Origin of the sequence: Parasphingorhabdus sp., assembly GCF_041748495.1 — a bacterium.
In the GTDB taxonomy this organism is placed as follows: domain Bacteria; phylum Pseudomonadota; class Alphaproteobacteria; order Sphingomonadales; family Sphingomonadaceae; genus Parasphingorhabdus.
Genome location: NZ_JBGTDD010000146.1, coordinates 1 through 107639, shown reverse-complemented (window position 1 = coordinate 107639; position 107639 = coordinate 1). Strand labels below are relative to the sequence as shown.

105 protein-coding genes, 1 tRNA gene, 1 other RNA gene, 1 pseudogene and 1 riboswitch are annotated in these 107639 nt (G+C 56.9%); of the genes and pseudogenes, 41 read left to right on the top strand and 67 right to left on the bottom strand.

From position 1 onward, the window contains the following. Positions 1-114: 114 nt before the first annotated feature. From ACEW8J_RS13265 to ACEW8J_RS13255, 3 genes are all read right to left on the bottom strand, one after another. Positions 115-651 (bottom strand): hypothetical protein, encoded by a 537-nt coding sequence (locus ACEW8J_RS13265; RefSeq protein WP_373492121.1) that lies wholly within the window; start codon positions 649-651, stop codon positions 115-117. A gap of 317 nt (positions 652-968) precedes the next feature. After that, complete coding sequence (locus ACEW8J_RS13260) at positions 969-2342, bottom strand: primase-helicase family protein (protein ID WP_373492120.1); 1374 nt, start codon at positions 2340-2342, stop codon at positions 969-971. A 334-nt stretch (positions 2343-2676) separates the two neighbouring features. Continuing rightward, the gene (locus ACEW8J_RS13255) at positions 2677-3855 is read right to left on the bottom strand and encodes a tyrosine-type recombinase/integrase (RefSeq protein WP_373492119.1); all 1179 of its coding nucleotides are present in this window, start codon (positions 3853-3855) and stop codon (positions 2677-2679) included. A gap of 338 nt (positions 3856-4193) precedes the next feature. Here ACEW8J_RS13255 and ACEW8J_RS13250 point away from each other — a divergent pair, with 338 nt between their 5' ends. Beyond that, positions 4194-5033, top strand: coding sequence for an HAD-IIB family hydrolase (locus ACEW8J_RS13250; RefSeq protein WP_373492118.1), 840 nt, complete (start codon positions 4194-4196; stop codon positions 5031-5033). A gap of 34 nt (positions 5034-5067) precedes the next feature. Further along, positions 5068-6282 carry a glucosyl-3-phosphoglycerate synthase gene (locus ACEW8J_RS13245; RefSeq protein ID WP_373492117.1) on the top strand — a complete coding sequence of 405 codons (1215 nt, stop codon included), beginning with the start codon at positions 5068-5070 and terminating at the stop codon, positions 6280-6282. Here the strand turns inward: ACEW8J_RS13245 and ACEW8J_RS13240 are convergent. Further along, positions 6279-8042, bottom strand: a complete 1764-nt coding sequence (locus tag ACEW8J_RS13240; RefSeq protein ID WP_373492116.1) for a sugar phosphorylase — start codon at positions 8040-8042, stop codon at positions 6279-6281. The two genes, ACEW8J_RS13245 and ACEW8J_RS13240, sit on opposite strands and share 4 nt — an antisense overlap. Positions 8043-8105: 63 nt before the next feature. Between ACEW8J_RS13240 and ACEW8J_RS13235 the strand changes: the two genes are divergently transcribed. Continuing rightward, complete coding sequence (locus ACEW8J_RS13235; RefSeq protein ID WP_373492115.1) at positions 8106-9380, top strand: glycerate kinase; 1275 nt, start codon at positions 8106-8108, stop codon at positions 9378-9380. Between the two features lie 101 nt (positions 9381-9481). On the opposite strand, the gene ACEW8J_RS13230 is transcribed toward ACEW8J_RS13235, so the two are convergent. Continuing rightward, positions 9482-9829, bottom strand: coding sequence for a hypothetical protein (locus tag ACEW8J_RS13230; RefSeq protein WP_373492114.1), 348 nt, complete (start codon positions 9827-9829; stop codon positions 9482-9484). A gap of 218 nt (positions 9830-10047) precedes the next feature. After that, a riboswitch (cobalamin riboswitch) is annotated at positions 10048-10259 on the top strand. Positions 10260-10337: 78 nt separating this feature from the next. On the opposite strand from ACEW8J_RS13230, the gene ACEW8J_RS13225 reads away from it, so the two are divergent. Then, a complete protein-coding gene (locus ACEW8J_RS13225) occupies positions 10338-12230 on the top strand; it encodes a TonB-dependent receptor plug domain-containing protein (RefSeq protein WP_373492113.1) in 1893 nt (630 codons plus the stop codon). A gap of 29 nt (positions 12231-12259) precedes the next feature. Continuing rightward, entirely contained in the window at positions 12260-12805 is a 546-nt protein-coding gene (locus ACEW8J_RS13220; RefSeq protein ID WP_373492112.1) for a hypothetical protein, read from the top strand. On the opposite strand, the gene ACEW8J_RS13215 is transcribed toward ACEW8J_RS13220, so the two are convergent. From ACEW8J_RS13215 to ACEW8J_RS13195, 5 genes are all read right to left on the bottom strand, one after another. After that, entirely contained in the window at positions 12784-13548 is a 765-nt protein-coding gene (locus tag ACEW8J_RS13215; protein ID WP_373492111.1) for a sulfotransferase, read from the bottom strand. The genes ACEW8J_RS13220 and ACEW8J_RS13215 overlap by 22 nt on opposite strands. A gap of 86 nt (positions 13549-13634) precedes the next feature. Continuing rightward, complete coding sequence (locus tag ACEW8J_RS13210) at positions 13635-14549, bottom strand: aminotransferase class IV (protein WP_373492110.1); 915 nt, start codon at positions 14547-14549, stop codon at positions 13635-13637. A 473-nt stretch (positions 14550-15022) separates the two neighbouring features. Then, the gene (gene lpdA, locus ACEW8J_RS13205; RefSeq protein ID WP_373492109.1) at positions 15023-16435 is read right to left on the bottom strand and encodes a dihydrolipoyl dehydrogenase; all 1413 of its coding nucleotides are present in this window, start codon (positions 16433-16435) and stop codon (positions 15023-15025) included. 19 nt (positions 16436-16454) lie between these two features. Then, positions 16455-16838 carry an acyl-CoA thioesterase gene (locus ACEW8J_RS13200; protein ID WP_373492108.1) on the bottom strand — a complete coding sequence of 128 codons (384 nt, stop codon included), beginning with the start codon at positions 16836-16838 and terminating at the stop codon, positions 16455-16457. Continuing rightward, positions 16835-18217 carry a pyruvate dehydrogenase complex dihydrolipoamide acetyltransferase gene (locus tag ACEW8J_RS13195; RefSeq protein ID WP_373492107.1) on the bottom strand — a complete coding sequence of 461 codons (1383 nt, stop codon included), beginning with the start codon at positions 18215-18217 and terminating at the stop codon, positions 16835-16837. Before ACEW8J_RS13195 ends, ACEW8J_RS13200 begins: the two co-directional genes overlap by 4 nt. A gap of 137 nt (positions 18218-18354) precedes the next feature. Here ACEW8J_RS13195 and ACEW8J_RS13190 point away from each other — a divergent pair, with 137 nt between their 5' ends. Next, positions 18355-18810 (top strand): universal stress protein, encoded by a 456-nt coding sequence (locus tag ACEW8J_RS13190; RefSeq protein WP_373492106.1) that lies wholly within the window; start codon positions 18355-18357, stop codon positions 18808-18810. Here ACEW8J_RS13190 and ACEW8J_RS13185 read toward each other — a convergent pair. The 16 genes from ACEW8J_RS13185 to pgi form a co-directional block, all read right to left on the bottom strand. Further along, the gene (locus ACEW8J_RS13185) at positions 18807-19337 is read right to left on the bottom strand and encodes a peroxiredoxin-like family protein (protein WP_373492105.1); all 531 of its coding nucleotides are present in this window, start codon (positions 19335-19337) and stop codon (positions 18807-18809) included. The two genes, ACEW8J_RS13190 and ACEW8J_RS13185, sit on opposite strands and share 4 nt — an antisense overlap. A 69-nt stretch (positions 19338-19406) precedes the next feature. After that, positions 19407-21701 carry a ribonuclease R gene (gene rnr / locus ACEW8J_RS13180; RefSeq protein WP_373492104.1) on the bottom strand — a complete coding sequence of 765 codons (2295 nt, stop codon included), beginning with the start codon at positions 21699-21701 and terminating at the stop codon, positions 19407-19409. Next, on the bottom strand, positions 21701-23236 hold the full coding sequence (gene proS / locus ACEW8J_RS13175; protein ID WP_373492103.1) for a proline--tRNA ligase: 1536 nt from the start codon (positions 23234-23236) through the stop codon (positions 21701-21703). The genes rnr and proS overlap by 1 nt, the downstream gene beginning before the upstream one ends. Before the next feature lie 33 nt (positions 23237-23269). Beyond that, positions 23270-23887 carry a polyhydroxyalkanoate synthesis repressor PhaR gene (phaR, locus tag ACEW8J_RS13170; RefSeq protein WP_373492102.1) on the bottom strand — a complete coding sequence of 206 codons (618 nt, stop codon included), beginning with the start codon at positions 23885-23887 and terminating at the stop codon, positions 23270-23272. Positions 23888-24066: 179 nt separating this feature from the next. Continuing rightward, positions 24067-25122 carry an alanine racemase gene (alr, locus tag ACEW8J_RS13165; RefSeq protein ID WP_373492101.1) on the bottom strand — a complete coding sequence of 352 codons (1056 nt, stop codon included), beginning with the start codon at positions 25120-25122 and terminating at the stop codon, positions 24067-24069. 19 nt (positions 25123-25141) lie between these two features. After that, the gene (locus ACEW8J_RS13160) at positions 25142-26779 is read right to left on the bottom strand and encodes an MFS transporter (RefSeq protein WP_373492100.1); all 1638 of its coding nucleotides are present in this window, start codon (positions 26777-26779) and stop codon (positions 25142-25144) included. 26 nt (positions 26780-26805) lie between these two features. Next, positions 26806-28776, bottom strand: a complete 1971-nt coding sequence (locus tag ACEW8J_RS13155; protein WP_373492099.1) for an acetyl-CoA carboxylase biotin carboxylase subunit — start codon at positions 28774-28776, stop codon at positions 26806-26808. Between the two features lie 122 nt (positions 28777-28898). Then, the gene (gene bioB, locus ACEW8J_RS13150; RefSeq protein ID WP_373492098.1) at positions 28899-29969 is read right to left on the bottom strand and encodes a biotin synthase BioB; all 1071 of its coding nucleotides are present in this window, start codon (positions 29967-29969) and stop codon (positions 28899-28901) included. Further along, the gene (scpA, locus tag ACEW8J_RS13145; RefSeq protein ID WP_373492097.1) at positions 29966-32113 is read right to left on the bottom strand and encodes a methylmalonyl-CoA mutase; all 2148 of its coding nucleotides are present in this window, start codon (positions 32111-32113) and stop codon (positions 29966-29968) included. Before scpA ends, bioB begins: the two co-directional genes overlap by 4 nt. A 103-nt stretch (positions 32114-32216) precedes the next feature. Next, positions 32217-32999, bottom strand: a complete 783-nt coding sequence (locus ACEW8J_RS13140) for an enoyl-CoA hydratase-related protein (RefSeq protein ID WP_373492096.1) — start codon at positions 32997-32999, stop codon at positions 32217-32219. Between the two features lie 89 nt (positions 33000-33088). After that, the gene (gene mce, locus ACEW8J_RS13135; protein ID WP_373492095.1) at positions 33089-33523 is read right to left on the bottom strand and encodes a methylmalonyl-CoA epimerase; all 435 of its coding nucleotides are present in this window, start codon (positions 33521-33523) and stop codon (positions 33089-33091) included. Then, entirely contained in the window at positions 33524-34468 is a 945-nt protein-coding gene (locus ACEW8J_RS13130; RefSeq protein WP_373492094.1) for a DUF808 domain-containing protein, read from the bottom strand. Positions 34469-34487: 19 nt separating this feature from the next. Then, positions 34488-34883 (bottom strand): Rap1a/Tai family immunity protein, encoded by a 396-nt coding sequence (locus ACEW8J_RS13125; protein ID WP_373492093.1) that lies wholly within the window; start codon positions 34881-34883, stop codon positions 34488-34490. Next, on the bottom strand, positions 34864-36390 hold the full coding sequence (locus ACEW8J_RS13120) for an acyl-CoA carboxylase subunit beta (protein ID WP_373492092.1): 1527 nt from the start codon (positions 36388-36390) through the stop codon (positions 34864-34866). Before ACEW8J_RS13120 ends, ACEW8J_RS13125 begins: the two co-directional genes overlap by 20 nt. Positions 36391-36513: 123 nt before the next feature. Then, positions 36514-37863 (bottom strand): glutathione-disulfide reductase, encoded by a 1350-nt coding sequence (gene gor / locus ACEW8J_RS13115; protein ID WP_373492091.1) that lies wholly within the window; start codon positions 37861-37863, stop codon positions 36514-36516. Positions 37864-37879: 16 nt separating this feature from the next. Next, the gene (pgi, locus tag ACEW8J_RS13110) at positions 37880-39379 is read right to left on the bottom strand and encodes a glucose-6-phosphate isomerase (RefSeq protein WP_373492090.1); all 1500 of its coding nucleotides are present in this window, start codon (positions 39377-39379) and stop codon (positions 37880-37882) included. A gap of 152 nt (positions 39380-39531) precedes the next feature. Here pgi and lepB point away from each other — a divergent pair, with 152 nt between their 5' ends. The 3 genes from lepB to era are packed head-to-tail and all read left to right on the top strand — an operon-like array spanning position 39532 to position 41890. After that, a complete protein-coding gene (gene lepB, locus ACEW8J_RS13105; RefSeq protein WP_373492089.1) occupies positions 39532-40335 on the top strand; it encodes a signal peptidase I in 804 nt (267 codons plus the stop codon). After that, positions 40332-41000, top strand: a complete 669-nt coding sequence (gene rnc / locus ACEW8J_RS13100; protein WP_373492088.1) for a ribonuclease III — start codon at positions 40332-40334, stop codon at positions 40998-41000. The genes lepB and rnc overlap by 4 nt, the downstream gene beginning before the upstream one ends. Next, on the top strand, positions 40997-41890 hold the full coding sequence (gene era / locus ACEW8J_RS13095; protein WP_373492087.1) for a GTPase Era: 894 nt from the start codon (positions 40997-40999) through the stop codon (positions 41888-41890). The genes rnc and era overlap by 4 nt, the downstream gene beginning before the upstream one ends. A gap of 400 nt (positions 41891-42290) precedes the next feature. Here era and ACEW8J_RS13090 read toward each other — a convergent pair whose 3' ends face one another. After that, on the bottom strand, positions 42291-43289 hold the full coding sequence (locus ACEW8J_RS13090; protein ID WP_373492086.1) for an IS110 family transposase: 999 nt from the start codon (positions 43287-43289) through the stop codon (positions 42291-42293). 76 nt (positions 43290-43365) lie between these two features. On the opposite strand from ACEW8J_RS13090, the gene ACEW8J_RS13085 reads away from it, so the two are divergent. Next, entirely contained in the window at positions 43366-43614 is a 249-nt protein-coding gene (locus ACEW8J_RS13085) for a YdcH family protein (RefSeq protein WP_373492085.1), read from the top strand. A gap of 225 nt (positions 43615-43839) precedes the next feature. Here ACEW8J_RS13085 and topA read toward each other — a convergent pair whose 3' ends face one another. The 3 genes from topA to plsY all read right to left on the bottom strand — a co-directional run bounded on the left by topA (position 43840) and on the right by plsY (position 48269). After that, positions 43840-46416 carry a type I DNA topoisomerase gene (gene topA / locus ACEW8J_RS13080; protein ID WP_373492084.1) on the bottom strand — a complete coding sequence of 859 codons (2577 nt, stop codon included), beginning with the start codon at positions 46414-46416 and terminating at the stop codon, positions 43840-43842. A 123-nt stretch (positions 46417-46539) separates the two neighbouring features. After that, positions 46540-47655 carry a DNA-processing protein DprA gene (gene dprA / locus ACEW8J_RS13075; protein ID WP_373492083.1) on the bottom strand — a complete coding sequence of 372 codons (1116 nt, stop codon included), beginning with the start codon at positions 47653-47655 and terminating at the stop codon, positions 46540-46542. 5 nt (positions 47656-47660) lie between these two features. Next, positions 47661-48269, bottom strand: a complete 609-nt coding sequence (gene plsY / locus ACEW8J_RS13070) for a glycerol-3-phosphate 1-O-acyltransferase PlsY (protein ID WP_373492082.1) — start codon at positions 48267-48269, stop codon at positions 47661-47663. Between the two features lie 138 nt (positions 48270-48407). Between plsY and murI the strand changes: the two genes are divergently transcribed. Next, entirely contained in the window at positions 48408-49220 is an 813-nt protein-coding gene (murI, locus tag ACEW8J_RS13065; RefSeq protein WP_373492081.1) for a glutamate racemase, read from the top strand. A gap of 119 nt (positions 49221-49339) precedes the next feature. Further along, positions 49340-50560 (top strand): 5-aminolevulinate synthase, encoded by a 1221-nt coding sequence (gene hemA / locus ACEW8J_RS13060; protein WP_373492080.1) that lies wholly within the window; start codon positions 49340-49342, stop codon positions 50558-50560. A gap of 376 nt (positions 50561-50936) precedes the next feature. Here the strand turns inward: hemA and ACEW8J_RS13055 are convergent, their stop codons facing one another. Continuing rightward, positions 50937-51920: a threonine/serine dehydratase gene (locus ACEW8J_RS13055; RefSeq protein WP_373492079.1), complete on the bottom strand. Its 984-nt coding sequence runs from the start codon at positions 51918-51920 to the stop codon at positions 50937-50939. A gap of 53 nt (positions 51921-51973) precedes the next feature. Here ACEW8J_RS13055 and ACEW8J_RS13050 point away from each other — a divergent pair, with 53 nt between their 5' ends. The 5 genes from ACEW8J_RS13050 (at position 51974) to ACEW8J_RS13030 (ending at position 56667) form a co-directional block, all read left to right on the top strand. Then, a complete protein-coding gene (locus tag ACEW8J_RS13050) occupies positions 51974-53191 on the top strand; it encodes a saccharopine dehydrogenase C-terminal domain-containing protein (protein ID WP_373492124.1) in 1218 nt (405 codons plus the stop codon). 1 nt (position 53192) lies between these two features. Next, positions 53193-54362: a carboxynorspermidine decarboxylase gene (locus ACEW8J_RS13045; protein WP_373492078.1), complete on the top strand. Its 1170-nt coding sequence runs from the start codon at positions 53193-53195 to the stop codon at positions 54360-54362. 146 nt (positions 54363-54508) lie between these two features. Beyond that, entirely contained in the window at positions 54509-55708 is a 1200-nt protein-coding gene (locus ACEW8J_RS13040; RefSeq protein WP_373492077.1) for a type III PLP-dependent enzyme, read from the top strand. A 74-nt stretch (positions 55709-55782) separates the two neighbouring features. Further along, complete coding sequence (locus ACEW8J_RS13035) at positions 55783-56211, top strand: MAPEG family protein (protein WP_373492076.1); 429 nt, start codon at positions 55783-55785, stop codon at positions 56209-56211. 27 nt (positions 56212-56238) lie between these two features. Next, positions 56239-56667 (top strand): MAPEG family protein, encoded by a 429-nt coding sequence (locus ACEW8J_RS13030; protein ID WP_373492075.1) that lies wholly within the window; start codon positions 56239-56241, stop codon positions 56665-56667. A 29-nt stretch (positions 56668-56696) separates the two neighbouring features. Here ACEW8J_RS13030 and ACEW8J_RS13025 read toward each other — a convergent pair whose 3' ends face one another. The 8 genes from ACEW8J_RS13025 to ACEW8J_RS12990 are packed head-to-tail and all read right to left on the bottom strand — an operon-like array spanning position 56697 to position 66405. Continuing rightward, the gene (locus tag ACEW8J_RS13025) at positions 56697-57914 is read right to left on the bottom strand and encodes a class I SAM-dependent RNA methyltransferase (protein ID WP_373492074.1); all 1218 of its coding nucleotides are present in this window, start codon (positions 57912-57914) and stop codon (positions 56697-56699) included. Continuing rightward, entirely contained in the window at positions 57905-59287 is a 1383-nt protein-coding gene (locus ACEW8J_RS13020) for an NAD(P)H-hydrate dehydratase (protein WP_373492073.1), read from the bottom strand. Before ACEW8J_RS13020 ends, ACEW8J_RS13025 begins: the two co-directional genes overlap by 10 nt. Positions 59288-59316: 29 nt before the next feature. Next, entirely contained in the window at positions 59317-59754 is a 438-nt protein-coding gene (locus ACEW8J_RS13015) for a hypothetical protein (protein WP_373492072.1), read from the bottom strand. After that, positions 59741-61462, bottom strand: a complete 1722-nt coding sequence (ilvD, locus tag ACEW8J_RS13010) for a dihydroxy-acid dehydratase (protein WP_373492071.1) — start codon at positions 61460-61462, stop codon at positions 59741-59743. The genes ACEW8J_RS13015 and ilvD overlap by 14 nt, the downstream gene beginning before the upstream one ends. 51 nt (positions 61463-61513) lie before the next feature. Next, complete coding sequence (locus tag ACEW8J_RS13005) at positions 61514-62242, bottom strand: N-formylglutamate amidohydrolase (RefSeq protein WP_373492070.1); 729 nt, start codon at positions 62240-62242, stop codon at positions 61514-61516. Then, positions 62239-63093 (bottom strand): 4-(cytidine 5'-diphospho)-2-C-methyl-D-erythritol kinase, encoded by an 855-nt coding sequence (locus tag ACEW8J_RS13000; RefSeq protein WP_373492069.1) that lies wholly within the window; start codon positions 63091-63093, stop codon positions 62239-62241. Before ACEW8J_RS13000 ends, ACEW8J_RS13005 begins: the two co-directional genes overlap by 4 nt. Continuing rightward, on the bottom strand, positions 63093-64712 hold the full coding sequence (locus ACEW8J_RS12995) for a tetratricopeptide repeat protein (protein ID WP_373492068.1): 1620 nt from the start codon (positions 64710-64712) through the stop codon (positions 63093-63095). Before ACEW8J_RS12995 ends, ACEW8J_RS13000 begins: the two co-directional genes overlap by 1 nt. 37 nt (positions 64713-64749) lie before the next feature. Beyond that, positions 64750-66405, bottom strand: coding sequence for an electron transfer flavoprotein-ubiquinone oxidoreductase (locus tag ACEW8J_RS12990; RefSeq protein WP_373492067.1), 1656 nt, complete (start codon positions 66403-66405; stop codon positions 64750-64752). A 173-nt stretch (positions 66406-66578) separates the two neighbouring features. Between ACEW8J_RS12990 and ACEW8J_RS12985 the strand changes: the two genes are divergently transcribed. Together ACEW8J_RS12985 and ACEW8J_RS12980 are read left to right on the top strand one after the other, a co-directional pair. After that, positions 66579-67310, top strand: coding sequence for a uracil-DNA glycosylase family protein (locus ACEW8J_RS12985; protein ID WP_373492066.1), 732 nt, complete (start codon positions 66579-66581; stop codon positions 67308-67310). Then, positions 67307-69049 carry a transglycosylase SLT domain-containing protein gene (locus tag ACEW8J_RS12980; RefSeq protein ID WP_373492065.1) on the top strand — a complete coding sequence of 581 codons (1743 nt, stop codon included), beginning with the start codon at positions 67307-67309 and terminating at the stop codon, positions 69047-69049. The genes ACEW8J_RS12985 and ACEW8J_RS12980 overlap by 4 nt, the downstream gene beginning before the upstream one ends. 63 nt (positions 69050-69112) lie before the next feature. Here the strand turns inward: ACEW8J_RS12980 and ahcY are convergent, their stop codons facing one another. After that, positions 69113-70525, bottom strand: coding sequence for an adenosylhomocysteinase (gene ahcY, locus ACEW8J_RS12975; RefSeq protein ID WP_373492064.1), 1413 nt, complete (start codon positions 70523-70525; stop codon positions 69113-69115). A 158-nt stretch (positions 70526-70683) separates the two neighbouring features. Beyond that, complete coding sequence (locus ACEW8J_RS12970) at positions 70684-71244, bottom strand: YqgE/AlgH family protein (protein WP_373492063.1); 561 nt, start codon at positions 71242-71244, stop codon at positions 70684-70686. A 154-nt stretch (positions 71245-71398) separates the two neighbouring features. Between ACEW8J_RS12970 and ACEW8J_RS12965 the strand changes: the two genes are divergently transcribed. Beyond that, a complete protein-coding gene (locus ACEW8J_RS12965) occupies positions 71399-71875 on the top strand; it encodes a peroxiredoxin (RefSeq protein ID WP_373492062.1) in 477 nt (158 codons plus the stop codon). 5 nt (positions 71876-71880) lie between these two features. On the opposite strand, the gene ACEW8J_RS12960 is transcribed toward ACEW8J_RS12965, so the two are convergent. The 13 genes from ACEW8J_RS12960 to ffh form a co-directional block, all read right to left on the bottom strand. Continuing rightward, the gene (locus ACEW8J_RS12960) at positions 71881-72501 is read right to left on the bottom strand and encodes an energy transducer TonB (protein WP_373492061.1); all 621 of its coding nucleotides are present in this window, start codon (positions 72499-72501) and stop codon (positions 71881-71883) included. 7 nt (positions 72502-72508) lie between these two features. Beyond that, positions 72509-74347: a M2 family metallopeptidase gene (locus ACEW8J_RS12955; RefSeq protein WP_373492060.1), complete on the bottom strand. Its 1839-nt coding sequence runs from the start codon at positions 74345-74347 to the stop codon at positions 72509-72511. 56 nt (positions 74348-74403) lie between these two features. Continuing rightward, positions 74404-74934 carry a hypothetical protein gene (locus ACEW8J_RS12950; RefSeq protein ID WP_373492059.1) on the bottom strand — a complete coding sequence of 177 codons (531 nt, stop codon included), beginning with the start codon at positions 74932-74934 and terminating at the stop codon, positions 74404-74406. Further along, positions 74931-75692 carry an alpha/beta fold hydrolase gene (locus ACEW8J_RS12945; protein WP_373492058.1) on the bottom strand — a complete coding sequence of 254 codons (762 nt, stop codon included), beginning with the start codon at positions 75690-75692 and terminating at the stop codon, positions 74931-74933. The genes ACEW8J_RS12950 and ACEW8J_RS12945 overlap by 4 nt, the downstream gene beginning before the upstream one ends. A gap of 399 nt (positions 75693-76091) precedes the next feature. Further along, positions 76092-76739, bottom strand: a complete 648-nt coding sequence (locus tag ACEW8J_RS12940) for a 2-hydroxychromene-2-carboxylate isomerase (protein WP_373492057.1) — start codon at positions 76737-76739, stop codon at positions 76092-76094. A 1-nt stretch (position 76740) separates the two neighbouring features. After that, positions 76741-77502, bottom strand: a complete 762-nt coding sequence (locus ACEW8J_RS12935; RefSeq protein WP_373492056.1) for a hypothetical protein — start codon at positions 77500-77502, stop codon at positions 76741-76743. A gap of 42 nt (positions 77503-77544) precedes the next feature. Beyond that, positions 77545-78570, bottom strand: coding sequence for an aspartate-semialdehyde dehydrogenase (locus ACEW8J_RS12930; RefSeq protein ID WP_373492055.1), 1026 nt, complete (start codon positions 78568-78570; stop codon positions 77545-77547). An 84-nt stretch (positions 78571-78654) separates the two neighbouring features. After that, positions 78655-79044, bottom strand: a complete 390-nt coding sequence (rplS, locus tag ACEW8J_RS12925) for a 50S ribosomal protein L19 (RefSeq protein ID WP_373492054.1) — start codon at positions 79042-79044, stop codon at positions 78655-78657. 3 nt (positions 79045-79047) lie between these two features. Continuing rightward, complete coding sequence (locus ACEW8J_RS12920) at positions 79048-79995, bottom strand: tRNA (guanine(37)-N(1))-methyltransferase (protein WP_373492053.1); 948 nt, start codon at positions 79993-79995, stop codon at positions 79048-79050. Continuing rightward, complete coding sequence (locus ACEW8J_RS12915) at positions 79992-80282, bottom strand: hypothetical protein (protein WP_373492052.1); 291 nt, start codon at positions 80280-80282, stop codon at positions 79992-79994. Before ACEW8J_RS12915 ends, ACEW8J_RS12920 begins: the two co-directional genes overlap by 4 nt. Next, complete coding sequence (rimM, locus tag ACEW8J_RS12910; protein ID WP_373492051.1) at positions 80279-80764, bottom strand: ribosome maturation factor RimM; 486 nt, start codon at positions 80762-80764, stop codon at positions 80279-80281. The genes ACEW8J_RS12915 and rimM overlap by 4 nt, the downstream gene beginning before the upstream one ends. 124 nt (positions 80765-80888) lie before the next feature. Further along, positions 80889-81473, bottom strand: coding sequence for a 30S ribosomal protein S16 (rpsP, locus tag ACEW8J_RS12905; protein ID WP_373492050.1), 585 nt, complete (start codon positions 81471-81473; stop codon positions 80889-80891). Between the two features lie 43 nt (positions 81474-81516). Beyond that, positions 81517-82971: a signal recognition particle protein gene (gene ffh, locus ACEW8J_RS12900; protein ID WP_373492049.1), complete on the bottom strand. Its 1455-nt coding sequence runs from the start codon at positions 82969-82971 to the stop codon at positions 81517-81519. Between the two features lie 259 nt (positions 82972-83230). On the opposite strand from ffh, the gene ACEW8J_RS12895 reads away from it, so the two are divergent. The 5 genes from ACEW8J_RS12895 to ispZ all read left to right on the top strand — a co-directional run bounded on the left by ACEW8J_RS12895 (position 83231) and on the right by ispZ (position 88598). Continuing rightward, positions 83231-84898, top strand: coding sequence for a putative bifunctional diguanylate cyclase/phosphodiesterase (locus ACEW8J_RS12895; protein ID WP_373492048.1), 1668 nt, complete (start codon positions 83231-83233; stop codon positions 84896-84898). A gap of 70 nt (positions 84899-84968) precedes the next feature. Then, on the top strand, positions 84969-85775 hold the full coding sequence (gene dapF / locus ACEW8J_RS12890; RefSeq protein WP_373492047.1) for a diaminopimelate epimerase: 807 nt from the start codon (positions 84969-84971) through the stop codon (positions 85773-85775). Then, positions 85772-87037, top strand: a complete 1266-nt coding sequence (mtaB, locus tag ACEW8J_RS12885) for a tRNA (N(6)-L-threonylcarbamoyladenosine(37)-C(2))-methylthiotransferase MtaB (protein ID WP_373492046.1) — start codon at positions 85772-85774, stop codon at positions 87035-87037. The genes dapF and mtaB overlap by 4 nt, the downstream gene beginning before the upstream one ends. Next, positions 87034-87963: a signal recognition particle-docking protein FtsY gene (ftsY, locus tag ACEW8J_RS12880; RefSeq protein WP_373492045.1), complete on the top strand. Its 930-nt coding sequence runs from the start codon at positions 87034-87036 to the stop codon at positions 87961-87963. The genes mtaB and ftsY overlap by 4 nt, the downstream gene beginning before the upstream one ends. Beyond that, positions 87960-88598, top strand: a complete 639-nt coding sequence (ispZ, locus tag ACEW8J_RS12875; RefSeq protein ID WP_373492044.1) for a septation protein IspZ — start codon at positions 87960-87962, stop codon at positions 88596-88598. The genes ftsY and ispZ overlap by 4 nt, the downstream gene beginning before the upstream one ends. 21 nt (positions 88599-88619) lie before the next feature. Here ispZ and ACEW8J_RS12870 read toward each other — a convergent pair whose 3' ends face one another. Next, positions 88620-89225, bottom strand: a complete 606-nt coding sequence (locus tag ACEW8J_RS12870) for a superoxide dismutase (protein ID WP_373492043.1) — start codon at positions 89223-89225, stop codon at positions 88620-88622. Between the two features lie 174 nt (positions 89226-89399). Here ACEW8J_RS12870 and ACEW8J_RS12865 point away from each other — a divergent pair, with 174 nt between their 5' ends. Then, complete coding sequence (locus tag ACEW8J_RS12865) at positions 89400-89963, top strand: urate hydroxylase PuuD (protein WP_373492042.1); 564 nt, start codon at positions 89400-89402, stop codon at positions 89961-89963. 52 nt (positions 89964-90015) lie between these two features. On the opposite strand, the gene pspF is transcribed toward ACEW8J_RS12865, so the two are convergent. Further along, positions 90016-91062 carry a phage shock protein operon transcriptional activator gene (pspF, locus tag ACEW8J_RS12860; RefSeq protein ID WP_373492041.1) on the bottom strand — a complete coding sequence of 349 codons (1047 nt, stop codon included), beginning with the start codon at positions 91060-91062 and terminating at the stop codon, positions 90016-90018. A 161-nt stretch (positions 91063-91223) separates the two neighbouring features. Between pspF and ACEW8J_RS12855 the strand changes: the two genes are divergently transcribed. The 11 genes from ACEW8J_RS12855 (at position 91224) to ACEW8J_RS12805 (ending at position 95202) form a co-directional block, all read left to right on the top strand. Continuing rightward, positions 91224-91400: a hypothetical protein gene (locus ACEW8J_RS12855; RefSeq protein WP_373492040.1), complete on the top strand. Its 177-nt coding sequence runs from the start codon at positions 91224-91226 to the stop codon at positions 91398-91400. Between the two features lie 149 nt (positions 91401-91549). Then, positions 91550-92224 (top strand): phage shock protein PspA, encoded by a 675-nt coding sequence (gene pspA / locus ACEW8J_RS12850; protein WP_373492039.1) that lies wholly within the window; start codon positions 91550-91552, stop codon positions 92222-92224. Then, positions 92224-92532 carry an envelope stress response membrane protein PspB gene (pspB, locus tag ACEW8J_RS12845; RefSeq protein WP_373492038.1) on the top strand — a complete coding sequence of 103 codons (309 nt, stop codon included), beginning with the start codon at positions 92224-92226 and terminating at the stop codon, positions 92530-92532. Before pspA ends, pspB begins: the two co-directional genes overlap by 1 nt. Further along, positions 92529-92912 (top strand): envelope stress response membrane protein PspC, encoded by a 384-nt coding sequence (gene pspC, locus ACEW8J_RS12840; RefSeq protein WP_373492037.1) that lies wholly within the window; start codon positions 92529-92531, stop codon positions 92910-92912. The genes pspB and pspC overlap by 4 nt, the downstream gene beginning before the upstream one ends. Positions 92913-92935: 23 nt before the next feature. Further along, complete coding sequence (locus ACEW8J_RS12835; RefSeq protein WP_373492036.1) at positions 92936-93244, top strand: hypothetical protein; 309 nt, start codon at positions 92936-92938, stop codon at positions 93242-93244. After that, positions 93244-93567 (top strand): hypothetical protein, encoded by a 324-nt coding sequence (locus tag ACEW8J_RS12830; protein WP_373492035.1) that lies wholly within the window; start codon positions 93244-93246, stop codon positions 93565-93567. The genes ACEW8J_RS12835 and ACEW8J_RS12830 overlap by 1 nt, the downstream gene beginning before the upstream one ends. Positions 93568-93577: 10 nt before the next feature. Then, positions 93578-93841 carry a hypothetical protein gene (locus ACEW8J_RS12825; RefSeq protein ID WP_373492034.1) on the top strand — a complete coding sequence of 88 codons (264 nt, stop codon included), beginning with the start codon at positions 93578-93580 and terminating at the stop codon, positions 93839-93841. Continuing rightward, entirely contained in the window at positions 93841-94113 is a 273-nt protein-coding gene (locus tag ACEW8J_RS12820) for a hypothetical protein (protein ID WP_373492033.1), read from the top strand. Before ACEW8J_RS12825 ends, ACEW8J_RS12820 begins: the two co-directional genes overlap by 1 nt. Positions 94114-94146: 33 nt before the next feature. Continuing rightward, a complete protein-coding gene (locus ACEW8J_RS12815) occupies positions 94147-94407 on the top strand; it encodes a hypothetical protein (protein WP_373492032.1) in 261 nt (86 codons plus the stop codon). A 30-nt stretch (positions 94408-94437) separates the two neighbouring features. Continuing rightward, complete coding sequence (locus ACEW8J_RS12810) at positions 94438-94668, top strand: hypothetical protein (RefSeq protein WP_373492123.1); 231 nt, start codon at positions 94438-94440, stop codon at positions 94666-94668. A gap of 123 nt (positions 94669-94791) precedes the next feature. Continuing rightward, positions 94792-95202 (top strand): SufE family protein, encoded by a 411-nt coding sequence (locus ACEW8J_RS12805; protein WP_373492031.1) that lies wholly within the window; start codon positions 94792-94794, stop codon positions 95200-95202. Between the two features lie 151 nt (positions 95203-95353). Here ACEW8J_RS12805 and ACEW8J_RS12800 read toward each other — a convergent pair whose 3' ends face one another. The 6 genes from ACEW8J_RS12800 to ACEW8J_RS12775 all read right to left on the bottom strand — a co-directional run bounded on the left by ACEW8J_RS12800 (position 95354) and on the right by ACEW8J_RS12775 (position 99840). Further along, positions 95354-95890: a J domain-containing protein gene (locus ACEW8J_RS12800; protein WP_373492030.1), complete on the bottom strand. Its 537-nt coding sequence runs from the start codon at positions 95888-95890 to the stop codon at positions 95354-95356. 50 nt (positions 95891-95940) lie between these two features. Next, entirely contained in the window at positions 95941-97593 is a 1653-nt protein-coding gene (locus ACEW8J_RS12795; RefSeq protein ID WP_373492029.1) for a caspase family protein, read from the bottom strand. Positions 97594-97639: 46 nt separating this feature from the next. Then, an RNA gene (gene rnpB, locus ACEW8J_RS12790) (RNase P RNA component class A) lies at positions 97640-98022 on the bottom strand. A gap of 6 nt (positions 98023-98028) precedes the next feature. Next, positions 98029-98721 carry an N-acetylmuramoyl-L-alanine amidase gene (locus ACEW8J_RS12785; RefSeq protein ID WP_373492028.1) on the bottom strand — a complete coding sequence of 231 codons (693 nt, stop codon included), beginning with the start codon at positions 98719-98721 and terminating at the stop codon, positions 98029-98031. A gap of 20 nt (positions 98722-98741) precedes the next feature. Continuing rightward, entirely contained in the window at positions 98742-99383 is a 642-nt protein-coding gene (locus ACEW8J_RS12780; protein ID WP_373492027.1) for a histidine phosphotransferase family protein, read from the bottom strand. 25 nt (positions 99384-99408) lie between these two features. After that, positions 99409-99840 (bottom strand): M67 family metallopeptidase, encoded by a 432-nt coding sequence (locus tag ACEW8J_RS12775; protein ID WP_373492026.1) that lies wholly within the window; start codon positions 99838-99840, stop codon positions 99409-99411. A gap of 16 nt (positions 99841-99856) precedes the next feature. Between ACEW8J_RS12775 and ACEW8J_RS12770 the strand changes: the two genes are divergently transcribed. From ACEW8J_RS12770 to mtgA, 3 genes are all read left to right on the top strand, one after another. Next, positions 99857-100810, top strand: a complete 954-nt coding sequence (locus tag ACEW8J_RS12770) for an RluA family pseudouridine synthase (protein ID WP_373492122.1) — start codon at positions 99857-99859, stop codon at positions 100808-100810. A 76-nt stretch (positions 100811-100886) separates the two neighbouring features. Further along, positions 100887-101798, top strand: coding sequence for an RNA polymerase sigma factor RpoH (gene rpoH, locus ACEW8J_RS12765; RefSeq protein WP_373492025.1), 912 nt, complete (start codon positions 100887-100889; stop codon positions 101796-101798). Between the two features lie 84 nt (positions 101799-101882). Beyond that, positions 101883-102548 (top strand): monofunctional biosynthetic peptidoglycan transglycosylase, encoded by a 666-nt coding sequence (gene mtgA, locus ACEW8J_RS12760; protein WP_373492024.1) that lies wholly within the window; start codon positions 101883-101885, stop codon positions 102546-102548. Positions 102549-102692: 144 nt separating this feature from the next. Here the strand turns inward: mtgA and clpX are convergent, their stop codons facing one another. Then, the gene (gene clpX / locus ACEW8J_RS12755) at positions 102693-103961 is read right to left on the bottom strand and encodes an ATP-dependent Clp protease ATP-binding subunit ClpX (protein ID WP_373492023.1); all 1269 of its coding nucleotides are present in this window, start codon (positions 103959-103961) and stop codon (positions 102693-102695) included. A gap of 138 nt (positions 103962-104099) precedes the next feature. Then, on the bottom strand, positions 104100-104723 hold the full coding sequence (locus ACEW8J_RS12750; protein WP_373492022.1) for an ATP-dependent Clp protease proteolytic subunit: 624 nt from the start codon (positions 104721-104723) through the stop codon (positions 104100-104102). A 72-nt stretch (positions 104724-104795) separates the two neighbouring features. Between ACEW8J_RS12750 and ACEW8J_RS12745 the strand changes: the two genes are divergently transcribed. Beyond that, entirely contained in the window at positions 104796-105569 is a 774-nt protein-coding gene (locus ACEW8J_RS12745; protein ID WP_373492021.1) for an ATP-dependent Clp protease proteolytic subunit, read from the top strand. A gap of 64 nt (positions 105570-105633) precedes the next feature. Here ACEW8J_RS12745 and tig read toward each other — a convergent pair whose 3' ends face one another. From tig to gatB, 3 genes and pseudogenes are all read right to left on the bottom strand, one after another. Further along, the gene (gene tig, locus ACEW8J_RS12740) at positions 105634-107241 is read right to left on the bottom strand and encodes a trigger factor (RefSeq protein ID WP_373492020.1); all 1608 of its coding nucleotides are present in this window, start codon (positions 107239-107241) and stop codon (positions 105634-105636) included. Positions 107242-107297: 56 nt separating this feature from the next. Then, a tRNA-Leu gene (locus ACEW8J_RS12735) sits at positions 107298-107382 on the bottom strand. A 91-nt stretch (positions 107383-107473) separates the two neighbouring features. Further along, positions 107474-107639 (bottom strand): annotated as a pseudogene (gene gatB / locus ACEW8J_RS12730) (Asp-tRNA(Asn)/Glu-tRNA(Gln) amidotransferase GatCAB subunit B); the annotation flags it as partial.

Below are 107639 nucleotides of genomic sequence, written 5' to 3'. Positions count from 1 at the left end.
TCGCGCATGATGCACGCGGGTGGTATCAGTCCACATCGTTGATCTCCTGAAGCTTTTCACAAAACTCCAGAATCAGCGATCAGGCAAAGCGTCAAGCTAAACCTCTGATATCACCTAACTTAGTTTTCGGTCAGACACTGAATTTTTCAAATTATCTTTGCGCTGTTCATGGGCGGCAAGCATCTCGCGAACGGCCTTTTCTGCTGCGGAAAAATCCGGACCTGTTGCAAGTAGATTGTCCACCGTAGGTATCTGTTGATAATTTGCTAACAGCCCAAGGCGCTCGACGGTTGCGAGCACTAGGTATCGATTCTGCACAATTTCCCAAGCTGGATCACTCAGGCCGGTCAACAACTGACCGGCATCGATCAATGCAGATAATGTTTCTAAATCAGCTTTGCTCGCCAATTTAGCGGCATCTGCGGTGTCGAGACCTTTGAAGCTTGCGCGGATTTCCGGAAAATGATCATGCCGGACGCTTGCCGGTATTTCAGCCATCCGCACTTCAGCCGCAGCAATGGCGCGCTTCTCGGTCAATACATCATCATATTGAACCTTCCATGCTTGCCGTAACGGTTTGGCTTTTTCGATTATCTCAGCTGCGAAGGCGGACGGCTGCAACCGCGAGAGGTCACGCGTGGCGATGTCCACCCATGCAATTGCTGCGCTAGATATCGCGACGTCTATTTACGGCATATTCGCGGGCTTTTGGTCTTAGGACGTCGCGATGGACGCCGTTTTTCTATCTCTGTCAGTACACCATTTGAATTATAAACTATGATGAATATTGGAATACTACTTTCAACAATTCATCATTTATCGCGTCCACTAAGACGGATGTCTCTATAAGCCCTGCAAAACTAGGAAAAACAGACGTCGCGATAGATAGCATTATCGCGACGGACTGCGGCGTCTCAGGTCCAGAAGCCTGTTAATCTGCAAAATCCTAATATATTGGACGCGACGTCCTATTCATACCCCTGTGATCTGCTGTAATTTTCAATCATAGCATTTGGATCAATGTGCCAAAGTGTTGACCGTATGTCTTTATCATCTTGAAAATACGGTCGAGTGGCGCGTCCGATTTTATGATATCCGAGTTCTGATAGAGCAACGGACATGGTTTTGTTCTCGACTGGTTTTCGACCTGCTTTGACCAATAACCGTTTAACAGCAACTGTGGCAATCCAGCCGCCACAAAAACCGGGCAAGCTATCGTCCACAGCTTCTGCAATCAATTGGGCAAGCCAACCCCTGCTTTGAATCATCGCTTCGGCCATGCTTGACGTCTCCGGTGCGCGCATCGGGATCGCACCTCGTTCTATTGGATATGTAAGCAGAAAATTGGCGATTATCTTTAAGCCAAATTTATGACTGCGCGGACCTAACCATTGATCGTATAGATCATTGAAATAAGCATCGTTCATACCAGCCTTTTGCAAATCCTCTTTGGATTGGATTGCGCTGTAAAAAATTGCGAACCTACGCCCATTTTTATCGACTGGAATTGCATCTTTATGATTACTGAAAAATAGCCAGTTGGCCGGATTATCGTCTTTTCGCTGATCAATACCTTTCGATTGGACTTCCATCTTTTCTTCAGAAATCATCGGCTTTAAGACTTCGACCAAATCGCGTTTTTCATCGGTCTTTATTTCATCACATATGAAAAACAGTCTTCCGCGTATCCAAGCATTGAATTTACTGCCACCTGACGCAAGTTCTTTGGCATTGGGCGGATAGGTATAGTGATCGCCCATCACATGGGTCATGGCATATTTGATTACGTTTTTGCCGACGCCTTCGGTCGATTGTATCAATGGTGCCCAAGGTATTTTATCCCCAGGATATTTCGCATTGTGCGCAAGATAGGCGTAAAAGATTTCCCGATCACTGGCGTCCGGTATGATCATTTCCATATGTCTTAAAAATGGTGACGGATCGCCCACGATGCTCTCAATTTTTGCAGGTATGTAGGTGTTTACATAGTTACGTCCGAGTTCATCGGTAGTGACCTGTCCAGTTGGCAAAGAGGGAAGGAATGTAGTGCCGTCCACCTTAGGCACTGTCCAAAGTGTTGATCTGGTTGCCGCTTTCCAAGCATCATCGGTCAGTCTGCCGTTTGCATCAATCATAAATTTTTTGCCGCCGTACGTGCTATTAAATGCACCCGGATCATATTTCAGTCCCTTGCTATCAAATATTCGGTTCTCTGGACCTATCAAAACACATCCTTTGAACCACTGCTTTTGTTCAATGTGAGTCAAGTACTCACCGCTACAATCGAGCGGTGGCGGGTCATTGACCGGCATGGCCGGTTTGGGTATATCGTAATCATTCATTATTTGATTTCCTAATGGACCGGCTGCGTTCCAGCGCTTGCCGGTCTTTTATTTAGTCAGGCAGCCGATTTTTGCTGAGCTTCCCATGCCTCTAAATCTGCCACTGCCCAGCGCGGCGAACCGGCTGGTAATCGGATAGGTGACGGGAAATTGCGGTCGTCCCTGATCCAGCGATAAACGGAATGCTTGGACGTTTCGTAGCGTTCAGCGACGCTCTGAATTGTAAGAAATTGTGCCATTTTCGGTACTTTCGGATAAAATTGCAGAAAGCAGTCATCCGACCGCGTGCGCCGCGATTTCCTCGCGGCCTTCGGGCATCCGCCCGCTTGCTATCTTATGCAGCTTCTGCTTTATCTTTCAATTGATGCGAAAGGGCGTTTTCGATCACATCGCGGGGGTGCGCCGTTGTCTCCCCTGCCCAATCGCGAAATGTGGACCTAAAACCGTGAACTGTGACACCGGTCTGGTTCATTCTTTTTAGCACCGCTGCCAACGTCATATCGGACATTGGCTTTCCAGCCTTAGCACCGACAAAAATCAATCCCTTGCGTTCGCTTTTCGGCGTTTGCTTGAGGATCGCCAGCGCGGAATCGGACAAGGGCACCGTATGTTCTTTACCGGCTTTCATTCGACTATCCGGTAAAGTCCAGATTGCGTTCTCGAAATCGATTTCATCCCATGTCGCCAATCGGACTTCACCGCTACGTGCTGCCGTAAAAATAGTAAACTGTAAGGCTTTCGCAGCAATACCATCGCGTTTGTGCAAGTCGGACATGAATGCAGGTGCATCGCTGTATGGCAATGCAGCGTGATGTTTAACGCGTTTAGTCGCTTTAGATACTGCTGGCATCAAGGGCTTTAAGTTACCACGCCATTTTGCAGGATTATCACCGACGAAAAAGTCATTTGCTTTTGCGTGATCGAATATGTTTTCAATTCGCTGTCGCAAGCGGTTTGCTGTTTCATGCCGAGCCGCCCACAATGATTTGCCACCTGCTGCTGCAACCGGTTGTTTCAAGACGTCCGCAACCATAACCTTGTCGATAGATTGGACTGCTTCATTGCCAATTTTTGGGTATGCCCATTTTTGTAAAGTGCTTGCCCATTGTGCGGCATGTTTTTCGCTTTTCCAGCCATCCTTATTGTCGCGAATATAGGATTCTGCACATTCTTGGAAAGTCTGTGACCGTGATTGACCTTTTCGCCGATCCGCAACAGGATCACCGCCGCTTAGGACGATCATGGCAATATTTAGGGCTTGTTCCCTCGCTTTTGATAACGACAATGTTGGAAAGCTGCCCAGCCCGATCTCTCGCCGCCGTCCGTTCGTTGTCGTTCGCATGATCCAGCTTGTCGATCCGGCTGGCGTTATCTGAATCATCAATCCTGGTGGATGACCGCCAACGGCTTTTCGGACATTGTGCTTGATCTGGCTCGATTGTATGTCGGACATTGTGCTTTTGATAAGACTAACCAATTGTTTCGCGTTAAGCGCCGTTGCTACTATTGGCATATCCTACCCACCTTCTACCCACCTAAAATGATGCAATTTCCTACATCATGTTGCAACAGTCTGCAAATTGGTTTTGACAGATTATACGCAAATCCGGTCTTTTTGGGGGTCACTCGTGTCGGAACAGGGGGTGTGGGGGGTCATTATGGCGGACACCCTGTCCGCCATTTTTCAGGTCCCGATGATCTTTAATGGTTTCCACGTCGGTCAAAAGCATCCCATTCGCCAGATCCGGATTGGTACCAATATTCGCATTGATAGGGTCGACTTATCGAGACATCAAGCAGCAGCGACATTAACATGTTCGCTAGCAGAACGTTCTGCTAACTCTCCCTCACATGGCCACCAACCGCCCTCTATTTCCCGTGATATTCACCGATCTCGACGGAACCCTGCTCGATCACGACAGCTATTCAGCGAAACCAGCCGATCGATTAATCCGCCAGATATCTGAACAATCGATTGGTGCTGTCGTTCCGGTTACCAGCAAGACACGCGCGGAATTGCGAGCTTTGCAACGATCGATTCCGCTGCCTCTTTCTATTGGCGTATCGGAAAATGGTTCGGTCATTTATGCGCCAGATGGCTATCCATTCATCAATACCAATGAGCCGCAGATCATCCTTTTGGGGATTGAATATTCTGGGATACTTGACCGCATTGACAATTTACCCAAAAACCTGCGTCAGCATATTATAGGCTTCTCGGACATGTCGGGAACCGAGCTGTCAAAAGTCACAGGCCTCGAATTGAACGACGCACTGCTTGCCAAGCGACGGGAGGCCTCGGAGCCATTTCTCTGGTCGGGGTCTGATGCGGAATTGGAAGAACTCAACCTGATCATGGCCGATTTCAATATCCGCATTCAGCGAGGCGGGCGTTTTTATCATTTTACCGGCCAAGCGACCAAGGATCTGGCGATGGCGCGAATAATGGGCGCCTTTACCGAACGAACGCCGCGTGCAGATATCATCTCAATTGCGCTCGGTGATGGTCCCAATGATCTGGGGATGATCGAGGCCGCCGATATCGGAGTGATAATGCCCAATCCCGAAGGGGTGACCATTCAGTCGTGCAAATCACATGTTCGCACCGCTTCGATGCCCGGGCCGCGAGGTTGGGCCATGGCGGTGGCGGAAATTATTGTGGAATTGGGTGTTATACTGCCGGAAAGATGATTAGGCACGTAGATCAGAAATTGCAGGGAAACCCATGGCCGATTTTCACCAGAATGGTATTATATCAACACTGCACAACTTGACCGACCGGAGCACGGAATCGCTGGAAGCGGACTTGATGCACTATCGGTCCACCAGTCCGATGGCCTTGATCCTGCCCAGTCTGTTTTCGGAACTGGAGGGACCGGCGCTTGAACATATTGTCGACGAACTTTCAAATGTGCCGTATTTGGATGACATCATCATCGGCCTGGACCGCGCAGACAAGGACCAGTTCAAATTCGCCAAGCAATATTTTTCCCGCCTGCCCCAGCGCCATCATATCTTGTGGAACAGCGGTCCACGGCTATCGGCTCTCGATCAGGAACTGAAAGGACATGGCCTATCGCCGGCGCAGCCGGGAAAGGGCCGTAACGTCTGGTTCTGTTTCGGCTATTTCCTGTCGGCAACCGACGCCGAGGTCGTAGGCCTGCACGACTGTGATATTTTGACTTATGACAGAGCGCTACTGGCTCGATTGATGTATCCGGTGGCCAATCCCACCTTTCCCTATGTTTTTTCAAAAGGCTATTACGCCCGGACGACCGAAGAGAAATTCAATGGACGTGTAGTCCGCTTGCTTATCGGACCATTGCTTGCTGCGCTCAAGAAAGTTTGCGAGCCGAATGACTATATCATATATTTGAACAGCTTTCGCTACGCACTGGCTGGAGAGTTTGCGATGGCGCGACCAGTCGTCAAGAATATCCGGATTCCATCCGACTGGGGTCTGGAAGTTGGCGTACTGTCGGAAGTGTGGCGCAGCCAATCCGCCCGAGCAATATGCCAGGTGGAAATAGCTGATAATTATGATCACAAACATCAATCGGTGTCGCATGACAATCCGGAAGCCGGTCTGTCCAAGATGAGCATCGACATCACCAAGTCGATTTTCCGCAAGCTCGCGACCGATGGCCAGGTTTTCTCGCAAGGAACATTCAGAACGCTGAAAGCGACCTATTTTCGTATTGCGCTGGATCGGATCGAGACTTTCTACAATGACGCAGTGATGAACGGTCTGACGCTGGACCGCCACGAGGAAGAAACCACCGTCGAGCTATTTGCACAGAATATCATGAAAGCCGGAGAGGTGTTTCTTGAATCGCCAAACGAAACCCCATTCATGGCCAACTGGAACCGCATCAACAGCGCTATTCCGGATTTTACGGACCGCTTCAAGGAAGCTGTGCGGTTAGACAACGAGGACTAAACGGGCAATTCTAACCCGTTGCAGATCCATGCCGTCTGATATGCGGACATGGAAAAATCGCTTTCTATATCGGTAATGGTCTGACCGGAAATCAGATCCCGCCAAGTGTCACCAGCGATTAGGTTTATGTCCGCCAGCGAGAGTGTCTTTTCGACTTTAGTCACGTTGGTGATGGCGAAGATACTCTGTTTGCGATCCTGGCTCTGACGCCAAATGCCGAACAGCCCCTCGGGCAAAGCAAGTGTGAATTGCACGGCATTGGGATGGAACGCTTGCTGCTTTTTACGCATCTCGACAAGCGACAGCAATCGCGTGAAGACTTGGGCTTCCACGGTTGCCGGATCCGTCAATTTCGCGCTAATCTCATCATAGTTCAGTTCACGCCGGTTTATCGCCCGGTTGTGGCCGGTGACATTGACTTCCTCGTAGCCATTTGGCGTAGCCAGCAGGCTGTGAATGTAGATCGCAGGAATACCTTCCAGGGCCAACATGATCGTCATCGCCGCCATGAATCGATTGATCTGGTGCTCGTCCGGGCCATCGCATGTTCCCTGCATCGCCTCGAAAAATGAAATATTCATTTCATAGGGCTTTTCCGTGCCATCTGGGCCACGTCGCATTGACAGTCGTCCCCCAAAACCCTGTATGACCGCAAGCATCTGATCGACTTCGCCTTGCGGCAATACGCCTTCTGTAGGACGCAAGCCGATCCCATCATGGCTGGCGGTGAAATTCAGATAGGTGCATCCGGTGAGCGCGGGAGGATTGCTTCGTGTCAATCGTTTCAGATACAGCGCATTCCCAGTGAGCAGTGCGTGGGTCAGCAGCGGAGGCAATGAAAAATTATAGATGACATGCGCTTCATTCTGGTTGCCAAAATAGGTCAGATTCTCGTGGTTCGGGATATTGGTTTCAGTGATGATGAGCAGCGTTTCGGCATGATGGTCCATCAATGTGCGTAACAGCCTTATGATCTCGTGCGTTTCATCCAGATTTATTGAAGGTGTTCCGATTTTTTTCCAGAGAAAAGCAACCGCATCGAGCCGGAAGATACGCACGCCGTGATCGATATAGGCACGAATAATCTCTATAAATTCCAGCAAAACCGCTGGATTGCGAAAGTCGAAATCAAGTTGATCTGTACTGAAGGTGCTCCACACATGGCGGTCACCTCGCACGGTACGAAAGGGAGTAAGCAGCGGATGCGATCTGGGGCGGACGACTTGTCCGAGATCGGCTGCCGCGTCGGCGGTAAAATAATAATCCTTGCCAGGTGCTTCATCGGACAGAAATTGCTGAAACCACGCTGATTTGCTCGATCCGTGATTGATAACGAGATCGGCCATCAATCGATAGTCGGCGGCGATGCCTTGGATATCGGACCAGTCGCCCAGGTTTTCATCGACCTGAAGATAGTCGATGACCCCGAAGCCGTCATCTGAACTGAAGGGAAAGAAAGGCAGGATGTGCACAGCGCCCATCGTCTGACCGATAAAAGTTTTCAGAAAGCGGTGCAGAGTCCGCAGAGGTCTTTCGCCATCCGCGCGAAACGTTCCGCCATAGGTGATGATCGCAACATCGCTTTCGTTCCATAAATGCTTGTCGGCAATTTTTCGTCGCTTGATCATCCTGCCGGTGTTAGGCCAGAACCGATGAACTATGTTATCCGCCAGCATATCACAGTCATGGCCGGGATAGATCATCCGCAAATGGGCGGAAATCCGTTTCGTCAAATGGTCGATTGTAGCACGATCGCTCATGGTTGGTCTGTCACTCCGAAATGATGCTTGACCTCAATCGGACAATCGGGCCTCTATTGTGCAGTGCATAAAACAACGAATCCCGAATCAACAAAGGCTTTTTTGAAGGTTCTTTATGAGCATGCCCTAGCACCGGCCCTCCCGAAATATGCTATGCGAGCCATGACATGGCCAAAAGTTGCAGGGCAGACCTATATTTTATCGGTTGGGAAAGCGGCAACAAATATGTTCGCAGCCATCCAAGAGCGGCTTCCCCAAGATTCGGAAGGGATGATCGTAACGCGGCAGGGCTATATTCAACCTGGATTCAGCCCCAATCATATAAGAGTCATCGAAGCTTCGCATCCGGTACCTGATTCCGCTGGTGCGGAGGCAGCACAAATGGCTTTGACGGCAGCCGCCAGACTTGGCGCAAATGATCTGCTGCTGGTCCTGATGTCGGGCGGTGCCAGCGCTATGCTTCCGGCACCGGTCGAAGGTCTGGCCCTATCCGAGAAACAGCAAATCACTCGAGATTTGCTTCATTGCGGCGCTCCGATCAGTGAAATGAATATTGTCCGCAAACATCTTTCGGCCATCAAGGGCGGGCGCCTAGCGGCTGCAGCCTGGCCAGCCTCCACCCATATGATCGCAATCTCGGATATTCCCGGTGATGATATCGGAATGATTGGCTCTGGGCCGACGGTTGCCGACGAGTCGACATGTGCCGACGCTCTGGCCATCGTGGAGAGATATCGCCTCACCGTCCCCCCTTCCATCAAGGAAAAGCTGGCGAGCGGGTTGCTTGAAACCCCCAAACCCGACGATGTGAAAATGCAGCGTGCAACGGCGGCTATTTGCGCCAGACCTGCTGCTATGTGCGCAGCTGCCGGGGCAGCCGCTCAAGCAATGGGTTTTGAAGTGATCATGCTCGGCGATGCGTTGGAAGGAGACGCCCTGCAGCTCGGCCGAGAACATGCGATGAAGGCGCTCGCCCTGAAGGCTGAAGGTCGGAAGGTGGCTCTGATTTCAGGCGGTGAAGCAACGGTTGCTGTGCGCAATCCCGCGGGTCGCGGTGGCCGTTGCACAGCCTATTTGCTCTCTTGCGCGCTAACATTGGCTGGAACTTCCGACATTTGCGGCATTGCAGCCGATAGCGATGGCATAGACGGATCTGAAGACAATGCGGGCGCTTTTCTCTGGCCGGGAGTTTTGGAAGCGATGGGCGGCGGCCCGCAGGCCCGGCGATTGCTTGACGATGACAATAGCTATCTGGCCTTTCAAAAGGCCGATGCCCTGTTGATGACTGGCCCATCCGGTACCAATGTCAATGATCTGAGAATATTGCTGGTCGGATAAGACCGGCGATGCGTGGCAATCGCCTGTTTCGCAACAGACACTGCTTCGAATTCAATCAGCGATTACCCGCATCACCATCAATGAAGCAGCAGCTAGACCAACTAGTCCTCTTTGACGGGTCGGGAATTGGAACTCACGAAACCCGCATAGCTGTCGGTGAAGGAAAACAGCACACTGTCAGCTTCTTCCGTGGCAAAGCTTGTCGCTTCACTTTCCGAACTGCCGAATTCCTTTTCATCCTTTTTCATTGCTGCAATCATGGCAGCGCGTTCGTCAGTGCAGGCTGAGGTAGCGGCCGCTCGGAATGCGCTTGTACCAACTTTCGCGTCAAGCTTGGTCGTTGTAAACTCGACCAGACAATTGGAATATGCAACGCGAGCTGTTCCGGCATCGGCTATCGTGGCGGCTGAAACAGTGCTGATCAAAGCCATACTCAAAAATGTAATCATCTCAATCATTCCTCAAATAAGAACAACATATAGCATGTTTATATTTCAGGTGGGAGCTAGATTCAGCATGTAGCGCCAAGATAATATACCGAGAATTCATAGGCATGGTGGGAATGAGCCACGAAATGCTTACACCATCGCGGATACGGGAAACGCAGCTTCGTTCGACTCGTCAACAATATCACAATGGGGGTTGCATACTGATCTGTTTTCGGTGAAGGGGACGACAGATATCGGGTTTCTCTTAATTGAGAATTCAAAGGGAAATCGGTGAGAATAGGGTTAGCGCCCGATTCAAATCCGGTACTGCCCCCGCAACTGTAAGCGGCTAGCCGATATGCCACATGCCACTGGATCTCCGGATCTGGGAAGGCGGCATATCAGCTGCGATCCGCAAGTCAGGAGACCTGCCCTATATCGTCGTTCTTCAGCCGGACGGGGTGTGTCGGGTGAACGGGGTTTTCCCCTGCGTAACGGCAATTTAAGTCGTTAACACAAGGGAATCCTAATGAACAAATTTCAATCTATCGGCGTCGCCATGGCGTCTTCGTCGATCCTGTATACCATGCCTGCAATGGCAAATGAAGACCCTCTGATCATTGTCACGGCAACCGGTATCGAACAGGATATCGAAGACACGGGAGCAGCGATCTCGGTGCTCACCGAAGCAGATATCCGGGAGCAGCAATCCATCTCGCTTGCCGCGATCCTTCAGGAACTACCCGGCGTCAACATTACCAACAGTGGCGGACTGGGTTCGCAAACCTCGATCCGGATCCGCGGCGCGGAAAATGATCATACGCTGGTGCTGATCAACGGGATAAGGGTCAACGATCCGTCGACGCCTGATGGATCGTTTGATTTCGGCAACTTGCTGGCCGGTAATATCGAGCGCGTCGAAGTATTGCGCGGCGCAAGCGGCGTAACCTGGGGTAGCCAAGCGGTCGGCGGCGTGGTCAATGTCACCACGAAAAGTCCGACCGAAGATCTTACCCTCTATGCCCAGGGCGAATATGGCGCGAACGATACTGTCCGACTGGTAAGCAATGCCTCGGGCAAACTGGGTCCCGTGGGACTGACTATCGGGGGAGGCTATGTTCGAACCGACGGTATCAGTGCCTTTTCCGGTGGCGTGGAACCAGACGGCTATCGGCAATATTCGGCTTCCGGGCGGTTGGTGTTAGACGTTACCGATGCGGTTCGATTTGAAGCCAGCGGCTATTATGCGGACAGCAGAGTGGAGAATGACAGTGTCTTCCCGCCATTCAGTTCGGATAATAGCCAGTTTTCGCTGGCCCAGGAAATTTATGGCAATGCCAGTATTCACGCAACAGCATTTGATGGGCGATTCCAGAACCGCTTTGCTTTCAGCATTGCGGATATCAATCGCGATATCATCAACCCCAGTTTCGTTTCGCTTCCGCGAGGGCGAACCGAACGACTTGAGTATCGCGGCGATTTTGCCGTGATCGAGCAAATGCGATTGGTCTTCGGTGCCGAAAAGGAAGACAGCCGCTATGAAAATAGTGGTGTAAGCGACTCGACCGGTATCAATTCCGTCTTCTTCCAGGCCGTTTTCCAGCCGGTTGAGCGGTTCACCGTGACAGGCGGAATTCGGCATGACGATCATGAGGATTTTGGTGGCAATACCAGCCTGGCGGCTAACATGGTTTATCGGATGAGCGGCAGTGGGCCAGTTATCCGTGCGAGCTATGCCGAGGGCTTCCGGGCTCCTTCGCTGATCGACCTCGATGATCGCCCCAATGGCTTTGGCACACCCGATTTGTTGCCGGAAACGGCAAAATCCTATGAAATTGGTGTCGACCAATCGCTGAGTGACGACGCGGTCCGAATATCAGCGACTTTATTCCAACGCGACACCCGCAACCAGATCGCCTTTGCCGCTTGTCCTGTGGCACCAGATCCGGCACCAGCGGTGTGCGCCAATGGCAATCGCCCCTTCGGTACGACGCTGAATATCGAACGAAACCGCACCCGCGGTGTTGAGGCCGTATTGTCAATCAGTCCTACCGAACGGCTTCGGATCAACGCGAATTACACCTGGCTTGACACCGAGAACCGCTCTTCCGGTGCCAATTTTGGCAATGAACTGGCCCGGCGACCGGCGAGCAGCCTGTATCTCAATACCACCTATCAAACCAGTTTCGGATTGAGCCTCGGCGCCGACTTGCAAATCGTGGGCGACAGCTTTGATGATCTGGCCAACTCTCGTCGCATCGACGGCTATGCGCTTGCCGGGGTCCGCGCGAGCATGCCGGTGACCGGCGGTATCGAAATTTTCGGACGTATCGACAATCTATTCGATGTAAACTATGAAACAGCCACTGATTTTGGCACTCCGGGGCGTGCTGCGTATATTGGTGCGCGTGCGCGTTTCTGACAAGCAACAGCAAAAGGGAATATGATCACATGCAAATCGTTCAATCTTCATCACCTGTCCAGAATATCTGGGCCGGTGTGCTGGTGACTTCATCGGTTCTGGGCAGCCTTGCACTGGCTTGCATGTTCCCTTTTGCGGCCATCGCAACCTTGCTGGCAGCAACCCTGCCGTTCCGCAAGGCAATGGTCTGGATGGCGGCCGCCTGGTTCACCAACCAACTGGTCGGCTATCTGCTTCTCGGCTATCCACAGACCGTTTACAGTTTCAGCCACGGACTCGCGATCGGCCTCACCGCGCTTGCTACGCTCTGGGTAGCGAAGAAAGTCTTCACGTTGCGCGGCGACCAGTCGATGGTTTCGGCGGTCCTTGCCTTTGGCGCAGCGTTTGTTGCCTACCAAGCTTTGCTGCTGGTCGCAGCTCTGTTCCTGGGCGGTGTGCAGAATTTCGTGCCCGCCATTGTCTGGATGGTCGCACAGAATGACATTTTGTGGTTTGCTGGTCTGGGTCTCCTTTATGTGGTGCTCGACGGCAGCCTGTTTGACCGGATCGGAAATCAGGCCAGCCCGCAAGGCTGATCGCCCTCTATTTTGATCCGCAAAGCAGACAGGCGGGCATAGGCATCGCCGCACTGGTCCGCGATCGCCTGCTCGCTGTCATCGAGACTGGGCATTATACTTTCGGCCTTGCCAAAACCGCTCGTCTCGACAACCCGGCCATACCAATGTGATGCCCATATACCGTCAGTAGTTCGGGCCCCGGCTGTCCACGCGAGCATGCCCGCATCCCACGATAGTTCCAGAGCAGAACAGAGCGCACGCAAATGCGTTTCGGGATCGCGCAATATATCGCTGCTGTCCAAAATTACTGGCCTTTTCCCGGACATCTGCGCCGCTTGGTCGACATATTCCAGTAACCGCGCATAGCCAAGATCATCGGCGGTTACCTCGACCCGCTTGGCGGCATAGCTGGCGACGACGCGAACCGGATCGCGAATCAGAAAGGCGTGGCGATGATCCGGAAAATCGGCAATCGAGATATCGGCGACCATATGGTGGGGCATATGTTTCTGGTACCAGAGCGGCTTGCCGTCCGGTACCGGACCGCGCATGTTGTCCGCCACCGATTGCCAGTCGCAATCCATCGACGCGATGACTTGATCGGCCATCGGCTGACGCTGGCCGGTGGTTTTCAGAAAGGCTCCGTAAAAGGGTTCGTCGCTGACGGCACAATCGCTGCGCCCGCCAAAGCTACGCATCATCGCGGTCGAGATATTGCGCGGGCCGGACCACATGGCGATACGGATCCTATTCGATGTCATGGCGTCACTCCGGATCGTTCACATCGGAGGGATTCGGGGTGCGTGCGCAATAAGGGCGTGTCTCGACTTCGCTCGACACGATCGGGCTAGACAACGTCATGCTCGATCAGCTCCTTGTAGAGCCCCTGCAGGCGTTCCACCATCAGCCCGCTGCCCTCGGTCAATATTCGGCCGTCCACTTCCCTAACCGGAACCACGCCAGCAAAGGTTCCGGTCACAAAGGCCTCGTCCGCGCCATAGACATCGGTCAGCGAGAAATTCTTCTCGAACACCGGAATATCATTCTCCCGGCAAGTCCGGATGACATTGGCCCGGGTGATCCCGCCAAGGCAATAGTCGCCGCTCGAGGTCCAGACCTCGCCCTTGCGGACAATGAAGAAATGGGTGCTGTTGCAGGTCGCAACAAAGCCGTGCGGATCGAGCATCAGCGCCTCGTCCGCTCCGGCCTGGGTCGCCTGGATGCAGGCGGTGATGCAATTGAGCTTGCTGTGCGAATTCAGTTTCTGGTCCTGCACCGCCGGATCGCCGCGCCGGACATGGACGGTGAACAGCCGGATGCCGTTTTCGACCGTGCTGGGCAGCGCTTCCTTATATTCGGGAATGATGACGATGGTCGCCGGCGAGATCACCACGCGCGGATCCTGATAGGGAGTCGACCGGATGCCGCGCGTGACCATCAGGCGGATATGGACGCCTTCCTGTTCCGTCATGCCGTTACCGCTGATTGTCGCGTACAGCCGTTCCACCAGCGCTTCGCGCGAGATCCCGATATCCATGGCGATCGCCTTTGATCCTTCAAACAGCCGGTCGAGATGAGCGTCGAGAAAGGCAATCTTTCCCTTGTGCACCCTAAGGCCTTCCCAGACGCCGTCGCCGAGCATGAATCCGCTGTCAAAAACAGACACCACCGCCTCGGCGCGTGGCGTCATGACGCCATTGACGTTGATCAGAATATTTTTGTTGCGCGGATCGGGGGTAAAATCATGCGTACCCTTAGCCATGGATTCTAACCTTCTGATTTATTGGAATAATGGGAGATGATCTTTACAATCTTTACAGTGTAAAAGGAAAGAAAACCCGGGCGGCTGGCAGGGTCTGTTTTTGGGGGTTTGGGGAAGCGAAACAGATCATGAGCCATGCAGAACAGGCTAGCCCAATTGGACCAGTGTAGGAAAGCTTTTGTTCTGCTGGGGAATGTGCTGCCGTGGGGCAGACGTGTATCTGCCGACCTGTGTTCAGAGAAGCGTGTGCAGGAGATGGGCCCCTGCCTGCGCAGGGGCACGGTTGTGGCTGATATCCTATCTGACATGGAAACCTATATCTCGGCGTTCTGTTCCCCGCCGCAGGGCGGGGTCCCGAACTGTCCAGAAGGAACGTCTGGGCCGCGCCCTGCGGCGGGTAACACCCTTTGAACAAATTCATGTCCAATGCACGCTCTGCTTCCCTCTCCCTCAAAGGAGAAGGTTTAGAGGTTCTAAATGTGCAGAACGCGTCCATAAGCATCCAGCACACTCTCATGCATCATTTCGCTGAGCGTAGGATGGGGGAAGACGGTGTTCATCAATTCCGCTTCGGTCGTTTCCAGCGTCTTGCCGATGGTATAGCCCTGGATCAGTTCGGTGACTTCCGCCCCGATCATGTGGGCACCGAGCAATTCGCCCGTCTTGGCGTCAAACACGGTCTTGATAAAGCCTTCGGTCTCGCCCAGTGCAATCGCCTTGCCATTGCCGATGAAGGGGAATTTCCCGACCTTGACGTCATGACCGGCTTCCTTCGCCTTGGCTTCGGTGAGGCCGACGCTGGCAATTTGCGGATGGCAATAGGTACAGCCAGGGATATTGTTGACGTCCATCACATGCGGATGGCCGTCTTTGTCCATCGATTGGGCGATGGTTTCAGCCGCTATCACGCCCTCATGGCTGGCCTTGTGCGCCAGCCATGGACCCGCAGTGCAATCGCCGATCGCATAGATGCCGTCGATATTGGTCCGGCAATGGTCATCGGTCTTGATGTGAAAGCGATCGTCGGGCTTTACGCCCAGTTCGTCGAGGCCGATGGTTTCGATATTGGGCATGATGCCGACGGCGACGATGACATGGCTGAAGTCATGACTTTCCTTCTTGCCCTTGCTGTCCTCGATCTCCGCCTTGACGCCCTTGTCGCCGACATCGATGCTCTTTACCCCGGCACCGGTCATGATGGTCATGCCCTGTTTTTTCAGAGACTTCTGAAGGAAAGCCGAGATTTCTTCATCTTCCACCGGGACGATCCGGTCGAGCATTTCGACGACCGTCACATCGGCGCCGATATCATTATAGAAGCTGGCAAATTCGATGCCAATCGCGCCGGACCCGATGACCAGCAATTTGGTCGGCATTTCGGGTGGTGTCATCGCGGTGCGGTAGGTCCAGATGCGCTTGCCATCAGCCTTGGCAAAAGGCAAATCGCGGGCCCGGGCGCCGGTGGCAATGATGATATTCTTGGCGGCAAGCTCTTCCTCGCCTTTCTCAGTCTTGACGGTCATCTTGCCGGGCGCGGTTATTTTACCATCACCCATTACGACATCGATCTTGTTCTTTTTCATCAGGCCGGTGACGCCCTGATTGAGCTGCTTGGCCACGCCGCGCGAGCGCTTGACGATGGCATCGAGGTCGGCGCTGATCTTCTCGGCGACCAGACCGTAATCGCTGGCATGTTTCATATTGTGGAACACTTCCGCCGAGCGCAGCATTGCCTTGGTCGGAATGCAGCCCCAGTTGAGACAAATGCCGCCGAGATTTTCGCGTTCGACAATCGCGGTCTTGAGACCCAGCTGCGAGGCGCGAATGGCGGCAACATAGCCGCCGGGGCCGCTGCCGAGAACGATGAGGTCGTAAGTGTCTGCCATGATATTCCTTTTGGTAATCTTATTCGAGCGTAGGAACCTGCACCGGCTGGCCATCGCCGTCTACCGCCACAAATATGTAGATACCCGATGCCGCCTTCATCATTTCATCTTCATGCCGGTCGCGGCGATAGGCGTCGACCTGAACGGTCATCGAACTGCGGCCGATTTGGATAAACTCTGCATAGACCGACAGTTCGTCGCCAATTCCCACCGGATGTTCGAACCGTAGATCATTGGCGCCTACCACGACCGACTGGTGCTTGCTGTGCTGCGCCGCCAGCGCCCCGCCCGCCTGCGCCATCTGGCCCATCAGCCAGCCACCAAAGGCGACTCCGTAGGGATTACCTTCGGTTGGCATGACGATCGTGCGGATGGCAGGGACTTTTTCGGCAAGGTCGCTCAAGCCAGCATTCCCAGCGGATTTTCGACGGTTTCCTTGAATGCCTTCATGAAGGCCGCGCCGGTGGCTCCGTCGATCGCGCGGTGGTCGAAGCTGCCGGTGGCGGTCATGATCGTGGCGATCTGGACGCTGTCATCGATGACGACGGGCTTCTTGATGCCGGCGCTGATCGCCAGGATCATGCCCTGCGGGGGATTTATGACCGCATCGAATGTGGTGACACCGAACATGCCCATGTTGGACAGGCTGGCGGTGCCGCCCTGATATTCGTGCATCTTCAGCTTGCCGGCCTTGGCACGCTCGGCGAGATCCTTCATCTCCGTGGCAATCGCGCTGAGCGACTTGCTATCGGCGCTGGTGATGATCGGAGTGATCAGACCGCCAGGGATACTGACCGCCACCGAAATGTCGGCACGCTGGTAGCGGATCAGATTGTCGTCGGTATAGCTGACATTGCTGTCCGGTGCCTGCATCAGCGCTACGGCCTGCGCCTTGATCAGCAGATCATTGACCGACAGTTTGACGCCGCGCGATTCCAGCGATGCGTTGAGTTCGCCGCGTAGCTTGAGCAGCTTGTCGATATTGACATCGATGCTGACCCGGTAATGCGGGATCGTCTGCTTGGCCTCGGTCAGACGGCGAGCGATGGTCTTGCGCATACCGGAGAGCTTTTCCGCTGTGTGCGGGATATCGAAATCGCCGGATTTGGGCGACGGTGCCGGGCTTGGTACCGGAGCAGCGTCTGGCGCAGGCGAAGCTGTTTCGCTCTTGGCCGGGGCGGTGCCCCCTTCGGCAGCGTCGATATCCACCTTGATAATCCGTCCGCCTGGACCGGAACCCGACAAGGCCGCCAGATCGACGCCTTTCTCTTCCGCCAGACGGCGAGCGAGCGGACTGACCTTCAGCCGCTCATCGCTGGATCCTGATGCGGCCTGAGGTGCCGGTGTAGGGGCAGCCTTTGATTCAGGCTCTGGCGCCGGGTTTTCTGCCTTAGCGTCGGCTTCCTCTGACTTGGCTTCCTCTGCCTTGGCGTCGCCTGACTCGGATCCCTCTGCGTCGGCTTCCTCTGATTTGGCATCAGATTCCTCTGTCTTTTTCTCTTTCGGCGCAGCAGGCGCTTCAATATCGTCGGTATTTTCGCCTTCCTCGGCGATAATCGCGATAACGGCACCGACTTTCACATTTTCAGTGCCTTCGGCGATCACGATCTTGGCAATCACGCCTTCGTCAATCGCCTCGAATTCCATTGTTGCCTTGTCGGTCTCGATCTCGGCCAGCAAATCGCCGGAAGCTACGCTATCGCCCTCTTTCACCAGCCATTTGGCCAGCGTGCCTTCTTCCATCGTCGGGGACAGTGCAGGCATTTGGAGATTGATGGGCATGGCCGGATATCTTTCCTGAATTAACTCGCTTTTTCGCTTCAAACTGTCGAACATTGCGCCAATGGCGTCAAGGGCGCTCGCTTGCCTTGCGGGCATTTTTATCGCAACAGGTATTTCTGACAGGAGGAGGAGGGTTCATGCGTACATATCTGGTGGTGATCGACGAGACCGATGAGGCCAGCCTGGCGCTGCGTTTTGCTTCCCGCCGGGCGATGAAAACCAATAGCGCGCTGCACATATTGGCGCTGGTCGAAAGAGAGGATTTTGTCGCCTGGGGTGGTGTACAGGCGACGCTTGAAGAAGAGGCCAAGAACCGGGCCGAGGCCCTGGTATCGGGTGCTGCCGGCAGCCTGTTCGAGGAAACCGGAATCCGTCCCTCGATCACGGTAAAACAGGGCAAGGGGCCCCAAGTCGTGCGAGAGATGATGGACGAGGTGGACGGTCTGGCGGCGTTGGTGCTGGGGGCTGCCGCCAGCGGCGCACCTGGTCCACTGGTCAGCCATTTTGCCGCCGCTGAGGCGGGCTCCCTGCCCTGCCCGGTGATGGTCGTGCCGGGATCGCTGAGCAAGGAAGAAATCGACCGGCTGAGCTAAGAGCGAGCCGCCAGCGCACCGCGAGCGGGATAGCCCGACTCGATCGCATAGTCGATACCCTTCAGCAGCTGGTCGAGCGGAGGTCGGGTGAACGGCATGTTCTGGATGCTGGCGAAATAGAGCGTCTGGTCCGGCTTGACGAGCATGAGCGCCGGTTCGGAGAATATCGACGGCTCGGCGCTGCCGGGCCGGCCTGTCGAAATATAAAGGCCAAGGTCGCGCGCAAGATTTTCACCCAGTCCATAGCCGATCATCAGTTCATCAATGCCCCAATCATCAGCCGATTTCTGGGCCCGTTCCTGGTCATCCATACTGATGGCAACGACAGTGATCGCCCGCCTGGCAAAATCACCGAGATGGCGCTGCAGGTCGCGCAACTGCATCTTGCAAATCGGGCAATGCAAGCCCCGATAGAATAGCAGAAGGGTAAAGCCGTCGCCGAGACGCTGGCTCAGCTGAAACTTTCCGCCGTCTGTCATCGGGACGGTAAAATCGGGAACGGCGCGGCCGGGAATCAGCGTGGGCATGGGGAGCAATCCTTCGTTGGATGAGCCCCCCTTATTCAAGCCCAGCGGCGCTCATGTTACAATCAAATATTATTTTCGCCGCGCCTTGCCCATGTTGCCGCGGACATTGGCGGGTCGTCCCGGCTTGCCCTTGCGATGGGGCTTGCCCTTGCCGCTCCGGTGGGGAGCCGCGCGAGAGGGCATATGGTTGGCGCCTTCGGCCAATTCGAACAGCAGGCTGCCGGTTGCGGCATTGGCCTCGACCAGCCGCAGTTCGATTTTCTGGCCGATATTGTAGGTTGTGCCGCTGTCCATGCCGGTCAGCTGCTGTTTCGCCTCATCATAATCAAACCGTTCGGACCCCAGCGTGCGGACCGGTACCAGGCCGTCGCCGCCCAGTTCCTCGACGGTTGCGAAAAAGCCGAAATTCTGGACACCGGTGATGCGGCATTTGACGACTTCGCCAACCCGGTCGGCGAGATGGGCCGAAATATAGCGGTCAATGGTTTCCCATTCCGCTTTCATTGCCCGGCGCTCAAGCTTGGAGATTTTTTCCGAGATGATTTCTAGACGGGCCGCCTCTTCCTTGCCCAGCCCGGAATATTCCGGGATGTCATCATTCTTAGGGGCCGGCTGCTCGAGCTTGCAGGCACTGACCAGGGCGCGGTGCACGACCAGATCGGCATAGCGGCGGATCGGGCTGGTAAAATGGGCGTAGCTGCCCAGCGAGAGGCCAAAATGACCCATGTTGGTGTGGCCATAATAAGCCTGGGTCTGGCTGCGCAAGATCTGTTCCATGACCAGCGGCAGCAGCAATTCGTCATCAACATGCTCGATGAGACGGTTGAATACCGAGGGTTTGATCACCTGGCCCATCGCAAAGCTGATCTCGAAGCTCTTGAGATAGTCTTTCAGCGCAATGAGTTTTTCCCGCGAGGGCACTTCATGGACGCGGTAGATCACCGGAGATTTTTTCGACTCCAGCATCCGGGCGGCTGCGACATTGGCGACGATCATATAATCCTCGACCACCCGGTGCGCGTCGAGACGTTCGCGGATCGCGATCTCGACAATCTTGCCCTGATCGTCCAGCACCACCCGCTTTTCAGGCAGATCGAGATTGAGCGGCTCGCGTTCGTCCCGCGCCTTGGCCAGCAACTTCCAGCAGGCCCATAAAGGCTCAAGCGCGCTGCGCTTCAGCGGATGGTCGAGCTTCCCGTCCATCGCCGCCTGCGCGTCTTCATAGGCGATATTGCCAGCCAGCTTGACGATTGCCCGGGTAAAGCGCGAGGCAATCACCTGCCCTTTTGCATTGATTGTCACGTGACAGACCAGCGACGCGCGGTCGACACCCTGTTTCAGGGAACAGACATCGGTCGACAGCGCTTCCGGCAGCATCGGTACAACGCGGTCGGGGAAATAGACGCTATTCCCCCGCTTATAGGCTTCGCGGTCAAGCTTGCTTCCCGAACGGACATAATAGGAAACATCGGCGATCGCGATCAGCGCCTTGAAGCCGCCCTTGTTGTCGGGGCTGTCATCGGGCGCGGCCCAGATCGCATCATCATGGTCACGGGCATCGGCCGGATCGATGGCAACGATCGGAAGGTGGCGCAGGTCTTCGCGCTTCTCCTTCGAAATTTCCAGCCGGGTTGCGTGCTCGGCTTCCTCGACTACTGGGTCGGGGAAATGCAGCGGAATTTCGAATTTGTGGATCGCGATCAGACTGAACGATTTCGGCGCGAACGGATCGCCCAGGATTTCCTTGACCCGCGCCTTGATCTCGGAGCCGCGCTTGAGCGGTTCGGCCAGCACCAGATTGCCCGGCTCGGCGTCGCCCAGTTCCAGGATCGCGGTGCTGCGGCGGATCTTGCGATCCACCGGTTTCAGCCAGTAGCGGTCGCGCTCGTCCTTTTCGACGATTCCGAGAAGCATCTCGCTGCTCTGGGCCAGCTTCTTCATCAAAAAGGCGATATGGCCCTGCCCGCGCTCTTCGGTGCGGGCGAGGATGCGATCGCCAACTGCCAGCGCAGCGCGACGACCTTTTTCCTTGATTCTGAGCTTGGGCGCCGACGCGCTTTCCGCTTCCCATTTTTCCGGAACGCCGATCGCTTCATTGCCATCGATTTCGACGATTTTCAGCACCGTGACTTTCGGAATTCCGCCCATTTTATGAAAAGCCCTTCCCGGTGTGCTGTCGATCAGGCCTTCGTCCGCCATATCTTTCAGCAAGGCCTTGAGGGCTATTTTGTCCGATCCGCGCAAACCGAATGCCTTGGCGATTTCGCGCTTGCCGACCGGTTGATCCGAGCGCTCGATCAGATCAAGAATCTGCTTGCGCGTGGGAACCTGTTTCGGTTTGTGAGGCTTTTTTGGTCCGGCCATCAATAGGCTTTGCCGATAATGATCCGCTCGTCTGCCGGCTTGCCCGTGAAGATACAATTGCCGTCCACGGCGGCGGCATCCACCGGTATGTTGCGAAAAGTCAGCTTCAGCTTCTTGAGACGTTCTTCAATGGCTTCCAGTTCATCCCCGGTTGCCCGGGACCATTGCACTTCCAGCCATCCCGGATATTTCTTATTCTCTTTGTAGAAGCGCTCGACGTCCGGCCAATGTTCGATACCGCGCGTGATATTGCTATCCAGACGGGCCTTGGCTTCGCCGTGCAATGCCGTCTGAATTTCAGCCAGCAAGGCCGGGATGTCCGCAATGAATTCCGCCTTCGCCAGAAATTTCGTGTCGAGTCTTCCGCTGTCCTGATAAAGCCGGTCCCGGCGGATCATCGCCACCTTGCCTTCTGCCATGTCGCGCGGGCCTATTTCGAGAATGATCGGCGCGCCTTTTTTTACCCAAGACCAGCGCTTGGTCTGGGTTTTGGCCCCACTGACATCGAGTTTTACCCGCACCGGTTCGTCAAAGGCTCTCTGTCCGGCGATTTCCTTCATCAGGGCCTTGCAATAGTCCAGCACATCTTCGTCTTCCGGTTTGTCCCGCAGCATTGGCACGATCACCACCTGATAGGGCGCAATCAGCGGCGGCACGCGCATGCCGTCATCGTCGCCGTGGGTCATGATGACGCCGCCGATCAGCCGCGTCGACGTGCCCCAGCTGGTTGTATAGGCGAACTGGAATTCGCCATCCTTGTCCTGGAAACGGATATTTTGCGCCTTGCTGAAGGTCTGGCCGAGGAAGTGGCTGGTGCCCGCCTGCAGCGCCTTGCCATCCTGCATCATCGCTTCGATCGAGTAAGTCGCATCCGCACCCGGGAAACGTTCATTCTCCGGCTTTTCTCCGGCGATAACGGGCATCGCCAGCACCGTTTCGGAAAATTCCCGGTACATTTCCAGGATGTTCAGCGTTTCCTCCATCGCCTCCGCTTTCGACGCATGAGCGGTATGACCTTCCTGCCAGAGAAATTCGCTGGTCCGGAGGAACATCCTGGTCCGCATTTCCCAGCGCACGACATTGGCCCACTGGTTGATCATCACCGGCAGATCGCGCCAGCTTTGCACCCAGCGGGCGAATGCGGTGCCGATCACGGTTTCGGAGGTTGGCCGAACGACAAGCGGTTCTTCCAGTTTGGCGTCCGGATCAACAACCAGACCGCCATCTTCGCTCTTCATCAGTCGATGATGGGTGACAACCGCCATTTCCTTGGCAAAGCCCTCGACATGCTCGGCTTCCTTGGCAAAATAGCTGAGCGGAATGAACAGCGGAAAATAGCAATTTTCATGCCCCGTAGCCTTGATCCGCTGATCCATCAGATATTGCACCCGTTCCCAGATACCATAGCCCCAGGGCCGCATGATCATGCAGCCGCGCACACCGGATTCTTCGGCGAGATCCGCTTCGGCAACTACTTGTTGGTACCAAGCCGCAAAATCTTGATCGCGGCTGATGGACAGAGCATTTTTATTCACTTGGTTTTCCTGCGGATTATGATGTTCCGAAAATCAGCTATCTAGCTTGTCGATTTTCGACTGGATATCAGCCAGCTGCTTTTTCAATGCCTTGATTTCGGCGTCTTTATCTGACAATTCTTCAGACGAGTCATTCTCCGCCTCCGCGCTGCCATTCTGGCCCCGGCTCAGCGCCTTTTCGAACACGCCAGCCAGCGGGCTTGCCTTCAGGGCATTTTCGACGGCTTCCTGAAACTGCTTCTGGTTCTTGACCGCCATCTGGCCCAGCGGATTCTTATTGAGCGCACCTTCGACGGCTTCCTGAAACTGTTTCTGGTTCTTGCGGAAATTATCCATGGAAGCTTCGAGATAGGAAGGCATCAGCGACTGCATGCTGTTCCCGTACATGGAGATCAGCTGGCGAAGGAATTTGACCGGCAGCATCTGCTTGCCACTACTCTCCTCGTCGACAATGATCTGTGTCAGAACATTGTGGGTTATATCTTCTCCGGTCTTGGCGTCGACGACGACAAAATCCTGATCATTGCGAGTCATCTCGGCAAGGAAATCAAGCGTGATATAACTGGACGTCTGGGTATTGTAGAGGCGGCGATTGGCATATTTTTTTATGATGATCGGATCGCCTGGATTAATGTTCTTGGACTTGGCCATATCAGCTCCCGAAAGGTTAGAAAACTCGGATCGAGCCCGTGTCTCTAACCGTCAAATATTTACATGTTGCAGGAGCACTAAACCTATTTGTGCATTGCCGCAACTTCTGTTGTTATGCAGCATTTTTGCGCAGCAATTTTCAATTGTGCAAGCGCGTTGCAATGGTCGTCATCGCTTCCCTATGCCCAGTTCCGAAACAAGCGCTGACCGAGGCCGGTGATCAGTTCATATTGCGACAATCCGGACTGGGCTGATGCAGCGCGAAGATCGAAGTCGCAATCGACCCAGTCGCCTTCCCTCCGGTCGGCGGCCTGGCTCAGGTCGATCGCGATCAGGTCCATCGAGACCCGGCCAAGCACTGGCAGCTTCATGCCTTTGTACAGGAAGATTCCGCGATTGGAAAAACCGCGCAAATAGCCGTCGGCATAGCCCATTCCCAATATGCCGACCGGATGAGAACGCTGCGCAATATATTGCGCGTTATAGCCCAATCTGTCGCCGCTTTCGAGCATGCGGATCTGCAGAATTTCCGCTTGCAGCATCGCCACCGGCTGGATCCGCTCTGCCAGTTCCTGGCGCTGGATGCCGCCATATAGCGACAGGCCGGGGCGCGTGAGATCGAAATGATAGTCGCTGCCCAAAGCGATGCCGGCGCTGTTGGCGAGACTTGTCCTGCTGCACGGCACATTCGCCAATGCAGCCTTGTAGCGGGCCAGCTGATCGCTGTTCTGCGGTCCATCCTCATCCGCTGAGGCGAGATGGCTCATCGCGATATCGATTTTCAACCCGGCAAGGAGATCGCTGCCAAGATCACCCACATTTATCCCGAGCCGGTTCATGCCGCTGTTGATCATGAGATCGCACTTCCGCCCTGAATTTCGCCAGCGCGCCACCTGTTCGATAGTGTTGAGCACCGGTTTGGCTGGTGACTGCACGGCGAAGCGCATGTCCGCTTCGCGCACGCCATTCAGCACCGAAACCGAAGCCTTGCCGACGGTCAGGCCTTCAATCTCTCGCGCTTCCTGCCAGTTGGCGACGAAAAAATCTTCACAGCCCGCGGCGAGCAGATGGCCAACGACTTCGCGTGCGCCAAGGCCATAGCCATTGGCCTTTACCGCTGCGCCAGCTTTGGCTGTTCCGGACATCCGGTCGAGCGCGTGCCAGTTTGCCACCAGTGCGGCGCCATCAAGCTTTATTTGCGCGGTTGCCGGAATCGGAATCGTCTGGTCACTCATGAGTCGAGCGATAGGGGCTTTATCGATGTTCGTCGAGCGCCGCTTCGGGGTCGTCGGGGATACCCCACCACCCCACGACCAATGCGATGAAGACGAATATCCAAGTATACCAGAGGCCGGCGTAGACATCGCCGGAGCGGGCGACGATATAGCCCGCAATCAGCGGGAGAAAGCCGCCGAAATAGCCAGCTCCGATATGATAGGGTATCGACATCGAACTGTAGCGGATCTTGGCCGGAAACATTTCGGAAAGAAGCGCTGCGACGGAGCCGTAATTCATGGCGCTCAATGCACCGAGAAGGAGCAATATGCCGACTATCCCGGCCAAGGCAGCGGTTGAAGGCTGGCGATCGGTGAAATCATAGCCATGGTCAGCGAGACTGGCCTCGATTGCCAATTTGCGCTCAGCCGTACTGGCCGCCAATATTTCGGTCAGCAGGATGTCTGCGCCACCGACGGTCAAGCGGAGCTGGTCCGCATCGACCACATCATAAGGAACGCCGCTGGCGGTCAGCGCCTCGAGAATCTTGCCGCAATCGCTCGGCTTGCTTCCGACCAGATCGCTGAACGGATCGGTGGTGCATTGCTGGCCTGCGACCTGCACCGGTGACGATCTCGCGCTTTCCCAAAGACCAGGATTGGCCAGATTGCCCATCGCCCAGAAGCTCGGGAACAGCAGCAATAAAATCAGTATATTGCCCACGATGATCGGCTTTTTCCGCCCGACGCGATCCGACCATTTCCCGACAAAAAGATAGAAGGACATGGCGATGAACCCGGCGACGAAAACCATGATCTCGACAGTGAGATCATCGACCCGCATCGGTCCGCGCAAAAAGGACATGCCGGAGAAAAAGGCGGTATACCAGATGGTGGTGAGACCGGCGGTGATGCCGAAAAGCGCAACAAATATCCGTTTCTTGTTGCCGGGATAGGTGAAGCTTTCCGTGAACGGATTGGCAGACATTTCGCCAGCTTCCTTCATCGCCTGAAAGACTGGGCTTTCGGAGAGCTTCAGGCGCATCCACAGCGAAATGCCGAGCAGGATGATCGACAACAGGAACGGTATGCGCCAGCCCCAGGTGACAAAATCTTCCGGAGGAATCAGGAAGCGGCAGGCAAGCACTACGGCGATGCTCAGCACGAAGCCGCCAGCGACGCTGGCCTGAATGAAGCTGGTGTAGAAACCCCGCTTTTCTTTCGGCGCATGTTCGGCAACATAGATGGCCGCGCCACCATATTCCCCGCCCAGAGCAAGTCCCTGAAGTATCCTGAGCAGGATCACGATGATCGGCGCGGCGATTCCGATGCTCGCGGCGCTCGGGATCAGGCCTACGCCAGCGGTGGCGATACCCATCAGGGTCACTGTCACCAGAAATGTATATTTGCGGCCGAGCTTGTCTCCCAAATAGCCAAACAGGATAGCGCCGAGCGGTCGAAAACCGAAGCCGATGGCAAATCCGGCCCAGACCAGCAGCAATTGCAGGGTTTCATTATCCGAAGGGAAAAAGGCCGCGCCGATCAGCGTTGCCAGCGTGCCGTAGATGAAAAAATCATACCATTCGAAAACAGTGCCAGCGGACGAAGCCGCTATGACCAGGCGAATTTCCTTCTGCGTCGGTTCGCGCTGCCCCGCCATTGCTGCTTCACTGGCCATCCATTGCCCTCCCCAAGGCGATTAGCTTATTCCAGTTCGAGTATCACGGCATCAACGGCAAGGCTATCGCCTTGTGCTGCGGAGACCGACTTGACCACGCCGTTCTTCTCCGCTCGCAGGATATTTTCCATCTTCATCGCTTCGACAACGGCGAGAGGCTGACCTTCAACCACGGCCTCCCCTTCCCCGACGTGTAGCGCGACCAGCAGACCGGGCATCGGACAGAGCAGATATTTGGACAGATCGGGCGGAATCTTTTCGATCATGTGCACCGCGTGCTGCGCGACATGGGCGGGCAGGATCCGGGCCTTGTGGGTTGCCCCGTGGCTGTTCAGCGCGAAACCATTGGCGGTCTTCACGATCTTGACGGAAAGCGGCTTGCCGCCGACTTCCGCGAGAATCAGGCTGTCGCCTGGCGTATATTCCGTCGACAGGTCAACTTCCTGACCATCGACGGTGATTTCTTCCTCGGAGATTGACACGTCCATGATCGTATCGCCGATCTTGACCTGCCAATCGGAAGGCGGATCGAGGCGCTTGCCGAGCTGATTGTCGACGCGGCGGGCACGGTCGGCATGGGCGGTTGCCGCAAAGGCACCGATCGCTGCAAGATTACGGAGCAGTTCATCCGACGCCGGAGCACCCTGGAAACCGTCCGGATATTCTTCGGCGATGAAATTGGTGGTAATATTGCCTTCCCGGAACCGCTCATGCTGCATTAGCGCCGAGAGGAAATCGATATTATGGCCCGGCCCGACCAGTTCAAAACGGTTGAGCGCGTCGATCTGGCGGTCGATGGCCTCGATCCGGGTTTCGCCATAGGTGATCAGCTTGGCAATCATCGGATCATAGAAGATCGAGACCTCGCCGCCCTCGGCAACGCCATCGTCAACGCGGATGCCGTCTTCGGCTTCCGGCGGGCGATATTTGACCAGACGACCGGTGGAAGGCAAAAAGCCGCGATACGGGTCTTCGGCATAGACGCGGTTTTCGACCGCCCAGCCGGTGAGTGTGACCTCGTCCTGGGTCAGCGGCAGTTTCTCGCCATAAGCGACGCGGATCATCTGTTCGACCAGATCGAGACCGGTGATATATTCGGTGACCGGATGCTCGACCTGCAGGCGGGTGTTCATTTCGAGGAAATAGAAGCTCTTGTCGGCGCCGACGATCAGTTCGACCGTGCCGGCGCTGTAATAGCCCACGGCCTCTGACAAAGCGACGGCCTGTTCGCCCATTTTCTTGCGCATTTCGGGATCGACGAAGGGCGATGGCGCTTCCTCGACGACCTTCTGGTGGCGGCGCTGGATCGAACATTCGCGTTCGCCGAGATAGATGACATTGCCATGCTTGTCGCCGAGCACCTGGATCTCGATATGGCGCGGCTGTTCGATGAATTTCTCGATGAACACGCGGTCATCGCCGAAACTGGCGAGGCCTTCGCGCTTGGTTGCTTCGAAGCCCTCGCGGACGTCCTTCTCGTTCCAGGCGAGGCGCATGCCCTTGCCGCCGCCGCCGGCGCTGGCCTTCATCATCACCGGATAGCCGATTTCACCGGCGATGCGCACCGCATGTTCGGTATCGTCAATCTCGCCGATATGGCCGGGCACCACGCTGACGCCGGCTTTCTCGGCCAGCTTCTTCGACTCGATCTTGTCGCCCATCGCGGCGATCGCGTTGATCGGGGGACCGATGAAGGCGATGTCGTTGTCAGCCAGTTGCTGCGCAAAGCTGGTCCGCTCGGACAGAAAACCATAGCCCGGATGCACCGCCTCTGCACCGGTTTCCTTGCAGGCCGCGATGATCTTGTCGGCGACCAGATAGGATTCGCCGGCGGGCGACGGGCCGATATGCACGGCTTCGTCCGCCATTTTGACATGGGGAGAGCGTGCATCGGCGTCGGAATAGACGGCAACCGTCTTGATCCCCATTTTCTGGGCGGTGCGAATAACGCGGCAGGCAATTTCGCCACGGTTGGCGATCAGGATTTTTTTGAACACTTTATAACTCCGTATTTAATCCCCGTGCATGAACATGCCGGAATAAAACATCAAAACGAACAGGCAAACGACGATAAACCCACAAATGAGGAAACCTCTAAGGTTCACTCAGCCGCCTCTAACTAAACATCCCGCTGCTCGGCTGCCATCGGCACCAGCCCCAGTTTTGCAAACATCGCTTCATCTGCGTCATCGCCGGCATTGCCGGTGGTGAGCAGCTTGTCGCCGGTGAATATGCTGTTGGCACCGGCGAGGAAGCACAAGGCCTGGGTGCTTTCGCTCATGCTTTCGCGGCCAGCGGACAGCCGCACCATCGAGGCGGGCATGGTGATCCGGGCGACGGCAATCGTGCGCACAAATTCGATATCGTCAATCTTCGCCAGCGGTGTATCGGCGAGCATATCGCCGAGCACGGTGCCCTTGACCGGCACCAAGGCGTTGACCGGTACGCTTTCCGGATGCCGCGGCAGCGTCGCCAACGCGTGAACGAAGCCAACGCGGTCCGCGCGGGTCTCGCCCATGCCGACGATACCGCCGGAACAGACGTTAATCCCGCTGTTGCGGACATTCTCGAGCGTTTCCAGCCGGTCGTCGAATGTCCGGGTGGTGATCACCTTCTCATAATGTTCGGGTGAAGTGTCGATATTGTGATTATAATAATCGAGGCCCGCATCGGCGAGCATCCGGGACTGTTTTTCGGTCAGCATGCCGAGAGTCATGCAGGTTTCCATGCCCATCTGGCGGACGCCCTGCACCATTTCGATGATCGCCGGCATATCGCGGTCCTTGGGATTGCGCCACGCAGCGCCCATGCAGAAGCGGGAAGAGCCGCGGTCTTTCGCTTGCGCTGCGGTTTGCAGCACGGTGCGGACATCGAGCAATTTTTCTGCCTTGAGTCCGGATTTTGCGCCAGCGGACTGGTTGCAATAGCCGCAATCTTCCGGGCAGCCGCCGGTCTTGATCGATAGCAATGTCGAGAGTTGCACTTGGCCCGCCTTGTGGTTGGCGCGATGGACGGTGGCGGCCTGAAAAACAAGATCGTCGAACGGCAGGTCGAACAAAGTTGCGATTTCTTCGCGGGTCCAGTCGTTGCGGACTTCGTTTCCTGCCGTAGGGCAGGGTCCAGAAATGTCCTGTGCAATCGTCTGGACCCCGGCCTGCGCCGGGGAACTCATTGTTTCGTCCAAACTCATTCCGCAGCTTCCTCTTCGGGAGGCATATTATGCCCCAGCAATCTCAAGATATCGGCGGCACATTCCACAATATTGCTGCCCGGTCCATAGATTCCGACCACGCCGCTTTTGCGCAGAAATTCGTAATCCTTGGCCGGAATAACGCCGCCGGCAAAAACCTTGATATCGCCGCGCCCGGATTCTTTCAGCAAGTTGATCAGTTCGGGGATCAGCGTCTTGTGGCCTGCCGCGAGGCTGGAGGCACCGACGGCATCGACATTTTCCGAAAGGGCCAGATCCCGGGTTTCGCCCGGCGTCTGGAACAGCGGTCCGGAAATCACGTCGAAGCCCATATCGGTAAAGGCGCTCGACACCACATTGGCACCGCGATCATGACCGTCCTGGCCCATTTTCGCGACCAATATCCTGGGTTTGCGGCCAAGCCGCTGCGATACAGAGTCAACGCCGTCAATCACCATCGCGTAGCGGGCATTGCCTTCATAAGCCTTGCCATAGATGCCCTTGACCGGTGTCGGACGGGTTTCATAGCGACCAAAAACGGCTTCCATGGCATCGGAAATTTCACCGAGCGAGGCCCTTTGGCGCGCCGCGTCCACGGCCAGTGCTAGCACATTGCCATTAGATCTTGCGCCTTCGGTCAATGCCTTGAGCGCTGCCTGACAGGCGGCCTCGTCGCGTTCAGCGCGCATTTTCTCGAGCCGCGCAATCTGACCCTGCCGGACTTTGGCATTGTCGATGTCCAGCGTTTCCATTGGATCTTCCGCTTCGCGGCGATATTTGTTGACGCCGACGATCACCGCATCGCCCTTGTCGACAGCAGCCTGTCGTCCCGCAGCCGCTTCCTCGATCATCGCCTTTGGCCAGCCATCGGCGACGGCCTTGGCCATGCCGCCTTCGGCATCGACCTTTTCGATAATCTCCCAGGCTCGCTCAACCAGCTCGTCGGTCAGCGCCTCGACATAATAGCTGCCGCCGAGCGGATCGACGACCTGCGTAATCCCGGCCTCTTCCTGCAGCACGATTTGCGTGTTGCGGGCTATGCGCGCGGAAAAGTCGGTCGGTAGCGCGATGGCTTCGTCAAGTGCATTGGTGTGCAGCGACTGGGTTCCGCCCAACGTCGCGGCCATCGCCTCGATCGTGGTCCGGATCACGTTATTATACGGATCTTGTTCGGTCAGCGAGACGCCCGATGTCTGGCAATGGGTCCGCAACGTCTTTGACCGCTCCGACTTGGCGCCAAGCTCGTCCATCACGCGATACCACAGGGTCCGAGCCGCACGCAACTTTGCCACTTCCATGAAAAAATTCATGCCGATGCCGAAGAAAAAGCTCAGACGCCCGGCGAACGCATCAATATCGAGTCCTGTTTCCATCGCCTGTTTGGCATATTCACGGCCGTCAGCAATCGTGAAGGCCAGTTCTTGCACCGCCGTCGCACCGGCTTCGTGCATATGATAGCCGCTGATCGAAATGCTGTTGAATTTCGGCATATGCTCCGAGGTGTAGGCAATGATATCGGAAATGATCCGCATCGAAGGCGCAGGCGGATAGATATAGGTGTTGCGGACCATGAACTCCTTCAGGATATCATTCTGGATGGTGCCGGACAATTTTTCTTGCGAAACCCCCTGCTCTTCCGCCGCGATGATATAGAAGGCCAGACAGGGAATGACCGCGCCGTTCATCGTCATCGACACCGACATTTCGTCGAGTGGAATCTGGTCAAACAGGATCTTCATATCCTCGATGCTGTCGATCGCCACGCCGGCCTTGCCGACATCGCCGACGACGCGAGGATGGTCGCTGTCATAACCACGATGGGTGGCAAGATCGAAGGCCACCGACAGGCCTTTTTGCCCAGCTGCCAGATTGCGGCGATAGAAGGCGTTGGATTCCTCAGCGGTCGAAAAACCGGCATATTGGCGGATCGTCCAGGGACGCCCGGCATACATGCTCGCCTTGACACCGCGGGTGAACGGACCAAAGCCCGGCAGGCCCGGATCAATCCCCTTTTCGCTGACATCTTCCGCCGTATAGAGCGGTTTGACATCAATGCCTTCCGGGGTTTGCCAGGTCAGGTCACGGCCTTTGACTTCCTTGTCAGCCAGTTCCTGCCAGTCCTTGATTGTCGGTTTATCGGTCATATCTGCCCTGTGTCTAAATATATATTTGCCGTTAGTGGTGAGCCTGTCGAACGATGCCTCTCTGACGAGAAGCGCCTTTCGACAGGCTCAGGGCCAACGGTTTTCATTCACCCTTGAATTCGGCCTTGCGCTTCTGGAGAAAGGACATCGCCCCTTCCCTCGCGTCGTTGCTGTCGCCGGCAATTCTCTGGCCTTCGGCCTCGCGCAGCAATGCCGTAGCATAGTCGCATTCCAGCGCTTCGGCCAGATTTTTGCGCATGACACCTAGAGCGACGGTGGGTCCACCGGCAAGCCGTTTAGCCAAGGTCATGGCTTCGTCCAGCAACGCATCCGGCGCAACCACCTTGTGGATTGCACCCCATTCCAGGGCTTTGGCCGCAGGTAGCTTTTCGCCCAGCATCATCATTTCGGTCGCGCGTGCCTTGCCTACCAGACGGGTCAGCATCCAGCTGGCGCCGCCATCGGGTACAAGACCGATATTGACGAACGCCTGCAGGAAATAGGCCTTTTCGCTGGCAATCACGAAATCCGGTGCAAGACCGATCGAACAACCAACGCCCGCTGCAGGACCATTGACCGCGCTGATCGTCGGAATATTCAACTTGTGCAGTTTGAGCAGCATCGGGTTGTAATGACGGGTCAGTGCCTTGTAGCTACCTTGCCCTCCGGAAATCTCGCTATCGCGGCCGCCCTGCAAATCTGCACCGGAACAGAAACCCTTGCCTTCCCCGGTGATAACCAGGGCACGCGCGTCGCCAAGATGATCCATCGCATTGTTGATGTCATCGGCCATATTCAGCGAACAGGCGTTGAGGCGTTCCGGCTTGTTGAGCGTGATGGTGGCCACCTGGTCGGTGATGACGAGCTTGATATTTTCGAATTCCATATTCGGTCCTTTTGAATTTGGTCGTCATCCTGAACATGTTTCAGGACCTCTCCGGATCCTGAAACATGTTCAGGATGACGAGCGCAGCATTAATGCCCTTTGGGCGTTTCCATGATTTCGGTTAGCATCCCGCCCATATCCTTGGGATGCACAAAAAAGATAAGCGTCCCATGGGCGCCGATGCGCGGTTCACCGAGCACCCGCTTGCCTATTGTTTCAAATTCCGCCTTGGCGGCGTGGATGTCCGGTACTTCGAAACAGATATGATGCTGGCCGCCAAGCGGGTTCTTCTCCATCCATTTGCCGACCGCGCTGTCAGCCTCGGTGGGCTGCAGCAATTCGATCTGGGTGCCGGCAGAGCCGCCCTCGCCTGGCGTATTAACGAAGCAGACGCGCACTTTCTGCGAGTCCAGCACGAACGGCTCGGTGATGTCGGTCGCGCCCATCACATCACGGTAAAAGGCGATCGATGCGTCGAGATCGGGTGTTGCCACGCCGATATGGTTCATTCTACCAAGTTTCATCTAGTGTTTTCCTCCATGGGGAACAATTCTGTGAACCAATGGCGCGATTGCGGCGCCCACGAGGGTTCCGAGAACGCCGGACAGGACAGCAAAGGCAATCCCTCCGACAAGCAGCTTGGCCGAGGCCGGAAACAGACCAACCAGCGGATGCGACAAAATATCGATAAGATATTCGGGGCCGTGCCAGCCGATTGTCGCGACATTGTGGACCAGCAGCCCGCCGCCGACCCAGGCCATGGCCAATGTCCCGATGATCGAGATAGCGGTGAGCAGTTTGGGCATGAATCGCACCAGGCCGCGCCCGAAGGACGCTATCGCGCCCTCATTCTCTTTCGCAAGATGAAGCCCGATATCATCCATTTTTACGATCAGGGCAACGGCGCCATAGACGACCACGGTGATGACGATGCCGATCAACGCCAGAATGAGTCCCTGCTGCCACCAGACCTGATCGGTGACTTCGGACAGGGCAATGGCCATGATTTCTGCCGACAGGATCAGATCAGTGCGGATCGCCCCCGAGACCATTTCCTCCTCCCGGCCATGGCCTTCGACGATCGCCGGCACGTCATGTTTGGTTGTCTGATCGACACGGAGCCATTCGAGCACCTTCTCCGCCGCTTCATAACAGAGGAAGAGCCCGCCAAGGATCAGGATGAACGGAATCAGAAAGGGCGCAAATTGTCCCAGCAATACGGCGGCGGGCAGCAGAAAGAGCAGCTTGTTCTTGAACGACCCCTTGGCGATCTTCCAGATCATCGGCAATTCACGTGCCGGAGAGAAGCCGGTCACATATTGCGGCGTGACCGCAGCGTCGTCGATCACCACGCCCGCGGACTTCGTCCCCGCACGGGCGGCGGCCGCGCCGATGTCGTCAAGCGAAGCGGCAGCGACTTTCGCAATGGCTGCGACGTCGTCGAGGAGGGCTACTAGGCCGGTTGGCATTGTCGGCAGTCTGATGTCATTATTTGCATGGGAAATTGTCTTTAAGCGCAAGCACGATCAGGAAGGAGGCGGGAAGATTACGTTGTTCCGAGTTGGCCCCGATCCAGTCCTTCACATATTTTGCGAGACCTTCAATTTCGACACCTTCATTCAAGCAGAAATTTTTCTGTTTACCAGTTGGAATTGCGGAGAGATGATGAAGGTCAACGACACCCATTATATAAGCTACACAGAATTCATCAAAATTGCGTTCAGCACCCGTCGACGCGGGAATGGAACAATATTGAAGCAATTCACCTCCGCTAATGAAAGCGCCGGGCCCGGCCGGTGATTGCTCGGCTCCCGCTGCTGTTGCAGCATTCATGAGGCCCACAGCCATAAACATTGAGAGTAAATTAAAGCGGAATATTGTCATGCTTCTTCCAAGGGTTCTCCAGCTGCTTGTTGCGCAGCTTCCGTAGCCCCAGCGCCACTCTCCGCCGGGTGGAATGCGGCATGATCACCTCATCGATAAAGCCTTTTTGCGCCGCGATAAACGGGTTGGCAAAGCGGGCTTCATATTGGGCGGTGCGCTCGGCGATTTCTTCCGGAGTCTTGCCGCGGAAGATGATCTCGACCGCGCCTTTAGCGCCCATCACAGCGATTTCGGCGGTCGGCCAGGCATAGTTGAGATCGCCGCGCAGATGTTTGGACGCCATCACGTCATAGGCGCCGCCATAAGCCTTGCGGGTGATGATGGTGATTTTCGGCACCGTCGCCTCGGCATAGGCAAAGAGCAGCTTGGCGCCATGCTTGATGATGCCGTTATGCTCCTGGCTGGTACCGGGCAGGAAGCCCGGGACATCGACCAAAGTGACGATCGGGATATTGAACGCATCGCAATAGCGGACGAAACGCGCCGCTTTCTTGGATGCGTTGATGTCGAGGCAACCGGCGAGCACCATCGGCTGGTTGGCGACGACGCCGACGGTGGCGCCTTCGATCCGGCCAAAGCCGCAGATGATATTGCCGGCATGGGCCGGCTGGACCTCAAAGAAATCGCCTTCGTCGACCATCTTGCGGATGACCTCGTGCATGTCATAGGGCTGATTGGCATTGGCCGGGATCAGCGTGTCGAGGCTTTCCTCGAGCCGGTCCCAAGGATCGGCAGTCGGCCGTTCGGGCACTTCCTCGCGGTTGGACAGCGGCATGAAATCGATGAAGTCGCGCGCCGCGAGCAGCGCCTCGATATCATTCTCATAGGCAACATCGGCGACGCTGGTCTTGGTCGTGTGCGTCACCGCCCCGCCCAGCTCTTCCTGGGTCACAATCTCGTTGGTCACCGTCTTGACCACATCGGGACCGGTAACAAACATATAGCTGCTGTCCTTCACCATGAAGATGAAGTCGGTCATAGCCGGCGAATAGACCGCGCCGCCGGCGCAGGGCCCCATGATCAGGCTGAGCTGCGGGATGACACCGCTGGCAAGGACATTCTTCTGGAACACATCGGCATAGCCGCCGAGCGAGGCAACGCCTTCCTGAATGCGGGCGCCGCCGCTGTCGTTGATACCGATGACCGGTGCGCCGACCTTCATTGCATTGTCGAGCACCTTGCAGATCTTTTCCGCATGGCGTTCGGAGAGCGATCCGCCGAATACGGTAAAGTCCTGCGAGAAAACAAAGACCAGCCGGCCGTTGATCGTGCCGGAACCGGTGACCACGCCGTCACCCGGGATATGCTGCTCATCCATGCCGAAATCGACGCAATTATGCTCGACATACATGTCGATTTCCTCGAACGAATCCTCGTCGAGCAGGATATCAAGTCGCTCACGCGCGGTCAGCTTGCCCTTGGCATGCTGGCTGTCGATCCGTTTCTGTCCGCCGCCGAGCATGGCCTCGGCGCGCTTGGCTTCCAGTTGTGCGATAATGTCTGACATCGGTCCCCCAGGGTGAATCACGTTTCGCGATATGCCCTAGTCAATGAATGGCCTGAAAGGCAATCGTCAATAGAGATTAATTGAATGATTAAATTTCATTTGTAACCAAGGGGTGCCGTAGCGTCACTTGAGCAGGACCAGTTCCTCGGCCATGCTGGGGTGCAACGCGACGGTATCGTCAAAGGCCTGCTTGGTCAGCCCGGCCTTCACCGCCACCGCTGCCGCCTGCAATATTTCCGGTGCGTCGGGGCCTATCATGTGCAGGCCGAGGATTTTCTCGGACGGATGTTCGACGATCATCTTGTACAGGCTGCGTTCCGCGCGATCGGCGAATACATTGCGCATCGCGCGGAAATCGGACGAGTAAACCTTGATATTGCCATATTTCTCGCGTGCCTCGCCTTCGGTGAGACCGACCGAGGCGATCGGTGGCTGGGAAAAGACCGCCGAGGGGATGCAGTCATAGTCGACCGTCCGTGGATTGTCGTTGAAGACGGTTTCGGCAAAGGCCTGGCCTTCGCGGATGGCCACCGGGGTCAGTTGCACCCGGTCGGTGACATCGCCGACGGCGTAGATGCTCTCCACATTGGTCTGGCTATATTCGTCGACCTTGATTGCACCCTTGTCGTCGGTCTCGACTCCGGCCTGATCGAGTCCCAGGCCCTCGATCTTGGGGCGCCGGCCGGTGGCGGCGAGGACGACATCTGCCTGCAGGGGTTTGTCGTCGCCATCCATATAGACGTCGAGTGCGCCGTCGTCGCGCTTTTCGATCTTGTCGAAGGTACAGTTGAAATTATATTTGATGCCCTTGGCCAGCGAGATCTGGATCAGGCGGTCGCGGACGCTTTCATCATAGCCGCGCAGGATGACGTCGGACCGATTGACGACCGTGACGTCGCAGCCCAGGCCGTTAAAAATACCGGCAAATTCGTTGGCTATATAGCCGCCTCCCGAAATGATGATGGCTTCCGGGAGTTTTTCGAGATGGAACATGTCGTTGGACGTGGACATGAGTTCGCTGCCAGGAAACTCTGCTTTTGCCGGCCATGCACCGACAGCGATCAGGATATATCTGGCGGTCACGGTCTTGCCGCTGGCCAGCTTGATGTCATGCGGTCCGGTCAGTTCGGCCCGTTCAAGGATGATCTCGACGTCGTGATTTTTCAGCGTCTCGGTATAGGCCTTGTTAAGCCGATCGACGTCCTTGAGCACATGATCACGCAGGGTCGGCCAATCGAACCGGGCATTGTCCCAGGTCCAGCCGAAATTCCTGCCGTCTTCCAGTTCTTCGGAAAAATGGGAGCCATAGACCAGCAGCTTTTTCGGCACGCAACCGCGGATCACGCAGGTCCCGCCGACGCGATATTCCTCGGCCACCGCCACTTTGGCACCATAAGAAGCCGAAACCCGCGCGGCCCGCGTTCCTCCGGAACCCGCCCCGATAACGAACAGGTCATAATCGTAGTCTGCCATGTGTAGTTCCTAATATTCAACCGGCGAAAGCCCGCTGTTTCAGTATTTCGGTCGATGCATCGAGCCGGTTACCATCTTCGGCCGACAGGGCATTGGCCATTTGCTTGCCCAGTTCCACGCCGAACTGATCGAAGGGATTGATGTTCAACAGGGCTGCGTTCACAAAAGTCCGGTGCTCGTAGAATGCGAGCAACGCACCCAGCGTCCGCGCGTCCAGATCCTCCAGTAATAGAGTTGCCGACGGTCTGTCACCCGGATAGTTTCGATGACAGTCATCGGAATTTTTACCGGTCATCAGAGCTGCCCCCTGGGCAAAGCAGTTGAGCAGCAGCCCCTGATGATGCGCCGGGTGCAGCGAATCGCCTGGTTCGATGACCGCGAGAAATTCGACCGGCACCAGATGGGTGCCCTGATGGAGCAGCTGGAACACGGCATGCTGGGCATCGGTGCCCACGCCGCCCCAGATGATCGGACTGGAATGCAGGGCGAGCGGTTCGCCGTCGAGGGTCGCGGACTTGCCATTACTCTCCATTTCCAGTTGCTGGAGATAGTCGGGGAGCAGGCCGAGCCGCTCGTCATACGCGAAGACAGCGCGGGTTTCACAGCCGCGCACCTGGGCGTAATATTGATCGGCAAAGGCCGCGATCACAGGGATATTCCTGTCCCAGGGCGCGGTCTGGAAATGCGCGTCCATCGCCGCCGCGCCGGCGAGTAAATCTTCGAACCGGTCATGGCCCAGCGCCAGGGCGACGCTGAAGCCAATCGACGACCATAAGGAATAGCGCCCGCCTACGGTATCGGAAAAGGGCAGGATGCGGGTTTCATCGACACCCCAAGTCACTGCCTGTTCCGGGCTGGCGGTCAGCGCAACAACCTGCCCTAGCGGATCGGCAATGCCCTGTTCGCGCATCCAGTCGAGTACCGATTGCGCGTTGAGCAACGTTTCCGCGGTGGTGAATGTCTTGGACGCGATGACCAGCAGCGTCTTGTCGGCAGAAAAACGCTCGAGCACCGGCTCGAGCGCGGCACCATCGATATTGGAGACGATGGCGAGTTCATATTTTTCATCGCCCAGCGCGAGCGCCTGATGCAGCATTTTCGGACCCAAAGCCGAACCACCGATGCCGAGATGGATGATCTGGGTAAAATCACCAAGCGCGCCGGAGCTGATCACCTCGATCAGGCTTTTCATGCGCTGGTGCAGGGCCCGGGCATTTTCCACACTCGCCGGCTTGCCGGTACCGCGTTCGGCGCAATGTTCAGCGGCCCGGCCTTCACTGATATTGACAGCTTCTCCCGACAGGAGCGCATTTATCTTTGCGGAAAGGCCAATGTCGTCGGCCAGTGTTTGAAAGGCTTGCAAGGCAGCCTGGTCCAGATGGGTTTTGCAAAAATCGAAATAGATGCCCGCCTGTTCCAGCGCGAAACTGGCTACCCGGTCGCTGTCTGCCGCGAACAACTGGGTGAGCGAGATGTGGGGGAGTGTCTTGATCGTTCGCCAATGGTCTGAAGTCATTCTTTCATCCGATCTGTAAAGTCTCAAATTTGCGCGCCCGTTGACCGGCCCTGCCCTATCCGCCGGACTGGTAGGCCTCAAGTTGAAAATGGCTGCTGCCAACAGATTGCAAGAAATCTTGACCTCCATGCCATTGTCGGCGAAGGGGCGCCATGGCGCGAAACAAAGCAGAACGATCGGAAACCGGCGACTTTGTCCTGTTCCTTGTAAAACTGGCTCTATTCATTCTGATATTGCGCAGTTTCATTGTTTCGCCATTCAACATTCCGTCGGAGTCGATGCAACCGCGACTGGTCGTCGGTGACTATCTGCTGGTCGCGAAATGGCCTTATGGCTTTTCCCAATATAGCCTGCCGTTCAGCGCGCCGCTGATCCCCGGACGGATATTGCCCAATTCACCGACACCGGGCGATGTCGTGGTGTTCAAGGCGCCGCCCAGCGCGCGCGATGACTATATCAAAAGGGTGATTGCCCTGTCAGGCGACATTGTTCACGTCACCGATGGCCTTGTCTCGATCAACGGCACCCCGGTGGAGCGACGGCAGATTGCGGATTTCGAGCATCCGGTGACGCCCAACAGTCCGTGTTTCCGTCCCGAATTTGAATCGCCGGCAGCAGAAGGTGCGAGGATTTGCCGTTATCGGCAGTTTCAGGAGACACTGCCCAACGGAGTGACCTATCGCACGCTGGATATTTACGAGGATTCCGAAGGCGATGATACGCAAGCCTTTGTCGTGCCGGATGGTCATATGTTCCTGATGGGCGACAACCGGGACCGCAGCGCCGACAGCCGTTTTCCGGCACAGGAGGGTCAGGCTATCGGCATGGTCCCGCAAGAGAATCTGGTTGGCAGGGCGCTGGTTTCGGTCTTCTCAACCGATGGTTCGGCGGAATGGATCAAGCCGTGGACCTGGTTTAGCGCCACTCGCTGGGACCGCATCGGAGAGAGGTTTTGAGCCGGCCGGACTTCCTGGAATGGATCGCAGAGATCACCGGTGAGCCGCCGTTGACACCGGAACTCTATATCCGGGCCGCGACCCATGGCAGCCATGGCGAGAAAGATTATCAGCGGCTCGAATTTCTGGGAGACCGGGTATTGGGACTGGTGATCGCGGACCATCTCTATCACCAGTTTCCGCACGATCCGGAAGGCCAATTGTCACAGCGCCTGAATGGGCTGGTCTCCGGCCCGGTGTGCGGCGATGTCGCCAAGCATATCGGGGTGGGCGACCATATCCTGCTCGGCAAGCAGGCCCGTGATGATGGCGCCCGCCATAGCGTGAAGGTGCTGGGCGACGTGATGGAATCCTTGATCGGCGCGGTCTATATCGATCATGGCATGGAGGCTGCTCGCCATTTCATCATTCGTCACTGGGACAGCCGGGTCACCGCGATTGTTGCGGATATCAGACATCCCAAATCCGCCCTGCAGGAATGGGCCGCGGCCAATAATCGCAAGGTTCCGGCCTACGAGCTGATCGACAAAAGCGGGCCGCATCATGATCTGAAGTTCACCGTTCGGGTGAGCGTCGGCAATATCGGCGAGGTCGAGGCGACCGCGTCAGCGATTCAGGCAGCCGAAACCGAAGCAGCAAAGAAATTTCTGGAAAAATTCACATGACTCAAAAATGCGGCGTAGTGGCATTGATTGGCGCTCCCAATGCCGGAAAATCCACCCTGATCAATGCGCTGGTTGGACAGAAAGTTGCGATCACCAGTTCCAAGCCGCAAACCACACGGACGCGGCTGCTGGGTATCGCGATCGAACAGGATACACAGCTATTGCTGGTTGACACGCCGGGCATATTCGAACCGCATCGCCGTCTTGACCGAGCCATGGTTTCCGCTGCCTGGGAAGGTGCGGAAGATGCCGATATCATCGTGATGCTGGTCGACGCGCGCGCCGGACTGGGGACCAAGGTCACCTCGATTGTCGAGCGGATCAAGCACCGCTCGGAAAAAACCATATTGGTGATGAACAAGGTGGATATTGCGGCGAAAGACAAGATGCTCGGCCATGTCGTCAAACTGCACGAACTGGCCGATTTCGACGAGACATTCTTTGTCAGCGCCAAAACCGGTGACGGACTGGAAGAACTGAAATCCTATCTGGTAGAGGCCATGCCAGACGGTCCCTGGCATTTTCCCGCCGATCAGGTCTCGGATGCGAGCGAGCGCATTCTTGCAGCGGAAATTACCCGCGAGCAGGTTTTCCGGCAACTGCACGCAGAACTCCCCTATGCAACCGCGATAGCGATGGAACAATATAAGGAGCGACCTGACGGTTCGCTCGAGATCCACCAGCAGATACTGGTCGAGAAGGCCAGCCAGAAGGCAATCATCCTCGGCAAGGGCGGCCACCAGATCAAGGAAATCGGTGCCAAGGCGCGGGCGGAATTATCCGGAATATTGGGGAAACCGGTGCATCTTTACCTGCATGTCAAGGTTAGCGCGAACTGGGACGAAGACCGCAGCCTGTATCAGGATATGGGGCTGGACTGGGTCAAATAGCTACGTCCGACCGGTTGTGACCGACCCGACCGGCGTCACCCTAGGTAGTTTCACGGATAGGCGCGAGCGGTGCCGGCGAATATCTCCGATTTTGGAATCGGGTGGCTGGAAAATGGCAACTCCGGTCCGAGACAATCAATCATTCAAGGAACCAATCTATGGACGCCTCCTGCGCAAGGTTTGTTTTTTGATCGTGCCGACAGCATTGGATGCGTGAATCTATCCGGCCTGTGAATGAAGCTTTTACGCTCCTGGCCTTGATGGGATCCGCTGCTTCAGTGCCTTTTAAGATGAGCGGCCTTTTATGGCCATCGTTCCTTACAGGCTTTGAAATCGCGGCCCTTGCCGTTACACCATCATATTCAACCTCGCATTCTCACTGCCTGAGCAGCGATCTCGTTTATGCCATTTTGTAATTTTCTCCATGACGCAACATTGCCCATGCCATTCGTGCCGTTTTGTTGGCCATCGCTACCAGCGTTTTATTATGGCCAGCGCGTGAAAGCAGCTCTTGAGCCCATTTAGAGCGGGGATCATCTTTGTTATCTATCCTGTAGAGAACTGATCGTGCGCCATGCACCAGTTGACGGCGCAAATAATGGTTGGCTCGTCTACCTATCCCGCCAAGACGGGGCTTACCGCCAGTTGTATATTGTCTTGGCACAAGACCGATCCATGCTGCCAGCGCACGGCCCGATGCAAAATGCCGCCCGTCGTCAATAGCTGCCACAAGGGCAGTGGCAACGACCGGACCTACGCCGGGTAGTGTTGCCAGGCGCCGGCATTGTTCGTTCGTCCTGCAGATATCGACCAGTTTGCGGTCCAACTCGGCAATCCGAGTATCCAGCATTTGAAATTCGGCGATCAGCGCTGTGAACATATCTGCTGCCAGCCTGGACAGTGCCGCGCTAGCGACCGCATCTGCAATATTGTTGCGGAATCGAAAGGCACCAACAGGGATCACAACTCCATATTCCGCTAAAAGGCCGCGGATATGATTGATCAAAGCCGTGCGCTGCGTTATTAGCCGATCACGGGTTCGGTGTATCATTTGCAGATCCTGTTGCTCTGTTGTTTTTACAGGCACAAATCGCATCGTAGGCCGCAGAGCCGCTTCGTATATGGCATCAGCATCGACTGCATCATTTTTTGAGCCTTTAACAAACGGCTTCACGAAACGGGGATGAATAAGGCGCACCATAATGCCCAGGGATTCGAACTGTCGCCCCCAATGATGCGCGCTGGCGCAAGCTTCCATGGCCACCGTTATCGGCGCCAAATTAGCTACGGTATCCTCCAATTTTACTCGACTGACTTTCCGGGAAATAATCTCTCCTTCCGAGGTTATCCCGTGAATATGAAAAGACTGCTTGCCCAAATCTATTGCCAATACATCCATCTACCTACTCCTTCTCCATTCCGTTATTGAGGCGAATAATTATCGCTGCGGCTGCAGGAGGCGTCCATCCCATAAAATGAGCCACGTAGCCCACGATCTCCATGCCGAATTCCCGAACGACGGCAATATTCTTCACGATCTGAAAATGTCAGACGCGCATTTCCTGACCGTTTCCGATCGATATCATGACATCAACAAGGAAATTCACCGGATAGCCGCGGAAGTGGAAGCGGCCTCCGACGAGCGGAGCGAGGAATTGAAAAAGCAGCGCCTGTTGATACTGGACGAAGTCGCCGCGATGATTTCGAAAGCCAGGGCGGCTTGATCGAAAAAGGACCGAAGGCGCCGTTCGAGGGGTAAGAGATCCTCCCCGCGTGCGGGGAGGTGGCGATCGCGGTAGCCTTGCGGAATGGGAATCTGGCTCGGGCTCTGCGCATGGACGGACAGCCCCTACACAACGCTTCGCGTGATCCCCCTCGCCCTGCCAGAAAGGGTTTTGGGGCAATCGCGATAAGGTTTTCCGTTCGTCCTGAGCTTGTCGAAGGACAGTTTATGCGGTTTTGGCTTTTGCCGGGGCTTTCTTGGCTGCGGGTTTCTTTTTCGCAACCGGTTTTTTCTTTGCCGCCGGTTTCTTTTTCGGTGCCGCTTTCTTGGCCCGCTTTTTCGCCGGTCCCTTGGCAGCGCGATCATCGATCAGCTGCGCTGCTTCTTCCAGGGTCAACTGATCCTTGTCGACTGTTTTGGGCAAGGACGCATTGGTGGTGCCGTCGGTTACATAGGGTCCATAGCGGCCATCCATCAATTTGATCTCGGATTCGGTGCGTGGATGCATGCCCATGATCTTGAGCGGCTCCATCTTGCCGCGACCCCGACCGCCGCCACTTTTTGCCGCATCTGCCAGTTTGGCGACAGCCGCGTTCATGCCGATTTCGAATACTTCCTGTGTATTCTCTAGCCGCGCCGAACTGCCATTGTGGCTCAGATAGGGGCCATAGCGACCGATTTGCGCCATCACGACTTCGCCAGTTTCCGGGTGGGTTCCCACTTCACGTGGCAAGGAAAGGAGCTTCACCGCCCATTCGAGTCCGAAATCTTCCGCCGGGATGTCCTTGGGGATCGACGATCGCTTGGCTTCCTTGCCCTCGCCCTTTTCCACATAGAGTCCAAATCGGCCAACCTTCCTCGTGATTTTTTCGTCGCTGTCTGGATCGACACCGAGTTCCTGCGGGCCTTCATCCTCTTCGGCATTGGCACCACCGCCCTGGGCAAAACGCCGGGTGAATTTGCATTCCGGATAGTTGGAGCAGGCGACAAAGGCGCCAAAGCGGCCGCCGCGCAGGGCCAGTTTGCCTTCGTTACAGCGCGGGCAAAGCCGGGGATCGCTGCCATCTTCCTTCTCCGGAAACAGATAGGGCTCCAAGAATGTGTCGAGCTCTGCCGTGACTTCCGACGGCAATTTTTCCATTACCTCCAGCGTCTTCGGTTTAAAATCATGCCAGAAGGCTTCAAGAATAGCTTGCCATTGGGCCCGACCACCGCTGACTTCGTCGAGTTCGTCCTCGAGTCCGGCGGTATAGTCATAGGCAACATAGCGATCGAAAAACCGCTCAAGAAAGCCGGTCAGAAGGCGCCCGCTCTCCTCCGCAAAGAACCGGTTCTTTTCAATCCGGACATAGGCGCGATCTTTCAGCGTCTTGATGATCGAGGCATAGGTTGATGGTCGGCCAATGCCCAGTTCTTCCATCTTCTTGACCAGACTGGCTTCGCTGTAGCGAGGCGGCGGCTGGGTGAAATGCTGAGTCGCATCGACCGACTTCTTGGCTGGACTGTCGCCCTTGGACATGGCCGGCAGCAGACCGCCGTCGTCATCCTTGTCGTCATCGCGGCCTTCTTCATAGAGTGCCAGAAAACCAGGGAATTTGACGACCTGCCCGTTTGCCCTGAGACCTGTCTTGCCGGTTCCGTCGAGCATTTCCACGGTGGTCCGTTCGAGCCGGGCCGACGCCATCTGGCTGGCCATGGCGCGTTTCAAAATCAGGTCATAGAGCTTGGCATGGTCGCCGCTGCCGACGGTCTTTTTGGTGAAGCTGGTCGGACGGATAGCTTCATGCGCTTCCTGGGCGTTTTTTGCCTTGGACTTGTAGATACGCGGACTATCCGGAACATAGCCTGCGTCATAGCGATCGGTGATCGCCTTGCGGGCGGCTGAAATGGCGCTGCCATCCATTTGCACGCCGTCGGTCCGCATGTAGGTGATGGCACCATCTTCATAGAGCTGCTGAGCAATGCGCATCGTGTGGCTGGCGGAATAGCCGAGCTTGCGCGCGGCTTCCTGCTGCAGGGTCGAAGTCGTGAACGGTGGGGGTGGATTGCGCGTGAGTGGCTTAGTTTCGATCGATTCGATCGTGAACAGGCCATTTTCAACGGCGGTCTTTGCCAGCATCGCCTGACCTTCATTCGCCAAATCCATTTTGCCGAGCTTTTTGCCGTCATGGACCGTCAGCCGGGCTTCGAATGCCTGCCCGTCCTGCTCCATCTGAGCAGTGACCGACCAATATTCCTGAGGCCTGAAGGCTTCGATTTCGCGTTCCCGTTCGACGATCAGCCGGAGCGAAACCGATTGCACGCGGCCGGCGGATTTTGCGCCGGGAAGCTTGCGCCACAATACCGGCGACAGGGTAAAGCCAACCAGATAGTCCAAGGCCCGGCGGGCGCGATAGGCATCGATCAGATCCTCGTCCAGCGCCCGCGGATGGGCCATGGCTTCGGTCACGGCTGCCTTGGTAATCGCGTTGAAGGTTACCCGGTCGACGATATCTGGCAGCGCTTTCTTAATCCGCAGCACTTCCTGTACGTGCCAGCTGATCGCCTCCCCTTCCCGGTCAGGGTCGGTCGCGAGAATCAGGCGGGTGGCCTTTTTCGATTCGTCGGTGATTGCTTTCAGTTGCTTGCTCTTGTCGGCGTAATTCTGCCATGTCATGGCAAATCCATCGTCCGGATCGACCGACCCATCCTTGGGTGGAAGATCGCGAATATGGCCATAGGACGCCAATACCTTGAAATCCGATCCCAGATATTTTTCAATGGTTTTGGCCTTGGCGGGCGACTCGACGATAACTAGCTGCATAGGTTCCGATTTTCTTTGTTCTCACGTATACGCGCGAGGCTGTGACAAGGATTGGGCTTAGGTCAAGGCCCTGAATGAAGTTTTTTGTCAATGGCGATCGAAAATTAGCCGATCGACCAATGCTCAGTTCAACAGGCTGACCCGGGCACCGGCGTGGCGGGTCAGGCGTCCGGCCAGCTCCAGTTCGAGCAGCGCGATTTGCACCGCAGGCGAGGACAGACCCGATTGTCGCACGAGTTCATCGATGGTGACGGGCGTGATACTGAGCAGATCCACGACCGGTGTGCGAACGCCAGTTTCGCCAGCGATCGGGTCGGGTTCAGGCGTCATCATGGCTTCCTCATTGAGCGGCGATTCTAAGTCGTGACCAGCCGATTCTGCGCGATCGTCAAAATGGCGAATCAATTCCAGGATATCGTCGACCGATTGTACCAATATCGCGCCATCCCGAATCAGCATATTGCAGCCTCTTGATCGCGGATCGAGCGGAGAGCCGGGCACCGCCATGACCTGGCGGCCGGCTTCCGCCGCCAGTCTGGCCGTGATCAAAGACCCGGAACGCGGTGCGGCCTCGATCACGACCGTGCCTCTGGCCAGTCCGGCGATGATCCGGTTGCGATAGGGAAAATGCCGAGCCCGCGGCTCGGTTCCGGGCGGCTGTTCGGCCAGCAGCAATCCGGATTCGGCGATCTTGCGCTGGAATTGTTCATTTTCGTGCGGATAGAAAACGTCCAGTCCGCCGGCGATAACGGCAATGGTCGCTGTGAGCGAACCTTGATGGGCGGCGGTATCTATCCCCTTCGCCAATCCAGAAACAACGGATACGCCCGATTCCGCCAGACCATGAGCGAGATTTTGGGCAAAGCGGCAGGCGGCGGCCGAGGCGTTGCGTGCACCGACCATTGCGACCATTGGCCGGTTGAGCAGTTCCAGTCTGCCCTGCCAGAGCAAGAGCGGCGGCGCGTTGCCCAGTTCCGCCAGCAGCTGCGGATAGCCGGGGTCATCGAGAAACAGCATGGCAGCGCCGAGCTTCTGAATCGCCTTAAGTTCGGAGTCGATCTGCCTGGCGTCGGCGATACGCGGTGATCGTCCGCCGCCGCGGGCGGCCAGATCCGGAATGGCGTCCAGTGCGCGTGCCGCGGAACCAAATCTCCTGAGCAGGTGCCGGTAAGTGACGGGTCCTACATTCTCGGATCGGATGAGCCGGAGCCGGTCAAATACTTCCTGATTTGGCTCCATTCATTTCAGGCCTTTTTGGTCGACCCGACCTTCGGTTCCTCGCCCGCAATCAGCCGCTCGATATTCGAGCGGTGCTTCCACAGAACCAGCAGGGCCAGACCGATGAACATGGGCAACATCGCATATTCTCCAAGGGCGAATGCGGCGATCGGTACGGAGATCGCTGCCAGCATTCCTCCTACGGAAGAATAGCGCCAAAGCGCAAGCGCACCAAGCCAGGTGACCGCAAATATCAACCCGGCCACGGGCATCAGGGCGGCGACAATGCCGAGCAGCGTCGCCACGCCCTTGCCGCCGACAAATTTGAGCCAGACCGGATAGAGATGGCCGAGAAAGGCACCCAGGCCAGCCAGGACGCCCAGTTCGCCGGGAAATTGCAGAGCGATCCAGACCGCCGCATAGCCCTTTCCCATATCGAGCAACAGGGTCAGCGCGGCCAGGGCCTTGTTGCCGGTGCGCAAGACATTGGTGGCGCCGATATTGCCGGATCCGGTCTGGCGCAGATCGCCGCCACCGCTCAGGCGCGTCAATAGCAGGCCGAACGGAATCGAGCCGAGCATATAGCCGAACAACAACGCCAATATTGGTTCTACCCACATAGATTGCACTGACATTACCCCCTGTTGATTTCGCGCTATATTCCGGTTCAAGGTTGAGCAAGCATCTCGTTGAAAAAAACGGCCAAGGGCAAACGCCTGTCAGACGAATCGAAGCGGTTGCCGTTGCCCTGCACATCTGGCTATGGGCAACGCATGAACGAAGTGCAAATGAGTGAATGCCCGCCCCTGTTGTTTTTTGATACCGGTGTCGGCGGGCTGTCGGTGCTGGCCGAGACGATGAAATTGCTGCCACGCGCGCCGATCGTCTACGCCGCGGATTATGCCGGTCTGCCTTATGGCATGAAGTCCGAAGCGGAACTGGCAGCGCGGGTCCCTGCGCTGCTCGGCCGGCTAGTCGAGCGCTACCGGCCAGCACTGGCGACCATTGCCTGCAACACGGCGTCGACCATTGCGCTTGATCATGTCCGTTCGGCGCTGGATATCCCGGTGGTCGGGACCGTGCCCGCGATCAAGCCGGCCAGCGAGAGCAGCAAGACCGGGGTGATTGGGCTGCTGGGCACGCGGGCAACAATCCGGCAGCCTTATGTCGACCGACTCGCGGCCGATTTTGCTTCGAACAAGATCTTGCTGCGCCATGCCGCGCCCGAACTGGTTTATGCAGCGGAAGCGAAGCTGCGGGGAGAGGAACCGGATCGCCGGGCGATCGCAGAGGCCATGGCCGGATTGCTTGATCAGCATGGCGGAGAGCGGATCGACGCCGTCATTCTCGCCTGCACCCATTTCCCGTTGCTGCGCGATGAACTGGCAGTGGCGGCACAAAGGCCGATCCAGTTTATCGACGGGGCGATGGGCATTGCCCGGCGGATCGCCTATCTGACGCGGGACATGGCCTGGCCGGCAGAAAGCGGCACAGGCATATTTGTAACGACCGGCGGTCTTGAAGATATCAGCCCGTATCGATCCGCTTTCCGGCAATATGGCATCGACCGGTTTGAAAAGCTGTGAGCCGATGATCAGACATGTCTTATTGCGAGTGGTTCGCGCTGGAAATTATGGAAAAAGGCCGCTAAGAGCCCTTTCAAGAAGACCGCAAGAACAGATTTGACGCAGGATTTGGTGACATAGTGGACTACGACAAGATTTTTTCACAGGCGATTGACCGGCTGCATGCCGAGGGACGCTATCGGGTCTTTATTGACATTTTACGGAACAAGGGTTCGTTCCCCAATGCCCGATGTTTCGCGCATCATAACGGACCGCAACCGGTCACCGTCTGGTGCTCGAACGACTATCTGGCAATGGGGCAGCATCCCGACGTGATCGAGGCGATGGAAGAGGCGCTGCACGATGTCGGCGCCGGTTCCGGCGGCACGCGCAATATCGGCGGCAACACCCATTATCATATCCAGCTGGAGCGGGAACTGGCCGACTGGCACGGCAAGTCCGGTGCCTTGCTGTTCACCTCCGGCTATGTTTCGAACGAAGCGACGCTGTCCACGCTGACCAAGATATTGCCGGGCTGCATCATTTATTCCGACGAACTGAACCACGCGTCGATGATTGCCGGCATCAAGAACAGTGGCTGCGAAAAGCGGGTTTTCCGGCACAATGATCTGGAACATCTCGAAGAATTGCTGGCCGCCGAAGATCCGGAAGTGCCGAAGCTGATCGCTTTTGAAAGCATCTATTCGATGGATGGCGATATCGCACCGCTGCACGCGATCTGCGATCTCGCCGACAAATATAATGCGCTGACCTATTGCGATGAAGTGCATGCTGTCGGCATGTATGGCAAACGCGGTGGCGGCATTTCCGAACGGGACGACGCCGCCCACAGGATCACCATCGTTGAGGGCACATTGGCCAAGGCTGTGGGCGTGATGGGCGGCTATATCGCGGCCGACCAGAAAATCGTCGACGTAATCCGCTCCTATGCGCCGGGCTTCATCTTCACCACCAGCCTGTCTCCGGTTCTGGTCGCTGGTGCATTGGCCAGTATTCGTCACTTGAAACAGTCGACCGCGGAGCGGGACGGCCAGCAGGCTGCGGCGCAGACGCTCAAGAATCTGTTTGCCACATCAGGTTTGCCGGTGATGGATTCCACCACTCATATTGTTCCCTTGCTGGTTGGCGATCCGATCAAGGCCAAGAAAATCAGCGATATATTGCTCGCCGAATATGGCGTCTATGTGCAGCCGATCAACTATCCGACGGTCCCGCGCGGCAGCGAACGGCTGCGCTTCACGCCAGGCCCGGCGCATAGCGAAGCGATGATGGTTGATCTGACCAAGGCGCTGGTGGAAATCTGGAGCCGGATGGACATGGAACTGGCGATCGCTGCCTAATTTCCGAGATGCACTCGTCCCTATGCGCGGCAGATTATCGCCAAAGTTGGTGAAAGTTGGGGCCAATGACGGGTTTTCAGCGACCGCTGCCCAACCCTCTTGCAGTTCGCGACTGCTTTACACCAACCCGCGTTTTTAAATTCTGTGACTTTTGCCCCAAAGCCGCGCATTCCCTGCTGTTTTCGATCTTCCGCACCGCGCCGAGCGTGACCTTTCGGCCGATTATGACAATCCCAGCGATTTTGCCGCTGTTTTGCCGCTGCGCACGATTACATTATAATTTATCCAAACTGTCAAAGAGCCTGACCTGAACTTACCGAGGGTCGACCGGAGACGATATCCGATCGGGGTCGGTGTAGGAAAGGAGAATCAGGCTCTAATCACCAGCAATGATTCTCGCAAACAGCTGATTGTCGACATTGCCACCGGACAGGGTGATGGCGGTGTGATCGGTCAGCGATATCTTGCCGGCCAATATCGCAGCCAAGGCGACGGCGCCACCCGGTTCCACCACCAGACGCAGTTTTGAAAACGCAACGCGCATGGCGTGATGGACTTCGTCCTGCGAAACGGACAGGCCGAGAGCATGGCGGCCCTGCAAGATATCAAAGGTGATCGGCGAAACGCGGAGTGTCTGCAGCGCGTCGCATTCGGTCGCCGGAGGATTGTCGCCCACGGGAACAATGGTGCCGGCCTCAAGCGATTTTTTCATATCGTCCCAGCCTTCCGGCTCAACCACCACGATATCCGCATCAGGATTGGCGAGAGCAGAACCGCTGGCCAGACCGCCACCGCCGCAGCAGGCGACAATCTGGTCGGGTTCGGAGCCGGTCAGGGCCAGCATCTGCTCGCGCATCTCGAGACCGCAGCTGCCCTGCCCCTCGACAATCCACGGATCATCGAAGCTGGGCACCACCACCGCCCCGGTTTTGGCGGCAAGGTCGGCGGCCAGCTGTTCGCGCGATCCGTTCATCCGGTCGTAGGTGACGACGTCCGCGCCGAGCGCCCTGGTATTATCCAGTTTGGCCCGGGGGGCATCCTCCGGCATGATGATTGTTGCCGGGATGCCCAGTCGGCGAGCCGCCCAGGCAACGCCCTGCGCGTGATTGCCGCTGGAAAAGGCGACGACACCGCGCGGACGCTGGTCCTCGGAAAGATCGGTGAGCCGGTGCCATCCGCCGCGAATCTTGAACGCGCCGATCGGTTGCAGACATTCCGCCTTGCACCAGATGGTGGTGCCGTCGATTTCGAGCGGCAGCAGCGGCGTCAGGGGCAAGATAGCGGCGATTTTCTTGGCCGCCCGCTCCACGCCCGCCAAGGTTGGTTGCCGGTCAGGGTCCATCAGGTATTGCTCTGTCATGGTCACTCCCTATATGCGGGACTCACATTTCTCCAGCATTTAGAGTGAAAAATATGGGCAAGATATTGGTGATCGGCGCAGGCGGCGTCAGTTCGGTGGCGGTGCACAAAATGGCGCAGTTGATAGCAACAGGTGATGGGCCTTTTACCGAGATTTTATTGGCTAGCCGAACGCTGCCGAAATGCGAAGCCATCGCCGATTCGGTGAAGCAGCGGACCGGCGTCGCTATCGCGACCACGCAGATTGACGCCGATGACGTGCCAGCACTGACCGGATTGATCCAGCAGGCAAAGCCGGATCTGGTGGTCAATCTGGCGCTGCCCTATCAGGACCTGCCGATCATGGATGCCTGCCTGGCGACCAAGACCGACTATCTCGACACCGCCAATTACGAACCGCGCGACGAAGCGAAGTTCGAATATAAATGGCAGTGGGATTATCAGGACCGGTTCAACGATGCCGGGATCATGGCGCTACTGGGATCGGGATTTGACCCCGGCGTGACCAGCGTGTTCACCTGCTGGCTGAAGAAGCATCATTTCGACCGGATCGACACGCTCGATATCCTCGACTGCAACGGCGGCGATCACGGCCAGCATTTTGCCACCAATTTCAATCCCGAGATCAATATCCGGGAAGTCACGGCCAATTCGCGGCATTGGGAAAATGGCCAATGGGTCGAGGGACCACCGCTGACCCAGAAGCAGGAATTTGATTTCGAGGCGGTTGGCCCGAAGAACATGTACCTGATGTATCACGAGGAAATCGAGTCGCTGAAGACGCATCTCCCCGAAATCCAGCGGATCCGTTTCTGGATGACCTTTGGCGATGCCTATCTGACCCATCTGGAAGTGTTGCAGAATGTCGGCATGACCCGGATCGATCCGGTGATGTACGAAGGCCGCGAGATCATTCCCTTGCAGTTCCTGAAGGCCGTGCTCCCCGAACCGGCCAGTCTCGGCGAGACGACCAAGGGCAATACCAATATCGGCGTGATCGCGACCGGCATGAAGGACGGCGTCCAGAAGACGCTCTACGTCAAGAATATCTGCAGCCATGAAGCGGCCTATGAGGAAACCGGCAATCAGGGTGTCAGCTATACCACCGGTGTGCCGGCGATGATCGGCGCAGCGCTGATGCTGTCCGGCCAGTGGCAGGGCAAGGGCGTCTTCAACATGGAAGAATTTGATCCCGACCCATTCATGGACATGCTGAACCAGCATGGTCTGCCCTGGACGCTGGTAGAGCTGGAAGCACCTTTGGCTTTCTGAAATGGAGACCAAGGCAGGCGATCCTGGCGCTTTTGCGCATTTTGATTTGGGCCGGGTACCCTCGCCAGCCTTTGTCGTGGATGAGGTTGCAGTCCGCCGGAATCTCGCGATTCTGGCCGATATCAAACAGCGCTCCGGGGCGAAAATCCTGCTGGCCCTGAAAGCCTTTTCGATGTGGTCACTGGCACCGCTGATCGATGAATATCTCGATGGCTATTGCGCGTCGGGCCTGTGGGAAGCGCGACTGGCGAAAGAGCATTTCAAGGGTCCGATCAGTAGCTATTCTCCGGCCTATAAGGCCGATGACCTGGCCGAGCTATGCGGGCTATCGCGGCATATGATCTTCAACAATCCGGAGCAGATTGAACGATGGATAGATTTTTTAAATCAGCATGTTAAAGAGCATATCTTAGATATTGGCTTAAGAATAAACCCGGAAATTGCGCTGGGTGAAACCGAAAAATATGACCCCAGCCAGCCACATAGCCGGCTGGGCTTTCCGGTCAGCCAGTTGCAGCCCGATCATTTCCGGCATTTGTCCGGCATCCATTTTCACAATTTGTGCGAACAGGGCTTTGATGCGCTGGCGCAGACCTGGGGCAAGGTCGAGCCCGTGCTTGCGCCGCATTTCGGCAGTCTGAAATGGATCAATCTGGGTGGCGGCCATCATATCACCCGCGATGATTATGATCGCGATGCGCTGGTCGGCTTTCTGTCGGAACTGAAAGCCAGAACCGGCTGCGATATCTATCTGGAACCTGGCGAAGCGGTGGCGCTGGACGCCGGAATCCTCGTCGGCGAAATTCTCGATGTCTTCGACAATGATATGCCGGTGGGTATCACGGACATCTCTGCCACCTGCCATATGCCCGACGTAATCGAAGCGCCCTATCGCCCGGCCATGCTGGGCGAGGGCAGCGCAGGCACGGCTGTCCGTCTCGGCGGGCCAAGCTGTCTCGCCGGCGATATTATCGGCGACTATATTCTGCCTGAAGCCGCGCATATTGGTCAGCGGATCGCCTTTCTCGATCAGGCGCATTATTCGATGGTCAAGACCAATACATTCAACGGCGTTCCCCTGCCCTCGATCTGGTTGTGGAACAGCGAAAGTGACGCGCTAAAATGTGTGAAAAGCTTCGACTGGACCGCATTTCAGGACCGGTTGAGCTAGGGAATTGATCTTTTCAAATATTTCTCGCACCACAAGCCTTTACAGAACCGCAAAGCAATCATATATCCGCGCCTTGCTGCCCCATGGCCGCTTGCGAATCCGCAAGGCAGCTCAATCGATCTTAGCCTATAAGGGGGTCCCTTGAGTTGCACATCTACCATGAAGCCGAGGAGCTCACCAACGCTCTAAGCCCGGATATTCCTGTCCTGTTGAATCGTCCGCATGCCGCTCGTCGTGCTGCGCGCTATTTCGTCGATCAGTTTCCCGGAAAATCACTATATGCGGTGAAGGCGAATCCCTCGCCGGCCTTGCTGCAATTGCTATGGGAAGAAGGCGTCACCCATTTTGACGTGGCTTCGATCGACGAAGTGCGTCTGGTGCGCGCGGCCTTGCCCGAGGCGACGCTCTGCTACATGAACCCGGTCAAGCAACTGGCATCGATCCGCGAAGCCTATCGCGACCATGGCGTGCGGATTTTTTCCCTCGACAGCCTGGAAGAGCTGGAAAAAATCGAACTGGGAACAGAACAGGCGGAAGATCTGACCCTGTGCGTCCGGATTAGGGTCGCCTCGGAATTTGCCGAAATCAGCCTCGCTTCGAAATTCGGCATCGAGGTCGATGAATCGGCAGAATTGCTGCAGCGCACCCGGCAGCTTGCCGACAGTCTCGGCATCTGCTTCCATGTCGGTAGCCAGGCGATGACACCGCTGGCTTTCGTCCACGCGCTGGAACGGGTGCGCTCGGCGATTGTCGGTGCGTCGGTTACCGTCGACATTGTCAATGTCGGTGGCGGCTTTCCGTCGATCTACCCCGATCTGGAACCGGTATCGCTCAACCATTATTTTACGGCAATCGACCGCACGTTCGAGGATCTGCCGATCAGCTATTCGGCCGAACTGTGGTGCGAACCGGGCCGAGCTCTGTCAGCCGAATATAGCTCGCTGGTGGTCAAGGTGGAGCGCCGCCGCGGCACCGAACTCTATATCAATGACGGGGCCTATGGCACGCTGTTCGATGCCGCCCATATCGGATGGCGCTTTCCGGTTCGCCAGATTGGCGCCGATCCGGAGAATGGCACGACCACCGGATTCAGCTTCTATGGTCCCACCTGCGACGACATGGATTTCATGGCCGGGCCGTTCAACCTGCCCGACAGCATCAAGGCCGGCGACTATATCGAGATCGGCATGCTTGGCGCTTATGGTTCGGCGATGCGGACGAAGTTCAATGGCTATGGCAGTAGCGAGGAATATGATGTCGCAGACGAACCGATGGCCAGCCTGTATGTCGGGGACAATCTCGACCGGTCGGACCGCGACAATGTGGTATCCTTTCCCCGCATTTGAACCGCCATTAGCTTGCAATTGACAATCGGATGTAGTTGACGCACTTTCCTCTCAATTTGGGGGAGAGAGAAATCATGGATATTGCCATTCTGGCACCGGCGGCAGTGCTGGTGTTCTGGTCGCTGATCATGCTGTTCTGGATGGCGGGAACACGGCTACCCGCTGCCAAGAAAATGGGCATCGACATTGGCGCAAAGCCCGGCGGGCGCGGACCGGACATCGATCCGCAATTGCCCGACAATGTAGCCTGGAAGTCCCACAATTACACCCATTTGATGGAGCAGCCGACGCTCTTTTACGCCACCGTCATGATCCTTGCGATCGCGGATGCGGGCCATGGCCTCAACCTCTATCTGGCCTGGGGCTATGCGATCATCCGCATCATCCACAGCATCTGGCAGGCGACCGTCAATCTGGTCAATGTCCGCTTTCTGCTGTTTCTGGCATCAACCCTGTGCCTGTTGATCATGGCGATCAATGCCTTGTGGGTGACGCTTTTCTAGAAAATCATAACGAGGGGGAATGAATAGATGGAAAATGGCTCGTTGCTGCAACCCATGGTTGCGCTGATCCTGTGGACGATGCTGATCTGGCTGTGGATGTATGCCACCCGCATTCCGGCGATGAACAAGGCCAAGATCGATACCGCCAATCTGGTCGGTGGCACGGGCGGCAATCTGGATGCGCTGCTGCCCCCGGAAGTCCAGTGGAAGGCGCATAATTATAACCATTTGCTGGCCGAACCGACGCTTTTTTACGCGATTTGTGTCGTTTTGATCCTCGCTGACCAAGAATATGGTCTGAACCTGACCCTTGCCTGGATCTATGTCGTCCTGCGCGTCCTGCACAGCATCATCCAGATCACCAGCAACCGGGTGATCTACCGCTTCTCGCTATTTGCCTTGTCGAGCCTGTGCATCATTGCCCTGGCCGTCCACGCGGCCATTGCGGTATTCTGACGGTCAGGCAGCGGGCGCCATCGGGAGAGTCATGAGCGGCTGAAGCTGGACACCATCTCGACATGGGTCGACCAGAGGAACTGGCCGACTGGCCAGACCTCACGAAGCCGGTATCCGGCATCGCACAGCTGCTTGGCGTCCCGGGCAAAGCTGGCCGGGTTGCAGCTGATATAGCAGATTTTCGCGACATCGGATTGCGCCAGCTGGATGATCTGCTCGCGCGCACCGGCGCGGGGCGGATCGAGAATCACGGCATCAAAGCGGTTCAGCTCCTCGGCGCTGAGCGGGCGGCGGAACAGATCGCGATGCTCGCAGAAGATCTGGCGGGGGGAATGGTTCGCCGCCATCTTCAGCGCGCCAATCGTATCGCGCGCGCCTTCCGCGGCATAGACTTTCTGATCCTCGGCGAGTGCCAGGGTGAAAGTGCCCAGCCCGGCGAACAGATCGGCGACCAGACGGGCGTCGCCGACGGCTTCTAGCATCGCCGCTATCAGCACCCGCTGGCCCTCGCGGGTCGGTTGCAGGAACGCGCTGTGCGGGAAGCTGACCGCGGTGCCGCCCAGCGTGACGGTGACCGGCTCCGGTTCCCACTGGGTTTCCGGGCCATAGCCGCCATCGACGGACAGGCGTGCCAGACCGTTGGCCTTGGCAAAGGCAGAGAGCGCTTCGCGCTGCTCCAGTCCCTCGGGCTCATAATTGCTGATCAGCAGGTCGATGCCCTGGTCAACCAGAGTCATTTCGATATTCATGTCATGTTTGCGGCGGGAAGCATTTTTGAGAAACTGGCGCAGCGGCGCGATCAGGTTGAACAATTCCGGCGCCATGATCTCGCATTGTTTCAGATCGACGATCCGATGGCTGCCGGCCCCGCTGAAGCCGAGCTTGAACTGATCGCCGAGCTTGGTGGCACGCAAGCTGGCGCGGATCCGGGTTTTCGGTGCCGAGATTTGAGGCAGGTGCAGCGTTTCTGCGGCCAGTCCCTGCCCTTCCAGCGCGTAAGCCACGCGGTCGGTGAGAAACTGGCTGTAGCTCTGCGCGTCAAGATGTTGCAGGCTGCAGCCGCCGCAGGCCTGAAAATGCTGGCACGGGGCATCGACATGATGCGGGCCCCGGATCAGGCCGCCCTCCTCATTGAGCCGGTCCAGCGGCGCGGAAAAAGCGATATGACGGCCATCCGCAGTGACGCCATCGCCCTTGGCGGCCACACGGAGGATCAGGTCGGGATCGGGAGATGCGGTCATAGACATTCCTGCAAGGTGGCGGGGAGCTGGTTGATCAGCATTTCCGGCGTGAAAGCCGGACCGGCCAATATCGCGGCGCGGCTATGCAGCCATTGCCCTTCGCACGCCGCCTTATAGCCACTCAGGCCCGTTGCCAAGCGACTTGCGATGATCCCGGCCAGTACGTCTCCGGTTCCCGCCGTCGACAGCCAGGCGCTGGACGAGTCCGAAATGGAAGCGGCGCCGCCGGGGTGAACGATGATCGTATCCGGGCCCTTGAGCAGAATGGTGCATCCCGACTGCCCGGCCAGTTTGCGGCTATCCTCCAGCTTGTGGTGGAGATCGCCCGGCATCAGCGCCGCAAATTCACCGGCATGCGGCGTAGCTATGGTTTCGGCGGTGCGTGCCTTCACCATCGTCGCAAATTGCGTTCCGGCGACTATCAGCGCGTCGGCATCGAGCAGCAGCGGCTTGTCGACGGTTAGCGCGGCGTTGAGCAATTCCATCGCTTGATCATCGCGGCCCAGACCGGGGCCAATGACGATCGCAGAGATCCGGCTGTCGACCAGTTTTTGCTGCAGATCACCGCTGTCGTTCACCGTCTCGATGACGATGCTGGGGTGCGGAGCGGTGAACCCCGGACGGGCGAATATCTTGACATAGCCGGCACCCGATTGCTGGGCCGCCAGCGCCGTCAGTTGCGCGGCGCCGGTCATGGCGCCCGCCACCACGGCAACGAGACCGCGGCTATATTTATGGTCTTCCGGCGATGGAGCGGAAATTCGGGGCTGGGGTAATATTTCGAACCTGCTGTCCGCTGAGATCCCGATATCTATTCCGACCAGCTTGCCCATTTTCGATCGAGCGGGTTCGAGGAAATGGGCAGGTTTGAAGGCGCCCAGCGCAATGGTCATCTGAAATCCGGGACCATCATTGAGGCACAGGCCGTGATCGGATTCGATACCGCTGGGCAGATCGATCGCCACGCGCCGTTTTGCGCCGGCAGACAGATGGCTGAAATGGCCGAACCAGTCTTCGCCAATGGCGCGCGTCAATCCGGTGCCGAACAGACAGTCGACAAATTGCGGAGCGGGCTCCGCATCGGCCAGTGGAAGCGTTTTGCCGCGCCACAGAGATTTTGCATGGCTCGCTGCCTCCGTTTTCGGATCGAGCGGCGCCGCCACCCGGACATCGACACCCTTCTCGAGCAGCCATTGGGCGATCACATAGCCGTCGCCGCCATTATTACCCGGGCCGCAGAGGACCAAAGTCGGCATGTCGGCAGCAATCCGCCAGATCATTTGTGCCGCGCCCTGCCCGGCCCGGCGCATCAATTGCTCGACCGATACGCCCTGGTCGATCAAATCCTGTTCCGCCTGCTGCATCTCAGCGGCGGTCAATATCTTTCCGTGATTGAGCACTTGTGCCTCTAGTTTCCGGCTTGCGCCGGGTCTTCGCTTGCAGAGGGCGCCGGTCCCGCTGCCGCGTCGGCCTTGATCTGCGCGGGCAGCAGATATTTGTCGGGACCGACACTGACCAGAATCTTGCCGTCTTGCACGATCGATATCTTCGCCTGGTCAAAGCCATCGGCGGCTTCCAGGCCGCGACCGTCGGTCAGCACGTTGAACCGGCGAAATCCGCCATCGGGATGCCGGATGACCATCGTGACACCGCCTTCTCCGCTCAACCGCTCGGTCGAACAGTCCCGACTAAAATCGCTGGCGCCATCAATGGCGCATTCGATTTTCCCGTCTTCGCCCGCCTGCTCCGCTGCCCGCTGTTCCGCCTCCGCCAGCACGGCATTGTCCGGCCGGTTTTCACAGGCGGTCAGCAACAGGGTCAGACCGACAAGACTAGATATCCGCATATACATTTTTTTCGGCCTTGGCTCCGGGGTGGGTGACCGCCCCCTGATAGGCCGGTCCGACATTTTGCGCATAGCGCCACAATGCCCCTGAACCATAATCGGTTTCGCGTCGTGTAAATTTTTTCCGACGCTCTGCCATGATGCTCTCCTCGACCTCGAGATCGATGACGCCGGCGATCGCATCGATATTGATGATGTCGCCTTCTTCGATCAGGCCGATGGGGCCGCCGTCAGCCGCTTCCGGTCCAATATGACCGATACAGAACCCGCGGGTTCCGCCAGAAAAACGACCATCGGTGATCAGCGCCACTTTCTCGCCCATGCCCTGTCCGTAAAGCGCAGCGGTCGTGGCGAGCATTTCGCGCATGCCGGGACCACCTTTCGGCCCTTCGTTGCGAATCACGATGACCGCGCCTTCCTTGATCTGCCGCTTTTCGACGGCGACATAGGCATCTTCCTCGCACTCGAAGACCTGCGCCGGACCGCGGAATTGCAGTCGGGCCATGCCGGCCACTTTCACAATTGCGCCCTCCGGTGCCAGCGACCCCCTGAGGCCGACAACGCCGCCGGTCGGGGTAATCGCGTGCTGGACATCATAGATGACCTTCTGGTCCGGGTTCCAGGTGATTTCCTCGATATTCTCGCCGAGCGTCTTGCCGGTCACGGTGATGCAGTCGCCCTTGATCAGGCCGTTGTCCATCATCGTCTTCATCAGCATGTAGACGCCGCCCGCTTCGTGCATGTCCTTGGCGACATATTTGCCGCCCGGCTTCAGATCCGCCAGATAGGGCGTGGTCTTGAAAATCTCGGCGACATCGAACAGGTCGAAATCGATACCGGCTTCGTTCGCCATCGCCGGCAAATGCAGGGCGGCGTTGGTTGATCCGCCAGTGGCTGCTACCACCCGGGCGGCGTTGATGAAGGCGTCCCTGGTGCAGATATCGCGCGGCCGCAAATTGATTTCGATCAGGTTCATGATCTGACGGCCCGCCGCCCGCGCCATCTCATCGCGCGTTTCATAGGGGGCCGGCGCCATATTGCTGTTCGGCAAGGAGAGACCAATGGCTTCGGCAACACAGGCCATGGTATTGGCGGTAAACTGGCCGCCGCAGGCTCCGTGGCCCGGACAGGCGACTTTTTCCAGCTCGATCAGTTCCTGCAGCGGGCAATTGCCCGCGCTATGCTGGCCCACCGCTTCAAACACGTCGACCACCGTCACGTCCTGACCATGAAAGCGGCCGGGCAGTATCGAACCGCCATAGACAAAGATCGACGGGACATTGAGGCGCAACATCGCCATCATCATTCCGGGCAGGCTCTTATCGCATCCGGCATAGCCAATGACCGCATCATAGCAGTGACCGCGGACGCTCAGTTCCACGCTATCGGCAATGACTTCGCGGGACACCAGCGAGGCTTTCATGCCCTGATGGCCCATGGCGATGCCATCGGTGACGGTGATGGTGTTGAATCGGCGCGGGGTGCCGCCCGCTTCGATCACGCCTTCGCGCGCGATATCCGCCTGGCCATCGAGCAAAGTGTTGCACGGCGCGCTGTCATTGCCGGCGGAAGCGATGCCGACGAAGGGTTTCGCGATATCCTCTTCGGTCATCCCCATCGCATAATAATAGCTGCGCTGGGGCGCGCGTTCGGGTCCTACACTGACGTGGCGGCTCGGCAAGCGGGACTTGTCAAATCTTTGGCTCATTCTGTCTTCCCATATCGCGATTTCCAGAACGCCCTTCCAAAACTTGACGCGTTAAGCAAGAGCCGTTCGTATTTTATCGCAAATACGCAATAAAATATCGGCAAAGCGGCGCTGGCCGGCTGGCTCCATGATCAGGTCCTGTCGCAATTCCACCCCGAAATAGGGCTGGCCTATGGCTTCGCACTGACGGTTCATGGTCGCATTCAGTTCCTTGCCCGAATAGGGCAGCTGATCGCCGACGTTCAACAACCCTTCGGCGTCAAGAAACTGGAGCGCGAAACGCGAGGCGATTGCATATTGATTATATAATATTCCGATATCCCACGGACGCTCGAGTTGCGGATTGGTGCGGAGTGTCGGCGTGAAACTGTGGAGCGAGAGTACCAGCGCTGGCTTCAGATCGGAGACCAGCTCACGAACCCGGTCGTGATAAGGCGTGAAATGACGGTCCAGCCTGGCTTGCCGTTCTGTTGCCGAAATATCGTTGCCCGGGATTTCCACACCGTCGCTGCGCTTCGGGATCAGCGAATCCTCATCGGGATAACGATTGAGGTCGACAACGAGCCGGGAAACTGTGCCGAGTATCGCAAGATAGCCGCTATTTTCCGTCATCAGCCGAGCGATTGCGGCCGTGCCCGGGTCATAAGCGATATGATCTTCGAGATATTGCGGTGGAATTCCCAGATCAACGTCTTGCGGCACGTGATTGGACGCATGGTCCGCGACGATGAGCACGCCGCCTTCCGAGGGAAGACCGGTAATTTCAAAAGCCTCCGTCATCGGAATTTCCCCTTCATCGTCCAAATTTCGCCCAATGTTTCGCGGCAGTGCTGCTCGGCCTTTTCGGCCTCTTGCATGGTGTCGAACAGGGCAAAGCAGGTTGCCCCGGATCCGGACATCCGGTTCATGACGGGTCGGCAGTCTTCCAGCGCCTGCAGCACATCTGCCAGTTTCGGCACCAGCGTAACAGCCGGTTGCTGCAGATCGTTTCGGCCATCAAGGGAAACCGGGATGATCGGCCCTGATCCCAATGCGCCGCGATCATTGCCGTCCCAGGCGGCAAACATCTCCGCCGTCGATACCGCAACCAGCGGATTGACGAGCAGCGCCACGCAATCCTGCAGATCGTCACCGGCAATGATCTCCAGATCCTGACCGATACCGGTGCCCCGGCAGGTCTGACTGGCGACACAGGCGGGAACATCGGCTCCGAGCGGTCTTGCAATCTCGGCGAGTCTGGCGATGGAATGGTCCAGACCCCAGAAACCGTTGAGCAGCCGCAGGGCTGCTGCGGCATCCGCCGATCCACCGCCAATCCCGGAGGCCACCGGCAGGCGCTTGTCAAGATGAAGACGGGCACCGGGGGATATATTCGATTGTTCGGCCAACAGCTTGGCGGCCTGCATCACCAGATTATCGCTATTGCTCAAACCTGCAGCGAATGGCCCGCTGATATTGAGTTCCAGACTGTCGCCCGGTTCAACCGATACCCGGTCACCCTGATCAAGAAAGGCGAATATCGTTTCGATCCGGTGGTAGCCATCGGGCAGTCGCTGGCGGACATGGAGCGCCAGATTAATTTTCGCATAGGCTGTTTCCCGGTCGGGCACGCCCGAAACTGGACTGGGCATCAGGGTGATATGAGTTCGGGCAGGAGGCCGATGTCTATTTTCCTGGCCAGACGCTGCAGATCGTCGCCCTCGGCAAATAATTTTGCCGATTTCCAAGCATAGCGCGCTTCAGATTGCCGGCCCACCGTCCAATAGGCGTCGCCGAGATGCTCGTTAATCGTCGGATCCTGGGGCTCGCCTTCGAGCGCGCTTTCCAGATAGGTGACGGCCCGCTCATGCTCACCGGTGATGAAATAGGCCCAGCCGAGCGAATCGGTAATTGCCGGAGAATTTGAACGCAGTTCATGCGCGCGCTTGATCGCCGCCACGGCTTCTTCCTGATTTTCTCGCCGTTCGAGCTGGGCATAGCCGAGATAGTTGAGAATCGTCGGCGAATCGGGAAGCAGTTCATTGGCTTTTTGCAGAGACTGCAGACCGTCGGGCCAGATTCCGGCCTGCTCCTGGGCACCGCCCAATGCCAGCCAGTAATTGGCAAGCAGGATATCGGACTTCTCCAGTTTCTCACCCAGTGCGATGGCGGATTCAAAAGCGGTGGCCGCTGCTGTATGATCGCCCTGCATCTGCAAGGCCTGACCCTTCAATATATATGTTTCAGGGCTTTCCGGATTGGCCGCCAGCGCCGTGTCCAGTCGACCGATGGCCTGTTCGAACTGGCGCTCAGCCGCGAGGCTGGCGATCTGCGAACTCAGCCCGAGCAGATAATAAGGGCTTTCGACTGCAATTTTGCCAAATTCGGTGACCGCAAGCGCGTGGTTGCCGGCCACTGCAAAGACGCGTCCCAGGGCCAGATGGGCATGATCCGACTGGGGAGCGACCCGGGTAGCCGCCAGTGCCATGACCTGGGACAGCAGTTCGGCCTGCTGCAATATCAGATCGCCAGACAAGCGCTCAAACAGGAAGCCCAGACCGATGGCGGGCGTCACCTTTTCGGCCACGCCCTTTTTCTGCCCGGCTGCGATCTTCTGCAACAAACGCTGTTCCGGTCCCGAGGACCGCATTTTCAGGATTTCCATGGCCTGTGCCGGTTCATTCCTCGCCCAGAAATGGCGGGCGGCGATAACGCGTACCGGTGCCATGCGGGCTTCGTTGCGTTCGACGACCGGAGCGAGCAGAGCAAGCGCTTCGCTTTCGCGCCGGGCTGCCAGTCCGTTCAATATCAGTTGCTCTTCCAGATAATATTTGCCGGCATTGCTGGATTGCGCCTGGACGAGCGAAGCGGTGGCACTACGGCCGCTTGCGCTGTCCAGCCAGGCTTCCAGAAACGGCGTGAGGAAGGCAAAATTGCCGAGGGCCTCGAGTTCGACGATCGCCAGTCGGGCGCCGCTCCAGTCGCGCTGCGCGAACGCCTCGGCATAAGGCAATAGCGGCATCTCGGGACTGGCCGTGCCGCTTTTCTGCAGCGTACGGACGGCCTTTACCGCGAGATCAAAATCACCGACTTCTATGGCGCTGGCATAGGCTTTGCCGGCGAGCAGTTCATTGTCCGGCTGCTCTTTCAGAGTCTCGGCATAGATGGTCGCAGCCGACTGCAACTGGTTGGTGGATTGCGCCAGCCGGGCTTCCACGAACCGGTTCAGGGCAGACGTACTGTCCCCGCGGCTGGCCAGAGCCGGTGACATGGCATGCCCGGCCAGGACAAGGGCAGATAAAGCGAGACTACATATTCGGATAATTGGGACCTCCGCCGCCTTCCGGAACAACCCAATTGATGTTCTGGAGCGGATCCTTGATATCACAGGTTTTGCAGTGAACGCAATTTTGCGCGTTGATCTGGAATTTCGGATTGCCTGCCTCATCCTCGATAAACTCGTACACACCCGCGGGGCAATAGCGCGCCGACGGTCCGGCATAGACCGGAAGATTGACATTGACCGGGATGGACGGGTCCTTCAGCTGCAGATGCACCGGCTGGTCTTCCGCATGATTGGTGTTGGACAGGAAGACCGATGACAGGCGGTCGAAACTGATCACGCCATCCGGCTTGGGATAGGTGATGGGGTGACAATGTTCCGCCCGTTTCAGCCGCGACCAGTCGGGATGCAATTTCATCGTGAACGGCAATTTTATCCTCAGATGCTCCGCCCACATGAAAATGCCGGACAAGATTGTTCCGAGGAAATCACCATATTTCTCGACCGCCGGCAGGACGTTGCGGACCACCCGCAATTCTTCCCGGACCCAGCTATTCTCATAGGCAGCAGCATAAGCGGTAAGCTCGTCGCTGGACCGTTCGGCGACAATCGCTTCATAGGCAGATTCTGCGGCCATCATGCCGGTCTTCATCGCGGTGTGCGTGCCCTTGATCCGGGGTACGTTCACGAAACCGGCCGAACATCCGATCAGCGCGCCGCCCGGGAAATAGAGTTTCGGCACGGCCTGGAAACCGCCGTCGTTGATGGCACGGGCGCCGTAGGATACGCGCTTGCCGCCTTCCAATATCTTGCGAATTTCCGGATGCTGCTTCCATTGCTGCATTTCCTCGAAGGGCGAGAGATAGGGGTTCTCATAGTTCAGCCAGGTGACGAAACCGAGCGCGACCTGATTGTCGGCCTGATGATAGAGGAAGCCGCCACCATTGGCGCCCTCGCTCAGCGGCCAGCCCTGCGAGTGGATGACCCGGCCCGGCTTGTGCTTGGCGGGATCGATATCCCACAATTCCTTGACGCCGAGACCATAGATCTGGGGCTGGCTGTCTGCGGTGAGGGCATAGCGGCTTTTCAGGATCTTGGTCAGATGGCCATGCGCGCCTTCGGCAAAAAAAGTATATTTGGCATGCAGTTCGAGGCCAGGCTCATAATCCGGCTTGTGGCTGCCATCACGCGCGACGCCCATATCGCCGGTGGCGACGCCCTTGACCGAGCCGTCGTCATTGTACAATATTTCGGCGGCGGCAAAGCCGGGGAATATCTCGACCCCCATGTTCTCGGCGCGTTCTCCGAGCCAGCGGCACAGGTTGCCGAGCGAGCCGGTGTAGGTGCCCTTGTTGTGCATGAACGAGGGTGTGAAGAGATGGGGAATCGAAAATTTCTTCTTCTTCGTGAGAATCCAGTGATGATTTTCGGTCACGGGTGTGCGTGCCAGCGGACAATCCTCGTCCCGCCATGCCGGGATCAGTTCGTCGAGTGCCTTGGGATCAATGACTGCACCAGACAGGATATGGGCGCCGATTTCGGAGCCTTTCTCCAATACGCAGACGGAGAGCTCCTTGCCGGCCTCATCCGCCAGCTGCTTGAATCTTATCGCTGCACTGAGACCGGCGGGACCGCCCCCGACGATCACCAGATCATATGGCATTGACTCTCGTTCACTCATGTCGCTTTTCCTACAATTCTTGCTTTTGATCGTTCGTAATTTCGTTCTGTCGTAAACCTCAACCCGCTGGGCAGAAACCTGCTTTCCCGCCAATTGACCTATTCGTCAACTCATGACTCTATGCATTTATGAATTTATTCTCCCCGGCAACGGCAAATCCATCGGCAGAGTCGATGATCTACAGCTTGCAGAACTGGTGGTCGCTGGCTGGTGTCGATCTGGATTATACCGATCAACCGTCAGCGCTGCTGGCCGAGGAACAGGTCATTGCGGCAAAGGTTGCGGCACCCGCTGCGGCCGCTAAGGCCCCCGCGCCAGCAGCGGACAGCGCACCGGTCCGGGACGAAGTGTTACCACCGGTGCATGCGGATTTCCTGGCGTGGTTGGCTAGCGATGAAAATCTGGTCGAAGCGGGCTGGTCTAAGACAAGAGTGCAGCCGCAGGGTGTTTTGGATCCCGAGGTGATGGTGATTTCCGCGCTTCCGGAAAAAAGCCGCCAGGGCGATGTGCAGCTGTTCAACCCTGACAACCAGAAGTTGCTCGAGAAGATGTTGTCCGCGATCGGGTGCGATTCGGGACAATCCTATCTGACCAATATTGCGATATCCCTGCCCGTCGACGGCCGGATCGATGAAATATATTGGCCCGGGCTGAAAAACCGACTCTTGCACCATATCGGGCTGGTCCGCCCCAAGCGGGTGATCTGCTTTGGCGATCTCGCCGCGAAAATCCTGTTTGGCAAAGATTTGCTGACCGCACGCAAAAATAAACAGTTTATTAACCATGGTGCATCCAAAACAGAGGCGATCGTGACATTCCATCCGCGGATCCTGATCGAGCGGCCATTGTTCAAGGCCGAAGCCTGGAAGGATTTGCAAATGCTGACAAGGATTTCTGCCCCGTGAAACTGAAATTTGCACTGACCGCCACTCTTCTTGCTTCCGTCGCAGCACCCGCATGGGCCGATGATGGAGCGATCCTCTACAATAGCGCGTCGATCGCGAAGGATGTACCCTCGCAGCTGCAGCAACGCCAATCCGAACATTATCGCGCGCTGTTTTCGGCGATGGGTGCCAACCAGTGGGACGTCGCCAAGAATCTGATGGATAGCGCGCCAATCGGTCCGCTCAAATCGATCGCCCAGGCGGAATTTTTTCTCGCGGCCAATAGCCCGCGGGCCGAACTTGGCCCCTTGCTGGTCCTGGTGAACGAAGCGCCGCAGATACCGCAGGCAGCCCAATTGGGCCGACTGGCCGAGAAGCGGGGTGCGCAATTGCTGCCGGCGCTGCCGCAGCGGCGCAATCTGTCGTGGGTTCCCGGTTCGCCGATCCGCTCCAAACCGAAGGATGTGAATAGCGACAGCGCCGTCAACGGCGTGCGCGGCCAGATCATCGATTTCATCAAGAATGACAATCCGCAAGGGGCCGAGCAACTGCTCAACGCCCATGCGATGCAGATGACATCGGAAGGGCGTACCGAGCTGGAACAGCGTGTTGCCTGGTCCTATTATATCGAGAATGACGACGCCTCTGCCCTGCGTCTGGCGCGGCAGGCGCAAAATGGCGCGGGCGAATGGGTCGGTCACGCCGACTGGGTCGCAGGCTTGTCCGCATGGCGCCTGAATGATTGCCAGTCCGCCAGCACCGCATTTGAAAAAGTCGGGCGATCGGCCGCCAATGCCGATCTGAAAGCCTCCGGACTCTACTGGAGTGCGCGTGCCGATCTCAGATGCGGTCAGCCGGAGCGGGTTCAGGGAAAATTACAGGCTGCCGCACGTATTGGTGACAGTTTCTACGGGATGCTGGCCGCCCAGACCCTGGGAATGGAACCCGTCAAGTCGGCAACCGCCCAAATATTCGAAAAGTCGGACTGGCGGACGCTCGAACGGCATGAAAATGTCCGGGCCGCAATCGCCCTGGTCGAGATCGGCCAGGAGCATCTGGCGGATCAGGTGTTGCGGCATCAGGCCACCATTGGTGAAGACAATGATCACCCGGCCCTGATCAAACTCGCTCGGGATCTGGATTTGCCACGAACCCAGCTGTGGCTCGCCCATAATGCGCCGCGAGGCCTGCTGCCCGATGCCCAGGCCCGTTTTCCGGCACCGAAATGGAAACCGGATGGCGGTTGGCGAGTCGATCCCGCGCTGATCTATGCGCATACATTGCAGGAATCCGCCTTTCGCAGCCAGGTCGTCAGCCCGGCCAATGCGATCGGACTGATGCAGGTGCGGCCGGGAACGGCCGGAGATATCGCCAGGGCCAATGGCATGCGTTTCAACGAAGCCGATCTGTACCGGCCTTCAACCAATCTGGAATATGGTCAGTCCTATCTCGAATACCTCGGGAAATCATCGATCACCGGGGGCAAGCTGCCCAAGATCGCGGCCGCCTATAATGCCGGGCCGGGTGCGGTTCAGCGCTGGAACAGCGAAATCAAGGACAATGATGATCCGTTGCTGTTCATGGAAAGCATTCCCTATGTCGAGACGCGCGGTTATGTCTCGATCATCCTGCGCAACTACTGGATGTACGAGCAGCAGGCCGGCATTCAGTCCGTCAGCGCTCGTGCGTTATCGCAAAATCTGTGGCCGCAATTTCCGGGCAATCCGGATGGACGGAAAACACAGTTCACTTCCCGCTGAATGTAAAAAGCCGGGCAATGCTTTGCGCACTGCCCGGCTTTCCAATTCAGAATATCTGATCACCTAATAGCGATAATGGTCCGGTTTGAACGGGCCTTCCTTCGGGACACCAATATAATCGGCCTGTTCCTGGCTGAGCTTGTCCAGTTTCACGCCCAGTTTCGCCAGATGGAGTTCGGCGACTTTTTCGTCGAGATGTTTGGGCAGAACATAGACATCATTTTCATACTGATCGGGACGGAGCCACAATTCAATCTGCGCCAGCACCTGGTTGGTGAAGCTTGCCGACATCACAAAACTTGGGTGACCGGTGGCGCAGCCCAGGTTGACGAGACGGCCCTGGGCCAGAATGATAAGCTTTTTCCCATCCGGGAATTTCACTTCATCAACCTGCGGCTTGATTTCGGTCCATTGCATGTTCTTGAGGGCGCTGATCTGGATCTCGCTGTCAAAGTGACCGATGTTGCAGACAATCGCACGATCCTTCATCGCCCGCATATGATCGACGGTAATCACGTCCTTGTTGCCGGTCGTGGTCACGAAAATATCGGCCCTTTTCGTGGCTTCGTCCATGGTTACGACTTCAAAGCCTTCCATTGCCGCCTGGAGTGCACAAATCGGGTCGATTTCGGTAACCAGCACGCGGGCGCCGCCGTTGCGGAGCGACTGGGCAGAACCCTTGCCGACATCGCCGAAACCGGCGACCACTGCGACCTTGCCTGCCAGCATCACGTCGGTTGCGCGACGGATCGCGTCGACCAGCGATTCCTTGCAGCCATAGAGATTGTCAAACTTGGACTTGGTGACGCTGTCGTTGACGTTGATGGCGGGGAAAGGCAGCTTGCCGATCTTGGCCAGTTCATAAAGGCGATGCACACCGGTGGTGGTTTCTTCCGAAACGCCCTTGATCGATTCAACGGTCCGGGTCAGGTAACCAGGGCGCTCCTTCAAAAAGCGGGTCAGTGTGGCGACAAAAACTTCTTCTTCTTCATTTTCCGGCTTGAACAATTCTTCACCCGCTTCAACCCGGGCACCCCAAAGAGCGAACATGGTGGCATCGCCGCCATCATCGAGAATCAGGTTGCAGGTCTGGTCCGTACCCCAGTCAAAGATGCGCTCAACATAAGACCAATATTCTTCCAGTGTTTCACCCTTGATGGCAAAAACCGGGGTGCCACCAGCGGCAATCGCCGCTGCGGCATGATCCTGGGTCGAGAAAATGTTGCAGGACGCCCAGCGGACCTCTGCGCCCAGTTCGATCAAGGTTTCGATCAGCACGGCGGTCTGGATGGTCATATGAAGCGAACCGGTAATGCGCGCGCCTTTCAGGGGCTGCTCCTTGCCGAATTCCTCCCGAAGCGCCATCAAGCCGGGCATTTCGGTTTCAGCTATTTCGATCTCCCTGCGCCCATAGTCGGCGAGGCTGATATCTTTGACAAAAAAGTCCTGGGTTGCGGTATCCGCTGCGGTGGCCACTTGCTGTCTCCTTGGAAAAACGAAATGCCGCACGGGCGATCCGGTGCGGCAATATTCGCTTTCAATAGCGGCTTGCAGCCTCGGAAGCAAATATAAAGATGTCTTTATATTTGAAATTTTATGAGTCTGCCGAGCCGCAGGCCGTAACAATCAAAGGATCAGGCGCTGCCAAATCCGCTCGACAGCTTCGTCGGATCGATACCCAGGTCCTGCCATGCCATCAGCCATTTGTCGCCGGACTCGGTCTCGTACAGCCAGTCGGGAGACCCCTCTGCAATGGTCCAGCCATTCTGGGTCAGTTCGCTTTCCAGCTGACCGGCTCCCCAGCCGGAATAGCCGAGCGCGATAATCCATTTTTCCGGCCCACGTCCCTGCGCAATGGCACCGAGCATTTCGACCGAGCTGCTGAGCCCCCAGCAATTGCCAACCTGGAGCGTATCCAGCATATTGATGTCGAGACTGTGCAGGATGAATCCGCGCTGCGTTTCCACCGGGCCGCCGAGAAACACCGCGCGGTCTGGCACTGCGCCCGAGTCGATGTCAAATTGCTGCAATATATCGTGAAAACCGATGCCCTGGACCGGCTCACCGATATTGATACCCAACGCGCCATTTTCGTCGTGCGAACAGAGCGCCACCACCGATCGCGCAAAGCGGGGGTCGGCCATCCCGGGCGTGGCAAGAAGAAATTGTCCGGAGAAGAAAATATTGTCGTCCATTGACGCCAGCATAGCGAAGCAAAGATTAACTGCCCATGGCAAAATTTGGCAGGCGACGGCTTTGCTGCGCTGCTGGCTTGCAATTTCATCTGCCCGTCACCACTATCTCCTACAGCGGCACAGATTCTCAGCCCGATCAAACCAGGAGCAAGACATGATTAGCAAAGGCGACAAAATTCCCGACGTAAAACTGGTCAAGGCGACCGCAGACGGTCCGCAACAAATCAGCTCGAGCGAATATTTTGCCGGCAAGAAGGTCGCGCTCTTTTCCGTTCCCGGCGCGTTTACGCCAACCTGCTCGGCCAAGCATCTGCCCGGCTATGTCGAAAAAGCAGCCGATCTGAAGGCCAAGGGCGTCGACGAGATCGCCTGCACCGCGGTCAATGACGCCTTTGTCATGGGCGCGTGGAATGACGCCGCCGGTTCCGAAGATGTCACCATGCTGGCGGACGGCAACGGCGAATTTGCCGAAGCGGTTGGCCTGACCATGGACGGCTCAGGCTTTGGCCTTGGCAAGCGCGGCCAGCGTTTCTCGATGATCGTCAACGACGGCGTTGTCGAAGAGCTCAATGTCGAAGCGGCCGGCGATTTCAAGGTCAGCGCAGCGGAATATATGCTCGACCAGCTTTAAAATCCTTATTGTTTTGGGGGGCCCGATCCGGCTCCCCAGAACATTGCAGTGTAAAAAACCGCTGGGGTGGGTTCGCCGTCCAGCAGCGCAGGTTCGTATTTTCCGCGCTGCATCTGTTTGCAGGTTACCCGATCCAGAGATGCGTATCCACTGGACTGAGCGACCATACAATCGGTCACTTTCCCCTCGATATCAAGAGTCACTTTCACCGAAGTAGTGCCTTGATTTCCCTTGGTCAGGTCCTGTTTCGGGTAAGCCAAGGGATTTATGACTTGCTTGGGATTTTTAAGTTTGGGAGCCGTGAAATTTCCTTCGAATTTCGGAGATTTCCAAACCGAGGTAACAGCGTGCAACGGTTTGTCGGTTTTGTAGAAAGACACAGTGCGGCACGCATGACCATCAGCTATTTCGTCCCCGCTTGACTTAACGACATTGCAAGGTCCGCGGACATAGCCATTGCTAACAAACGCAACCATGGCTTCGGCGCGCGTCGCCTCTCCCGCTGCAACGGGAAAAGACAGCATCGCGTGATCTTCCTCGCTTTGCAGCGCCGATACGGATACCGACCAGACTGCCAAGCCAATTGGCAAGATTAATCGAATTGAGCGTGTCGCAACCCGGTTCATTATAATCTCACCAACCGCAGGATTTGCCTGTATTCTCTTCCTTCAGCCAGTCCATCAGCGGGGCGAAATAGCTGATCATCGCTGATCCGTCCATTTCGCGCGTTCCGGTGAAGGCTTCCAGGGCGTCCGGCCAGGGCTTGGATGCGCCCATTTCCAGCATCGCGTTCAGTTTCGCGCCGACCTGCTCGTTACCGTAGAAGGAACAGCGGTGCAGCGGTCCGGTCCAGCCGGCGGTATCGCAGGCGGCCTTGTAGAACTGGAATTGCAGGATGCGGGCGAGAAAATAGCGCGAATAAGGCGTGTTGCCCGGAATGTGATATTTCGCGCCCGGATCAAAGGCGTCGGCAGGTCGCTCGACCGGCGGCGTGATGCCCTGATATTGCAGCTTCAGGTCATGCCATGCGGAGGTATAATTGTCCGGCTGGATGTCGCCCTTGAACACGCCCCAGCGCCATTTGTCGACGAGCAGACCGAAGGGCAGAAATGCGACCTTGTCCATCGCCTGACGCAGCAGCAGCCCGGTATCCTTGTCGGCGCTGGGCACTTTTTTGGCATCGAGCAAACCGACCTGCACCAGATATTCGGGCGTGATCGACAGCGCGATCATGTCGCCAATCGCTTCATGAAAGCCGTCATTGGCGCCGTCCAGCTGCAGATAGCTCAGCTCGTTATAGGCGCGCTGATAATAATTGTGGCCGAGTTCGTGATGGATGGTAGTGAAATCATCACCATTGACCTTGATGCACATCTTGATCCGGATATCGTCCTTGTTGTCGATATCCCAGGCGCTGGCGTGACAGACGACTTCGCGGTCGGCCGGCTTGGTGAACATTGAACGTTCGTAAAAGCTTTCCGGCAGCGGTTCGAAACCGAGCGAGGAAAAGAAGCCTTCTCCCGCCTTGACCATCTTCATCGCGTCATAATCTTTTGCGACCAGCAGTTCGGTGGTGTCATAGCCGATGTCGCCAGCCCCTGCCGGTGCGACGATATCATAGATATTGCCCCATTCCTGCGCCCACATATTGCCGAGCAGGTCGGCGCGGATCGGACCAGTTTCGGGCTGGACCGCGGCGCCGTATTTTTCGTTGAGCTTGTCGCGCGTGTAACAATGCAGTTCGTCATAGAGCGGCTTGACCTGCGCCCACAGCTTGTCGGTCAGCCTGGCGAAATCGTCGGCGGGCATGTCATAGCCCGAACGCCACATCGCCCCGACATCGGCAAAGCCGAGTTCCTTGGCCCCCTCATTGGCAATCTCGACCATGCGGGCATAGTCATCCTTCATCGGCGCGCCGACATTGCTGTGCCAGCTTTCCCACATTTCGGAGAGCTCCTCGGGGTTGCGGTTGGTGCCCATCGCGGCTTCGATATCCGAGCCGTTGATCTCCTCGCCGTTCAGCGTGCCCTTGCCCTTGCCATAAGCGGAATTGAGCTTGGTCGCGATCTCGTTCAGTTCGGTGGCGGCGCCCTCTGTGGTCGGCGCGGGCAGCACGATGCCGCCGCGCAGCTTGTCGAGCTTGCGCTTGGTTACCGGGTCCAGTCCGGCAACGTCCTTGAACTGCGCGGCATCGATCGCGGCATTGACCGCCATGGTGGTGCCCTGAGCCCCGACCTTGGCAGCCAGCGCATCCGTATCATCGGTGATATAGGTGGAATTGATCCAGTAGGTCCGGGCGGCATCGATCGAAAAATCGAACATCTGCTTTTCGGTTGCTTCGACAAATTCCCGTGCATCTGCGGCGGTCGGATTTTCCGTATTTGCGGGTTTGTCCTGATCGGCCTGGAGCGCATGGGCGGGGGTGGCAAGCGACATCGTGGCAATGGCCAGTAGGGAAGCGGCAATTTTCATTTGGGATCCTCTGTTTTACTGCACTTGGTTGAATTTGAAACTTTCCGTGGCGAGCGTCAAGCGCGTCGTTCCGACCAGCGCCAGATCAGCGCGACCAGTATCGCGATTGTCCCGACGATCCAGGTGACGATTTTGACCGGTCTTGCCACGGCTGCTGTTCCGGCGAGAATATCGCTGCCCTGATCCTGCAGCAGCTGGACCAGCTGGCTGATGGTTTCGATATAGTCGGTCAGGCCGAACAGGAAATAGCTGAGCACGCAGAGCAGGCCGACCTTTTTCAGCGCCGGTGATTTTGCCTGCTGCCAGATCAGGCGGCCACCGATGATGCCGCCGGACATATAAAGCCCGATGAACAGCAGATCCACGATCATCCCCCATCGGGCGAGATTGATCACCCCGGCGTCGGCCCAGCTGCGCTGGATTGCATCGACCCGCTCGCCGGTGGCCGCGGCCTGATGATCCAGGATGCCATGCGGAGCGACCGCCGTTTCCAGCGCCCCTCCGGTAGCGACCAGATAGGCAAAAAGGGCCAGGCCTCCGCCCCAGAATATCCAGAAATTGCGCCAGCTATAGAGATTTGACATCATTCCTCCTGTCGAGTCAGAAAGCGGACCATTTCCTGGCTCATTTCCGCTTTGGTGACGCTGCTCATATGGGTTCCGGGGATGGCGACATGATGGCCTCGGGGCAATAGCGCCGCCAGTTCTTCCGGTGAACCATTGTCACGATCCTCGCTGCCGCACAGGACCAGCGTTTCGGTCGCGATGGTTTCGACATCGTCCGGCTGCATATCGGAGAAGGTCCCGAGCAACAGCCTTGCCGCTTCCGGATCGATATTCTGGCTTTTCATGAACTGGATCGCCAGCCAGTGCGGATCGCCGCGCACGGCGCTGTCTCTGCTGTCGATCGCCTTGAAAAAGAAATCGCGCCGATTGGCCCAGCCCGAAAGGCCTTCCAGTCCCATGCCGGCCAGTATCGCCTTGCCGGGCCTGGTGCCGGTCACGAGCAATTTCGCTGTGGTGCGCGCGCCGAGCGAGAATCCGCCGAGATCAAAGTCGGTCCATTGCAGATGCGCGATCAGCGCCTCGATGTCCTGCACCAGCACATCGGCGGGATAGGCGTCGGAATCATGCGGGGCCTGGCTCTCGCCGTGGGCGCGCAGATCGGGCATCACCACCCGGAAGCCCGCTTGCGCCAGCGCCTCGGCATGGCCGAATTTTATCCAGTTGGTATGGGCGTTGGAGAAGAGGCCGTGCAACAGCATGACCGGCCGGCCCTCCCCCATCTCGTGAATTTTCAGGGATATGCCGTCGAAAGAAGAAAAGTCCCATTTTTTTGCGTTCATTGATCGGCTTTCCTGTTTCAAAATTTGTCAAAGTTGGGGCCAATGACGGCCTTTTGTTTATGGTCAGTGGCATCGCTTGCTGCGGTCGTGCAAAATTGGCTTTGCGCGAGCCAGATGAAACTCCAGCCTAAGGGCCCGGCCTGCCGTTTGAAAGCGCATAATCTTCGCGGTCATGACGACTTTCCCAGATTGGCTCGCCACCGGAACGGCAAAAATATAGCGTATCGCAACGCATTGGCAGCGGACGCAATCTGACATAATTGTCCCGAGAAGCCGAAGAAATTCCGGTTATGCGCGTTCTGGGGTCGCGGAAGAGGATGGGTTGTCCGGGTTGAACGGTTGTGCGCATCGGCGACAGGATAGTCGGCGGCCGAAATGCAGGAAAGGCTTTTCTGGCGCTCAGCGTTCCGTCAAGCCCTTCTGCTTCATCCGCCAGACCGCCAGTTCGATCCGGTCCTGGCCGAAAAATGGTTCGTCATCGAATACCAGGGTGGGCACGCCCCAATGGCCGGCCGCTACCAGTGCGTTCTGATTTGCGGCAATCTCGGCATCCAGTCCGTCCGGCTGCGCTGATGCCTCGGCCCGTAGTTCGTCAAGGTCGAGACCGGCCCTTTGGGCAGCGCGCTCGAGATGGTCGCCCTCATTCCAGCCTGCGGTTCCGCCCCAGATCAACTGCGACACTTCATTGGCGAATTCCAGACCCTTGCCGCGTCTCGACGCGGCCTGCCCCATCCGGGTCAGTTCATAAATATAGGGCTGCTCGTCCGCGATCTTGCGGGTCGCAATATCCTGGACGATCGGATCGGGATTGGGCGGAGCCATCGGAATCCCCATGAACTGCGCCACCCGGAACATGTCGCGAAACGTGTAGCCGAGCCAGTTGGGATGGTTTTTCTCGAAAAAATGCGGATCGCGGATAGCGAGCGGATAGACGAAGCACAGGTTGATCTGCAGATCATATTCCTGCGCTAACGCGACATAGCGCCGAGTAGCCAGATAGCTGTAGGGAGAGCGGAAGGACCAGTAGACATCTGCTTGTAGGGTCATGTTAGAATCCAAATGAATTTATTGGAGCACTGTTAGTCCGATTATCAAGGCGAGCAAACTTCTCTTCCGGCAATCCGTTATTGAGTGAAAGAAAATTCACTTCCAATTTTGGTAATTCGATCTTCTTTTTTTCAATGATTTCACCAGACTTCAAATCGAAAGAGACATAATTTGCCTCATCCTCTTCAGGCCACATGATGATCGCAATACTGCTATTTCCACTAACTTTTGGAAGATAAGCATATTTGACATTTCTGGCGATTGTATGCTGTTTTACATCAGGGAAAGCTGAAATCAGCAGATCTGCCCGCCCTTGATCATATTGCTCTTTGGTAGATGCCCATGCAACATATCCAAGATACATACTCGGATTTTCTCCGTTTTTTTCGATCAACTCCCAGTTGATAATCGCGCGAGGGTCATTGTCCTCAAGTAATTTGTGGGAGCTGCCATCCCGCAAATCCACGATTGTTATATTTTGACCTTTGTCCCATTCATAATTTTGCGAATCTTCGGCAAAATAATAACTGACCAAAGTGCCGCCCGGAACGCGCATTTCCTGGCCGCTGATCGGCATGGCCGGTCGTGCTGCTGCTCCAAAACTGTCACTTGCAGTACCGTCGTTCAATCGGCCGTGGTCTGAATAGAACCAAATCTGATAGCGATCATGAATGAACAAGAAGGCAAGTATCACCAATATAATTGTCAACGCGACAGTATTGAAGCGCGTCATCCAAAGGTAGATTTTCGAACCTAAACTCATTTGACCGAGCTATCATAAGGATTCTACATTCCCAACAGCAAACTATCCCTTTTGCAAATGCTTCCGCCCCAATAGTTCCGCGATCTGCACCGCGTTGAGCGCGGCGCCCTTGCGGAGATTGTCACTGACGCACCAGATGTTCAGGCCGTTTTCGACGGTCGGGTCCTCGCGGACGCGGCTGATGAAGGTGGCGCCGTCGCCGACGCATTCGACCGGCGTGACGTAACCCTCGTCCTCGCGCTTGTCGACCAGCATGATGCCGGGCGCGTCGCGCAGGATTTTCTGGGCATCCGAAGCGGACAGTTCATTTTCGAATTCGATGTTGATCGATTCGCTGTGGCCGACAAAGACCGGGACGCGGACACAGGTCGCGGTGACCTTGATCTTTGGATCGAGAATTTTCTTGGTCTCGACGACCATTTTCCATTCTTCCTTGGTCGAGCCATCGTCGAGAAATACGTCGATATGCGGGATCACGTTGAAGGCGATCTGCTTGGTGAAGACGTGGTTTTCCTTGGGATCGCCGACGAAGATGGCGCGCGACTGTTCGAACAGTTCGTCCATTCCGCCCTTGCCTGCGCCGGAGACCGACTGGTAGGTGGAGACGACAACGCGCTTGATCTTTGCCGCATCGTGCAGCGGTTTCAGGGCCACGACCATCTGGGCGGTCGAGCAATTGGGATTGGCGATGATATTGCGCTTGGTATAGCCGCTGATCGCTTCGGGATTAACCTCGGGCACGATCAACGGTACGTCGGGATCCATCCGGTAAAGCGAGCTGTTGTCGATAACCACACAACCAGCGGCAGCAGCCTTGGGTGCATATTCCCTGGTCGCCGCAGAACCGGCAGCAAACAGCGCCATGTCCCAGCCAGTGAAATCGAAATGTTCGATATTCTGGACCTTGAGCATCTTGCTGGTATCGCCGATCTCGATCTCGCTGCCCTGCGAGCGCGAGGAGGCGACGGCGGCAATCTCGTCATAGGGAAATTCGCGCTCGGCCAGGACGTTGAGCATCTCGCGCCCGACATTGCCCGTGGCACCGACAACTACAATTTTGTAACCCATGAAACTTTTCCTGTGGCTGATAGTAAAACAGCCGGTTTTCCTGATGGGGAGAACCGGCTGTCTGAAACTCTGATGAAGCGTTGATTATTTGGCTTCTGTGCCTTTCACGGGCTGGTTCAAACGGCGTTCCGCAATACGGGCGCGCTTACCAGTACGGCCGCGCAGATAGTAAAGCTTCGCGCGACGCACGATACCGCGGCGAACCACGGTGATGCTGTCAATGTTCGGGGAGTAGAGCGGGAACACACGCTCGACGCCTTCGCCGAACGACATTTTGCGTACGGTGAAGTTGGAGCCCATGCCGCGATTGGTCCGGGCGATGCAGACACCTTCGAAATTCTGGGTACGGACGCGTTCGCCTTCGACGACGCGAACACCGACGCGCAGCGTATCACCAGCGCGAAATTCGGGGATTTCCTTGGACGCGATAAAGGCGTCGACGGCTTCTTTTTCCAATGTTTGAATCAGGTTCATGACCTATTCCTTATCTTTATCTTTTTCCTGCGCACCAGAGGGCGACTGATCCGGAGCATCCCGGTGACGCTCCCATAAATCCGGCCGCCTTAGCCGTGTATCTTCCTCTGCTTTTTGTTTCCGCCAAGCAGCTATTTTCGCATGATCCCCCGATCGCAAGACTTCAGGGATGATGCGCCCTTCCCATATTTGAGGTCGGGTATATTGCGGATATTCCAGAATAACGTTCTCGAAACTCTCGTCATCTCCGCTAGAAGACGCGCCCATTACCCCGGGCAGCAGCCGAATGCAAGCGTCTAAAAGCACCAGCGCGCCCATTTCTCCGCCGGACAGGACATAGTCGCCGATGGAGACCTGTTCGATGTCGCGGGCCTCGAACAGGCGCTCGTCAAAGCCCTCGAAACGGCCGCATATTATGGTGACACCGGGGCCGGATGCGAGCTCGCGGACGCGGGCCTGGGTGAGCGGGGTGCCGCGGGGAGTCATGGCGAGGATGGGGGGGTGCTGAGGGTTGGAAACCGTTAGTGGTGAGCTTGTCGAACCACGCCTATCCAACGAGAGCCGCCCTTGGACAGGCTCAGGGCTAACGGAATCGGGCGCGCCCCTAACGGTCGCTAGCGCCCCTTCCCCGTTCGTGTCGAGCGATGTCGAGACACTTTCTCCCCCCACCCCGTCTCTCGACTGCGCTCGAGACGAACGGATCACCGCGGCCATCCGTTCTACCGCAAAATCCACCGCCGCCGCCATGATATCGGCGCGGAGCACCATACCGGCCCCGCCGCCCGCTGGCGTATCATCGACGCTGCGGTGCTTGTCGGTGGTGAAATCGCGCGGGTTGATGGTGTCGCAGGTCCATTTGCCCTCTTCCAGCGCCCTGCCCGCCAGCGATATGCCGAGCGGTCCGGGGAACATTTCCGGGTAAAGGGTCAGAATCTGGGCGGTGAAGGTCATCGGTTGCGGCGAGTATTCTTGATTTCAAGCACGGCAAAGGTCATGATCGAGATCACGATTGCCATGCCGGCATATATGATGATTGTCCGGACGGGATTCTGGTCGGGGCCGCTACCGGTGGAATAGACAATCCATATGATGCCGGGCGTCAAGATCATCTGGCCTGCCGCAATCGTGCCTGCCATGCGGGTAAACTGACCCTGTTTGCGGCTGAGTTTCCAGCCCGCGATGGCGGGTAGCGCGACCAGCGCAAAGATCAGGACGATGTAGAATATGGGACCAATCACGGTTCAACAAACTCCGCCAGCACGATCGCCGGGTCATTCCGCATATCGATCGCCTTGACCGGGACCATGAATTTCTTGCCGCTGGCACGTTCGATCTCGATCACGTCGCCAGCGCCAAATTCGTAGATCGCGAAAATTTTGCCCAGTTCCTCGCCCTGGTCGCTGACACAGCGAAGGCCGATGATGTCGATATGGTAGAATTCATCCTCGTCCAGTTCCGGCAAGGCGGCGCGCGGGACGGTGAGTTCGGTGCCGCGGGCGGCTTCGGCAGCGTTGCGGTCGGTGATTTCGGCGATGCGCGCGATCGCGCCCATTTTGTGGGGCTTGACCGATTTCAGGGTCAGCTTGCCGGCGTTGAAATTCTTGTGGACGGTCAGGCTGTCGAGACTGTCACAGAACAGCTTGAGCCGGACCTCGCCGGTGATCCCGTGCGCGCCGATGATGACGGCGAGCGGGACCGGCTTGTCGGGCGCGGATGTCACAAGCCCCTCCCTTTCGGGGAAGAGATTGGGGCGGGATTTTGCGAGGACCTCAGGTCGCTACGCAAGCGATGCTGGCGCATCGCCACCACCCCAACCCCTCCTCTGAAGAGGAGGGGCCTGGACATTAGCTGGCGGCCTTTTCTTCGGCAGGCTTGTCTTCTGCTGGGGCTTCTTCAGCAGGAGCTTCTTCCGTCTTGGCTTCTTCTGCAGGAGCGGCTTCGGCGGCCGGAGCTGCTTCCGCAGCAGGTTTTCCTTCGGCAGCGGCTTCTTCAGGAGCAGCTGTTTCTTCGGCTGGTGTTTCGGCGGCAGCTTCTTCGGCTGGCGCTTCTTCAGCAGGAGCGGCAGCGGCTTCCTTGGCGGCTTCTTCAGCAGCAGCGGCTTTTTCCGCTTTCTCTTCCAGACGCTCGGTGGCCTTCTCGCCTGGCTTGCCCTTGTTCGGGTTGTTCCGCGCTTCGCGCTTCAGGAGGCCGGCGGCGTCAAGAAAACGCGATACGCGGTCCGATGGCTTGGCGCCATTGTCGAGCCAATGCTTGGCACGCTCGGCATCGAGCACCACGCGCTTCTCGTCATCCTTGGCGAGCAGCGGATTGTAGCTGCCGATCCGTTCGATGAACTTGCCATCGCGCGGCGCGCGGACGTCGGCGACGACGATTTTATAATAAGGGCGTTTCTTGGATCCGCCCCGGGACATTCTGATTGCTACTGCCATGTTGAAAACCTTTCTAAAAAATATAAAAATTCAAATGATGTGATTATTTCTTCTTGTTCAATAAATTTGCCAGATCCGGGGGAAGCCCGCCGGGGGACATGTCGGAAAGACCGGGCATGCCGCCGCCCTGCCCGCCCATGCCGGCGCCTGCGGCTCCGCCGCCGCCACCAAACATCGACATCAACCCCTTGATTCCGCCCATCTTCTTGATGCGCTTCATCGCCTTGGCCATTTCCTGATGCATTTTGAGCAGCTTGTTGACGTCCTGCACGGTCGTGCCGGAACCAATGGCCACCCGCCGCTTGCGCTTGGCGTTGAGCAGGCCTGGCCGGACCCGCTCTTCACGGGTCATCGAGCCGATGATCGCATCCATGCGGACAAGAACCTTGTCATCCATCGCGCCGCCGGCCATCGCCGCCTTGGCTTTCTTCATGCCCGGCATCATCGATGCCAGTGCACCAAGGCCGCCCATCTGGGTCATCTGCCGCAATTGCGCGCGCAGATCATTGAGATCGAACTGCCCCTTGAGCATTTTCTCGGCGAGCGCTTCGGATTCTTCCTTGTCGACGACCTGAGCGGCTTTTTCGACCAGGCTGACAACATCGCCCATGCCCAAGATCCGGCCGGCCACGCGTTCCGGGTGGAATTCCTCGAGCGCGTCGATTTTCTCGCCGACGCCGACAAATTTGATCGGCTTGCCGGTGACCGCGCGCATCGACAGCGCTGCACCGCCGCGCGCATCACCATCCATGCGGGTGAGGACAACGCCGGTGAGATCGACCTGATCGGAGAAATTCTGCGCGACATTGACCGCGTCCTGGCCGGTTAGCGCATCGACGACCAGCAGGATTTCCTGCGGTTTCGAGATGTCGGCCACCGCCTTCATCTCGTCCATCAATTGCTGGTCGACGTGCAGCCGTCCGGCGGTATCCAGCAGCAGGACATCAAAGCCCTGCAATCTGGCCGCCTGCAGCGCCCGCCTGGCGATTTCGACCGGCTGCTGGCCGGCGACAATCGGCAAGGTGGCGGCGCTGATCTGCTCACCCAATACCGCCAGCTGCTCCTGTGCGGCCGGACGGTTGACGTCGAGCGAGGCCATCATGACCTTCTTATTCTCTTTGTCTTTCAGACGCTTTGCGATCTTTGCGGTCGTGGTTGTCTTACCAGAGCCCTGCAAGCCGACCATCATGATGATGGCGGGAGGCGCCACCGACAGCTCGAGCCCGCTAACGTCCGAACCCAGCATCTCGGTCAGACCGTCATTGACGATCTTGACCACTTGCTGGCCTGGCGTGACCGATTTGAGAACCGACTGGCCGACGGCCTTTTCGGTGACTTTCTCGACAAAATCCTTGACCACCGGCAACGCCACATCGGCTTCGAGCAAGGCGATCCGCACTTCGCGCATCGCGCCGCGGACATCTTCTTCGCGCAACGCCCCGCGGCCGCGGAGCTTGTCAAACACACCACCAAGGCGGTCGCTCAACTTATCAAACATGTTCCCGCCTTTCCTTCTTCAAAACGGCCAGAATTCCGGCCAACGCAAAAAGCGCCGGTGGGCGAAACCTCGCTGACCGACGTGTGAGTTTTTCTAACTCTAAACTGGACTGGCAACGCAATCATTGCCTGTGTGAACGCTCCATTAGTGCAGAAATGTGAATATCGCAAGTGCGGATTTTAACGGCTGTGAACAGATGTTAACCAGAAATTGAGAACTGTTGGGGCAATAGACTTGTCGCAACAGCGGGACAATGAATATGGCTCGACCAGAAGCCGACCAATATCTCAGATTGATGAAGAACGGATACAAGATGTCTATCGGTCGGGACGTGGTCACCGGGATCATCGTCATACTCGCGATATTGCTGTTTGTCAGTACCGGCGGGACGGTCCTGACCGATGCCATCAACTCGCTCTCCGGCCACCGCGGCGGCGGCGACAATATGCTTGTATCCGCCTTCCTGCTTAATATTGCCCTGATTCTGTTTGGCTGGCGCCGTTACAATGATCTGACCAGAGAAATCGAAGAACGCGCAGCGGCAGAACAGCGCGCCCATTCCCTGGCCGTTACCGACCCGCTGACCGGTTTGCTCAATCGCCGGACGATCGGCGAACGAACCGCGGAAATGATCAGCAACGCGCAACGGAAACAAAAGAGCATCGCATTTCTGATGCTCGATCTCGACAATTTCAAGACGATCAACGATGTCCACGGTCACAGCGCTGGTGATGCGGTGCTGAAACAGGTGGCAGCCCGGATCTCCAAGGTCATGCCGCCGCATAATCTGCTGGCGCGACTGGGTGGCGACGAATTTGCCTGCGCCTTCATATTCGATCCGGAACAGCCAAAAATGGTCGAACGGATTGCCGACGATCTGATCGACGCCATCGCGACGCCGATCAACGAAAATGGCAACCCACTCGAGGTGACCACATCCATCGGTATCGCCCGCTATGATATCGAATCGGAAGGCGTGGACGTGCTCATGCGCCGCGCCGACATTGCGATGTACAGTTCGAAAAAGCAGGGCCGGAATCGCCATTGCTGGTTCGATTCGAATATGGAGCAGGAATTGCAAACCCGCAGTTTGCTGGAAACGGGCATGCGGGCAGGCATACCCAAAGGGGAATTTGTCCCCTATTTTGAGCAACAGATCGATCTTGCGACCGGCAAATTGACCGGATTCGAGATGCTGGCGCGATGGGAATCACCAACCCAGGGGCTGATCTCGCCGGAGATATTCATTCCGATTGCCGAAGAAACCGGCATGATCGGCGAACTTTCGATCAATATCATGCGGCAGGCGCTGAACGATGCGAAGGATTGGGATCCCAGCCTCACGATTTCGGTCAATATTGCCCCGGTTCAGCTGCTCGATCCGTGGCTGGCCCAGAAAATTGTCAAATTGCTGGTCGAAAGCGGCTTTCCGCCCCATCGGCTGGAAATTGAAATTACCGAAAGCTCGCTTTTCGAAAATCTGAGTCTGGCGCAATCGATTGTCGGCAGTCTGAAGAATCAGGGCATTAAGATCGCGCTGGATGATTTTGGTACCGGCTATGGTTCCCTCGCGCATTTGCGCGCGCTGCCGTTTGACCGGATCAAGATCGACCGGAGCTTTGTTTCCTCAATCATCCGTAATCCGGAAAGCAAGGCGATCGTCAAGGCGATCAATGGTCTTGGCGAAAGCCTCGGCATGCCGATTACCGCTGAAGGAATCGAGGACAGGGAGACCGAGAATGAATTGCGGGCCATCGGCTGTGCCACGGGCCAGGGCTGGTATTACGGCCGGCCGCTAACGATTCAGGAGACGCGGAAGATTTTGTACGAACGCGATTTGCTGCCATCGGTAAAGGTGGATGAGGCTGCGGAGGTGCCGATGGAAGCCCCCGCGATCGATCAGACCATATTGCAAAAGGCCGGATAGGCCCGCTCGCGCAACCGAAAGCGAGCCGAATTGCTGGACTCACGGGAACGGCATCCCTAAATCGCCAGTCATGACGACAGGACGCTTTCACAAGATGCACGGGCTGGGCAATGACTTTGTCATTATCGACGCGCGTCATAAGGAAATCGATCTGTCCGCTGCGCAGGCCGCGGCGATCGCTGACCGGCACAGTGGAATCGGCTGCGACCAGCTGATCATCTTGCGCCCTTCCGGCCAGGCTGACGTCAGAATGCAGATTTTCAACGCCGATGGCGGCGAAGTAGAAGCCTGCGGCAACGCGGCGCGATGCGTCACCAAGCTGCTCGGCGAAGAAAGCCGGATCGAAACCGCTGGCGGTATTATCGTCGGCAGTGCCACTGCCGATGGTGCCATTGTCGACATGGGCCAGCCCCGTTTCGAATGGCAGTCGATCCCCCTCGCCTATGCCATGGATACGCTTCGCATGCCGGTGGGATGGGAGGATTTGGAGAATCCGGCCGCGGTCAATGTCGGCAACCCGCATGTCATCTTTTTTGTCGATGACAGCAATGTCGTGGAACTGGAGCGGCTGGGTGCCATGATCGAAGTCGATCCGCTGTTCCCCGACAAGGTGAATGTCAATGTCGCGCATCTTGCAGATGGTATCGTCCATTTGCGGGTGTGGGAGCGCGGTGTCGGCCTGACCCGGGCCTGCGGCACCGGCGCCTGTGCTGCCGCCGTAGCCGCGATCAAGCGCGGACTGGTAACCAGCCCCGTGCAAGTGGATTTGCCGGGCGGATCACTGACAATCAGCTGGAAGGACGGCGAGACGATCCAGATGCAGGGTCCGACGACCTATGTCTTTGCAGGGGAAGCAGACTGGGCCCAGTTCGGATGAGCGCGCCGCAGATGATCAGCATGGGCTGCCGGCTCAATATTGCCGAAAGCGAGAATCTGCGGCAGAATCTGCGCGCCAGCAATATCGATGGTGACAATCTGATCATCGTCAACAGCTGTGCGGTGACCAACGAAGCGGTCCGGCAAACCAGGCAGGCGATCCGGCGGGCGAAGAAAGACCATCCGGAGAAGGATATCATCGTCACCGGCTGCGCTGCGCAGGTCGATCCGGCGATGTTCGCGGCGATGCCGGAAACCAGCGCGGTGGTCGGCAATGTCGACAAATATGATGCGGCCAATTTCAAGCTCGGCCTGGAAAGCAACCGCCCGGACATCCGCGTCTCCGACATCATGCGGATCACCGAGACCGCGCCGCATATGGTCAGCGCTTTTGCCGACCGGTCACGCGCCTTTGTCGAAATCCAGAATGGCTGCGACCATCGCTGCACGTTCTGCATCATTCCTTATGGCCGCGGCAACAGCCGGTCGGTGCCTGCCGGACTGGTCGTCGATCAGGTGCGGGCTCTGGTTGAAAAGGGTTTTCAGGAGGTTGTTCTGACCGGGGTTGATGTCACCAGCTACGGGCCGGATCTGCCGGGAGCGCCGACCCTCGGCCTGCTGATCGAGCGGATCTTGCACCATGTGCCCGATTTGCCGAGGCTCAGGCTATCCTCGCTCGACGGTATCGAGATTGACGACCGGATGTTTGACCTGCTGACCGGCGAAGCGCGGCTGATGCCGCATGTGCATCTGTCGCTGCAGTCGGGCGACAATATGATCCTGAAGCGGATGAAGCGGCGGCACAGCCGGGAACAGGCGATTGCGCTGGTCGAGCGACTGAAGGCAAAGCGGCCGGACATCGCCATCGGTGCCGACATCATCGCTGGCTTCCCGACCGAGACCGATGCCATGTTTGCCAATAGTCTGGCGATCATCGATCAATGCGATGTTGTTCACGGCCATATTTTTCCCTATTCGCCGAAACAGGGCACCCCGGCTGCGAAAATGCCGCAGCTTGACGGGTCAGTGATCAAGGAAAGAGCAAAGATATTGCGAAAGTCCGTTGCCATGCGCGCTGACCAATGGCGTCAGACGCTGATCGGGTCCCGTCAGAATGTCGTCACGGAACTGTCGGGAGATACCGGCTATGGAGAAAATTTTGCCCGGGTCCGCTTCGACGGGACGGCGAGCAAGGGGCAAATTGTACCGGTTGAAATCACGGCCGTGCAGGACAGGCAATTGATTGGCGGGGTGGCAGCGTGAGCGAGAAGAATAGTTGGAAAGATCGCCTGTTTGGCGGTTTCAGCAAAACGTCATCGCGGCTGACCGAAAATCTCGCCGGTCTGGTGAGCAAGGCCAAGCTGGACGAGGCGACGCTCGACGATATCGAGGATGCGCTGATCCTGTCGGACCTCGGTCCGGCCACGGCTGCGGCCATTCGCGAAAAGCTGGCGGTCGAGCGGTTTGAAAAAGGCCTGACCGAAGAGGCAGTGAAGGATATCATCCGGCGCGAAATTGCGGCGATCCTCGAGCCGGTCGCGATACCACTGGAGATCGATGCCTTTCCCCGTCCGCAGGTGATCCTGGTGATCGGAGTCAATGGCTCGGGCAAGACCACGACGATTGCCAAGCTTGCCCATCTGTTTCTCGAGCAGGATTATGGCGTGATGCTGGCCGCGGGCGATACGTTCCGCGCGGCGGCGATCGGCCAGTTGAAGATCTGGGCCGAAAGACTGGGCGTGCCGATCATCAGCGGACCGCAGGGCGGCGATAGCGCCAGCATCGTCTATGAAGGCGTCAAGCAGGCCACCGCGACCGGGATTGACGTCTTAATCGTCGATACAGCCGGGCGGCTGCAGAACCGTTCCGAACTGATGGATGAACTGGACAAGGTCCGCCGCGTGCTGGGCCGGCTCAACCCTGCCGCGCCGCACAATGTCGTGCTGGTGCTGGACGCGAGCACCGGACAGAATGCCCTGTCGCAGATTGAAGTGTTCCGGGACGTGGCGAAAGTCACCGGACTGATCATGACCAAGCTGGACGGCACCGCGCGCGGAGGCGTGCTGGTGGCCGCAGCAAAACAATTCGGATTGCCGATCCATGCCATTGGTATCGGCGAGACCGTCGAAGACCTGAAACCGTTCAAGGCCGAAGATCTGGCCGCAGCCATAGCCGGGATAGAAAAATGACCGAAACAACCGCCATTGAAGAGATTCCGAAGGAACACAGGGGCCTGAGCTTTGCGCTCGATTTCGGGCCGCTGCTGATATTCTTTCTGGTCTATAAATTCGGGGCGCCGGAAGGCAGTCCGATCACCGCCGCTATCTATGGAACGATTGCCTTCATGGTGGCAATCGTCATCGCGATGGTGGTTTCCAAATGGAAATTGGGCAAGATTTCGCCGATGATGTGGATGTCGGCAATCTTGATCCTGGGTTTTGGCGCGCTGACCATCTATTTCAATGACCCGCGCTTCATCCAGCACAAGCCGACGATCATTTACGCCGGCTTTGCGATCATCTTGTTTGGCGGATTATTGCGCGGCAAGGCGATGTTGAAAAGCCTGTTGCAGGCGGCATTCGAAGGACTGACCGACGAAGGCTGGCTGAAACTGTCGCTCAACTGGGCGATATTTTTTGCCGCCATGGCACTACTCAACGAACTGATGGTAGCAACATTGAGTTTCGACTGGTGGCTGACCCTCAAGGTGTGGGGCATGCCAGCAATATCCTTCCTGTTTGCAATGGCCAATATTCCGATGTTGATGAAATACGGCTTTTCGGTCGAAGAAAAGCCGCGCCCTGACGGTCAGGACGCGGCCTAGTCTGCCTTCATCTGTTTTGGTTCAGCCCTGGTCGGCGCGGCTGACACCGTCACCATCGAGGTTCAGGGCCACGAAATCCCAGTCGATCGCATTGTCGAGCAAGGCGGACACATAGTCCGGGCGGGCATTCTGATAGTCCAGATAATAAGCATGTTCCCAGACGTCGAGCGTGAACACCGGCTTCACGTTATCAGCCACGGGTGTGTCCGCGTCATGATAGGACGTGATCTTCAGGTCATCGCCATCAAGGACCAGCCAGGCCCAGCCGCTGGCGAAATGGCCGACCGCTTCGTCCTTGAACTTGGACTTGAATTCATCAATCGAACCGAAGCTGCTTTCCAAACGGTCTTTCAACTCGCCGGAAATGGCCTTCTTCTCGGGCGACAGGCATAACCAGTGGAAGCTGTGATTCCAGACCTGAGCCGCATTGTTGAACAGGCCGCCATCGGCTGCCTTGATGATTTCCGAAAGCTTCTTGCCTTCATGATCGGTGCCCTTGATCGCGTCATTGGTCTTGCTGACATAGGCATTGTGATGCTTGCCATGATGATAGTTGAACGTGTCTTCGGAGATCAGGTCACCGAAGGCATTTTTGTCGTAGGGAAGCGGGGGAAGTTCGAAAGCCATAATGTCGTTTCTCCATTTTTTGAGATGTACCGAGTCAACGCATCAATCACAAAAAAGATGCAAGGACAATTATCCATTTTCCCGAGAAGTCCGTCGAAAAATCGATTTTTTCGTGACATCCGCAAGCAGCGGACATAACGGTGGCATATTATTAAAACCCGGGGGGGATATAAAATGGCAAAATTCTTTGGAAATCTGAATGCGGTACTGATTGTCAGCCTGGTGCTGACCATCGCCCTGATGCTGGGACTGCATCCGGGCGAGGTTACCGCCAATTCGGTGATGCGCTGGGCCCATTTGTTCTTTGGGGTGCTCTGGATTGGCCTGCTTTATTATCTGAACTTTGTTCAGGTGCCGCTGATGCCGACCATTCCAGACGAGCTGAAACCGGCGGTCAGCAAGCATATCGCACCGAAAGTGCTGTTCTACTTTCGCTGGGCGGCCCTTTTGACCGTGATCACGGGACTGCTGGTCGCCTATCTGTCCGGTTATCTCCATCAGGCCATGGTGCTGCAGGGACCGTATCGGATGATCGGTGTCGGCATGTGGATCGCGATCATCATGGCGGCCAATGTCTGGTTCATCATCTGGCCGAACCAGAAGAAGGTCCTGGGCATCGTCGAAGCAACCGCCGACCAGAAGGCAGCAGCGGGCAAGACGGCGATGATGGCCTCACGCACCAATGTGCTGCTGTCGCTGCCGATGTTTTACACGATGGTCAGCTTCAACGGCGGATAGGACTGGAACATCTGGAAGCATGAAGAGGGCTTCGCGGCCCTCTTCATGCTTTTCAGGAACCGAGCAGATCGTGCCTTTTCAGCGAATGGCGCAGCTGGTCATAGGTGAGGTTCAGGGTCTTGGCGGTCTGACGCTGGTTATAGCGTGATCTGGCCAGCGCCGCCTCCAATATCCGCTTTTCATAGGCTTCCACCGCCGCTTTCATGTCGTCGACACAATCAAGCTTCGCGTCGGCGGCGATGTTATCGGTGCCGTCTTGCGGTGTTTCCTCGGGTCGCGGTTCGGGGTTTTCCGTTTCGGGCCTGCCTTGCCGCTCCCGCGGCTTCCACGGCGATTCGAACGGATCGAACACGACATGATCAACCGGCCGGCTGTGGTCGTTCCACTGATAGACGGCGCGCTCGATCACATTGCGCAATTCCCGAACGTTGCCTGGCCAGTCGTGGCGGTTGAGCGCCTCCGATGCCAGGCGGCCGAAACCGGGCCAGGACGGCCATTCCAGTTCCGCGGCCATGCGGCGACCGAAATAGTCGGCCAGGACCGGGATATCGCCCTCGCGCACGCGGAGCGGCGGCAAGGTCACGACCTCGAACGACAGCCGGTCAAGCAGGTCGGCGCGAAATCTGTTCTCTTCTGCCATTTTCGGCAGGTCGGCATTGGTCGCGGCGACGATTCTTACGTCGACGCGCTGCGGCCGGGACGATCCGATGCGGGTGATTTCGCCATATTCCACCGCCCGCAACAGTCGCTCCTGAGCCCCGACCGACAAGGTCCCGAGTTCGTCGAGGAACAATGTGCCGCCGTCCGCTTCTTCAAATCGCCCTACCCGTGCCTTGGTCGCACCGGTGAAGGCACCCGCTTCATGCCCGAACAGTTCCGCCTCGATCAGGGTTTCCGGCATGGCGGCGCAGTTGAGCGTGATAAACGGCCCGTCCCAGCGCAGACTGAGCCGGTGCAGCCGTTCGGCAATCAGCTCCTTGCCCGTGCCCCGCTCGCCGACAACCAGCACCGGCCGGTTGAGCGGCGCGGCCCGGCTGGCCTTTTCGACCGCGTCCAGAAAGGCGCCTGATTCGCCGACAAATTGACTTTCCCGTTCCATCGCCAAGATATAGTGTCGAATCCCATTAAATAGCAATTAATACCATATTCCGCAGCGTGAAAAAGTTAGATTATTGTTTATATTCAATGGGTTGATAGAGTTGGCACGGCTTCTGCAATGTAGGTTTCAGATACGAAATATACGAACTTCTGGAGGATGATATGCCCGCACTGAACAAAATGAGCCGCACCGATGTTTCGGCGATCGTCTCGATCCTGCTGTTTGGCGTGACGATCCTGATCAGCTCCGTCGGACCGGCACAGGCCGAAGGAACACTGGTCAGCAGCCAGAACGATTCCCCCACTGTCAGCTATGTTGGCCAAGGCTACCGAGCATGACAGACAAAATGGCCGGGACCCCTTCTTTCCCCCTTGCCGAAGTCAGGTCCCGGCCACCTTTTGAAATTCATCAGGTTGATGTAGAACAGGACTGGAGCGACGGCTCGAACAGGTTTCAACACGATCACAGACGCAACCGGAGTATGTACATGGCAGGTATTTTTTCAAGAACGCGCGACATCATCGCCGCCAACGTTACCGACATGCTGGACAAGGCCGAAGACCCATCGAAGATGATCCGCATGATCATCCTGGAGATGGAGGAAACCCTGGTCGAAGTACGCGCTTCTGCTGCCCGCACGATTGCGGATCAGAAGGAAATGCGGCGGCATATCGACAAGCTCGATCATCTGACCGAGGACTGGAACGAGAAAGCCCAGCTTGCCCTCTCCAAGGACCGGGAAGATCTGGCCAAGGCGGCGCTGGTCGAAAAGCGCAAGGCCGCCGACATGGCCGATCAGCTGAAAGCCGAAATCCAGGTGCTCGATGAAGCGCTCCGCTCTTCGGAAGGCGACATCGCCAAATTGCAGAAGAAATTGCAGGAAGCCCGCTCGCGCCAGAGCAATCTGGTCAACCGGCTCGAGAGCGCCGAGAATCGCGTGAAGCTGCGCGAAATGTACAATGGCGACAAGGTGCATGACGCCTTTTCGCGGTTCGAATATCTCGAACGCCAGGTCGACTTTGCCGAAGGCCGCGCCGATGCGCTCGGCATGGGCGGAGAACCGCAGAGCCTGGAAAGCCAGATCGCGGCGCTGGAATCCAGCGACAGGGTCGATGAGGAACTGGAAGCCATGAAGGCGGCCATGAAGAAAGGTGACGCATAATGCAGGAAGAGCTCATCATCATTCCCATCGTCATGGGTACGCTGTTCATTGGCCTGCCCTGGTTGATCTTTCACTATGTCACCAAATGGAAGACGGCAGCGACGATCACCAATGAAGACGAAAATCTGCTGGAAGAATTGCACCATATGGCGCGCCGTCTGGATGACCGGATGGAAACCATCGAGCGGATCATGGCAGCGGATAACCCAGACTGGCGCCATTCGGCCCTGCCCAAGCAGTCCGCAGACCCCGTTCCCACGCTCGAGAATTTCGACGAACTGCTGAAAAAAGAAAGGCACCCATCATGAGCTCTTCCCGCACCAGATTCTATCTCGACAAAAAACGGGCCAAATGGAGTGGTGTCTGCGCCGGGATCGCCGATTATACCGGGATCAATGTGGCCTGGGTTCGACTCGCCGCAATCATCGCGACCGTCACCTTCGCCTTTCCCTGGACGCTGATCGCCTATTGGATCGCGGCAAAAATATCCGAGCCAAAACCGAGCGGCATGTATCTGAGCGATCCGGAAGACACGAAATTCTGGCAAGGCGTGAGACAGTCGCCCCGCCGCACCACCCGCGACATCAAGTCGCGGTTCCGGGAAATCGACCGCAAGCTGGCCGATATGGAACTTTATTACACCAGCAAGAATACGGCGCTTTCGAACGAAATCGAAAATCTGCGCTAGACGTCTGAAGAGGGAGAATCACAATGGATTGGGGAAGCCCGGAGACGATCATCGCGATCATCGCGGTCAGCTATGCCGGCTGGATCATCAACAACTGGATCAGAGCGAAGCATGGCTATGATCTGGAAGACGAATGGGGCGGAAAGACTGGAAAATCAGCGAAGACCAGCCCGGATGAGCAGCGCAAGATAGAATTGCTGTCCAACGAAAATGCCGAGCTGGTGGGAAAAATCGACCGGCTGCAAGAGCGGCTCCAGGTGCTGGAACGGATCGCTACCGATCCCGCCAGACGCACCGCCGATGAAATTGAAGCCCTGCGGGAGAAAAACTGATGGATACGATCCTTGCCAACCCCTCCATCCTCTGGCCGATAGGATTTGCCTGTGCTGTCATCACGCTTGGATGGGTCGCCACGACCTGGATGCGGATCAAGAACGGCTATCCCTTGGAAAACCAGTGGGGCAAGTCGGTCTATCCGAAGACCGATCAGGAAGCCGTCGAGCGAGTCAAATTGCTGACCAACGAAAATGCCGAGCTGCGCGCCGAGATCGGGTCGATGAAGGACCGGCTGGCCAATGTCGAACGGATTGTCACCGATGACAGCCACCGGCTGACCCAGGAAATCGAGCAGTTGCGCGACAAGCGGACGAATTGAAGGGAAGATCATGCCTATTGAATATATTGCCCTGATGATCCCCTTTGCCGGGATCGGGATCGCCTTCTTCGCGATCTGGACCAATCATCAGCAGAAAATGATGGACAAGCAGGCCTCGATATCGGCGGAGAAGGCGGCGCAATATGCCGTCGGCAACAATCAGCTGGAACAACGCGTGCGGGTGCTCGAGCGGATCATCACCGACAAGGGCTTCGATGTCTCGATGCAGATCGAGGATTTACGCGACGCCGCTGAAACAAAGGAACTGAACTGATGGATATGAGCTGGCTTGCCTTGTTGATCCCCATTGCCCCGTTTGCCATCGGTGGCCTCTGGATCTGGACCAGACATCAATCGAGCATGATCGATAAGCAGAGAGAATTGATGCTGCTGGGGGAACGAGGTCCGGAAAGCAGCGAAAGCCGCAAAATGCGGGAAGAGATGAAATATCTGAAGGAACGGGTGGCGGTACTGGAGCAGATTACCACCGACGGTCACAGCAGCAGACAGCTGGAAAATAAAATCGAACAATTGCGGGATCGCTGATCCCGTCATCCGCAGACTGCAGGGAGTATGGACATGAATCCTTTTGAAATGGTGGTTGCCATCATCATCGTCGTGACGATCGGAAAAGTGCTGAGCACCCGTTATCGCGCGCAACATGGAATCGGTGAAGACGAGAATGGCAAGGCGATTGCCGTGCAGCATCGCGACGCCGAACGGCTGCAGGAAGACGTAAAATATCTGAAAGAGCGCGTCGCCGTGCTGGAAAAAATCGCCACCGATGATCGCGGTGCCAGGGAACTGGAAAACGAGATTGAAAAATTGCGCGACCGGTAAGCCGGTCCGACGAATAGAAGGACAAGCATGATGCAAGAACCTGCCTTTTATATGATCACTGCGGCCTTTTCACTGATCGGCCTGACCGTCGTGGCGCTGGTTACCCTGCGCGGATGGCGGGACTGGCTGGCGCTGAAATCCCGCGAACTGGAGCAGCGGCGCGAGGAAAATCCGCCAACCGCAACCTCGCGGATCGAAGTTGCCGATCTGAAAGAGCGGATCCGCAAGCTGGAAGCGATCGCGGCGGGCGTGGAGCTTTAGCGAACGGCGCCCCAGTCCGTTCGTGTCGAGCGAAGTCCAAACACGCGAGACCCTCTCGACTTCGCTCGAGGCGAACGTGAAAATAAGTGACCTTGCTCCCCGACCCTGCTAACCGCCCTGCCCATGAGCAAGATTGACGAATTAATTGAAGAATATGAGTTTCTGGAGGCCGATGATCGTTATCGGCTGCTGATTGATCTGGGCAAGCAACTCGACGAGATGCCGGACGCGCTGAAAACCGATGCGACTTTGGTGCGGGGCTGCTCGGCCTCGGTCTGGGTCTATCCGACGCAACGGGACGACGGGCACCTGCATTTTCTGGCGGACAGCAATGCCGCGATCACCAAGGGTATTATCGCGCTGGTGCTGGAAACGGTGCAGGATCGATCCGCAGCGGAAATCGGCAAAGTGGATATTGCCGAAGTGCTGGAGCCATTTGATCTCAAAAACCAGCTGAGCTCTAACCGGACCCAGGGCATCCCCAACATGATCGCCCTGATCCGGCAGACGGCAGAGCGTTTTCAGGAGGGTTAGGGACTCTGCAAAGGTAGAGGTCGATGTCCGGTTTTTCGGTCGTCAATGATATTGGCCAATCGCGCCAGATTATCGGCCGGTGCTTCCTTCCGAGATTGGTGATTGTCGTACTGGCGGGAGATGGATTTCTGCCTTCGCAGGAATACTGAGGCTAGATCGGTTTCCAGACCCGCCGTTCTTCGGCAATGCGCAGGACATCAAAGGCGGCCTGCGCCGTCTGGAATTTCTTCGCGGCTTCTGCATCGCCCGGATTGACGTCGGGATGATATTCCTTGGCCATCGACCGCCAGGCCTTTTTCACCGTTTCAAATTCGACATCCGGTGTCAGGTCAAAAATTTCCAGCGCGGTCATTTCATCGCGCGAGCGGCTGCCATCGCCGGACCCCATCCAGCTATAGTGCGCTGCTTCCTGATAGGCATTGGCATCGCGTTGCTCGTCCGCTTCCCGCTGCTTGCGCTCTTCCTTGTCGAGGCCTTCGAAATAGTCCCAGCCCCGGTTATATTCCCCGGCATGGGTCTGGCAGAAATACCAGCGTTCCGGGCTGTTGGGGGATTTCGGGGCCGGGCAGTTGCCCGCCTCGTTGCAGCCGTGACGGTCGCAAATCTTCACTTGCTGCGTTTCGCGCGAACTTTCGTAGCTTCCCCAACGTGGGAAACCCCAATTGTCTGATCTTTTTGCTTTTGGCATGATTGCGACTCTATCAAAGACTGCAGCGAACTACCAGCCTCTTCAACGCGCTAGTTGCCGGACAATATATTTGCCGTTGCGCGTTCCAAGTCCGGGCGCAGTTCAAGCTCGGGCTGACTATTTGCAAGCGTCGCCCAGTATCGCGCCTCGCTCGGGGATTTGGGGATGCCCTGACCACGATCGTGAAGCTGCGCCCATATCGCCCTTGCACCGGCATATCCACCCCTGGCGGCGAGCGAGCAATCCTTGGTCGCCTTGTCCGCCTGCCCGCGTTGATATTGCAACTCGCATATCCAGTTATTGCCCTCAACATTTCCACCATCCGCCAGCAACCGGAGCTTTCGCAAAGATTCGTCGATCTGGTTTCCATATATGCCCAGTGCGAAGGTTGCATAGGGATGCCCCCGATCGGAAGCGGCGCTAAAAAGCTCGATCGCGCGATTCTTGTCGGTAATGCCGAACTTCCCTTCCCACAGGGCGAAACCCAGGTGCGATTGTGCCTTGGCATATCCTTGAGCCGCCGCGCGCAAATATAGTTCCAGTGCGCGGCTTGCCTCGGCCGGCTCATTTTCCTGGAGATACCAGGCCAGTTCGGTCTGTCCTGCCGGGTGCCCCTGCGCCGCCGACTTTTCCAGCCAGGCCTTTGCCTGTTTCAAATCCTTGCGAACCCCAACACCGAGATGATACATATATCCCAAGAAAGATTGCGCCAGAGGATCACCGTTCATCGCCAGCTGAGTCAAATCGGTGAGACCGAGATCGCCGAGAATCTCGCCGACCAATATGGTCTCGTCCTCAATCGCCAGTCGTTCCATCGGAATGTCGATTGACGGTCCGGATGCTGTTGCGGCAACAGAAGATTTTACATCAGGATCGTCAGAAACATCTTTCGGCAGGTTGAGATAGAAATCGTCAAACCAGCTGCCATAATGAAACGGTTGCTGCGGACCAAGGTCCAGTCCCCGGGTATTGCTATATACTTCTCGCGATACGACCTTGAAATAATCGGATAGCTCAAGACCGGGAATGGCAAGCTTGCTAGCGATCGCCTTGGCAAAGGGGCTTGTTTTGGAATCCGCGGGGGCGGCATCCAGAGCGGGTTTTCCCTTGGCAGTAGAGTAGAAAACGGCGCCTTGCGTCATCTCCAGCAAGCCCATCGGAGAAATACCGCCGTCAGGGTCGTCACTGCTCAAGTCTTTCAGTCGCACAATAGGGTCGGGCGTCCGGCAAGCATCCATGAAGAAAAGGTTGAACTTCCTGGCCTTCGAGGCGGCTTCCAGCATCTTGTCCAGCGAGAGAAACACCGTATCCAGTTCATCCCGGGACGCATAAGCCGGCGCATTGACGGGAACCATGAAATTACGGCCGTTATATTCAAAACCATGCCCGGCGTAATAGACGACCGCGCTGTCAGCCTGGGATGCCTTGGCTGCAAATAGCTGGGTCGCGCTGTTCAACTCTGCGATGTCTGCATCGCGGACATCAATGATTTCAAAACCGGCTTTCGCAAAGGCTTCGCAGACATGATCGATATCATTGACCGCGTTCGCCAGTTCGGGCCAGTTCAGACCATCATATGCGCCGATACCGATGAGCAGCGCAACACCGCGCTCGCCTTGTGGCGCCACGCATTCTGCCTTGGCGGGATGCTCCAGGCCGAACAGACAGGCGAGAACAAAGCAGCCGAGCAGGAATTTTCTCATAGGCCAGTTTACCACCGATAGCCGGCGGATCAAAGATCAATTCCAAAATACCAGAGGGTCTGTAAGCCGGGTTCTGTCCACCCGCGTCTGCACGAAGCTTCGGCGGGATAGCCAGCCATTCATCTGGGCCAGGCATTGCTGCATGGCTCTAGCAACCAACCCGGGCTGCAGGCCGAAAAAGCCATATGCCGCCCCTATTTGGTTTTGCTCCAGGTGGGGTTTACCATGCCGGTCCTGTTGCCAGTCCCGCGGTGCGCTCTTACCGCACCCTTTCAATGTCACGTGACCAAGGTCGTCGCGACCTGCTTTCTGTTGCACTTTCCCTAGGGTTTCCCCCGCCGGACGTTATCCGGCACCTTTTAATCGTGGAGCCCGGACTTTCCTTCCACCTTCGCTAAAGCTTTGGCGGACGGCTGGCCGACCCTCTGGTGCGTCCTATTTAGTGATTCCGCGCTCTCTGTCCAACATTAAAGACAAAAGCAGCGAGCGGCATTCACCATCGATCACGCCGTCGATGGTTTTGGGCCGAAAGCGTCGCTGAAAGGCGATGACGGCGGCGGTCTGATCGGAAATATCATAGCCGAACCGTTCCAGCGCCAACATGAAACCGCCATCGGTCCACGGCGGATCGCTCAGTTTCAGGGGCGGTTTCTTGAGCGCGATGCCGTGGCGCGCCAGCCGCTCCCAGTCGAACAATTCGCCGGGATCCTGCTTTCGCCCCGGGGCCAGATCGCTGTGCCCGATCACGTTGGAAGACGGAATGTTGAACCGATTGACGATGGCATGGGCAAGCCGGGTGACCGCATCCATCTGTTCTTCCGGAAACGGGACATAGCCCCATTCATGGCCCGGATTGACGATCTCGATGCCGATGCTGGCGCTGTTCACATCGGTGATCCCACGCCAATATCCGCGGCCTGCGTGCCAGGCGCGTTTTTCCTCATCGACCATCTGGACGATCTGGCCGTCCTCGGTCACGACATAATGGGCCGAGACTTTCGCTTCTGCATTGGCCAGCCAGTTGATCGCCGAAGCCGCGTCCTTCATCCCGGTATAATGCATGACGAGAATGCTGATCGGCAGCTTGCGTTCGTCAAAATTGGGAGACGGGGTCCAGATCACATCCATGCAAGGCTTCCTTCGCGAACTCAGGCGGTGACGATAGCACCCAAAAGCAATTCTGTCGCGGATGGTGGCGAAATCCTAAGATCGCCGCCATTTTTCAGGGCCAGTTCGCGGGTCATCCAGGCGGCCGCCGTGCGGGCGCTGAGATCAGCCGGCGCGATCGTGCCATCGAGCGCGGTCCGGATACCTTCATCGAGCGCGATTTTCTCGCCTTCGGCCCGCACCACCACTTCTATGCCCAGATCACCCTGTTCGGCGCCGACGTCGAGCCTGCCGCCTCTGACCAGAGTTTCCTTCGCGATCAACGCGAGATTGAGGAGAATCTTTATCGCCTTTTTCGGCAGAGCCTCGCCCTGCAAGGCCCAGCCCAGCGAAATTTTACCCGAATCGCCAATCAAAGATTCGATCAGCTGCCGCGCCTCTGCCGGATCGACATTGTCGCCAAAGCCACCAGCTGCACCAAAGGCGAGCCGGAAATATTTGAGCTTGTCCGCCGATGCCCTCGCGCTGTCCGCCAGCAGGTCCATGCAGCGGTCGCGCATCACCGGGTCGGTCTCGCCGTCAAGCAGCTCGAGTCCGTTGTTGAGGGCTCCCACCGGACTCAGCAAATCATGGCATATTTTCGAACAAAGCAGGGATGCCAGATCAACTTCACTATTCGCCATATAAACGCGCCCTTAACTATGATTGTCATTTCGCGGCTGTTTGGCCTTTCGCGCCGAAGCAATCAAGCGGGATCGCGTCAAAACGGCCATAAACTTTACCCTTTTCGGTTGCCCGCCATGCAGCGGCGTCCTGCCCGTTCAGGATCAGCCAGAACCGGTCATCCGGGGCTGCGCATTCGGCGTCGGTGATCGAGGGACGCACGGTGCCCGCAGGATGAGAATGATAATAGCCGAGGATCGGTTCGCCGCCATCGCGTTGGTGCCTTTCCGCCGCGATCAGTGTCGCCGGATCGATCTCGAAATGCCGCTGCGGATCCTGCGCGACATTTTTCGCTGTTCGCCGGGCGCTGACCCTGCCTTCGCGGCCGAATAACAGGCCGCAGATTTCCTGCGGCGCGGCCGCCTGGGTCAGTTGCTGCAGATCCGCCAACATCGCGCTTGATATAAGGAGTTGCATGGCCCACATCTACGCGATGAATACGGGGCAATCCACCATATCCGGAACTTTACCGGAATCTCAGAAAAAACAGCGTCTCGATGCGGCCTTGACCGAGGCGGTGGACGGGCTCTCGCGCGAGCGGGTGAAAGCGCTGATCGCGTCCGGCAATCTGTTGATTGACGGCGCGGTCTTCACCGATGCCGCAGCCAAGAAAATGGCCGGGAAGCCGTTCACCCTGACCATCCCCGAACCGATTGCAGGACCGGCGCTGGCGCAGGATATCGCGCTGGATGTGGTCTTTGAAGATAGCCATCTGATCATCATCAACAAGCCAGCGGGTCTGGTTGTCCACCCGGCAGCCGGGCATCCGGACGGCACCCTGGTCAACGCCCTGCTCCACCATTGCCGGGGCGAATTGTCGGGCATTGGCGGCGTCACGCGTCCCGGCATTGTCCACCGCATCGACAAGGATACGTCCGGACTGATGGTGGCCGCCAAGACCGATGCGGCGCATCAGGGCCTCAGCGCGCTGTTCGCCAAACATGATATCGAACGCCGCTATATGGCCATTGTCAACGGCAGGCCCAATCCGGCTTCTGCGACGGTGGAGGGCAGTATTGGCCGCAGCAACGTCAATCGCAAGAAAATGGCGGTTGTCGGAGACGACCGGGGCAAGCTGGCAATGACCCATTATACCGTCAAGGAAATGCTTGACGGGGCCGCACTGGTGGAATGCACCCTTGAAACCGGCCGTACCCATCAGGTAAGAGTGCATATGGCGCATATTGGCCATAGCCTGATCGGTGACCCGCTCTATGGCACTCGTCGAAAATCATTGCTTTCCCGGCGAAAAGATATTCGATTTGGACGGCAGGCCCTGCACGCTGCTAGTCTTGGATTTGTTCACCCCATAACGGACGAAAAATTGATGTTTTCTATTAGTTTTCCGGACGATATGCAGGAACTATTCATGCAGTTGCGGGTATAGGTAACACACCTTATATTCGCTTTTGACCAAAGGGTGCTTAATGAGGCCCGGCGGCACAACATAAGAAGGAACGAAAATGGCTAATGGTAGCAATGTTCCGGCAAAAATCCCTGCCTTAGGGGGGGACGCGAGCCTGAACCGATATCTGTCGGAAGTTCGTAAATTTCCGCTTTTGACTCCAGAACAAGAATATATGCTGGCGAAACGCTATTCTGAACATAAGGATCAGGAAGCAGCCGCCCAGCTGGTCACGTCGCACCTGCGGCTCGTCGCCAAGATCGCGATGGGCTTCCGCGGCTATGGCCTGCCGGTGTCGGATCTCATTTCCGAAGGAAATGTCGGCCTGATGCAGGGCGTGAAAAAATTCGAGCCCGAACGCGGCTTCCGCCTGGCGACTTATGCCATGTGGTGGATCCGGGCCTCGATCCAGGAATATATCCTGCGCAGCTGGAGCCTCGTCAAGATGGGCACGACCGCCGCGCAGAAGAAGCTGTTCTTCAACCTGCGCCGGATGAAGAATAATCTGGATGCCTTCGAAGACGGCGACCTGAAACCGGAAGACGTCAGGAAAATCTCGACCGATCTGGGCGTTGCCGAGCATGAGGTGGTCAACATGAACCGCCGCATGTCGATGGGCGGCGATGCATCGCTGAATGTTTCGCTTTCGTCGGAAGACGGCGATGGCGGCCAGTGGCAGGACATATTGGAAGACGACGGCCCGCTGCATGACGAAGCCATTGCGGCCTCGCAGGAAGCGGATTTCCGTCACGAAATGCTGTCCGAGGCGATGGAATCGCTGAACGAACGCGAGCAGCATATATTGGCCGAACGGCGCTTGTCGGAAGATCCAAAAACGCTTGAGGACCTGAGCAAGGTCTATGAGGTCAGCCGCGAACGCATTCGCCAGATCGAGGTGCGCGCGTTCGAGAAACTGCAGAAGGCGATGCTGCGCATTGCCGGAGAGAAACAGCTTCTCGCAGCGAGCTAGCGCTCCCGGTTGGATTTTCGACAGAATAGCAAGCGCCCCGAAACAGGATTTGTTTTCGGGGCGTTTTGCATTTAGATTGCTGCGATGCGGGTGATCAAATTTCTGTTCAAATTCATGCTATATTTCCTGCTGATCACGGTGGCGTGGGTCGGCCTCTATGCGATTGTGCCGCCGCCGATTACCGCCACGATGATTCTCGACGAAAATGGTGCGACCAGAGACTGGACAGGCTTCAGCGATATTTCTCCCAATATGGTGCGCGCGGTGATCGCCGCCGAAGACGGGAAATTCTGCAGCCATAACGGCTTTGACACCGAGGCGATCCAACAGGCTATCGAGCGTAATGCGCAAGGCGGCCGGATAAGAGGCGGCTCCACCATTTCCCAGCAGGTCGCGAAAAACGCCTTTCTTTGGCAGGGCGGCGGCTTTTTCCGCAAGGGTCTGGAGGCCTATTTCACCTTCCTGATCGAGACGATCTGGAGCAAGAAACGGATCATAGAAGTCTATCTCAATATCGCCGAGACGGGGATCGGCACCTATGGCGTGCAGGCGGGGGCGCAGCGTTATTTTAACAAGGACGCGAAGGATCTGACCGGTATCGAGGCAGCGCGTATTGCCGCTGCCCTGCCCCTGCCGAAGAAGCGGGCGGTCAATGGGGCCAGCGGCTTTACGCGGCGCTATGGCAATACGATTGCGGCGCGGATCAATGTGGTGAGGAACGAAAAGCTGGATAGTTGTATTTATAAGTGATGGTGATACTTCGCGCGCAGAAGACCATCCCGTGATTGTCCTGCAGGACGCCCAACAAGAACGAACCGGCAAGGCCACCAGGACCGTACCTCTGTGGATCGATATCTGGAGATGGGCCCCGGCCTTCGCCGGGGCACGGCGACATTAAGCCGCGTCTTCCTTCTTCGCCTTGCTCTTGGCAATCACCTTGACCGGTTCCTTGGTTCCGGCGACGACATCCTTGTCGATCACGATTTCATCCACACCTTCGAAATCGGGCAGGTCGAACATCGTGTCGAGCAGGATATTCTCGACGATCGACCGCAGCCCACGGGCGCCGGTTTTGCGTTCGATAGCCTTTTTCGCGACCGCGACCAGCGCGTCATCGGTGAAGGTCAAGCCGACATCTTCCAGTTCGAACAATTTGCGATATTGTTTGACCAGCGCGTTTTTCGGCTCCTGGAGAATGGTCACCAGCGCGTCGACATCCAGATCTTCAAGCGTTGCGATGACCGGCAAACGACCGACAAATTCCGGGATCAGGCCGAATTTCAGCAGATCCTCGGGTTCGCCCTGCGCCAGCAATTCGCCGACCCGGCGTTCTTCCGGAGCAGCCACATGGGCGCCAAAACCGATCGACTTGCCTTCGAGACGGTCGCCAATGATCTTTTCCAGACCGGCAAAGGCACCGCCGCAAATGAACAGGATATTGGTGGTATCGACCTGCAGAAATTCCTGCTGCGGATGCTTGCGGCCGCCTTGCGGAGGAACGCTGGCGGTGGTGCCTTCCATCAGCTTCAGCAAGGCCTGCTGAACACCTTCGCCGGAGACATCGCGAGTAATCGACGGATTTTCGGCTTTCCGGCTGATCTTGTCGATTTCGTCGATATAGACGATCCCGCGCTGGGCCTTCTCGACATTATAATCGGAGGCCTGGAGCAGCTTGAGAATGATATTCTCGACATCCTCGCCGACATAGCCGGCCTCGGTCAGGGTGGTGGCATCGGCCATGGTGAACGGCACGTCAAAGGTCTTTGCCAGAGTCTGCGCCAGTAAGGTTTTACCGCAACCGGTCGGGCCGACCAGCAGAATGTTCGACTTTGCCAGTTCGATATCGCCGGATTTGGCGGCGTGGTTGAGGCGCTTGTAGTGATTGTGAACAGCAACCGACAGGACGCGCTTGGCGCGTTTCTGCCCGATCACATAATCGTTCAGCACATCGCAGATTTCCTGTGGTGTCGGCACTTCACCATCTTTGCGGCCAGTCGCGGCGCCCTTGGTTTCCTCGCGGATGATGTCGTTGCAAAGCTCGACACATTCATCACAGATGAAAACCGTGGGCCCGGCAATCAGCTTGCGGACTTCATGTTGGGATTTTCCGCAGAAGGAGCAATATAAGGTGCTCTTCGAATCAGATCCCGTCAATTTCGTCATAAAAAGTCCTTTAAACCGGCTAACATTGTAATCTAACCGTCAAAATCCAAAATGCCACCGCTTTTTTCTCGGCGAATGGGGCGGAGAAACAAGTCTATCAAATATGGCTTAAATTTCATTTAGGGCGGCGATAACCGCTTATTTATTATCTTCCACCGGCACCGGACGCTTGTCGTAGACTTCGTCGACAATGCCAAAAGCCTTGGCTTCGTCTGCTTGCAAAAAGGTGTCACGATCCATGGCCTTTTCAATCTCTTCGACCGACTTGCCGGTATATTTGGCATAGAGCTCGTTCATGCTGGCTCGAATCCGCAAGATTTCCTTGGCCTGGATCTCGATGTCCGAGGCCATTCCCTGAGCACCGCCGGAGGGCTGATGCACCATGACCCGCGCGTTGGTGGTCGCCATCCGCATGCCAGGTTCACCGGCAGCCAGCAGGAAACTACCCATGGATGCCGCCTGCCCCACGCATACGGTACCGACGCGGGGACGGATATATTGCATGGTATCATGGATCGCCATGCCTGCGGTCACAACGCCGCCGGGCGAATTGATGTAAAGATAGATATCCTTCTTGGGATTTTCCGATTCCAGAAAGAGCAGCTGCGCGGTGATGATCGAAGCCATGCCGTCCTCGACCGGCCCGGTCACGAACACGATCCGTTCACGTAGCAGACGGGAGAAAATATCGAAACTGCGCTCCCCCCGGTTGGATTGCTCGACAACCATCGGGACGAGAGCGTTTGTGATCGGATCATGCATTTTGTAAATTATCCTATTCTTGGTTTCGGCACTACATCGGGATTATCGCAGGATTGTTCAAGGGCTTTAACGATGTTGGGCGCTAATCGGCATCCCCCGAAAAAATACAACTTCGATGCGACGATCATTGCGCAGCTTGCACGCTATCCCTACATGTTCTTCAAGGCAACGCTGACCGCCAAATGCTCAGCGTTTATCAAGATTTCACAAGCGGAGTTCAGAATGATAACCAGCAACAGCACAATCTCTCCCATATATAATGAAGAAGAAGAAGAAGAAGAGAACAAGTCCGGTGGTCTGCCGGGTGCGATGATGACCAAATTTCTGGAAGCCCGCACGATCATGATATTCGGCGGGATTGACCAGAAGCTGGCAGAGCGGGTGTCCACGCAATTGCTCTATCTCGATCACGTCAGCCATGACCCGATCAAGATATTTCTGAATTCGCCCGGCGGCCATGTCGAATCCGGTGACACCATCCATGATCTGGTCCGCTATATCAGTTCGCCGGTCGCGATGATCGGCACTGGCTGGGTCGCCAGCGCGGGCACCCATATTTTTCTCGGCGTACCCAAGGAACGCCGTTTCTGTCTACCCAACACGCGCTTCCTGATCCACCAGCCATCCGGTGGAGCGGGCGGCAAGGCTTCCGATATCGCCATCCAGGCGCAGGAAATCGTGAAAATGCGCGAAAGACTGGCCCAGATTATCGCGCAGGAAACGGGACAGGATGTGGAACGTATCCGCAAGGATATCGACCGCGATTACTGGATGGGTACAGAAGAAGCCAAGGAATATGGCATTCTCGGCACCGTCATCGACAAGGCCAGTGAGGTAGTTTTCTGATATTTTGATTATCTGATCATTCTGTGCCGGACGGGCTGACCCCGCCCGGCACAGTAGATTGGCATTATTTCTTGGCAGCTGGCTTTTTCGCTGCCGGCTTTTTCGCTGCAGACTTGGCGGGTGCCTTTTCAGCGGCTTTTACCGGTGCTTTTTTGGCCGGCGCTTTCTTGGCTGGTGCCTTCTCGGCCGGAGCCTTCTTGGCAGGTGTCTTTTCTGCAGGCTCCTTCTTGGCTGGCGCGTCGTCTGCGCTCGCCTTGGCGGGGGCCTTTTTCGCCGCCGGCTTTTTCGCAGCGGCTTTCTTTGCCGGCGCTTTTTTCTTGGCAGCTGGCTTGGTCTCGGAATCATCTTCCGCTTCGATGGCGGTTTCCAGTTCCTCGCGGGTGACCTTTCGGTCGGTAATTTCAGCCTTGTCGAACAGGAAGTCTACGACCTTGTCTTCATACATGGGTGCGCGCAGCTGGGCAGCGGCCATCTGGTCCTGCTGAATATACTGGAAGAAGCGGTCGCGGTCTTCCGGACGATATTGCTGGGCTGCCTGCTGCATCAGCATCGACATTTCCTGCTGGCTGACTTCGACGCCATTGGCCTGGCCGATTTCGGAGAGGAGCAAGCCGAGACGCACACGGCGAACAGCGATATCGCGATATTCGTCCTTCTCGTCGTCCATTTCCTTGCGAGCGGCTTCAGGATCTTCCTCCTGTGCGGCTTCCTGCTCGAGCTGCTGCCAGATCTGGCTGAACTCGGCTTCGACCATGCCCGGTGGCACTTCAAAATCATGGCTGGCGGCGAGCTGGTCGAGCAGCTTGCGCTTCATATGGGTGCGGGTCAGGCCGTTGAGTTCCTGCTCGATCTGCCCCTTGAGCAGCTCGGAAAGCTGATCAATGCCTTCGAGACCCATGGATTTTGCCATTTCGTCGTCGGCCTTGGCGACCTTCGGCTTTTGGACTTCACCGATAACGACATCGAAGGTGGCGTCCTTGCCCTTCAGATCCTCGACATTATAATCATCCGGGAACGTGACCTTGACGAGCACTTCGTCATTGGCCTTCTTGCCGACCAGCTGGTCTTCGAAGCCAGGGATCAAGCGGCCGGAGCCGAGTTCGATCGCCATGCCCTCGCCCTTGCCGCCGTCGAACGGGACACCGTCGACCTTGCCTTCAAAGTCGATCAGGCACTGGTCACCGACCTGCGCCTTGTAGGATTTCGGGGCGGTTTCAAACTGTTTCTGGCTCTCGGCAAATTTCTGCAGGGCCTCATCAACGGTTTTCTTGTCCGCCTCGACTTGCAGCCGCTCCAGCTTCAGACCGTCGACATTCGGGGTCGGAACATCCGGCAGGATTTCGAGGTCGAGAGTCACCTTGGCATCCTTGCCGGGCGCATAATCTTCGTCGAGATTGACATTGGGCTGCATCGCCGGGCGGAGCTTGTTCTCGGTGACGGTTTTCTCGATGCTTTCCTGGATCGTGCTGGAAAGCGCGTCCTGCATCAGCGCGTCATTGTGCATCTTGCGCACCAGATTGGCCGGGACCTTGCCCTTGCGGAACCCGGGCATGTTCACCTGCGGTGCCAGCTTCTGCACTTCGGCTTCGACCCGCGATTCGATATCTTTCGCGGTGATCTTGATTTCATAGGCCCGTTTCAGACCTTCGTTCAGCGTTTCAACAATCTGCATGACTATCCTTTGGTGCCTTCATATTCGGTGTTTTTCGATAGATATTGCGACTAACTTGGTGCGGGCGAAGGGACTCGAACCCCCACACCCGAAGATACCAGAACCTAAATCTGGCGCGTCTACCAATTCCGCCACGCCCGCCCAGCTAAGCCGTCAAAATTCTATCGAAGTACGATTGACCCGCGCGCCTAGCGTAAAGGCGCGATGAGGGCAAGTGGGGTTTGCAAGCGTTTTAACCCAAATTCTTCTTCAGCAGCTCATTCACCACCTGCGGATTGGCCTTGCCCTGCATGGCTTTCATCGTCTGGCCGACGAAGAAGCCGAACAGCTTGTCCTTGCCGTCGCGATATTGGGCGACCTTGTCCTCATTGGCGGCCATCACTTCGGCGATGACCTTC

Bases quoted from the DNA above. Each gene is read 5' to 3' on its own strand.
- ACEW8J_RS13260 (WP_373492120.1), bottom strand. From the start codon at position 2,342: ATGAATGATTACGATATACCCAAACCGGCCATGCCGGTCAATGACCCG.
- ACEW8J_RS13255 (WP_373492119.1), bottom strand. From the start codon at position 3,855: ATGCCAATAGTAGCAACGGCGCTTAACGCGAAACAATTGGTTAGTCTT.
- ACEW8J_RS13250 (WP_373492118.1), top strand. From the start codon at position 4,194: ATGGCCACCAACCGCCCTCTATTTCCCGTGATATTCACCGATCTCGAC.
- ACEW8J_RS13245 (WP_373492117.1), top strand. From the start codon at position 5,068: ATGGCCGATTTTCACCAGAATGGTATTATATCAACACTGCACAACTTG.
- ACEW8J_RS13240 (WP_373492116.1), bottom strand. From the start codon at position 8,042: ATGAGCGATCGTGCTACAATCGACCATTTGACGAAACGGATTTCCGCC.
- ACEW8J_RS13230 (WP_373492114.1), bottom strand. From the start codon at position 9,829: ATGATTACATTTTTGAGTATGGCTTTGATCAGCACTGTTTCAGCCGCC.
- ACEW8J_RS13225 (WP_373492113.1), top strand. From the start codon at position 10,338: ATGAACAAATTTCAATCTATCGGCGTCGCCATGGCGTCTTCGTCGATC.
- ACEW8J_RS13220 (WP_373492112.1), top strand. From the start codon at position 12,260: ATGCAAATCGTTCAATCTTCATCACCTGTCCAGAATATCTGGGCCGGT.
- ACEW8J_RS13215 (WP_373492111.1), bottom strand. From the start codon at position 13,548: ATGACATCGAATAGGATCCGTATCGCCATGTGGTCCGGCCCGCGCAAT.
- ACEW8J_RS13210 (WP_373492110.1), bottom strand. From the start codon at position 14,549: ATGGCTAAGGGTACGCATGATTTTACCCCCGATCCGCGCAACAAAAAT.
- lpdA (WP_373492109.1), bottom strand. From the start codon at position 16,435: ATGGCAGACACTTACGACCTCATCGTTCTCGGCAGCGGCCCCGGCGGC.
- ACEW8J_RS13195 (WP_373492107.1), bottom strand. From the start codon at position 18,217: ATGCCCATCAATCTCCAAATGCCTGCACTGTCCCCGACGATGGAAGAA.
- ACEW8J_RS13190 (WP_373492106.1), top strand. From the start codon at position 18,355: ATGCGTACATATCTGGTGGTGATCGACGAGACCGATGAGGCCAGCCTG.
- ACEW8J_RS13185 (WP_373492105.1), bottom strand. From the start codon at position 19,337: ATGCCCACGCTGATTCCCGGCCGCGCCGTTCCCGATTTTACCGTCCCG.
- rnr (WP_373492104.1), bottom strand. From the start codon at position 21,701: ATGGCCGGACCAAAAAAGCCTCACAAACCGAAACAGGTTCCCACGCGC.
- phaR (WP_373492102.1), bottom strand. From the start codon at position 23,887: ATGGCCAAGTCCAAGAACATTAATCCAGGCGATCCGATCATCATAAAA.
- alr (WP_373492101.1), bottom strand. From the start codon at position 25,122: ATGAGTGACCAGACGATTCCGATTCCGGCAACCGCGCAAATAAAGCTT.
- ACEW8J_RS13160 (WP_373492100.1), bottom strand. From the start codon at position 26,779: ATGGCCAGTGAAGCAGCAATGGCGGGGCAGCGCGAACCGACGCAGAAG.
- bioB (WP_373492098.1), bottom strand. From the start codon at position 29,969: ATGAGTTTGGACGAAACAATGAGTTCCCCGGCGCAGGCCGGGGTCCAG.
- scpA (WP_373492097.1), bottom strand. From the start codon at position 32,113: ATGACCGATAAACCGACAATCAAGGACTGGCAGGAACTGGCTGACAAG.
- ACEW8J_RS13140 (WP_373492096.1), bottom strand. From the start codon at position 32,999: ATGGAATTCGAAAATATCAAGCTCGTCATCACCGACCAGGTGGCCACC.
- mce (WP_373492095.1), bottom strand. From the start codon at position 33,523: ATGAAACTTGGTAGAATGAACCATATCGGCGTGGCAACACCCGATCTC.
- ACEW8J_RS13130 (WP_373492094.1), bottom strand. From the start codon at position 34,468: ATGCCAACCGGCCTAGTAGCCCTCCTCGACGACGTCGCAGCCATTGCG.
- ACEW8J_RS13125 (WP_373492093.1), bottom strand. From the start codon at position 34,883: ATGACAATATTCCGCTTTAATTTACTCTCAATGTTTATGGCTGTGGGC.
- ACEW8J_RS13120 (WP_373492092.1), bottom strand. From the start codon at position 36,390: ATGTCAGACATTATCGCACAACTGGAAGCCAAGCGCGCCGAGGCCATG.
- gor (WP_373492091.1), bottom strand. From the start codon at position 37,863: ATGGCAGACTACGATTATGACCTGTTCGTTATCGGGGCGGGTTCCGGA.
- pgi (WP_373492090.1), bottom strand. From the start codon at position 39,379: ATGACTTCAGACCATTGGCGAACGATCAAGACACTCCCCCACATCTCG.
- lepB (WP_373492089.1), top strand. From the start codon at position 39,532: ATGGCGCGAAACAAAGCAGAACGATCGGAAACCGGCGACTTTGTCCTG.
- era (WP_373492087.1), top strand. From the start codon at position 40,997: ATGACTCAAAAATGCGGCGTAGTGGCATTGATTGGCGCTCCCAATGCC.
- ACEW8J_RS13090 (WP_373492086.1), bottom strand. From the start codon at position 43,289: ATGGATGTATTGGCAATAGATTTGGGCAAGCAGTCTTTTCATATTCAC.
- ACEW8J_RS13085 (WP_373492085.1), top strand. From the start codon at position 43,366: ATGAGCCACGTAGCCCACGATCTCCATGCCGAATTCCCGAACGACGGC.
- topA (WP_373492084.1), bottom strand. From the start codon at position 46,416: ATGCAGCTAGTTATCGTCGAGTCGCCCGCCAAGGCCAAAACCATTGAA.
- dprA (WP_373492083.1), bottom strand. From the start codon at position 47,655: ATGGAGCCAAATCAGGAAGTATTTGACCGGCTCCGGCTCATCCGATCC.
- plsY (WP_373492082.1), bottom strand. From the start codon at position 48,269: ATGTCAGTGCAATCTATGTGGGTAGAACCAATATTGGCGTTGTTGTTC.
- murI (WP_373492081.1), top strand. From the start codon at position 48,408: ATGAACGAAGTGCAAATGAGTGAATGCCCGCCCCTGTTGTTTTTTGAT.
- ACEW8J_RS13055 (WP_373492079.1), bottom strand. From the start codon at position 51,920: ATGACAGAGCAATACCTGATGGACCCTGACCGGCAACCAACCTTGGCG.
- ACEW8J_RS13050 (WP_373492124.1), top strand. From the start codon at position 51,974: ATGGGCAAGATATTGGTGATCGGCGCAGGCGGCGTCAGTTCGGTGGCG.
- ACEW8J_RS13045 (WP_373492078.1), top strand. From the start codon at position 53,193: ATGGAGACCAAGGCAGGCGATCCTGGCGCTTTTGCGCATTTTGATTTG.
- ACEW8J_RS13035 (WP_373492076.1), top strand. From the start codon at position 55,783: ATGGATATTGCCATTCTGGCACCGGCGGCAGTGCTGGTGTTCTGGTCG.
- ACEW8J_RS13030 (WP_373492075.1), top strand. From the start codon at position 56,239: ATGGAAAATGGCTCGTTGCTGCAACCCATGGTTGCGCTGATCCTGTGG.
- ACEW8J_RS13025 (WP_373492074.1), bottom strand. From the start codon at position 57,914: ATGTCTATGACCGCATCTCCCGATCCCGACCTGATCCTCCGTGTGGCC.
- ACEW8J_RS13015 (WP_373492072.1), bottom strand. From the start codon at position 59,754: ATGCGGATATCTAGTCTTGTCGGTCTGACCCTGTTGCTGACCGCCTGT.
- ilvD (WP_373492071.1), bottom strand. From the start codon at position 61,462: ATGAGCCAAAGATTTGACAAGTCCCGCTTGCCGAGCCGCCACGTCAGT.
- ACEW8J_RS13005 (WP_373492070.1), bottom strand. From the start codon at position 62,242: ATGACGGAGGCTTTTGAAATTACCGGTCTTCCCTCGGAAGGCGGCGTG.
- ACEW8J_RS13000 (WP_373492069.1), bottom strand. From the start codon at position 63,093: ATGCCCAGTCCAGTTTCGGGCGTGCCCGACCGGGAAACAGCCTATGCG.
- ACEW8J_RS12995 (WP_373492068.1), bottom strand. From the start codon at position 64,712: ATGTCACCGGCTCTGGCCAGCCGCGGGGACAGTACGTCTGCCCTGAAC.
- ACEW8J_RS12990 (WP_373492067.1), bottom strand. From the start codon at position 66,405: ATGAGTGAACGAGAGTCAATGCCATATGATCTGGTGATCGTCGGGGGC.
- ACEW8J_RS12985 (WP_373492066.1), top strand. From the start codon at position 66,579: ATGATCTACAGCTTGCAGAACTGGTGGTCGCTGGCTGGTGTCGATCTG.
- ACEW8J_RS12970 (WP_373492063.1), bottom strand. From the start codon at position 71,244: ATGGACGACAATATTTTCTTCTCCGGACAATTTCTTCTTGCCACGCCC.
- ACEW8J_RS12965 (WP_373492062.1), top strand. From the start codon at position 71,399: ATGATTAGCAAAGGCGACAAAATTCCCGACGTAAAACTGGTCAAGGCG.
- ACEW8J_RS12960 (WP_373492061.1), bottom strand. From the start codon at position 72,501: ATGAACCGGGTTGCGACACGCTCAATTCGATTAATCTTGCCAATTGGC.
- ACEW8J_RS12955 (WP_373492060.1), bottom strand. From the start codon at position 74,347: ATGAAAATTGCCGCTTCCCTACTGGCCATTGCCACGATGTCGCTTGCC.
- ACEW8J_RS12950 (WP_373492059.1), bottom strand. From the start codon at position 74,934: ATGATGTCAAATCTCTATAGCTGGCGCAATTTCTGGATATTCTGGGGC.
- ACEW8J_RS12945 (WP_373492058.1), bottom strand. From the start codon at position 75,692: ATGAACGCAAAAAAATGGGACTTTTCTTCTTTCGACGGCATATCCCTG.
- ACEW8J_RS12940 (WP_373492057.1), bottom strand. From the start codon at position 76,739: ATGACCCTACAAGCAGATGTCTACTGGTCCTTCCGCTCTCCCTACAGC.
- ACEW8J_RS12935 (WP_373492056.1), bottom strand. From the start codon at position 77,502: ATGAGTTTAGGTTCGAAAATCTACCTTTGGATGACGCGCTTCAATACT.
- ACEW8J_RS12930 (WP_373492055.1), bottom strand. From the start codon at position 78,570: ATGGGTTACAAAATTGTAGTTGTCGGTGCCACGGGCAATGTCGGGCGC.
- rplS (WP_373492054.1), bottom strand. From the start codon at position 79,044: ATGAACCTGATTCAAACATTGGAAAAAGAAGCCGTCGACGCCTTTATC.
- ACEW8J_RS12920 (WP_373492053.1), bottom strand. From the start codon at position 79,995: ATGACCTTCACCGCCCAGATTCTGACCCTTTACCCGGAAATGTTCCCC.
- rpsP (WP_373492050.1), bottom strand. From the start codon at position 81,473: ATGGCAGTAGCAATCAGAATGTCCCGGGGCGGATCCAAGAAACGCCCT.
- ffh (WP_373492049.1), bottom strand. From the start codon at position 82,971: ATGTTTGATAAGTTGAGCGACCGCCTTGGTGGTGTGTTTGACAAGCTC.
- ACEW8J_RS12895 (WP_373492048.1), top strand. From the start codon at position 83,231: ATGGCTCGACCAGAAGCCGACCAATATCTCAGATTGATGAAGAACGGA.
- dapF (WP_373492047.1), top strand. From the start codon at position 84,969: ATGACGACAGGACGCTTTCACAAGATGCACGGGCTGGGCAATGACTTT.
- mtaB (WP_373492046.1), top strand. From the start codon at position 85,772: ATGAGCGCGCCGCAGATGATCAGCATGGGCTGCCGGCTCAATATTGCC.
- ispZ (WP_373492044.1), top strand. From the start codon at position 87,960: ATGACCGAAACAACCGCCATTGAAGAGATTCCGAAGGAACACAGGGGC.
- ACEW8J_RS12870 (WP_373492043.1), bottom strand. From the start codon at position 89,225: ATGGCTTTCGAACTTCCCCCGCTTCCCTACGACAAAAATGCCTTCGGT.
- ACEW8J_RS12865 (WP_373492042.1), top strand. From the start codon at position 89,400: ATGGCAAAATTCTTTGGAAATCTGAATGCGGTACTGATTGTCAGCCTG.
- pspF (WP_373492041.1), bottom strand. From the start codon at position 91,062: ATGGAACGGGAAAGTCAATTTGTCGGCGAATCAGGCGCCTTTCTGGAC.
- ACEW8J_RS12855 (WP_373492040.1), top strand. From the start codon at position 91,224: ATGCCCGCACTGAACAAAATGAGCCGCACCGATGTTTCGGCGATCGTC.
- pspA (WP_373492039.1), top strand. From the start codon at position 91,550: ATGGCAGGTATTTTTTCAAGAACGCGCGACATCATCGCCGCCAACGTT.
- pspB (WP_373492038.1), top strand. From the start codon at position 92,224: ATGCAGGAAGAGCTCATCATCATTCCCATCGTCATGGGTACGCTGTTC.
- pspC (WP_373492037.1), top strand. From the start codon at position 92,529: ATGAGCTCTTCCCGCACCAGATTCTATCTCGACAAAAAACGGGCCAAA.
- ACEW8J_RS12835 (WP_373492036.1), top strand. From the start codon at position 92,936: ATGGATTGGGGAAGCCCGGAGACGATCATCGCGATCATCGCGGTCAGC.
- ACEW8J_RS12830 (WP_373492035.1), top strand. From the start codon at position 93,244: ATGGATACGATCCTTGCCAACCCCTCCATCCTCTGGCCGATAGGATTT.
- ACEW8J_RS12825 (WP_373492034.1), top strand. From the start codon at position 93,578: ATGCCTATTGAATATATTGCCCTGATGATCCCCTTTGCCGGGATCGGG.
- ACEW8J_RS12820 (WP_373492033.1), top strand. From the start codon at position 93,841: ATGGATATGAGCTGGCTTGCCTTGTTGATCCCCATTGCCCCGTTTGCC.
- ACEW8J_RS12815 (WP_373492032.1), top strand. From the start codon at position 94,147: ATGAATCCTTTTGAAATGGTGGTTGCCATCATCATCGTCGTGACGATC.
- ACEW8J_RS12810 (WP_373492123.1), top strand. From the start codon at position 94,438: ATGCAAGAACCTGCCTTTTATATGATCACTGCGGCCTTTTCACTGATC.
- ACEW8J_RS12805 (WP_373492031.1), top strand. From the start codon at position 94,792: ATGAGCAAGATTGACGAATTAATTGAAGAATATGAGTTTCTGGAGGCC.
- ACEW8J_RS12800 (WP_373492030.1), bottom strand. From the start codon at position 95,890: ATGCCAAAAGCAAAAAGATCAGACAATTGGGGTTTCCCACGTTGGGGA.
- ACEW8J_RS12795 (WP_373492029.1), bottom strand. From the start codon at position 97,593: ATGAGAAAATTCCTGCTCGGCTGCTTTGTTCTCGCCTGTCTGTTCGGC.
- ACEW8J_RS12785 (WP_373492028.1), bottom strand. From the start codon at position 98,721: ATGGATGTGATCTGGACCCCGTCTCCCAATTTTGACGAACGCAAGCTG.
- ACEW8J_RS12780 (WP_373492027.1), bottom strand. From the start codon at position 99,383: ATGGCGAATAGTGAAGTTGATCTGGCATCCCTGCTTTGTTCGAAAATA.
- ACEW8J_RS12775 (WP_373492026.1), bottom strand. From the start codon at position 99,840: ATGCAACTCCTTATATCAAGCGCGATGTTGGCGGATCTGCAGCAACTG.
- ACEW8J_RS12770 (WP_373492122.1), top strand. From the start codon at position 99,857: ATGAATACGGGGCAATCCACCATATCCGGAACTTTACCGGAATCTCAG.
- rpoH (WP_373492025.1), top strand. From the start codon at position 100,887: ATGGCTAATGGTAGCAATGTTCCGGCAAAAATCCCTGCCTTAGGGGGG.
- mtgA (WP_373492024.1), top strand. From the start codon at position 101,883: ATGCGGGTGATCAAATTTCTGTTCAAATTCATGCTATATTTCCTGCTG.
- clpX (WP_373492023.1), bottom strand. From the start codon at position 103,961: ATGACGAAATTGACGGGATCTGATTCGAAGAGCACCTTATATTGCTCC.
- ACEW8J_RS12750 (WP_373492022.1), bottom strand. From the start codon at position 104,723: ATGCATGATCCGATCACAAACGCTCTCGTCCCGATGGTTGTCGAGCAA.
- ACEW8J_RS12745 (WP_373492021.1), top strand. From the start codon at position 104,796: ATGTTGGGCGCTAATCGGCATCCCCCGAAAAAATACAACTTCGATGCG.
- tig (WP_373492020.1), bottom strand. From the start codon at position 107,241: ATGCAGATTGTTGAAACGCTGAACGAAGGTCTGAAACGGGCCTATGAA.